Source organism: Mesorhizobium sp. WSM3862, assembly GCF_002294985.1.
Lineage (GTDB): Bacteria > Pseudomonadota > Alphaproteobacteria > Rhizobiales > Rhizobiaceae > Mesorhizobium.
This window is the reverse complement of the sequence record NZ_NSGE01000003.1, coordinates 510,070-625,044: the sequence shown is the minus strand read 5'-3', so window position 1 is coordinate 625,044 and position 114,975 is coordinate 510,070. Positions and strand designations below refer to the sequence as shown.

Sequence of the window (114,975 nt, the reverse complement as noted above, 5' to 3'; positions counted from 1 at the left end):
TCGGCGCCCAACCCCTTCCTGAAGGGCGACGCCAAGCTGAGCTATGTCGGCGCGACCTCCTTCGGCCAGAAGCGTCAGCTAGCCGTGCCGATGGTGGTCAACGAATACAAGGACGGCGCTTTCCAGACCCTGTTCGTCGGCTCCGTCGACTAGGTTTGGGTTCCTAAGGTTACTTCCTCCCGAATGCCGGGGGTCCGGGCGATGCTCGGACCCCGCGGAAGATCGAAGGATCCATGGAACAGGTCATCGCCAACGGATTGTATCTCGGCGCCCAGTACGCGCTGATCGCGCTCGGGCTAACCCTGATCTTCGCCCTGATGAACGTGCTGAATTTCGCCCACGGGCAGATGTACGTTCTGGGCGGGTTCATCACCTATACCGTCTACGGCCAACTCGGCCTGCCTTTCGTGGTGGCGCTGCTGGCCTCCGGCGTGACGCTCGCCGTCATCGGCGCGCTGATGGAGAGATTCCTCTTTCGAACGGTTATCCGCCGCAGTCACCGCGAGGAGAGCACCATGCTGCTCGCCGCGGCCACGGCCTTCTTCTTCGACGCCGTCATCCTGCTCATGTTCGGTGAGAAGCAGCGCGGTGTTCCCAAGATCGTCAAGGGCGTCTTCAACGAAGCCGGCATCATCATGCCTTATGACCGCCTGGTTGTCGGCGCTCTGGCCATCGTCTTCATCGCCGCCTTTGTCCTTTACATGCAGTACAGCCGGGTCGGCCGCGCCATGCGCGCGCTCGCCCAGGACCGTGTCGCGGCCCAGCTGATGGGTGTCAGGGTCGACCGCTATTCGATGATCGGCTTCGCGCTCGGCGCCATGCTGGCGGGCGTTGTCGGCGGCCTGCTGGTCACCATCACCGGCGTCAATTCCGGCATTGGCGGCCCGATCTCGATCAAGGCCTTCCTGATGGTGATGATCGGCGGCGCCGGGGTCGTCGGCGGGGCGATCGCCGGCGGCTTCATCCTCGGCATGATGGAATCGGTCGGCCTCACCGCGCTGCGCGAATATGGCGACGTCACCTACCTCGTCATCTTCGCCGCCCTGATGGTGTTTCTGTCGATCCGCCCCAACGGGCTGATGGGCAAGCCGTGGGGTTGAGCGCGCCATGACCCGCAATCGCAACATGAAGATCGCTTCGGTCGCAACCTTCCTGGCGATCGTCTTCATCGCCGTGCCGGCCGCGATCTCGGCAAGCGGCCGCATCGACCTCTACTACACGCTGACTTCGGTGGCGCTGCTCAGCATCGCTAGCGCCGGCGTGTGGCTCACCTTCTACATCGGCCGCATCAATATCGGCCAGGGCGCCTATGCGCTGATGGGCGGCTATGTCTCGGCCATACTGGTGATGAACCACGGCTGGTCGTTCTGGCTGACGCTGCCTGTCGCCGGTCTCTTCTGCGCCGCCGCGAGCGTGCTGATCGGTCTGCCGATCCTGCGGTTGCGCGGCGTCTATTTCGCCATGGTGACGCTGGTTCTGACCGAGGTCGTGCGGCTCTTGGCGCTGGCGCTGCCGATCACCAACGGCGCCAAGGGCATAGTCAGCATCCCGCTGCCCGGCGCGCTCTCGGTCTTCGGGCTGACCATCATCCCGGACTTCGCCACGCTGCAGAATTCGCGGCTCGCGTTCTACCTGCTGGCGGTCACGCTGATGGTGGGCTGCTTCGCGGTGATGTATCGGCTGGTCAACTCGCGCATCGGCAAGCTCTGCCAGTCGCTGCAGCAGAACGAGGAACTCGCCTCCTCGATCGGCGTCAACATCGCCTATCTGCGCGTCATCGCCTATGCGGTGTCCTCCTTCTTCGGTGGGCTTGCCGGCGCCATCTTCGCCGCCATCTCGCAGTCGATCTATCCGTCGAGCTTCACGGTCACCGATTCCGTCAACTTCATGCTGAACTGCTTCCTCGGCGGCCTCGGCTACGTGTTCGGTCCGATGCTCGGCACGCTGGTGCTCTATTTCGGCTGGGACCTCTTGTTCCAGACCGGCCAGTTCCAGCTCCTGATATATTCCGGCCTGATGATCGTATTGATGCTGGTGCTGCCAAACGGCCTGCTCAGCCTCACGGTTCCGACCCGGAAGAAGGCTTGAGCCATGGCCGAAATGCTCGAAGTTTCCGGCATCACCAAGCGCTTCGGCGGTCTCGTCGCGGTCAACAACGTCTCCTTCTCGGTGCGCGAGAAGGAGATTCTCTCGGTCATCGGTCCGAACGGCGCCGGCAAATCGACGCTGTTCAAGCTGATCTCGTCGTTCCTCAGGCCAACGTCCGGCGAGGTCCGCCTGAAGGGTGAACGCATCTCCGGCATGGCGCCGCATATTGCCGCGCGCAAGGGCGTCGTGCGCACCTTCCAGGAAACGACGATCTTCAAGAACATGAGCGTGCGCGACAACGTCATCATCGCGCATCATCTGCGCTCGAAGGCGAGCCTCGTCGGTTTCTTTCTCGGCACCGGCACGGCCAAGGCAGACGAAGCGGCTTTCGGCCAGTCCGCCGACGAGATCCTGGCGCTGCTCGGCCTGGCTTCGCTTGCCAGCGAGATCGCCCGCAACCTGCCACATGGCCATTTGCGGGCGCTGGGCATCGCTATCGGCCTTGCCACCGATCCCTCGATCCTGCTGCTCGACGAGCCCTTCGCCGGCATGAATCACGAAGAGACGATGCGCATGGTGGCGATGGTGCGGCGCCTGCGCGATCTCGGCCTTACCATCCTGCTCGTCGAGCACGACATGCCGGCCGTGATGAAGATCTCGGACCGTATCGTGGTGCTCAATTTCGGGCAGAAGATCGCCGAGGGAACACCGTCGGAAATCCAGGCCAACGAGAAGGTCATCGAAGCCTATCTCGGCAGCGAAGACGAGGCGATCGGGCTATGAACCAGATCCTGAACTTCGCCGGCGTCGAACTCTATTACGATCACGTCTATGCGCTGAAGGGCGTCTCGCTCGAGGTCAATGAGGGTGAGACCGTCGCGCTGATCGGCGCCAACGGCGCCGGCAAGTCGTCGATCCTGCGCGCCATCACCGGACTCAGCCGGATCAGGTCCGGCGAGATCCACTACAGCGGCAAGCGCATCGACGGTGCCGCTCCAGACGAGATCGTCAAGATGGGCATCGCCATGGTGCCGGAAGGGCGCCGCGTCTTTCCCTATATGACGGTCAGGGACAACCTTTTGATGGGTGCCTTCACGCGCTCGAGCAAGGCCGAGATCGCGGCGACCTTGGAGATGGTGCTGGGGCGCTTTCCCCGGCTGAAGGAGCGCTTCTCCCAAGCTGCCGGCACGATGAGCGGCGGCGAACAGCAGATGCTGGTCATCGGCCGCGCGCTGATGGCCAAGCCGAAGCTTTTGCTGCTCGACGAGCCGTCGCTCGGAGTCGCGCCAAAACTTGTCCAGGACATCGCCCGCTCGATTGTCGCCATCAACCGCGACGAGAAGGTCAGCGTTCTGTTGGTCGAGCAGAATTCCCGCATGGCGCTTCGCATTTCGCAGCGCGCCTATGCGCTGACCACCGGCAGCGTCGCCCTGAGCGGCAACTCCGCCGAACTGCTGAGCGACGACCGGGTCAAGCGTCTTTATCTCGGCGGCGAGATCTGAGGCTGATTTTAATGCGCATACTCGTCATCAACCCCAACACGACCGCGTCGATGACCGGCAAGATCGGCAAGGCGGCGACAAGCGTCGCCTCATCAGGAACCGAAATCGTCGCTGTCAATCCGGCCGATGGGCCGCCGAGCATCGAGGGCTATTTCGACGAGGTGTTCGCCGTACCGGGCATCATTGCCGAGATGAGCAAGGCGCCGGCGGCGGATGCCTATGTGATCGCCTGCTTCGACGATACCGGGCTCGACGCCGCGCGCTGCGCGACCGAAGCGCCGGTCATCGGCATCGGCGAGGCGGCCTTCCATCTCGCCAGCCTTGTCGCCGGCAAGTTCAGCGTGGTCACCACGCTCGCCCGCTCAGTCCCCGCCATCGAGCACAACCTTGCGAAATACGGTCTTGCCTCGCGCTGCGCCAAAGTGCGCTCGTCGGAAGTTGCCGTGCTCGAACTTGAACGGCCAGGCTCGAACGCCAGGCATCGGATCTCGGACGAGATCGCGCGCGCCATTCGCGAGGATCACGCCGAGGCGATCGTGCTGGGCTGCGCCGGCATGGCCGACCTTGCGCACAGCCTGTCGCAAGAGCATGGCGTTCCGGTGCTTGACGGCGTCGTCTGCGCCGTCACCCTGGCCGAGAGCCTGTTCAAGGTCGGCTTGAAGACATCGAAGATCGGCGGCTATGCCGCCCCGCGAGGCAAGCGTTTCGCGGGCATCTTCGCTTCGGCGTCTCCCCCGGGCGCAGGTTCGCCTGGGTAAACGTGGCCCCGGGAGATCGGTGCCGCGGGATTGACCGGGGCGCGAGCGCCATTAGATTGGACCGGCTGCTGGCGATTTGGGGGCAGAGCGGGCCGCGTCGGGCCTGCGCATTGAAAGCATGTTGACGGTACTCAGAGAAGACGATCGCGACGACAAGCCGGCAGCGCGCTGGTCGCCGATCTACTATGGGCTGAGAGACGCCATCGTCAGCCATCGTCTCGCCCCGGGGACCAAGCTGCCGGAGGACGAACTGGCGTCGATCTATTCGGTGAGTCGCACCGTCGTCCGCGCCGCCTTGCAGGCCCTTGCGCATGACCGGCTGGCGCGGCTGGAGCCCAATCGCGGAGCCTTCGTCGCGCAGCCCTCGAAGATCGAGGCGCGCGAAGTGTTCGAGGCAAGGGCGCTGATCGAGCCCAAGGTGGCGGCGCTCGCCGCCAAGGCGGCGGTGCCCTCCGACATCGCGCAATTGCGAATGCACCTGGAGAAGGAGCATGAGGCGCTGCATGCCGGTCGCGACAGCGACGCCATCATGCTGTCGGCGCGCTTCCATGTCGGCATCGCCGAGATCGCGGCGCATTCGGTATTCACCAACTTCGTGCGCGACCTCGTCTCGCATTCCTCGCTGATCATCGCGCTCTACTGGAAACGCCGCGACGCGACCTGCGAGAAACATGCCCATCACGCACTGGTCGACGCCATTGAAGCCGGCGACAGCGCCGACGCCGCGGCGCTGATGAACAGCCATCTGGTCGATCTGCTCTCCGGGCTCGATCTCACCGACAAGGTCGAGAAGTCCGACAGCCTCGCTGATCTGCTCCGCGCCTGAAGGAGGCGTGTGCCCCGAGGCCGAGATAGGCTGACATGCCCTTGGCGCGGGTCAGCGCCACCAGCGGCGAGATCAGGCCTTGCTTCACCGTGTCATGCACCTGCGGAAGCGGCACTACCGATACTTTGACGCCGGCCTGCGCTATCGCCACCCCATCCAGTCGTGGATCGCTGCCCGATCGGCCTGATGCGCTAGACCTGGGCCTGCCGTTCCCTCGGCCGTTTTCGGGAGGTCTCGGCGCCGCCTCGATACCTGATGTGATCGATGAACGCGCGCAGCTTGGGCAGGACCTGATGTTTTTCCGGATAGTAGAGGAAGACACCCGGCGATGTCGCAGCGAAGGCCGAAAGCAGCGTTTCGAGGCGCCCGTCCGCGAGCGCCGCGGCGGCAATCGGGCTTGGCACCTGGGCAAGCCCGGCGCCCCGGATCGCAGCGCCAAGCAGCGTGGGATAGTCGTGTGCAATGAACGGCCCGGAAACGATTGCCTCGACCGCCTTGTTGCCTTTGGCGAAGCGCCACGGCGCGACCGAACCGTTCGATCGGCGCAGGCGCAGGCAGGCATGGTGGCGCAGATCCTCGATGCGCTCCGGCGTTGTTCGCTGGCGTAGATAGTCGGGACTGCCGACGACCACCATCGGGAAGGACGGCGTCAGTCGAACCGCGACCATGTCGGCCGCGATGAGGTCGCCGAGCCGGATACCGGCGTCGAATCCCTCGGCTGCGAGGTCCGCCAGCTCGCCGCTAGCGACGATCTCCAGCTCGATCTCGGGATAGGCCTGGCAGAAGGACGCGATCATCGGCTCCAGCAGCGTCGGCACCACCGCAGGCGGTACCGACAGGCGCAAAAGCCCAGCCGGCCGCTGGCCGACTTCGCGCGCGACCTCGCTTGCTGCTACCAATTCCTCGAAGGCTGGCCGGGCACGCGAGAAAAAACGCTCGCCGGCTTCGGTCAGGCCGACGCTGCGTGTCGTGCGGACGAACAGCGCGGCGCCGATGCGCGCTTCCAATGTCCGCACCGCCTGGCTGATCGCCGATGGCGTGACGCCGAGCTCCGCCGCCGCCTTGCGGAAATTGCGATGCCTGGCGACGCTCAGGAACGCCTCGACGCCGTCGAGGGCGCCATGCCGGACTGTGAAGTTTTGCTTCATGACCCATTGAGATTATCGCGGATAGTTCCCGGCACAAAGCGGTCGTATCTGTGTTGTCGATTGGAAGGCTGGAGGGAAGTGGCAATGACGGACGATTTGGATCGCGTGCGGTTGCGGGCGTCGGGGCCGCCGCCTTCGCTAAATCTCTGTTGGAAGGCCGTCTCGGTATCCTGAAGGCGGTATTCGAAGCCGTTCCAGCCAATCTCTAACGGGAGGCAAGTATGACGCCGGCGACGATCTTCAACATCCATCTCGTCCTGGGCTACGTCCCGTGGCTGCTCTGCTTCGGCGCCTATATCTGGCCGAGGCTCAGGCTCATGGACCGCGTCGAGGCGCAGCGCGCTATCGCGACGCTGCACAGCTTCCGCTTCTTCGGGCTGGTCTTCCTGGTTCCGGGCGTGGTTGGCCCGAACCTCCCGGCGGACTTCGCGGTCTTTGCCGCCTATGGCGATTTCGCGACCGGGCTGCTGGCCATGCTGGCGCTGCTTGGCGTGAAGCGGTCCTCGATCTTCTGGCCGTCCGTCGCGGCCTTCAATCTGGTGGGAATAGTCGACCTCGTCGGCGACTACTATCACGGCACCGTGCTTCATCTGCCCGAGCAGGCCGGGCAGCTGGGCGCCGCATACGCGATCCCGATCATCTATGTGCCCCTGCTGATGATTACGCACGTGGCCGCCCTTTATCTTCTGGCGCGACCTCAGCCCAAGACCGAGCCGGGCGCGGACAATAGGAAGGCGGGCGGTCTCAGTTCCCTTCGCTCTCCTTCATCCGTTCGATGATCGATCGGGCCGTCTTTTCGCCGAGCTTCGTTTGCTCGTTCTGCACCATCGCCAGCGCCGTTCCCGGCTCGCCCTCCCACAGGATCAGGCTTGCCGCGCCGACCAGCCCGGCGCGGTCGCCGAGTTCGGCCGGCACGATCGGCACGTCGCGATAGGCTTGCATGGCGCGTTCCTCGACCGTCGCCCTGATGCCCGGCGCCAGCAGATCGAACCCGTTTGCGAGGCCGCCCCCCATGACGATCAGGTCCGGCGAATAGAGATGCAGGAGATTGGTGAAGCCGATGCCCAGCCATTTCGCCTCGGTCTCGACCAGTTCGCGGGCGGCCGCGTCGCCGGCGCGCGCGGCATCCACGACATGCCGGGCCGAGACGTCGCCGTCGTCGGAAAGACGTCTGAGCACCGAGCCGTCGCCTGGCTTGGTGAGGCGGGTCGCCCGGCGCCCGAGCGCGGTGCCGGAAGCAACGGCCTCGAAGCAGCCGACGTTGCCGCAGAAACAGCGGTCGCCTTCGCCGGTGATGGTCATGTGGCCGATCTCGGCCGCGAGCCCGCGTCTTCCATGGTAGATGTGGCCATCAGCGACCACGCCGCCGCCGATGCCGGTCGAGACGGTGACGAAGACCAGCGAGCCCGCGCCGCGGCCAGCGCCGAAACGCCACTCGCCGAGCGCCGCGGCATTGGCGTCGTTCTCCAGCCGTACCGGCAAGCCGAACTGGCGGCTGAGGATGTCGATCAGCGGCACGTTGTGCCAGCCGGCGAGCGTCGGCGGCCCGATGACGATGCCTGCCTTGGGGTCGAGCGGCCCCGGCGCGCACATGCCGATGCCGCTGACCTTTGCCTGCGGGTGTTCTTTAAGCAGCCTGTCCGCCAGCGCGATGATCTGGCCGATGACCGCTTCCGATCCGGCGCCGGCGAGCGTCGGCGCCGAGACGCGCTTGACGACCTCGCCGCTGCGCTCGACCAGCGCGCCGCGCAGTTCCGTGCCGCCGAGATCGAAGGCAAGGGCGATCGTGCTCATCAGGCGGCGGCCTTCAGTCCATGCAGCCAGGCCATGCGCTGGGCGAGATCGGGATCGCCGAAAGCGAGCGAGCCCAGCACCACCGTGTCGGCGCCGGCGGCGCGCAGCAGCGGCACCGTCTCATGGCGGATGCCGCCATCGGCGGCGAGCCGGATGTCGGCCTCGCGGCCGGCCTTCCTCATCAGGGCGCGCGCCCCGACCAGCCTTGGGCAGGCTTCCTCGGACAGGCTCTGTCCCTTCACCCCGATCGAGGTGCCGAGCAGCGTCACGAAGGCCACGCGTGGCAGGAACGGCTCGATCGCTTCAACCGGCGTCTCCAGCCGCAGCACCACGCCGGCCTCTGCGCCGAGCTCGCGCGCCAGCTTCACGGCGCGCAAGCCTGCCGCGCCGTTCTCGGCATGGATGGTGACGAGATCGGCACCAGCCTCGATGAACTGGCGCGTCTGAGCCTCGACGATCTCGGCCTCGACCATCAGATGAACGTGGATCGGCTTCGCCGTCAGCCTGGCGATGCGCGCCACCATGTCGGGGAAGAACAAGAAGCCGGGGGTGAAGCGGGCGTCCGCCACGTCGATGTGGTGCAGATCGGCATGGGGTTCGATGCGATTCAGGTCGCGCTCCATATTGGCGAGATCCGCCGACCACAGCGAGAATTCGCCGATAAGCCGGTTGCGCGGCAGTGCGGCTATTGCCGCGGGTCCGGAGACGGGTTTGGCGGTCATGACGGAATGAGGCTCCGGGCATTCGAGTTGGACTGGAGGAAGGAACTGATCTGCTCGTGCAGTTCGATGAAATGTCTGGCGCTGTTGCTCGCCTTCGGCGTGATTTCGGCGAAGACCGCGTGCGGCATCGCGGCGGCAAGCGTGTAGGCGCTCGATAGCGGATGCACCGCGTCCATCGCGTTGCCGACGACCAGCCCAGGAATTTCGAGCGCCGCGACGTCGCGGTCGCAAACGCCTGGACCGTCGCCGGCGATGTCGGCGAGCACTTGCGCGAACTCCTTGGCGTCGGGCCGGTCGAAATAGCCGAGCAGCGAGGACAGATTGTCGGGCGCCTCGCGGTAGAGCCGCGTGGCCGTGTCCGATCGTGCGAAGATCGTCCGCCCTTTGTCGGCCCCGTGTTCCAGGATGAGCTCGGCGGCCTCGGTGATCGGCTGCATGTTCTGCGGTGCCGGCGAAAACGTCCATGCCGGCCGCACCAGGACCAGGGCGGCGACGCGCCGCGGATGACGGCAGGCGAGGCGAAGCGCGATCGCGGCGCCCATCGAGACGCCGCCGGCAACGAAGCGGTCGAGGCCGGCACGATCGGCAGCGGCAAGCACATCGTCAGCGAAGATTTCGAACGAGAACGGCCGCCGCTTGCCAAGCCCAGAGCCGCCATGCCCGCGGCATTCCAGCGTGATGCGCCGGAAGCCTGCGGGGAAAGTCTGCGTGACCTGCGCCTCGCCGCCGCCGAGCCCATGCTGAAAGACGACCGCCAGGCCTTCGCCGGTGTCGGTCATATGCAGCGTGGCACCGTCGCGCAGCAGCGTGCCCATCACATGAGCCCCTTGAGGAAGCGGGCGACGCCCGGCGCTTCCTCGGCCGAAAGCCCGTGCGTCACCAGCGGCCCGTCGAAGCCTGTGGCCCTCAGGCGAGCGACGAAGTCGTCGAAGTCGACCACGCCTCGTCCGGCCGTGGCGAAGCGCCCATCGGCGAAACGGTCCTTGGCGTGCGCAAGCGCGACATGACCAGCCGTGCGCTCGACCGCTTCAGCAACGATGCCGCGTGCCTCGTCGGCATTCGCTCGCTCGAACAGATTGGCGGGGTCGAGCACGATGCGCAGCCGGTTCGAACCCATCTCGGAAATCAGCCGCGCGGCGTCATCGGCGGAGGTGACGATGTTGGCTTGCTCCGGCTCGATGCCGAGATCGACGCCGTGGCGCTCGGCGAGCTGAAGCGCCTTCTCCATTTCCCGCGCCATGTCGGCCCAAGCCGAGGGATCGGCATTGTCGGGGTGGTGCGCCCATTGTTCCTCGGCGTTGCGCGTTCCGGTGCACAGTGTCACCAGCGGGATCGAAAGCCTGGCGGCTGCCTCAATGACCACCCCGAGCCGCCGCAGCCCGTCATCACGCACCCGGCTGTCCGGATGCGCCATGTTGTAGGTTCCCGACAGCGCGACGAGACCGACGCCGCTAGCCTTGGCCGCTGCATCGATGGCGCGGATCGCTTCGTCGGGAACATCGTCCGGCATCGACGGCAGGCCGGCGCAGCCAAGGTTGAACTGGGTGACTGCGAAGCCCGCTTCGCGAACGGCGGCGAGCACGCCGGCCGGCTCGCCGCCTGGAAAAGTCTTGGCGAACACCCCGACCTGCATCAGACCGCTCCGGTGACGCCGGCGAGCTCAACGCGCTGGCCGCTTTCGACCGAGCGGGCGATCGCCACCATGGCACGGATCGAAGCGAGCCCGTCCTCCACGGTAGCGCCGCGCTGCGGCGCGCCGTTGAGCACCGTGTCGGCGAGGCCTTCCAGTTGGCGGCGGAAGAAGTGGCCGTCGGCGCCGAGCGGCTTGCGCGACGTCGCGTCCTTCTCGTGGAAAATGTCGACCTCGCTGGCGCGGAAATACCAAGGATTGAAGGTCTTCGCGATCACCGAGCCGTTCTCGCCATAGAGCTGGAAGCCCTCGTGCCAGTCCATGCGTACCGCAACGGTCAGATCGAGATGGCCGAGCGCGCCATTGGCGAACTCCGTCTCGACGAACCAGCAATAAGCGCCGAAGCGTTGGTTGAGCCGCGCGCGCACGGCGGTGATGTCGCCGCACAGGAAGCGCGCCGTGTCGACCAGATGCGAGCCATGCGCCAGCATGAAATACTGTCTCAGGTCCGCCTTCGGATTGCCGGCCGGCTTCCTCGCCAGCTTGCTGGTGACGGGCAGCGGCTGCACGGCGTCGGTATTGGTGTAGCGATGGGTGGAATCGCAATACCAGGCCTTCAGCGCCAGGATCTCGCCCATCTCGTCGCGCACGAAATCGCGCGCCGCCTCCAGCGCCGGGTCGAAGCGCTTCATATGCCCGACCTGAAGCACCTTGCCGGAGCGCTTGACCGCTTCCGCCAGCCTCTCGCCTTCTTCGACGGAAATGCCGATCGGCTTTTCGCAAAGCGCGTGCTTGCCGGCTTCGAGCGCCCGGATCGACATCGGCACGTGGTACGCGTCGGACGTCGCGACGATCACCGCCTCCAACTTGGGGTCGGCGAGCATCTCGTCATAGTCGCCATACATTTTTTCGGGCTCGTAGGTGGCGCTCATGCGCGCAAGCAGGTCGGGCGCCGCGTCGCAGATCGCGTAGAGGTCGGCATTGGCTGCCTTCACGCAGGATTCCAGATGCGCGAACTGCGCGATCGGCCCGCAGCCGAGCACACCGACACGAAGACGACGGTCTTGTTTGCGGATCATCGCCTCAAGCCCCGTAGCCGCGCATGGTCTGGCGATTGGTCTTCACCGCGCCAGCCGGATCGGCGGCGGCGGTTTCGGATTCCTCCTCCAGCACCAGCCAGCCGCTGAAGTTGGGCGCGGCGCTGGCGATCTCGATCACCTTAGCCGTGTCGCAGACACCCTGGCCGAGCATCGCCCAACTGCCGTTGGCATCGACGTCTTTCAGATGCACATAGCGAATGCGGTCGCGATAGGTGGTGAGCGTATCGGCCATGTCCTGACGGCCGCGCAGGATGTGGCCGGTGTCCGGCACCCAGCCGACCAGCGACGCATCGATCAGCCCGAAGATGCGGTCATAGTCGGCGCGGTCGAAAAGCAAAGTGTTGTGGTGCGAGCTCGGATGGACCGCGACCTGGACGCCGGCCTTGCGGCCGAGCTCGCCGGCCTTGTTGTAGACCTCGGCGGCGATGGCGAATTTGTGGTCGCGCGGGCCGTCGGAGACGACGGTTGCCGAGCCCATCGACACCAGCGCTCCCGGAAAGGCGGCGGCGAAGTCGATCCAACGCCCGGCGGTTTCGAGGTCCTCGCCGATTTTCTCCTTGAGCGTGAAGCCGCTCTTCGAGCCGAAGGCGAACGAGACCAGCATGAGGCCGGATGTCTTCAACGCGGCGGCGAACTCCGCAGGCTTGCCGGCATAGCGACCGATCATCGTGTCGGTGATCTCGATGCCGGCATAGCCGCCGTCGGAAATCGCCTTGATGAGATCGTCCGGGCCGCCGCCAAAACGGTCGCCGAGCATCTCCCAGGTAAAAGTCTGGCAGCCGACTTTGAGGTCTTTCACGTTCATTCTTTCATTCCTTGATACCGCCCATTCCTTGGTGTCGCTCTGCGTCTTCATGGGAGGGACGTCCTACTTGACCGAGCCCGCGGTCATGCCTGCGAGGAAGAATCTCTGGGCAACGAGGTAGATGAGCAAAAGCGGTAACGAGCCGAGCACGCTCATCGCCATCATCTGGTTCCATTCGAAGGCGTGCTGCCCCATCAACAGCTGGATGCCGATCGGCACGGTGCGCATGGACGTCGACTTGGTCAGCGTCAGCGCAAAGAGAAATTCGTTCCAGCATAACAGGAAGGTGTAGACAGACGTCGCCGCGATACCAGGCAGCGAGATCGGGACGATCACCCGCCAAAGCGCTGTCCAACTGGTGCCGCCGTCGACAGCCACCGCTTCATCGAGATCGCGGGGCAAGGTGTTGAGATATCCCGTCATCAGCAGGATCGCGTAGGGCAGCGTAAACACCAAGTAAGTCAGGATGAGCGCGATATAGGTGTCGAAGATGCGATACGAGACGACAAGCCCGAAGAAGGGGATGAGAAGCGTGATCGGCGGAATCGTCTGCGTGCTGATGATGAGTGTGTTCAGGCTGCCCTTGCCGCGAAAGTTGAAGCGGCTGAACCCGTAGGCCGCCAGCAAGGCGATCAGCACCGTCAGCACGGTCACCGCTGCCGCCACGAAGTAGCTGTTGAAGAAGAAGCGCAGCTTTACCGGGTCGCCAACGATGGCTGCGTACGCTTCCAGCGTGAAGGCCTTCGGCAGGATGGTTGGTGGCAGGGCAAAGATTTCGGTATTCGACTTGAACGAGCTGCTGAGCATCCAGTAGATCGGGAAGGCCGCGAAAAAGAGCCCCGCGACAAGCGCTACATGGAGCGCGACGGTGATCAGCCTGTCTTTCGGCGTGTGCCTTTTCCTCATGGTGACTACCGAGCCTTTTGATAACGGATGTAGAACAGCGTCAGGCCAAGCGAGATCAGCAGGATGACCACAGCGCTCGCCGACGCCTGAGACAGGTTGTAGCTCGAAAACGCCAGCTTATAGGTGTAGGTGCTGAGGACCTCGGTCGAGTAGATCGGACCACCGCCCGTCGTTATCCAGATCAATGGGAAGACCTGCATGGTCCAGATGAAGTCGAGCAGCGAGATGCTGATGATGATCGGCATCAACTGCGGGATGGTGATGAAGATCAGCTTCTGGTAGGCCTTGGCGCCGTCGATATCGGCGGCCTCGTAGAAATCCTTGGGAATGCCCTGCAGCCCTGCGAGCAGGCTGACCATGAAAAGCGGGTACCCCGCCCAGATATTGGCGAAGGTGACGGCGTGCAGCGCGGTCTCGGGCGAGGAAAACCACTCGACCTTGGAACCGATGATGCCCATCTGCATGAGAATGCTGTTCACGACCCCGTTCGGCTCGAGCAGGAGGCGCCAGATCACGGCGATAATGACCGCAGTGAACAGCCAAGGCAGTATGTAGAGCACGCGCAGAATATTGCGCAGCGTCGGATTAATGCGGTCGCTGTTCAGCATGAGTGCGAAGACCATGCCGATGGTCATGTGGAAAACGACACTCATGCAAGTGAAGTAGAGCGTGTGCCACAGCGAAGCCCAAAACACGGGATCGGCAAAGATCGCCTGGTAGTGTTTCAGTCCGGCAAAGGATGGGTCACGGCGCAGCACCGCGCTGTTCTGGAACGAATAGGCAATCACCGTCACCATCGGCAGCAGCATCAGAAGACCGATTATGAGGAGCGAGGGCGACAGATAGAGATAGGGTGCGACCGCTCGTTTCAGTCTGTGATGGGAGCGCTTCTGCGGGGTCATGTGCCAACCTTGAAATACGCCTTCAAGAGAAGGTGAGCTTCGGAATACGGGTCCACCGATTCGTTGTGGCCGGGCGGCCTGCCCGAAGTCAGGCCACCCGGTCGAGAAAGTGAACGGGGAACAGGCCGATCAGAATTTCGCCATCCAGCCCTTTTGAGCGTTGGCTGCGGCTTGTTCCGGAGACTGCTCGCCGGCAAGCATCTTCTGGGCTTCCACGTCGAACTGGGTCATCAGGTCTTCCGCCACCGGCAGACCCGTGAACTCGTTGGCGAGATAACCGGTCTTGAAGATTTCGAAAGCCTTTGCGAATGCCTTGTCGGACGTCACGAAATCGGGCTTGGCGTTGACGTTGCCCGGGAAGGCGTTTGCAAGCGACACGAGCTTGGCGTTCACCTTTTCACTCATCAGAAATTGGACGAGCTTCCAGGCCTCCTCCTGGTGCTTCGAGCCGGCAGAGATACCGATGCCCCAGGAGGCGTAGGGAAGGCCGCGCTTGCCGTTGTAGTTCTCCACGACCGGGACCGGGATGAGATCGAAGTTCAGCTTGGGATTGCGTTTGCGGATGAGGTTCACATGCGCGAGCGAGTCGATCATCATCCCGACCCGGTCGTTGACGAATTCCTCGACCTTCTCCTGTTCCGTCTTGGTGGCGATGCCGGGCGAGATGGTGCCGGCGTCGTTGAGCGATTTCACGAAGCTGAGCATATCCACCACCGGTTTGCCCTCGAGGTCGGGCTTGCCATTCGCCATCATCGACTGGCCCGAAGCCCAAACCCACGACATCATGTCGTTCTGAACGCCGGACGGTGTTTGCAGCGACAGGGGCAGCACCCAGCCATACTGGTTCTTGTCGGCATGGGTCATCTTCTTGGCGGCTTCGAGAAACTCCGCGCGGGTCGACGGCAGCTTGCTCACACCTGCCTTGGCGGCGAGGTCCATATTGACGAAGACCGGATAGACGAACGAAGCCACGGGAAACATCACCGCTTTGCCGTCCACCTTGATGATGTCCGCGACCTGGCTCTTGTCGAAGCCGCTCGCATCCATCATCCGGTTCATGTCGGCCAGCGCATTTTGTGCGTTCAGATTGTTCACCCAAGCGCCATCGAGACCGACAACGTCGCTAAGCGTTCCGGTCGCAGCACCGACCGAGATCTGGTCTCGCGTGGTCGCATAGGGGCCGCTGACCAGCGTCACCTTGATCCCGGGGTTTGCAGCCTCGAACTCGTCCATGATTTTGCGCAAGGAGCCTGCGGGCAGCTCTGGCTCCCACCACTGCGTGAATTCCAGCGTCGTGTCCGCCATGGCGCCGGTTGCGCCGAGCAGCCATGCGGCCGCGGCCATTTTCAGCATCGCGGGTCGTATCCGAAACGTCATTTTTCTCCTCCTTCTTAAGATCGACCGCACAATGCGGACGATCGTCTGCTTCATTCAGAAGTCTTCTTACGAGTACTTTCGCAGGCGCATCGCTCCTGCCTGCGGGCTCTGCGACAAATCTTCAGATCGCCAGATGCGTTTCGGGATCGAAGAAATGGAGCTTGGCGTCGTCTACGGCCAAGCGGATCTCCGAGCCGGGCAGGACTGTGCTGACCGGTTCGAATTTCGCCACCGCGTTCGAGGTCATGCCGAAATCCTGCACCGCGTCCGGATCGCCGGAGTCCACCCGCACCGCGTCGATGCTGAGATGAACGATGTGTTCGGACCCGAGTTCTTCGATCGAGGTCACCTTTGCCGGGATCGTCTGATACTTGCGGCCGGATTCGAGACTGCTGTCATAGAGATCCTCCGGTCGGATCCCGAACACGACCTTGCGCCCCGCATACGTCCTCAAGGACGGCCTGCGCACGAAGGCTGCGTCCTGCAGCCGGATGGCGAAGGTGCCGGACATCAGTTCGTCGCCCGTCAGCGTCGCCTCGAACAGGTTCATCGAAGGAGAACCGATGAAGCCGGCAACGAAGGCGTTCACCGGCGATTCATAGAGTCTCTTGGGAGTGTCGACCTGCTGCAGCACGCCGCCCTTCAACACCGCGACCCTGTCCCCCATCGTCATCGCCTCGGTTTGGTCGTGGGTCACGTATATGGTCGTGACGCCGAGCTGCTTTTGCAGGCTGGTGATTTCGGCGCGCATTTGAACACGCAGCTTCGCGTCCAGATTGGAAAGGGGTTCGTCCATGAGGAAGGCGGCCGGCTCGCGCACCATGGCGCGGCCCATGGCAACCCGTTGACGCTGTCCGCCTGAAAGGTTCGCGGGTTTGCTGTCGAGCAGAGATGTCAGCTGAAGGGTTTTGGCAATCTCGTCCACCCGCTTCTTGCGCTCGGCCTTCGGCTTGCCTGCCAGCCGCATCGAAAAGGCGATGTTTTCGAACACCGTCATATGCGGGTAGAGCGCGTAGCTCTGGAAGACCATCGCGATGTCGCGGTCCTTGGGCGGCATGTCGACGACGTCGACTCCGCCGATCCGAAGGCTGCCGCTTGTCACGTCCTCCAATCCCGCGATCATTCGCAGCGCGGTGGATTTGCCGCAGCCGGACGGCTTGACGAGAATCAAGAACTCGCCATCCTCGACCGACAGGTTCAATTGGTCGATTGCGTGAAAGTTGTTCCCATAGGTCTTGCAGATATTCTCAAGAATGACTTCTGCCATCTTCCTCCCTCCACAAGGCTAAGCCGCTCGTTATTATGATTATTATCGGCCTATGTTCGCCTGCGAATGTTCCTCGGATAGTTTCAACTATGTTCCGGTATCGAGCTGCGATTTCAGTTCGACTGCCGACGGGGCGTTCGTCGATGCCAAGAGTTCCGTGACCTGGCCCTCGGTCGGCAGCGCCTCGCGCCCGCCACGCCCCGTTATCGACAGGGCCGCGGCCGCGGCCGCGAATGCGACCCGGCCTGCGGTCTCGGCTCCGCGCGTCAATGCATGGGCATAGGCACCGTGAAAGCAGTCACCGGCGCCAGTCGAGTCAACGGCGGCAACCCGGTGCGGAGGCAGGTGCCAGAGCCCTGCCTCGTCGCGTCCGCGATAATAGACGCCCCTGCCGCCGTCAGTCAGAACCACGGTGGACCGCGACGGCATCCACAATGCGTCGAGCATCTCGGCGGGCGATCGGCCGCCCGTGGCAGTCCGCGCGAAGCCGAGGGGAAGAATAAGATGGTCGCAGAGCCCGATCAGCCTCTCGGTGGCTGGGCCGCTGCTCCATTCGATATCGCCGAGGATTGCAAGGCCGAGATCGCGAGCCCGAGCCACGACATCCATCGACCGGATCGCGTAACTATCGACGATCAGGACGGCCGCGCGGCTGAGGACCTCGTCCGGAAAGTCTGGCGCGGTGCCCAGCATCGCTTCGTCGTCATACGCGATGAACCTCTCCCCATCCGAGCCGACGGTGATCCGCGAGCGCACCGGGCGTGCGTGCGGGTGGCGCGGCGCGAATGCGGTTTCAACTCCGCTCGCAACGAGATCGCACAGCACGGCGTCGTCAGCGGCACTGGCCAGCCATCCGACGAACCCGGCGGTTCCGCCGAGCCGCGCGACGGCGGCAAGGGCCGTCGCGACATTTCCGCCGAAAGTTCGGGCAGTTTGCAGAACCTTCCCCTTGCCCGCCGACAACGGCTGATCGACATAGACGATGTCGTCGATCGCAATAGCGCCGAAGCCGAGGATTGAAGGGACGGTGGGCATCGTTCAGGCACCCGCCTTCGCCAGGGCGTCTTCTGCCGAAAGGCCGTCATGGATGACGCTCCGAAAGGCAAGTGCCGCCTTCTGCGGATCGCCGTGCCCCCAGAGATTGCGACCGACCACGGCACCGCGCGCGCCGGCACGTATGGCGTCCGCCGTCTGCTGAAGGGCGCCGAGCAGCGTCTCGGTTTTCGGACCACCCGCGATCACAACCGGCACCGGGCAGGTCCGGACGGTCTCTCGGAACGACTCGAAATCGCCCGTGTAGCCTATCTTGATCACGTCGACGCCGGACTCGTAGCCGATGCGCGCCGCATAGGCGATCTCGTCGGGGGTGAAGACGATTTTTGCTCCGTCGGTGAAATCGCGCGGGTAGATATGCGCCACCACCGGCATGCCGTAGCGTGCCGCCGCATTCACCGAGTCGGTCAGCCAGCGTATGTACTTACCCTCGGTCGCGCCGCGCACCGGAATGGCCACGGCCAACGCATCGGCCCCGGCGCGCACCGCATCCTCCGGCGTTGCAATCAGCTCGCTGATGCGATCGTCTGGGGTGAAGCAGCCCGCCTGGATCACCAGAGACGCTTTGCCCGCATATTGCGGCCACAGATGGCGCGCGGTGCCGGGCTGGATGCTGACGTAGTCGGGTTTGCCCATCATGACGCGCGCGAGCGCACCGGGCAGATCGGCAAGCCCGCCTTTGCGCACGTCGCCATAGCCGACAAAGTGGTCGACCGCGCCGCCAAAAAGCTTCCCGGACGGATGCGAGAAGAGGCGCGCAAGGCGCACCTTGGTTCCTAGGCTCATGAGTGCAAAATTCCTCAATCGTTTTGAGCTGGCGGCCTCCGATGTCGAGCCAGCATTTTCACATGCTCTATAAAAATTTTACGCGCGTCAAGATTTAAAATGCGCTATAGCGAGTCACGAACACGGTCCGCCGCCGTTGCAGCGGGTTGTCTGCGGCGGTGCCGCACCGGGAGGTCGGAAGGAAAATGCAAGCAAAGTCAGGAGCGAAGCTCGGTATCGGCGTTATCGGTTGCGGCAACATATCGATGACCTATTTGCGCAACGCAGCACTTTTCGCCGGCGTGGAACTGCGCGCCTGCGCCGATATTTCCGCCGACATGGCCGCGCTACGGGCCAGGGAATACGGTATCCGCGCGCTGCCGGTCGATGCGCTGCTGGCCGATCCCGAGGTCGATCTCGTCCTCAACCTCACCGTTCCGTCGGCGCATTTCGACATCACCCATTCGGCGCTTTCCGCGGGCAAGCACGTCTTCACGGAAAAGCCTCTGGCGACCTCGGCCGGCGAGGGCCGCCGGCTGGTCGCGGAGGCGGCGAAGCGCGATCTGCTGCTGGGTTCGGCTCCAGACACCTTCCTCGGCGCAGCCGGGCGGCGTGCCCGCCGCCTAATGGACGAGGGCGCGATCGGCCGCGCCGTGACCGGCACCGCCTTCATGATGGGGCGCGGCATGGAGCATTGGCATCCCAATCCGCAATTCTACTATCAGCCGGGCGGCGGTCCGGTGTTCGACATGGGGCCATACTACCTGACGATGCTGGTCAACCTGCTCGGCCCGGTCGCCCGCGTCATGGCGATGACGACGCGCGGTCAGGACGAGCGCCTGATCACCGCCGAAGGCCCTTACAAAAACACCAGCTTCAGGGTCGGCACGCCGACCAACATCCTGTCGCTGCTCGAATTCCACTACGGCGCCACCGTCACCTTCGGCGCCTCTTGGGACGTCTTCAAGCATTCCAACCATCCGATCGAGCTACACGGGACGGAAGGCTCGCTCAGGCTACCCGATCCCGACACGTTTGGCGGCACGGTCTCATTGTCGGCGCACGGCGCCGACTGGAGGGATTTCGAGAGCGAAGGCGAGTTCTACGGCGCGCGCAACTGGCCCTATGCCGGACCGGACCGCGCCAACTATCGCATGCTCGGCGTCGCCGACCTGGCGAGGTCGCTGTCGGAAGGGCGCAGACCCCGCGCGTCCGGCGAACTGGCGCTGCACGTGCTCGAGGTCATGGAAGCGATCCTCGCCTCCGGCGAAAGCCGGAACTCCGTCGCCGTCGTCGGCTCGGTCGACCAGCCGCCGCTGCTCGGCGAAGACGAGGCGGCGAGCCTGCTTGCCTGAGGCGCCGTGATCGCCCAGCGGGAGTTCGGTATCCCTAGGCCGACTGGCGCATCACCAGCGTCGCGTCGAGACTGACCTTCGGCGCGACGGGCGCGCCGTCCTCGTCGAGCAGGGTAAGCAGCGTCTCGACGCTGCTTCCGGCCATCGCCGCGAAATCCTGCGCCATGGTGGTGAGCGCCGGGCAGGTGTAGCGGCTGAGCGGATGATCGTCATGCGCAGCCACCCGCAGGTCGCAATCCGCCTTGCGACCCACCTTCAGCCCTTTCGAGAAGGCGGCCGCCATCACGCCGAAGGCGAGACGATCGTTGGCGCACAATATGGTCTTGCCCGGCAGGCCGCCATTGCCGAGCAGCTTTTCCGTCTGTTCGTAGCCGATCCGTTCGAATTCCCATGTGTAGTCGTCGGTATTGCCGAAGACGAGCGGCTCCTCCCCGAGCCGCTTCATGGCATCGACATAACTCTCCACCCGCTCGCGCGAATTATGATTGACATGCGGAATATCGAAATAGATCGGGGCGTCGCCCGAGCGGCAGAGATAGTCGACGATGGTCGACATGCTCTGCACATTGTTGTTGCCGACGAAAGGCGTGCCGCCTTCGAGATAGGTGTCGAAATAGACAATCGGGATCGCCTGCGTCAGCTTCTCGATCGCCCGCTGGTCCGAGCGCCGGCCGAGTGGTGCTATCAGCGCGCCGGAGACCTTCAACGACAGGATCGTCCGCGTCGCCTCGGCTTCCAGTTCGCTCGATCCATGCGAGGAAATGACGATCGGCCAGTAGCCTTCGTCGCGCAGCCTGAGTTCGATGCGGCTGACCATCTCGGAATAGAACGGGTCGGTCACCGTCGGCACGACGATGCCGATGCTGCGGGTGCGCTTGCGGTTGAGGTTTCGCGCGAACAGATTGGGCTGATAGTCGGACGAGCGCAGCGCATCCTCGATGCGTTTTCGCGTCGCCGGCTTGACGCTGGTCGGATCGTCGAAGAATTTCGACAAGGTCGGCCTGGAGACGCCGCAGGAACGGGCGAACTCCTCCATCGTCTTGTGAGTCATCGGCATCCAAACCCTCGCGGCATGGAACCTCGCTCCCATGGGCTGCTCCGGCGCTCATACGGCGCATCGGCGTGCGCCTGCAAGTTGAAACTTTACAGGAAGCTCCGCAAGTTTCAACGCGTCCGGAGAAATTATTCCATGCGTAAATTTATTAATTGACGTGAAAAAGAGGGGGCCGTATTCCAAGCCCTAAAGCCATGCATGGCGAATGCTGGGAGGACGTGATGAAGAAGCTGGTCTCAGCCGGCGAGATCCTCGTTGAGATCATGGCGGAATCAATCGGCCAGAGCTTCCTCGAGCCCGGTCCGCTCGCCGGCCCCTTTCCGTCCGGCGCCCCGGCGATCTTCATCGGCCAAGCGGCGGCGCTCGGCCAGCCTGCGGGTCTCATCGGCGCCGTCGGCGGGGACGATTTCGGCCAGTTGAACATCGACCGGCTCAGCGCGCTCGGCGCCGACGTTTCGGCAATCGCCGTCCGTGAAGGCCATGCAACCGGCACCGCCTTCGTCGCCTACCGGACCGATGCATCCAGGCATTTTGTTTTCAATATCCGGAACAGCGCCGCCGGCCTTTTGGAAATGGACGATGCCGCGAAGCGGCTCTTGGCCGGAGCCGATCATGTCCATGTCATGGGCTCTTCGCTTTTTTCCGATCGCGCCACCGACGTCGCACTCGCCGCGATCGCGGCCGTGAAGGCCAAGAGCGGCACGGTGTCCTTCGATCCGAACATCCGTCGCGAGATCATGCAGGCGTCCGGCACGCGTCAGGCGCTCGATCATGTGCTCGCGCAGACAGATGTCTTCCTGCCGAGCGGCAACGAACTGTTCCTTTTCTCGTCCGCCAGCGACGAACAGGCCGCGGTCCGCGAATTGCTGGGGCGAGGCATCTCCTGCATCGTGCTGAAGAAAGGCGCCGATGGCGCCACTTATCACGACCGCAAGGGCACGCTCGCCATGCCCGGCTTTGTGGTCGAGGAAGTCGATCCGACCGGCGCCGGCGATTGCTTCGGCGCCGCCTTCGTTTCCTTCTGGCTGCGCGGTGCCTCGCCCGCCGATGCACTGCGCATCGCCAATGCCTGCGGCGCGCTCGCCGTTACCCGCAAGGGGCCGATGGAAGGCATTCACCGGCTCGCCGACGTCGAGGCCTTCATCGCAAAAGCGACCGCACGCGCATGACCGGCGCCACGACAAGATTCGCTGGCATCGCCGCTCGCCGCGCGGCAGGCGCGAAGGGCGGCATCGCCTCGATCTGTTCGGCGCACCCGCTGGTGATCGAAGCGACGCTCCGCCACGGCGCGAGGAATGGCGCCGATGTGCTGATCGAGGCGACCTGCAACCAGGTCAATCACGAGGGCGGCTATACCGGCATGACCCCGGCCGCCTTTCGAGCCTTCGTCGAGACGCAAGCAGGCAGGACCGGCTTTCCGTTCGACCGGCTGATCCTCGGCGGCGATCACCTCGGCCCGAATCCGTGGAAGCATCTGCCCGCGGCGGAAGCGATGAACAAGGCGGCGGCGATGATCGACGCCTATGCCTCCGCCGGCTTCACCAAGCTGCATCTCGACACCAGCATGGCTTGTGCCGACGATTCCGTGGCACTCGCCGACGAGACGATTGCCGCGCGCGCGGCGGAGCTTGCGGCGGTTGCCGAGGCGGCGGTCGCCCGCTCGGGCGGTGAAAAACCCGTCTACATCATCGGCACCGAAGTGCCGGTTCCGGGCGGCGCGCTGGAAGCGCTCGACCATATGCATGTGACCGAGCCGGCCGATGCGCTCCGCACGGTCGAGCTCCATCGCCAGGCCTTCTCCCGTCTCGGCCTCGATGCCGCTTTTGCCCGGGCCGTCGGTGTCGTCGTTCAGCCCGGCGTCGAATTCGGCAATGCCGACATCATCGCCTATGCGCCCGAGAGGCCGACGAAGCTGGTCGCTGCCCTGGAAAGCCAGCCGCAATTCGTCTTCGAGGCGCATTCGACCGACTATCAGCCCGCGGAAGCTTTGGCCGCGCTCGTGCGCGACGGCTTCGCCATCCTCAAGGTCGGCCCCTGGCTCACCTTCGCGTTGCGCGAGGCGCTCTATGGCCTGAGCCACATCGCCGACGCGCTCGCGCCCGATCCCTCGCGCGAAAGCCTGACGGCCGCGATGGAACGCATCATGCTGGCCTCGCCCGGCATTTGGCAGAAATATTATCCGGGAACGCCTGATGAGCAGCGCCTGCAGCGGCATTTCTCCTTCAGCGACCGCATCCGCTACTACTGGCCATTGCCCGACGCACAGCATGCGACCGAAGCGCTGCTGGCGGCACTCGGCAAGCGTGAAATTCCACGCCCCCTGATTAGCCAGTATCTCGGCCATCTCGATGCCGAGGTCGGCGCCGGTCGGATCACGCCGACCGCGCATGAGCTTCAGATTGCCAGCGTCACGCGCGTCCTCGATATCTATCGCAGCGCCACGACCCCGTAAGCCGGTGGATTAGTAGACAGGCGTCGCCATATGTTTGGGTGCCGGCCATTCGGCCGTGATCTCTGGCTGGACCGGCCGTTCGAGATAGGTTGAAAGCACCACATAGCTGCGCGTCGAGACCACGCCCGGCGTCTCGTAGATACGCGACAGCAGGCCTTCCAGCGCCCTTGTATCCTCGGTGCGTACCTTGAGCAGCATGCAGGTGTCGCCGGCGACCGAATGGATCTCTTCCACTTCCGGGCATTCCGAGATCGCCATCAATTCCGGCGTCTTGCCCCAGCCCCTGGTATCGATGTGCACGAAGGCGAGCAGCGGCTTCTTCACCGCCTTCGGATCGATGATCGCCGAGGTGGCGCGGATGGCGCCGCTGCGCCTGAGCCGCTTCACCCGCTCATGCGCCGCCGGTGGCGACAGGCCGACGCGATCGCCGAGCTCGGCATAACTGATGGTCGCATCATCGACCAGAACGCCTAATATTTTTCGGTCGATCGGGTCGACCTCACGGGTTGGCTGCTTGTTCCGCTGAACGTCATCTGTTTCTGAGTCCATTTGGAAATTCTCCATTGATGCTGAATTCAATTCGGCCATTATGGAGATATGTCGAACAGTGATCAATCAGCGATTCTGGCTGCGGCGTCCCGTGCACCGATCCCGGCCGCAGCCTACCTGCTCACCGGCTGCATCGCCGTCATCGGCTCCAACTCACTGGTTCTCGGGCCGATAGCGCCCGCCGTCGCGGCATCCTTCGCGGCAAGCGTGCCGGCGGTGATGACGGCCGCCGCTGCCTTCGGCCTCGGCACCTCGGCCAGCGCGCTTTTTCTTGCCCGCTATATCGACCGGATCGGCGCCCGCCGCATGCTGCAGGGCGCATTGCTGTTGCTTGCGCTGGCGCTGGTGGGCAGCGCGCTCGCGCCGACGGTGGCGGCGCTGGTCGCGGCCCAGCTCGTTGCCGGCATCGCTGCTGGCGTCGCCATGCCGGCGATCTACGCCAGCTCCGCAGCGATCGCGCCGCCCGGCCGCGAGAGCGGAACGATCGGCGTCGTGCTGACCGGCTGGACGCTGTCCATGGTCGCCGGAGTGTCGCTGTCGGCGGTGCTTGCCGATCTGATCCATTGGCGGGCCGTCTTCGCCGCTGTCGCGCTTCTCGCCGGAGCCGCCGTCGCCGGCCTGTCGGTCAGCTCGCTGCGCGACACCAGGAAAAGCGGTCCGGCACCGTCGCCGCTCGGCGCGCTGGCTGTGCCCGGAATCCTGCCGCTGCTGATCGCCTGCGGCGCCTTCATGACCGCCTTCTATGGCGTCTACGGCTATCTCGGCGATCATCTCCATGAAGGTCTCGGCGAGCCGGTCAGCGCCAACGGGCTGGCGGCGATCGCTTACGGGCTCGGCTTCGGCGCGGCGGCGCTGCTTGACGGCGTCATCGACCGTCTCGGCGCCCGCCGTGTCATGCCCTTCGCCTATCTGCTGGTCGCCGCCGTCTATGTGGCGATCGCCTCGGCCAGCGGCACCTTCGGCCTGCTGATGGCGACGATCGCCGTCTGGGGCCTTGCCAACCATTTCGGGCTGAACGTTCTGGTGATGCGGCTCACCGCGCTCGACGCCGCGCGGCGCGGCACGATCATGGGCCTGAACAGCGCAGTCACCTATTTCGCCGTAACCGTCGGCACCGCCGGTTTCGGCCCGCTCTACACCGCCCTCGGCTTCGCCAACTGCGCCCTGGTCGCCGCCTTGCTGATGCTGGTGGCGGCATCGGCCGCAGCGTGGCGCTCTGCCCGGCAATAGGCTTGCGTGTCGCTTCGCTCCTTGGCTAAGGCTGGCTTCCGAACCGCACCGGAGCCACCGTGAAGATGACGCTCGAGATCACCGCCGAGCCCTTGCCGCAGGATCTCGCCCGTGTCGGCGAGGGCTTGACCGCCTTCAACGATAGCGATGTCGGCGCCTCGGGCCGGAAGACGCTCGCCGTCTTCGTTCGCGACGACGCCGGCGCGATCGTCGCCGGCGTTTCCGGTTACACCGCCTGGGGCTGGCTCTATGTGCAATGGCTCTGGGTCGACGAAACCTGGCGTGGCCGGCACATCGCCGCGAGCATGCTGGACGCAGCCGAACGGGAAGCGCTGGCGCGCGGCTGCCAGGCCGCGTGGATCGACACTTTCAATCCGACCGCGGCCAAGGTCTATCAGCGCCAGGGCTACCAGCCGTTCGGCACGCTCGCCGATTTTCCGGTCGGCCGCAGCCGCATCTTCCTGCAAAAGAAGTTGTCTTAACCCGCGAGCTTTCCGCCGCGCATCGGCCGCGGTACCCCGGTGGTGCTCGGAAAGCTGATCGGCAGGCCGCGCAGCACGCGCACCGCGAGGAACGCGAAGCATTCCGCTTCGACCGCGTCGCCCTTCCAGCCGAGCGTCTCGGCTTGCACCACTTCGACGCCGGCGCGCTGGCCGAGCATCGCCATCATGGTCGGGTTGCGGCGGCCGCCGCCGCTGACCGCCAGTCGTCTTGGCCGGCGCGGCAACAGATCGAGCGCCTTGCCGACCGCCGAGACGGTGAAAGCCGTCAGCGTCGCCGCGCCGTCCTCCGCGCCGAGCCCGTCGGCCATGGCCGCGGTGAAGTCGAAGCGATCAAGCGATTTTGGGTAAGGCTTCGTCAGATACGGATGCTGCAGCAGCCGCTCTAGCCTTGCCTCGTCGACCTTACCGGCGGCAGCCAGTCTGCCGTCGCGATCCATCTCGCCGAGGCCCTTCGCCTTGATGAAATCGTTGACCGGCGCATTGGCCGGCCCGGTGTCGAAGGCGACGATGTTGTCTTTGCCGTCCCACCAGGTGATGTTGCCGACGCCGCCCAGATTGAGCACCGCGGTGTCGCCGCTGGCGTCGGCCTCTTTGAGCAGCGCCGCATGGTACGCGGCAGCGAGCGGCGCGCCTTGTCCGCCGGCCGCCACATCGGCCGTGCGGAAGTCATAGGCGATTTTGGTGCCAAGCAGGGCGGCCATCAGCTCGCCGTCGCCGAGCTGGCGCGTGCGGCCGATTCGTCGCGGCTGCGGGGCGCGATGCAGCACCGTCTGGCCGTGGAAGCCGACGACGCCGATATCGGCCATCGTCATGCCCTGGCTTTCGACCAAATCCCTGACCGCCGCCGACTGCGCGCGCGTCAGCGCCTCCTCCGCCTCGCGAAAAATCGCCGGCTCCGGCCCCTCGAAATTCCAGACGCGTGCTTGGCGCAGCGTTTCTTCGAGCAGGGCGCGGATCGATTGCGGGTAGGGGGCCAGTGTGTATGTACCGGCGTCGGCGATGCGCTCGCCGTCGGTCTTAATCAGCGCCACGTCGATATTGCCGTCAAGCACCGTACCGGTCATCAGGCCGACGGCCCAGATTGGTTCCATGGTCGTTCCTCGAATCGCCGCTGGACCACGTGTCGGACGGATCGGCGCGACAGGCAAGTCTTTCGGATGCGCCGGGACCTCTCACCGGGCACCGCCTTTGTGTCGCACTGCCAAAACGGAGCAACCTAGTCCTTGCCTCTTGCCGCCGAAGGAGCGAGCTTGTGCGACTATCGACCTCAACTGAACAACGCGTACTCGCAGGAGGAACGACATGGCCGCCAATGTCGCAGTGATCGCCGGCGCTGGAGCTGGCCTCAGCGCTTCGCTGGCGCGGCTCCTCGGCAAGCAAGGTTTTCGCGTCGTGCTGGCCGCCCGCAATGTCGACAAACTCTCCGCGCTGGTTCAGGAGACGGGTGCGCAGGCGGTGGAGACGGACGTGTCGGATGCCGCCTCCGTCGCGCGGTTGTTCGAGGCGGCCGACAAGGCCGGCTCCCTCGAAATTGCCGTCTTCAACGCCAGCGGCCGCACGCGCGGCCCGATCGCCGAGCTCGATCCGGAGGCGGTCAAGCAGGCCCTGCTCGTCGGCGCCTATGGCGGCTTCCTCGTCGGCCAGCAGGCGGCGCGCCGGCTTGTTGCGCGCGGCTCCGGCTCGATCCTGTTCACCGGCGCCACTGCGAGTCTCAAGGGCTTCTCCGGCTCGGCCGGCTTCGCCATGCCGAAATTCGGGCTGCGCGGGCTGGCGCAGTCGATGGCGCGCGAGCTAGGTCCGAAGAACATCCATGTCGCGCATTTCATCATCGACGGCCAGATCGAGCCGCCCGGGCAGGCGGCCGAGCCAGACCGGCCGGATCGCCGCCTCTCGCCGGACGCGATCGCCGAGACCTATCTCGCAGTCCACCGCCAGCATCGCAGCGCCTGGAGCTTCGAGGTCGAGATGAGGCCCTGGGTCGAGACGTTCTGACGATCCATTCCACGAACCGTGCAATAACGCGCCGCGATGCGAGACCGGCGTCATGGTTGCGGCGGTGGTGGTGCTGATCGTGCTGGTCTGCGGCATCCAGTGATGTGACCGGCTGGTCGCGTGGCTGGATCATCGCGGATAGGCGAAACGCGAGAAGCGGAAGTCGAATGAACGCAATTTGCCGCGAAAACCCGGGAATTGAGCGGCGGCTTGCTCCATTTGCAACGAGATTGGTTGGCGCGTTTCTTCACCTGCAATGACGCGCATGTCATCGTGCGGCGGGGTTGCTCGAGCAATTCCAGGAAAAGTGCGCATCGGTTTTCCGTCCGGACTTGCGAAAAACAGAGAGTTGCCGCCAAGAGGAAGCTGTCCATGGCCAGAATAATCCCGGTGCTCGATCTCGACCGACTGGAGCAGGGCGAGTCGGAACTGCGGACCTTCTTGTTTGATCTGCGCACCGCCGCTCGCGATGTCGGCTTCTTCTATCTCAGCGGCCACCGCATAACGCAGCCGGACATCGACGCGGTGCTCGATGCCGCGCGGCGCTTCTTTGCCTTGTCGGAGGCCGACAAGCTCGCCATCGAGATGGTGAAGTCGCCGCAATTTCGCGGCTACACGCGTACCGGCGGCGAGCTGACCAGGGGCAAGGCCGACTGGCGCGAGCAGCTCGACATCGGCGTCGAGCGCGCGACCATTTCGCAAGGGCCGAGCGTGCCGGCCTGGACCCGGCTGCAAGGTCCGAACCAGTGGCCGGCTGCGTTGCCCGAACTGAAGCCGGCGCTGCTTGCCTGGCAGACCAAGGCGACGGAGGTAGCCATCCGGCTGCTCAAGGCCTTCGCGCTATCACTCGATCAGCCGGAGGACGCCTTCGACCCGATCTATGGCAGCGAGCCCAACCACCGCATGAAGATCGTGCGCTACCCAGGCCGCGACGCCACCGGTGACGACCAGGGCGTCGGCGCGCATAAGGATGGCGGTTTCCTCACCCTTCTGCTGCAGGACGAGAACAAGGGGCTGCAGGTCGAATATGATGGCAGCTGGGTGAATGTGGATCCGATTCCGCAAACGCTCGTGGTCAACATCGGCGAACTGCTCGAACTCGCTTCGAACGGGTATCTGAGAGCAACCGTGCACCGCGTCGTCACACCGCCGCCAGGCGTCGAGCGGATTTCGGTGCCGTTCTTCTTCAGCGCCCGGCTCGACGCGACCATTCCGCTGCTCGACCTTCCGCAGGAACTGGCGGCTGAGGCGCGCGGGCCGGCCAGCGATCCCGACAATCCGCTCTTCCGCGACGTCGGAACCAATGTGCTGAAGAGCCGTCTGAGGTCGCATCCCGACGTGGCCCGTCAGCACTATGCCGATCTTCTGGAAAAGGCAGCGGCGGCTGGCTGAGCTTTGCCGCTGCCCGCGCGATATTTTTTCGCGTTTCGGTCAGTTTTTGGAATTCAGTTCGTGGAAAATATACCGCAACCGCCCCAAATAGAGGTCATCGCTCGGTGTTTTCCTCCCATTGCGCCGGGCGATGTTCCCCTCTGAAGGTTATGACCTTCATTTCTTGGCCGGGCCGCTTTCGCGCCCGGCCTTTTTCTTTGGGGCAGCGCGCAGCTTGCAAATTCGCGGAGCGAGGATTGCCGGTCAGGCGAAAGCGATGCGGATCGCACCAAGGGGCCCGAAATCCGAGACGGTCCGATCGCCATGCCGGCATTCGACCGGCCGGATGAAGGAGCCCGACAGCACCACCTGTCCGGCCTCGATTTGCATGCCGTATTGGTGAAGCCGGTTGGCGAGCCACACAATGCCCTTGGCCGGATGATCGAGCACGCCGGCGCCGAGCCCCGTCTCCTCCACCTCGCCGTTGCGCGACACGATGGCGCCGATCCAGCGCAGGTCTGCCTCGCGCGGGCTGGGGTGGCCGCGCTCCTCCAGCGCGCGCAGATAGATCGCGTCGCTGGTCTCGTCGCTCACCTGCAGGCCGAGCGTGTGACATAGAACGCGCGCGATGACCCCTTGAAGATCGCCTCGCCGGTCCGCTTCTTCTCCTCCGCGCTGCGGCCCCTGCCGATGCGGAAATTCATGTCGATGAAGCCGTTCTCGGGGAGCCGGTCCGCGATCGCATAGGCATCTGCACGGAAGGCGCGCACCCGCACGGCGCCGGGCTCGAACAGGCCGGTCTCGAGGATGATGCGTGAAACGGGCGCGCAAAGCTCGCTCATCTCGACCTCGCGTCGAGATTCGCCGAATATTCGATCGCCATGTGGGGCAAGGGCTTGGCGACCGAATGTCAAGCGCTCGTTCCCATGTCGACGGGGTCGTCGGGGACGGGATTGCCGCTCTCGGAGAAATCGCGGATATAGCTGCGATCCGAGCGTTAATTTCTGTTGCGAGTCGTACTGGACTGGAACTTTTCGGAGAGTTGACTCTGCTGCCGCCCAGCACCCGCCGTTCCCTGCCCATGGCTCTGCTTCGCGCTCGTGAAGTGATCATGGCGCATTTTCGTCCGATGCTTGCTCGCCACGACATCACCGAGCAGCAATGGCGCGTGCTGCGCGTGCTTGCCGAGACCGGTCCGCTGGAAGCGACCGAGCTCGCCAACCGCGCCTCGATCCTGCCGCCCAGCCTCACCCGCATCATCAAAGCACTGGACGAGCGCGAATTCATCACCCGCAACAAGGTCAAGGATGACGGCCGCCGCGCACTGCTCGCCATCAGCCCGGCCGGCGTGGCGCTGATCGAGGAGCTGGCGCCCGAGCGCACCGCCATCCACGACGCCATCGAGAAGCGTTACGGCGCCGAGCAGCACGAACGCCTGCTGGACATGCTGGAAAGCCTGATCGAGTCGGAGTCAGCGCCAGACTGACCCGACTAGCCACCGAAACTCCCCAGCGCGCTGGGCTGCATGTAGTTGCGCCCGACATAGGGTCTTGCTTCTGCCGTGTGGACCTCGAAGCTCTCGACCGCGCATCGCATGGTGCACGCCATCAATGCCGGCGTCGTCCAGGTCAACACCTATGGCGGCGCCGACATCACGGTACCGCTCGGCGGCTTCAAGCAGTCCCGCTTCGGCAAAGACAAGTCGCTGCACGCGATCGAGAAGTACACCGACCTCAAGACGGCGTGAATAGCGCTCGGATAAGCTCCCCTCGAGGGGAGGGTGGCCGGACTTTTGGAGATGCTCGCCCAAGCCGGCACGGCCGGTGTCGGCGCCTGGTTGCGCCAAGGTATACCCGATGCGACTGTGCTGGGTCGCCGTTATCGACGCTTACGCGAGGCCAATCTGATGCTCCTGGCTGTCCATCATGTCGCAATCATCTCCAGTGACTATGAGACCTCCAAGCAGTTCTACACGAACAAGCTCGGTTTCGTCGTTCTGGCCGAAAACTGGCGCCCCGAAAGGCAGTCTTGGAAGTGCGATTTGCGTCACGGTCCCATCCAGATCGAACTGTTCAGTTTCCCTGATCCGCCAAGCCGGCCCAGCAGGCCCGAGGCCTGTGGATTAAGGCATATTGCATTCTCGGTCGCCTCGGTCGAGGCAACAGCCGAGCTGCTTCGGTCGCGAGACGTCGAGGTGGAGCCCATCCGAACAGATCCATACACGGGACGATTGTTTACCTTCATCGCCGATCCCGATGGACTGCCGATCGAATTTTACCAGGACGCTGTTTGACGGTGAGGAATTCGGCCGCGAAATCCGCCGGTTGCGGAACGCGAAGCGACTGGTGGAGGAGGCAGATGATGACATCAGGCTTGGAGAAGCTGGGGCACGACGCCAGCTGCCATCGGGACGGCGTCGGCAGCACCTAACCATCTTCGCCGCAACGGAGGAGATGAGTTATGCCTCGCCGGTCAGCCGCGCCGAGATGAGCCGCGCCGCCCTGATCGCCGCCTCGCCCGGGGGCCGCCACCGCATCGTCTACGCGCGAGACAGGGGGAGGCGATCGACAGCGTGCCGATCGGCTGGCCGTCAGCGCCGAGGATCGCCGCGCCTATGCTGTGCACGCCGTCCTGGTGGGTTCCCGCGCCTGACGATGAACAGGGCAACGCAACGTTAGACAAGGCACCAACTTTTCAGCGGCTGGAGCTACACCAGCGCGCCGCAAACAGGTATCCATCGTCGCGACATCATGCTTCGGGGGTCATGAGGGAGCGGCTTGCAGCTGGATTTGAAAACAATCGAGGCGCTCGCGCCCGACCAGGCTTCGCTGGGCGCCGCCGCCAAGCTGACCAAGCGGTCCAACTGGCCCCGTCTCGAGACAAACGAACAGCTGGGCCTCATCTGGGGCGAATGCCAGGGCTCGGGAGCGAATCCCTACCGCGTCGCATTCGATGCCCGCGACCACGGCTACAAATGCACCTGTCCATCGCGAAAATTTCCGTGCAAGCACATACTGGGGCTGATGTGGATCGGCGCCACCGCGCCCGCCAGCTTCGATCGGGTCGACCAGACGCCGGAATGGGTCAATGATTGGCTCGGCCGGCGCCGCAAGCCGGGCCAGCCGCCGACGCCGGCGCCGGCAAGCGCGGAAAGCAAAAGCATCGACGAGGCGTTGCGGCCCGAGCAAAGCGCTGCCGTAGAAGACGCCGCGGCCGCCGAACGCCGCGAGGCGGCGCAGCGCAAGCGCGCCGAGGACACGCGAAGTGCTGTGTCCGCAGCGCTCGACGAATTGGATCAGTGGGTTGCCGACCAGCTTCGGCTCGGCCTTGCCGGTTTTGTCGACGCCAGCAGCGAGCGCTGCCGCCGCATCGCGGCGCGGCTTGTAGACCTCAAGGCGACCGCTTTGGCCGGGCGCATCGACGAGCTGCCCGCGAAACTGATGGCGCTGCGCAGCGAAGAGCGGCCGGACGCCGCTATCCGCGAGCTGGGTAAGCTGGTGCTGCTCGCCAAGGCCTGGCGTGCCGCGCCCGACGATGCCGAGCTGAAGCGCCTGGTCTCGACATCCGAAACACGTGACCAGATGCTTGCCAATCCGGATGCCCTCCAGGTCGAGAGCGACTGGGAGGTGCTGGGTGAGAAGATCGAGACCCGTCGCGACGGCCTGGTCAGCCACGCGACCTGGCTGCTCGATCTGAAAAGCCCAATCCCACGATTTGCCGTCCTCCTGGACTTCTTCCCGGCCTCGGCCGGGCGCCGCTCCGGCGCCTTCGCGCCGGGGGATCGCTTCAAGGCGAGGCTGGTGTTCTATCCATCCCGAATTCCGCTTCGCGCACTGGTCGCAGAACGCCTGGGCGATGCGTCGCCCGGCAATTGGCCCGATTTTGCTCCGAACGCTGCCGGCGATCCGCTGGCCGCGTATGCAGCTTTCCAGGACGGCGCGCCGTGGCTGTCCGACTGTCCGATCCTCCTGCCGGCGGGCGCGATCGCGCTGGACGAGAAGGATGGCGCCTGGTGGCAGGCGGCGAACGATTCGCATGGCATCGCCCTGCCTGTCGCCGGCTCCGTCAACCATACCTTGCTTGGCCTCGATCTGACAGTCACGGCAGCGCTGTGGAACGGCGCCAGGCTCGAGCTTCTGGCCTCACAAAGCAGCATCGGGAGGCTCAATCTCTCATGAACGAGCTCGAGCAGGCAGGGCTGGCGAGGCTTCGCGACAACTGGATTTCGGGCGGCGCCGCTTTCGAATTGGCGCCCGCCGAATGGAAGGAGTTCGCGGCTGCCTCCAGCTCAGACGAGCAGGAACGTCGGCTCTTGGCGATCGCCGCGCAGGCGCTGGATGTCGCGCTTCGGCCGGCGGCGCCCAAAACCTTGAAACGCCGTCCGCCGCTGCCGATGCTGGCCCTGCCGATGCTTCCTGATTGGCTGCGACCGTTGCTGCGTGCCGTATTGAAATACGCCGCTGATGCGAGGCTCAAGACCCGCGTGGCCACACTCGTCGCCAGCCGAGGCTTCGTGCTCCATCCGATGGATTGGATGCCTGCTGCGTCGGATCAGGAAAGCCCAGATATCTATGCTCCCTGGGTCGACTGGCAAGCAGGCGCGGATGGCGACAGGCAGTCTCGACGAGGACAACTCACCGCTGAAACCTGGGATGATTTTTATCCTGCCGCGCGCCGTACAGCTTTGGTCGAATTACGGCGCACCATGCCTGTCTTGGCGCGGACGTTGATTGAGACCAAGGGAGCGAGCGAGCCGGCGGAGGTCAGGCTTGCGCTCGTGGAGCTGATGCGCTTCGGCTTGAGTGCCGATGACATTCCATTTCTAAAGAGCCTGTCCGCCGATCGCTCAGGCAAGGTGCGCGAAACGGCCGGCCGGCTCCTGGCAAGGTTGGGTGAACGTAGCGATCCAGCGGATGGCGCGTCGAAAGATCCGATAGCCGAGCTCGCCGCTTTCATTGAGGAAGGCAAATCCGGCTTCATCCGCCGCCGCACCACCTACACGCCGATAAAACCCAAGTCGCCTGCGCAACAGTCGCGTCGCGCCGACCTGTTCGCGTCCTGTTACTTCGGCGATCTCATCGCCCAATTCGGCAAGACTGAGCCCGATTTCATTGGCGCATGGCAGTTCGGCGTCGATGAGGGTGCCGATCTCTTTCTCGTTCGAATGATCGCGGTGTCCGGCAGCGATGCGGCGGTCGCCTGTTTGGCGGATTTGCTTGTCGCCGCCGGCGGCAGGCTGGCGCTTCTCGTCCTCCAGCTCATGTCGCGCTTGGACAACGGCAGGAAGCGTGTCCTGATCAGGCAGATCCTGGATGATGGGCAAAATCTGGCCGCGCTCAACCTGGTCGAAGGCGCGGAAGCAGGCTGGCTGGAATGGAGCGACCTCGCAAGGAGCAAGACGCTTCCAGCGCTGCGTTCCGCCGTCTCGGGTGACAACGACGTCATGAAACGAAGCGCCGAGCAGTATCTCGAGACCCTAGGCTTTCTGGCCAATCCGGAGGCGGCGGAAAAATTGATCGACGAGGTGATCGCCGCCGGCCTGTCGCCCGCTTCCCCATCCCTCGGCCTGCTGCGGCTCAATGCAGCGCTGGCCGGAAACCCTTCGCAATCCGACAGATGATCAACCCGGAGAAGATCGCATGAACGCAGCCATCCGCCTTCCGGCCGAGCAGGTCTATGCCTCCGAACTGCAGGCGCTCGCGCGCGACGACGACCGCCAGAAGCCTGCCGGCTGGAGCCTGTCGCCCAAGGCTGTCCTCACTTACCTGATGGGCGGCAAGGCGGGCGACGGCACGCTTATCACCCCGAAATATGTCGGACGTCGGCAATTGATGGAAACCGCGGTGGCGACGCTCGCGACCGACCGGGCGCTGCTCCTGCTCGGCGTGCCGGGAACGGCAAAATCCTGGGTCTCGGAACATCTCGCCGGCGCCATCATGGGAAACTCGACGCTGATCGTGCAATGCACGGCCGGCACCGACGAGAATCAGATCCGCTACGGCTGGAACTATGCGCAGCTCTTGGCGAAGGGGCCGAGCCAGGAGGCGCTGGTGCCGACGCCGCTCTACCGCGCCATGCAGGAAGGCAAGCTCTGCCGCTTGGAAGAGCTGACGCGCATGGGCTCCGACGTGCAGGACACGCTGATCACCGTGCTGTCCGAAAAGATGATGCCGGTGCCGGAGCTGAACACCTCGATCTACGCGCAGCGCGGCTTCAACATCATCGCCACCGCGAACAATCGCGACAAGGGCGTCAACGAACTCTCCTCGGCGCTGAAGCGCCGTTTCAATGTCGTGGTGCTGCCGCTGCCGGAGGACATGGCGGAAGAGGTCTCGATCGTGTCTCGGCGCGTCGGCGAGATGGCCGGCGGACTGGACCTGCCGGTGCCGAAAAATGTCGGCGAGGAGATCGCGCGCGTGCTGACCATCTTCCGCGAGCTGCGCTCCGGCGCGACCTCGGACGGCAAGGTGACGCTGAAGACGCCGTCGGGCTCGCTCTCCACCGCCGAGGCGATCGCCACGATGATCAGCGGCCTCAGCCAGGCGGCCTGGTTCGACGGCGGCAAGCTCCACGCCGAAGGCCTGGCGCCAAGCCTGGTCGGCGCCATCGTCAAGGACCCGATCCAGGACAAGGTCGTGCTTGAGGAATATTTGGAGACGGTGCTGAAGAAGCGGCCGGACTACGCCGGTTATTACGCGGCGCTCAACGCGGCCATCTGAGCCATGACGCAAGGCGGCATCAGCTATTTCGGCATTCGCCATCATGGGCCGGGCTCCGCCGCGAGCCTGCTTAGAGCGTTGCACGAATTGCAGCCGGCCGCCGTGCTGATCGAGGGACCGGTGGATGCCTCGCCCTTGCTGCCCCTGCTTGCCAGCCCGGACATGAAGCCGCCGGTGGCGCTGCTTTGCTACCCCGAGGACGATCCCGCCGCGACGCGCTTCTGGCCCTTCGCCGAATTCTCTCCCGAATATCAGGCGGCGCTGTGGGCCGTCGCCAACAAGGCGGCGCTGCGTTTCATCGACCTGCCGTCCGCCGCGCGGCTTGCCGAGCACGGGCCCGAGGGTTCGACCGACGCCGATGCGGACGAACCGGAGGCCACCGAAGAGCAGAGCGAAGCAATCTCACGGATCCTTGATCCGATCGGCACTTTGGCGCGCGCCGCCGGCTATGAGGACGGCGAAAGCTGGTGGTCCGATATCATTGAGCAGAATCCCGCACCCGGGCCGATCTTTGCTGCCATTGCCGACGCGATGACGACGCTGCGCGACGGCGAGACGTCCATTGGCAAGTTCGAGGCCATGCGCGAGGCGCATATGCGGCTGGAGATCGCCGCTGCGCGCAAAGAAATCGACGGGCCGCTGGCCGTGGTTTGCGGCGCGTGGCATGTGCCCGCCCTGCAAGCTGCGCATCCGCAAAAGAGCGACCAGGCACTGCTCAAAGGCATCGGCCGGCGCAAGACCACCATGACCTTCGCGCCATGGACCGGACCGCGGCTGGCGCTGGGTTATGGCTATGGCGCCGGTGTCGTCGCGCCGGGCTGGAGCAAGCACCTGTGGCAGACGCGCGGGCAGGACGACGCTTCGGTGCTGTGGCTCGCGCGGATCGCTTCGGTTCTCAGGGCCAAGGGCCATATGATTTCGACCGCCTCGCTGATCGAGGCGGAGCGTCTGGCGCGGGCGCTTGCCGCCATACGCGAGCGCCCGAAACCGGGTTTCGAGGAACTGCGCGAGGCCTCGATCGCGGCGCTCTTCAACGGCGAGGCCCTGCTGTGGAAGATGGTCGAGGCCGAGCTGCTGCTCGGCGCCGATGTCGGCGAGATTCCATCCGACACGCCGCTCGCGCCGCTGATCGATGATTTGCAGCGCAACCAGAAGGCCGCGCGGCTCAAGCCTGAAGCACTGGAGCGCGAGCTCTCCATCGACCTGCGCAGCGAGAGCGGTCTCTTTCGGTCGACGCTTCTGCACCGGCTGAACGTGCTCGGCGTGAACTGGGGCAGGCTGACGGATGTCGGCCGCAGCCGCGGCACGTTCCGCGAGCGCTGGCTGCTGGCCTGGCAGCCGGAATACGCCGTGCGCCTGGTCGAAAACCTGATTTACGGACCGACCATCGAGAAGGCCGCCAACGGCCGGCTTGTCCAGATGATCGGCGCCGCTTCGACGCTCGATGCTCTGGCCACGCTGGTGCAAAGCGCGATCACCGCCGCCTTGAGCGAGGCGTCCGCGGCCGGCCTCGCCGCGCTCGAGGAGAAGGCGGCGCATAGCAGCGAATGCCTGGAGCTCCTTGCGTCGGTGCCCCCGCTTGCCGACATCATCCGCTATGGCGAAGCGCGCAAAACCGAGACGCAGCGCCTTGCCGGCCTCTTGGAGCGGTTGGTCATCGAAGGCGCGATCGCGCTGCCTTACGCCGCGCGCGATCTCGACGCGCAGGCCGCCGCAGCGCTGATGGCGGCGCTGCGGAAGGCCGACGAGGCGATCAGGCTGGTCGAGCCGGACGGGCATGTCCTGGATGCCTGGCGGAACGGCCTTGCGACCGTGCTCGATTCATCGCGCTCGACGGCGCTCGTTGCTGGCTGCGCCGCACATCTGCTCTACGAGGCCGGGCACCTCTCGGCCGAGGCCACGGCCGGCCTTTTGGCAAAGCGGCTGTCGCCCGGAACGCCGGTCATCGATGCCGCCGCCTTTTTCGAAGGCTTCTTCAGCGGCGCCGGCCAGAGGCTGATCTATGACGAGGGGCTGCGCGGCGCTGTCGATTCCTGGCTGGCATCGCTCGACGAGGACGCCTTCGTTGCGCATCTGCCTTTGCTGCGCCGCGTATTTTCCAATCTCGACAGCATGGAGCGCCGCCGCCTGATCGAGGCCGTGCTCGGCCGCAGGGCGAGCCTGCCCGCCGGACTGACGCCGGCACCCGATGGCGGCGACGCCTGGCGCCGGCATTTTGGTCTCCTCGGCAAGCTGCTTACGGGGGAGCCCAACCATGGATGATGAAACGGTCGGACCCGATCTTCATCCGATCGAAGGGACGCGGGAGCGCCGTTGGCGCCTGGCGATCGGCGCCGACGATGAGTCTTCCTCGGCGCTGTCGGAGGAGGACCGGCGGCTTTCGGCAGCCCTCGATGCGCTCTACGGCGACGGCAGCGGCGACGCCGGCGATCCGCGCAAGCGGCGCGGCGGCCTCGGCCGCTCGGCGCCGCGCGTCGCGCAATGGATGGGCGATATCCGCTCTTTCTTCCCGGAGCAGGTGGTCCAGGTCGTGCAGAAGGACGCCTTCGAGCGGCTGAAGCTGAAGCAAATGCTGATGGAGCCGGAATTCCTCAAGGCGATCGAGGCCGACGTCAATCTCGTTGCCGATCTGGTCTCGTTGCGCTCGGCGATGCCGGAAAAGACCAGGGACATTGCCCGCTCGATCATTTCCGACATCGTCGCCAAGCTGATGCAGCGTCTCGAGCAGAAGACCGCCGAGGCGATCCGCGGCGCGCTCGACCGTTCCAGGCGCACCAACCGGCCGCGGCAGCGCGACATCGACTGGCCGCGCACGATCGCGGCGAACCTTCGCCACTACCAGCCAGACCACAAGACCGTAGTGCCGGAAAAGCTCGTCGGCTTCATGCGCCGCCAGCGTCGGCTGGTCGACCTCGACGAAGTGACGCTCTGCGTCGATCAGTCCGGCTCGATGGCAAGTTCGGTCATCTACGCCTCGATCTTCGCGGCCGTGATGGCCTCCTTGCCGGTCGTGCGCACCAAGCTGGTCTGCTTTGACACCGCGATCGTCGATCTGACCGAAGAGCTCAGCGATCCGGTCGAGGTGCTGTTCGGCGTCCAGCTTGGCGGCGGAACCGACATCAACCAGGCGGTCGCTTATTGCGCCGAGCGCATCGAGCGGCCGACCAAGGCCCATTTCGTCCTCATCACCGACCTCTACGAAGGCGGCAACGGTCAGGAACTGCTTCGTCGGCTGGCTGCGCTGGTGCGGTCGGGCGTCAATGTCGTTGTGCTCCTGGCGCTCACCGACCAGGGCCGTCCCGGCTACGACTCTTCCATGGCCGGCTCGGTCGCGGCATTGGGCGTCCCGGTCTTCGCCTGCACGCCGGACCATTTTCCCGACATGATGGCGGCGGCGCTGCGCCGGGAGGACATCGGCGCTTGGGCGGCGGGAGCGGACATCAAGCTTATTCGCCCGGATTCGGAAACGCCAAGCGCAGCCGAATAGCTTCGCCACCCTTCCGACGCTGATCAGGGCGCTTTCTCGCTGATCAATTCAAACCGCTCGATCTCACAGTGTTGGCCGACCAGCGCCAGCACCTCAGTTGACGGCTCGACTGCATCTGGCTGCCGCCATTTGACTTGGAAGGAAAACACGAAGCGGTCGCGGTCGGCATCGTGCTCCATGCCAACGAAGCGGGCATCGTATCCGAGCGGCCGTACGATCTCCTGGAGGTCGGGCGGGGCTGTCTTCGGCCATGCGACCGCAAGGATCGCCTTATGGTCGCGCGGGATCTTGAGATCGACCCACTTCAGGGCCTGCAGCGTCACCAGCGTCAATGCTGTAGCAATCGCGCCGAGGCCGAACTGGCCGCCGCCGAAGGCCAGCCCGATCATCGTCATGATCCACATGGTGGCGGCGGTGGTCACTCCGGTGACGAGATCGCCGCGCCTGAGGATGGCGCCGCCGCCGATGAAGCCGACGCCGGTGAGCACGCCGAGCGCAAAGCGCAGCACATCCATGCGCACGAATGAGTCCGGTCCCTTGCCGGCAACGTCGAGCAGCATGTTGGCCTGGACCATGGCGACGCACGCCGCGAGGCCGACCAGGATGGTCGTCCGCAGGCCGGCGGAATGGCCGCGCGCTTCGCGATTCAAGCCGATGAGGAAGCCCGCGACCAGCGTCAGCAACAGCCGCGCAACGAGATCCGGCCATGTCGGATGAAGCGGCATGTCGCAGCAGAGCGGCTCGAGCATTTCCCGTCGGCGACGCCGGTCGGCGCACCCTCCATTGCGTCAGGACAGTTCAACTAAGCTCGGCCATGGATGGTTCCTTGGCCAATGCCGATGACGTGAGGTTCCGCGGGACTGGTGCCGTGGGAGGGCGGGCGTGCTCCCGCGACCGGCTGGAACCCGGTCGCGGGAGGAGGTGGCTCAGCCGAACTTCGGGTCGAGGCTGCCGGCCTTGTAACGCTTGGCCATTTCCGACAACGGGATCGGCTTGATCTTCGGCGCGTTGCCGGCTGTGCCGAACTGCTCGAAGCGTTCCTTGCAGAGCTTCTTCATCGCCGCCATGGCCGGCGTCAGATATTTGCGCGGATCGAACTCGGAAGGGTTCTCGGTCAGCACCTTGCGGATCGCGCCGGTCAGCGCCATGCGGTTATCGGTGTCGATGTTGATCTTGCGCACGCCGTGCTTGATGCCGCGCTGGATCTCTTCCACCGGCACGCCCCAGGTCGGCTTCATCTGGCCGCCATATTTGTTGATGATCTCCTGCAGCTCCTCCGGCACCGATGACGAGCCATGCATGACCAGATGCATATTGGGCAGGCGGCGATGGATCTCCTCGATCACGTTCATCGCCAGCACCGCGCCATCCGGCTTGCGCGAGAATTTGTAGGCGCCGTGGCTGGTGCCCATAGCCACCGCGAGCGCATCGACATGGGTGTCGCGCACGAACTGCTCGGCCTGCACAGGGTCTGTAAGCAACTGATCGTGGCTGATGGCGCCTTCGACGCCGTGGCCATCCTCCTGCTCGCCGCCGCCGCTCTCCAGCGAGCCGAGCACGCCGATCTCGCCTTCCACCGAGACACCGCCCCAATGCGCCATATCGACGACGCGGCGCGTGATGCCTGAATTATAGGCGTAGTCGGCCGGCGACTTGCCGTCTTCCTTCAGCGAACCGTCCATCATGACCGAGGTGAAGCCGTACTGGATCGCGGTGACGCAGGTCGCTTCGTTGTTGCCGTGGTCGAGATGCATGCAGACCGGAATGTCGGGGTGGATCTCGACCAGCGCGTCGATCAGCTTGGCCAGCACCACATCATTGGCGTAGGCGCGCGCCCCGCGGCTCGCCTGGAGGATGACCGGCGACTTGGTCTCCTCGGCCGCCTCCATGATGGCGAGGCCTTGTTCCATGTTGTTCATGTTGAAGGCAGGCACGCCATAGCCTTGTTCGGCGGCATGGTCGAGCAATTGTCTCAGTGTGATGCGAGCCAACGAATAGTCTCCCGTATCTGGTTCGAGCCCGTGTTTGAAAAGGCCGCCCGGGCGGCCGGCCCCGTTGCTTCTGGCCCGATTTCTGACCTACCGCAATCTTTTGAAGCCCTTTCGGCCGCAATTCTTGTTGCAGGGCTGAAATCCGGCCCGAGTCGAGCCTAAGCGGCGATCCGCTCGCGCGCGGCAAGGATTTCGACGCAGGCCTTCGCCGCTTCCTTGCCCTTCACCAAAAAATGCTCGTGGAAGAAGCGGCGGTGCTCGGCTCTCTCATGGTAGTTGTGCGGCGTGAGCACGGCCGATAGCACCGGGCGAAGATTAGCTGCGCTCGGGAAACATTGCCTTCAGCGCCTCGCGCGAAGCCTTCGCCACGCCGCGCTCGGTGATCAGCCCTGTCACCAGCCGAGCCGGCGTCACGTCGAAGGCGGGGTTTGCCGCCGGCGTTGCGTCGGGCGAGACGCGCACCTGCGCGACCTTGCCGTCGGCCGTCCTACCCCACACCAGTGAAACCTCGTCACTCGCGCGCTCCTCGATCGGGATTTCCGCAAGCCCGTCGGCGACCGTCCAGTCGATGGTGGGCGAGGGGAGCGCGACATAGAAAGGGACGTCGTTGTCGGCGGCGGCTAAAGCCTTGAGATAGGTGCCGATCTTGTTGCAGACGTCGCCATTGGCCGTCGTGCGGTCGGTGCCGACGATCACCATGTCGATGTCGCCATGCTGCATCAGATGCCCGCCGGCGTTATCGACGATCAGCGTGTGCGGCACGCCGTGGCCGGCCATTTCCCAGGCGGTCAGCTGGGCGCCCTGGTTGCGCGGCCTGGTCTCGTCGACATAGACGTGGACCGGAATGCCGGCTTCCGTCGCCAGATAGATCGGCGCCGTGGCGGTGCCGTAGTCGACCGTCGCCAGCCAACCGGCGTTGCAATGGGTGAGAATGTTGACCGCCTCGCCAGGCTTTTTCTTCGCCGCGATCTCCTTGATGATGGCAAGCCCGTTCTCGCCGATGGCGCGATTGAGCCCGACATCCTCGTCTGCAATCTCGGCGGCGCGCCGGTAGGCGACCTCGGCGCGCTCTCCCGGCGCCAGCGGCTTCAGAAAACGCCGCATCTCGTCCAGCGCCCAGCGCAGGTTGATCGCCGTCGGTCGCGTTTTGTGCAGCGTCTCCCAGGCCGCATCGAGCGCTTCGTCGGAGGGATCGTCGGTCATCTGGATGGCGACGCCGTAGGCGGCGGTGACGCCGATCAGCGGCGCGCCGCGCACCCACATGTCGCGGATCGCGGTGGCGATGCCGGGAACGGTTCCGATCGTCTCGACGCGAAACTCATGCGGCAGCCAGCGCTGGTCGATGATCTCGACCGAGCGTTTGTCGTTGCTGAGCCAAATTGTACGATAGTGGCGTTCGCCGACTTTCAAAGGCTCTTCTCCTGTTCGACCAGCGCGGCCAATGCGTTGACCTCGTCGATGCTGTGGATCTCACGCCGGTTCACGGCGATGTGGCGGCCGAAGCGCAGCGCCTTTGCTTCACATTTGGCGCGAAGGTCTGCGTCGGCAATGGTCTCGAAATCGGCATTGTGGGCGAGACCGAGGATACGCCGGTGCACCTCGATGCCGGCGAAGCCGAGCAGGTCGGTCCAGATGCCGGAAAGCATGTGGTCGAGCGCCTGTTCGGAACCGAGCAGGTCGCCCTGATCCTCGAACAGGCTCTTCTGGTAGAGGATGCCGGTGCGCTCGGTTCGCCACAAATGCGAAAACTCGGCGCGGAACACCGCCCAGCTCTCGGCCGTGACCTTAAGCAGGTAGGCGCGCATCGAATCCCGGCTACCTTTCTGCTCATGGCCGCGCTGCGAGAAGAAGGCCATCCAGAAATTGGCGAGCAGCATGCCGACGTCGAAGGCGATCGGGCCGTAGAAGGCGAATTCCGGATCGATCATCCGGGTCTCGGTGTCGGTCACCATGATCGAACCGGAATGCAGGTCGCCATGCAGCAGTGTTTCGGCATTGGCGGCGAAGAGGTGCTTCAGCCGCTGCGCCTCGACCTTGAGGTCGCGGTCGGCGCGCAATTCGGCCACCAGGCGGTCGAGCTGCGGGCTGGTGTGCCGGTTCATCTCGGCGTCGAAATAGGGATCGGAGAACACCAGGTTCTCGGTGATGTCGCAGAGCTCGACATTGTCGGCGAACAGCGCGAGATCGGCCTTGCGCTCTTTTGTCGGCATTGAGAGGTCCGAGCCGCGGAACAGCGTGCGGGCCATAAATAGGCCGATGTCGCGCGCAATGTTCGGCAGCTCGCGGCCGTCGATCAGCGCGCGACGCAGGATGATGTAGGGCGGCGCCAGATACTCCATGACAATAAGCGCCTGGTCCTCGTCGAAACAATAGATCGCCGGCACCGAGCCTGGCGCTCGGCGCTGTTGCCTCGTCAGCGCGTGATACTCGAAGAAAGCGCGCTTCAAAGGCAGCGGCCAGCTGTCGCCGACCAGGCGCACATAGGGCAGCGCCTGCTTGACCACCGCCGCGCCCTGGTCGCCCTCGACGATGAAAACGAGGTTCAGATTGCCGTCGCCGACCTCGCGTACTTTCCAGTGGCCGGCGTCCTTGCCAATGCGCTCGGTCAGCGCCGTGGTCTCGCCGAGGCGCTTCGGCAGCGTCTCCACCGACAATGCTTCGAACTTCCCGGTCATCCTCTCCCTCCTGCGCGTGGTGTCCCACGATAACGGAGCCACGGCGGCCGGGCCAAGCTAGGGAGCGCTCTGGCAATTGTCAATCGTGTTGACAATTGCCGAGTGAGCCCATAGCGTCATGGATCAGGGAGGAACGAATGGGCGCAGATGCCGTGTTCCGTGTGGACGGCCTGAGGAAATCCTTCGGCCAGAACGAGGTGCTTGGCGGCATCGCGCTGGATCTCTATGCGGGCGAGGTCACCGTGCTGATGGGCGCCAACGGCGCCGGCAAATCCACCTTGGTCAAGATCGTCAGCGGCGTGTACGCGCGCGGCGGCGGCACGATGCGGCTCGCCGGCCAGGCCTTCGATCCCGGCTCGCCGGCAGAAGCGATCCGCGCCGGCGTCGTCACCGTTCATCAGAACATCAATGACGGCGTTGTCGCCGATCTCGACGTCGCCACCAACCTGACGCTCGACCGGCTGAGCGGCAAGGGCGCATCGCTGCTGTTCAAGCCCGCCAATGTCCGCGTCGAAGCCAGGGCCGTCGCCGACCGCATGGGGCTTACGCTCGATCTTAAGGCACGCGTCGCGGACCTCCCGCTCGCCGATCGTCAGATGGTCGCGATTGCCCGCGCCATGGCGCACCAGCCGAAAGTGCTGATCCTCGACGAGCCGACCTCCTCGCTGTCGAGCGCCGAGGCCGACCGGCTGTTTGCGCTGATCGACAGGCTGCGCGGGCAGGGTGTCGCGATCCTCTATATCTCGCATCGCATGTCCGACATCAGGCGCTTGGCAGACCGCATCGTCTCGATGCGTGACGGCGTCGTCTCCGGCGTTTTCGACCGGAAGCCGCTCGACTATGAGGGCGCGGTCAACGCCATGCTCGGCCGCAAGATACTGCTCGACCGCGTCATTGCCAGAAGCTCGGCGCGCGCGGTCTTCACCGCCCAAGGCCTGCAGCTGGCGCCCGGCGCCAGACCGATCTCGATGACGCTCGGCGCCGGGGAGGTGGTGGCGATCACCGGCCTGGTCGGCGTCGGCAAGACGGCGCTCGCCGAAACTTTGTTCGGCGTGCGCAGGCCGCTCGCCGGCACCATGCATATGGACGGCAAGCCCTACGCACCGGGATCCGCGCGCGACGCGATCGCTGCCGGCGTCTTCCTTGTGGCCAAGGACCGCGCGATGAGCGGCATCGTCGGCGGCTTCAACATCGAACGCAACATCAGCCTGCCGTTTCTCAAGCGCATGTCCGGCTTCGGCGTCATGAAGAAGCGGGCAGAGCGGGCTGCCGCACGCCGCCAGATCGGCGAGCTCGGCATCGTCTGCCGCTCCGAGAAGGACGAGCTTTCCGCGCTTTCGGGCGGCAACCAGCAGAAGGTGATGGTGGCGCGCTGGATGTCGCAGGCCTCGCGCCTGTTCATCCTCGACGAGCCGTTCCAGGGCGTCGATATCTCGGCTCGGCGCGACATCGCAACCAAGCTCAGGGCGAGCCCCGACGGCCGCGCCACACTGCTCTTCGTCACCGAGATCGACGAGGCCCTGGAGACCGCCGACCGCATCCTGGTGATGTCGGAGCACGCGATCGTCGGCGAGCACAGGAACGATGACATCGATCTCGATCGGCTGCTGGCTGAGGTGGCCGGCGGGCCGCTCACCAGCGCGGCGTGAGATCGTATGGATGACGAGACTTGGAGTGCAGGCATGAGTTCCAGTTTGGCGGAGAGGGCAGCAGCGCGGGGGCGTTCGATAACATTGCGCGACTATGCCATCGGCTATGGTTTCATCATCCTGCTGATCGGGCTGATCGCCTATTTCGCGATCGCCGCCGACGGCTTCGCCTCGCCGCAAAGCGCCGTCTTCATCTTCCAGTCGGTCGCGATCACCGGCGTGCTGGCACTCGGCGTCACCGCGACACTTGTCGTCGGCGGCTTCGATCTGTCGATCGGCTCGGTCGCCACCAGCGCCATGATGGCGGCTTCCTATGCCATGGTTGTGCTGGAGCAGAACGCCGTCGTCGCCGTCATCGCCTGCCTCGTGATCGGCGCGGTCGTCGGCCTCATCAATGGCTGGCTCATCGTCTACATGCGCGTGCCGGATCTGCTCGCGACGCTCGGCATGATGTTCCTGCTGCTCGGCCTGCAACGCATTCCGACCGAAGGCCGCTCGATCGCCACCGGCATGACGATGCCCGACGGCTCGGTCGCCAACGGCAAGTTCTCGGAAGCCTTCCTGGCGCTCGGCCGCCACCGCATCGACTTCTTCATTCCGAACCTGATCCCGGTCTCGGTGGTGGTGCTCATCGTGCTCGCCGCGCTCATCTGGTTCTTCCTCGAATACACCCGCTTCGGCCGCATGATGTATGCCGTCGGCAGCAACGAACGCGCCGCCGAACTGGCCGGCGCGCCTGTCAAGGCATACAAGATCTGGGCCTATGTCATTTCGGGAGTTTTTGCCTCGATCGGCGGGATTTTGCTCGCTGCCCGGCTTGGACGCGGCGATATCGCCTCGGGTAATAATTTGCTGCTCGACGCAGTAGCGGCGGCGCTTATCGGCTACGCGGTGCTCGGCGCCGCCAAGCCGAACGCTTTCGGCACGGCCGTCGGCGCGGTGTTCGTCGGCGTCCTGCTGCAGGGCCTGACGATGATGAACGCCCCTTACTACACGCAGGATTTCGTCAAGGGCGCAGTTCTCGTCGTCGCCCTTGTCTTCACCTTCGCCCTTTCCGGCAGGGGCAAGAGATAGTTTCGACCGGGCATCGAGAACAAAACGGAGGAAGACGAAGTGAGCATCACAAGGAGACTTTTAGGGAAGGCCGCACTCGGCCTCGCGGGCGCGGCGCTGCTCATGCAGGGCACAGCATTGGCGGCGGACCGTCCGGCGCCATTCGACAAGCCGGGCGTCAAGATCGCGCTGGTGCGCTATCTCTCCACCGGTGACTTCTTCCAGGCCTATCTCTCCGGCGTCGAGGCGCAGGCCAAGGCGCTCGGCGTCGATCTGCGCGTGCTGGACAGCCGCCAGGACGCAGCGCTCCAGGCCGACATGGTCGACCAGGCGATCGCGCTCGGCGTGCAGGGCATCATCATCCAGCACGGCCTGACGGAATCGATGAAGGACGCCGCCCAGCGCGCCGTCGACGCGGGCATCAAGGTCGTCGCCTTCGACGTCAATGTCGAGAACCCGAAGATCCCGCAGATCGAGCAGTCCGACCGCGATCTCGCGCGCCTCGCGCTCGAACAGGCGGTCAAGGACAATGGCGACGCCTGGAAAGCCGGCTATGTCTATGTCGCCGGCATCGCCCCGCTCGACCGCCGCAACGAAACCTGGGTCGACGTGAAGAAGAAACATTCCGGCATCAGCGAGGTCGCCATGTTCGGCACGCTCGACAATCCGATCGCCAATTCCGTCGCCAACCAGGCGCGCTCGGTGCTGCAGGCGCATCCCGACATCAAGGTGATGTTCGCGCCTTACGACGAGTTCGCCAAGGGGGTGAAGATCGCCGTCGACGAGGCCGGCCTCAACAAGGGCATCAAGATCTACTCGGCCGACATCTCGACGTCCGACATCGCCGCGATGCGCGAGCCGGACAGCGCCTGGGCCGCCACCGCCGCGACCAACCCGGCAGTCGTCGGCCAGGTCTCGGTGCGCGCGCTGGCGCAGCTGCTCGCCGGCGAGGATCCCGGCCACAACGTCATCGTGCCGCCGACGCTGATCACCCAGAAGGAACTTATCGACAAGGACATCAAGAACATGGAAGACCTGTCGGCCAAGCTGCCGCAGTTCGCCCATGCCGATGTGGCCATGCCGGCCTGGATGCCGAACCCCAACGCGAAGTAGGCCACGCGCCTGAAGGCAGAAGAGCGGCTCCCGGGCCGCTCTTTTTATTGCCGGAGTCGCTCAGGTAGATCGGGCGGCACGCGCCAGCCCATGCGCCACCAGCCGGTCGATGACTTCCGGGTAGCTGATGCCGCTTGCCGCCATCGCCTTGGCGTACATGCTGATGTCGGTGAAGCCCGGGATGGTATTGAGCTCGTTGATCAGGAACGTCATGTCCGGTCTCACGAAGAAGTCGACGCGCGCCATCGCGTCGCAGCCCAGCGCGCGGAACGCCTTCGCCGCCGTCTCGCGGATCTCGCCTTCGATCGTCTCGGGCAATTCGGCGGGCACCTTAAGTGCTGCTCCATCCTTATCGATATATTTGGCGTCATAGCTGTAGAAGCCGTGGCTTTCGGCCGGCACGATCTCGCCGGGACGGGAGACGAAGAGGCCACCTTCCGTGTCCTCAAGCACGCTGCATTCGATCTCGCGGCCGCGGATGAATTCCTCCGCCAGCAGCTTGCCGTCGTGCCTGAAGCCTTCGGCGAGCGCTGCCTGATAGCCCGTTTCGTCGGAGACCTTGCTGACGCCGACGGAAGAGCCCTGGCGGGCCGGCTTGATGAAGACCGGGAGTCCGAGAGCCGTCTCGATCTCCGTGAAGCCAGGCGCGGCCGCGGGCAGGATGGTGATGGACCGTGCCGTGGGCAGGCCGGCCGCCCTCAGCAACCGCTTGGCGATATCCTTGTCAAGCGCCGTGGCCGAACCGAGAATGCCGCAGCCGGCAAGCGGCACGCGCGCCACCTCCGCCAGTCCTTGCGCGGCGCCGTCCTCGCCATGCAGACCGTGCAGGACGGGAAACAGAATGTCGAACGCGGGCAGCTCGTAAGTCGGCCCTTCGGCCGGAACGGCCAGCATTCGTCCATGGCCGCCGGGCACCAGACAGACCTCCGGTCCGTTCGACGGTGTCGCCAGCGCGCCGTCCTCGAAGCGGCTGAGCAGCCATTGCCCTTCGCGGGTGACGAAGATCGGAACGGCATCGTATTTCGCCGGCTCCAGCGCGCCCATGACATTGGTCGCCGAAAGCACCGACACGTCGTGCTCGGCGGACCGCCCGCCAAAGAGCACACCAATACGCAGTTTTTTTTCGGCCATCGACATCTCCACAATGCTCGAGGATCAGAAACCGACGGCGATGCCGCGCCGGGCGAAAAAGCGGTCGAAACTGGCGAGCGGCAGCGTGACGTCCGCCTGGCTCTGCCTGTCGTGTCCGGAAGGGTTGTGGAAGCGGATTTCGCCTGGCGAGGCGGCCGTCACCAGCACCAGATGCCCGCCTTTCGACGGCGGCTCGCGCTCGGGCCAGCGGATGCCTGGGTGAACCGAGGCGATGAAATAGCGCCACTTGCAAAGAAGACCGGGCACCGTGGCCGGATCGACATTCGTCACCGTCTCGGCGAACAGGCCGAAACGTTCGCGCACGAACCGGACGAAGGGCTCGTAGATCAGCCCCCTGATCGTACCGTCGCCTTCATTGACGACATAGCCGCCATAGGCCGTGCAGGCGCGGGCGAGCTCAAGCGTCGGATGAATTTCGCCGCGCGCGGCAAGGATCATCTTCAGGCAGGCCATGCCGCAGACATTCACGGCCCAGCGTGCATAATCCTCAATCGTTTCGGCGCCGGAATTGCGCCACAGCGGGTCGCGGTGCAGAGCCGATGGTCCCTCCGCCAACAGCGGCAAAGTCATGCCGGGCGATTCCCACTGGCTGAAATAAGGCACTTCCCTGGATTGCATACCGGCTCCAGCCTTGTGTCCCGCAATCGAGGCGCAAGGCACCCCTTAAAGCTGTTCGAGCAATAAGCAAAAGATTTGCGCGGATTTTGACCGGTTGGAGCAGTTTTCCAGCAGACGTGAAATGGGCTTCAGTCCTGACCTGGGTCGCGACACGGAGAGAGCGGCCCGTCGTTCTGGGAAAGCGACGGGCCGCTCAGAGAGATCTCCTGTTTCTTCAGCGCAGCGCCGCGGCGATATTGCCGCCGTCCACCGTCGTTACGTCGGCGGTGGTGCGTTCGGCCAGCGCCTGATGCAGGAAGGCCTGCGCCACGTCGTCGGCGGTCACTTCCTGGCCGAGCAGATTGCCGGACATGTATTCCTTTTCCGAGACACCGCGCGCGCCCGAGCGGCTGGCAATCATGGCGTCGGTCAAAAGCCCGGACCGGATGCGGTCGGCGTTGACCGCGTTCGAGCGGATGCCGTAGGCGCCGTAGTCCAGGGCATACTGGCGCGACAGGAACAGCGTCGCCGCCTTGGGCAGGCCGTAGGCGCCGAATTTCGGCCCGGGATTGACCGCCTGCTTGGAGGTGTTGAACAGAAGCACGCCGCCCGTGCCCTGTTCGAGCATGATGCGCACCGCGTTCTGCGCCGCCGACTGGTGGGCGAAGAAGTTGAGCTCGAAGCTCTTGCGCAGCAGCGCGTCGTCGATTTCGCCGATCCGGCCTTCCCAGGCCGCGCCTGCATTCGAGACCAGGATGTCGACGCCGCCATAGACCGCGACCGCCTTGTCGAAGGCGGCGCGCACCTCGGCCGGGCTGGTGATGTCGGCGCCGACCCCGATCGAATTGTTACCCGCCGCCTTTGCCGCTTCCGCGGCCTTGGCCGGATCCAGATCGACGATGACCGCATGCGCACCGTTTGCGGCGAACAGCTTCGCCGTCGCGGCGCCGATCGCCCCGGCGCCGCCGGTGATCAACGCCACCTGGCCGGTCAGCGGCTTCGGCTTGTTCGAGGCGAGCTTCGCCTGCTCCAGCGACCAGTATTCGAGCGGGAAGAGGTCGGCCTTGGAGAGCGGCTGGAAATTGCCGATGGCTTCCGCGCCGCGCACCGCCTCGATCCACATCTCCCCGATATCGGAGGCGATTTTCGCGTCCTTCAGCGTGCGGCCGTGGCCGAACATGCCGAGGCCCGGCACCAATGTCAGCCGCGGCATCGGGTCGAGCATGGTGCGCTTGACGTCATCCAGCGCGTCGTTGGTCTCGAAATAGGCGCGGTAGTCCTTGGCGAAAGCCTCGACATGGCTGCGGACGGCGGCCTTGTAGTCGCCGAGCTTGTCGGCGTCGGGAGCCGGGACCGCCATCGGTCCGGTCTTGATGCGGATCGAAAGATCGGGCGTCGACACGCCGCGTCCGGCCAGCTCGGCGATCCTGGCCGAATTGATGAAATCGACGATCGCATCCGAGGTGCGGAAATCGCTGATCATGCGGTCGAAGCGGCCTTCGCCGCGCGCCACTGCGACAGCGCCGCGCAGAGTCGGCGCGATGTCGCTCGCCTTGGCGAGCTTAGCCGGCAGCGCCGCCTTGGTCGCCTGCGGCTTGCCGTTCTTGGCGATATAGTCCTCGGCGATGGTCACATAGTGGATCATGCGGTCATAGGCCTGCTTGGCATCGTCGCCGAAGGTGAAGATGCCGTGCTTGTCGAGGATCAGGCCTTCGACGCTGGGGTCGGTGTCAAAAACGTCCGCCGCGACCTTGGCGAGCTCGAAGCCCGGCTTGATGTAGGGCACGTAGCCGATTTTGTCGCCGAACACCGTCTTCACCAGCGCCTTGCTGTTCTCCTGGTCGACGATGGCAAGGATCGCGGTCGAATGCGTATGGTCGACGAATTTAAGCGGCAGAAAGGCGTGCAGGAGTGTCTCGACCGATGGATTCGGCGAGGCGGGGTCGATGAGATTGGAACGCTGCAGCGCCACCATGTCCTCGTCGGAGAGCGTGTCCAGGGCGCGCGCCTTGAGCAGCGCGCCCATCTTCACCGCCGGCAAGCCTTGCGGCTCGATGACGGCCATGTCCCAGCCGCTGCCCTTGACGCAAAGGACGTCCCATTCGTCACCGACCAGATCGGTGGCCTTGGTCTTGCAGGAGGTATTGCCGCCGCCATGCAGCACCAGCCGCGGCTCGCCGCCGAGCAGGCGGGTCGTATAGACGCGCAGCGCAAGGTCGCGGCGGACGCCCATCTTCGCGTAGTCGGCAACCATCTTTTCCGCGTCGGCGTCGTTCCAAAGGTTCTTCATGTCGTTCCGTCCGATTCCGTATTTTGTCTGCTCATGAACAGGAAGCCGCGACGTCTTGATGACAGAAGCGGCGAGGGTGGTTCCTACGAGGCCTTTTTGCTGACCGCGCCGGCGTGATCGAGAAGGCGCCCCGCCATATGCGCGCCGACCACCAGATGGGTGCAGAGTCCGCCGCCGATTGCGGCCAGCAGCGGCTCGAACTTGCTGTCCTCCTGCACCACCATCAGCCGCTTCCCGATGGCGCGCAGCGAGGCGAGCTCGGCGGAAATGACCCGCCGGTTGTAGCTGCAGTCGAGCGCCTCGCCGCTTGCATCGATGATCTGTCCGGCGATGACGCCGGCCGCGCCTTCCTTGCGGAGCGCGGCCATTTCGGCCGGCGTCAGCGCGCCGCATTTGACCAGATGGCTGTCGGCGTCCACGGCGCCGACGGAATAGAGCGCGAGATCGCAGTCGCTGATGCCGGCAAGCTGGTCGCGGATCACCGGCTCGGCGCGCAGGCCCTCTGCCAATTCTTCCGTGGACAGCACCAGCGGCGCGTAAAAATTCAGACCCTTGGCGTTCAGCCGCCGCGCGATCTCCATCGTGCACTGATCGGGTCGGTAGGAATAGGGCGCCCCGAGATTGCCGCAGAGCTGCACCACGGTGACGTCCTGCAGATCGGCATAGGACATGATGTCGGCGATGGTGTAGACCGTGCGGCCCCAGGCTACGCCGATGCGGTCGCCCTTCTTCACCAGTTCCAGGAAGACGCTCGCCGCCAGGACGGCGATGTCGGTCGACGGGTCGGTGACATAGGCGTTTTCCGGCGCGATCCAGACGGCGTCGAGCTTGAAGGCGTCCTCCAGCCTGCGCGCCACGACATCGTCGGTGAAAAGCTGCGTCGAGGTCGAGATGTTGACGATGCCGGTCTCCCGCGCCTTGCGAAGATACATGGCGACCGATGCGCGCGAAATCTTGAGCTGGTTCGCCACCTCGTCCTGGCGAAGGCCATGCGCATAGTAAAGCCAGGCGGCCTTGTGGATGAGCTGTTCTGCCGGTCGGATCGCCATGCCGCCTCCTCGGCTGACATTAGTCACGCTTCTCGACAAAAGTCAAATCCAGCCGGCTGGGTTGTTCGTCCTCCGGCGACGGCATGATCGGGACAGCCATTCTACCGAGCGCTCATGTCATAGCATTTCCCGGTCGTTCAGGGGGATGGCATGATCGCGGGCCTGCGGTTAGAAAGCTCGAAAAGACCTTTGGGGAGGATGGGATGGCCAATCCCTACGAACAGGATCTCGACCGGAACGCCGCCAACCACCAGCCGCTGACGCCGCTCACCTACCTTGAGCGGGCGGCCAAGACCTATCCCGACCATGTCGCCATCATCCACGGCAGCCAGCGCATCTCTTATCGCGATTTCTGGCGGCGGTCGCTGAAGCTCGCCTCGGCGCTGTCGAAGCACGGCATCGGCAAGGGGGATACGGTCACGGTGATGCTGTCGAACACGCCGCCGATGCTGGAGGCGCATTTCGGCGTGCCGATGGTGAAGGCGGTGCTGCATTCGCTGAACACCCGCCTCGATGCCGCCGTCATCGCCTTTCAGCTCGACCATGCCGACACCAAGGTGCTGATCGTCGACCGCGAGTTCTCGGGCGTGGTCAGGGAGGCGCTGGCATCGGCCAAGGCCAAGCCATTGGTCATCGACTATGACGACCCCGACTACGCCGCCGATGCGCCCTATCCGAAGGGCGAGCGGATCGGCTCGCTCGACTATGAGGACTTCGTCGCCGGCGGCGACGAGGCTTTTGCATGGTCGATGCCCGACGACGAATGGGACGCCATCTCGCTCAACTATACTTCCGGCACGACCGGCAATCCAAAGGGCGTCGTCTACCACCATCGCGGCGCCGCCCTGATGGCCTACACCAACACCATCCATGCGGGCATGGCCAAGCACGCCGTTTATCTTTGGACGCTGCCGATGTTCCACTGCAACGGCTGGTGCTTTCCCTGGACGCTCGCCGTGCAAGCCGGCACCCATGTCTGCCTCCGCTGGGTACGGGCAAAGCCGATCTATGACGCCATCGCCGACCATCGCGTTACCCATCTTTGCGGCGCGCCGATCGTCATGTCGGTGCTGATCAACGCGAAAGACGAGGACAAGCGCCAGTTCGCCCAGACCGTCACCTTCAACACGGCCGCCGCGCCGCCGCCCGAGGCGGTGCTTTCCGGCATGGCCGATGCCGGCTTCGCCGTCACCCATCTCTACGGCCTGACCGAGACCTATGGGCCGGCCGTCGTCAACGAATGGCACAATGAGTGGGACGAGCTGGAGAAGGGCCCGAGGACGGCGATGAAGGCGCGCCAGGGTGTGCGCTATGCCGCGCTGGAAGGGTTGACCGTGATCAACCCCGAGACGATGGCCGAGACGCCGGCCGACGGCGAGACCATCGGCGAGGTCATGTTCCGCGGCAACATCGTCATGAAGGGCTATCTGAAGAACCGCAAGGCCACCGACGAGGCTTTTGCCGGCGGCTGGTTCCACTCCGGCGATCTCGGTGTCATGCACCCGGACGGCTACATCCAGCTCAAGGACCGCTCCAAGGACATCATCATCTCGGGCGGCGAGAACATCTCGTCCATCGAGGTCGAGGACGCGCTCTACAAGCATCAGTCCGTCGCATCCTGCGGAGTGGTTGCCCGCGCAGATGAGAAATGGGGCGAGGTGCCTGTCGCCTATGTCGAGCTGAAGGCCGGCAAGGTTGCGACCGAGGCCGAGATCATCGAGCATTGCCGTGGGTTGCTCGCCCGCTTCAAGGTCCCGAAGGCGGTGGTGTTCGCCGACATTCCGAAGACGTCTACGGGGAAGATCCAGAAGTTCAGGTTGAGGGAAATGGCGAAGGGCCTCTGAGTTCGTCATCCTAGGGTGGAGCAGTCGCGAAGCGACGTCGCGGAAACCCTAGGATCCATTCCGTGACCATGCGGCCATGTCCCAGCGGTTGAGAATAGCTGGCAGGTGGACGTCAGAAGTATATCGGCGTAACATATTGATACCGTTGGATTCTTTGACATAGGTCACGGAATGGATCCTCGGGTCTGCGCGCGTCGCTTCGCTCCTTGCTCCGCCCGTGGATGACGACGTCACAGGCGTCAATGGCTAGTCGTCAGTGTGACCCACGCCCACCCTCGCAACTGTCACCATCTGTCACCATTTTGTACGCGTATATCGATTCCGCGTTGACTCCGGGCCACTTTGGATTTACGAGTGACGAAAATTGAAATCCGTCACTCGTCAAACGAAAGCACCATGTCAGAAGCCGCCAACATCGTGGCCGACCCCGCCAGACAGGAGAATGTGACGCGCATTCTCGACTGTGCCGAGCGCCTGTTCCGGCATTACGGCTACGGCAAGACCAACGTTGCCGACATTGCCCGCGATCTCGGCATGTCGCCGGCCAACATCTACCGCTTCTTCGCCTCCAAGGTCGAAATCCACCAAGCCGTCTGCGGCCGCATGCTCGGCGCCAGCTACGCGATGGCCTACGAGATTTCGCGCCTGCCGATCAGCGCGGAGGAGCGGCTGCGCCGTTACGTTCACGCCCAGTACAAGATGACGCTGGAAGTCATGCTCGACGACCAGAAGGTGCATGAGATGGTGATCGTCGCGCTCGAGCGCGACTGGGGCGTCATCGACAAGCATGTCGACCGCATTCACGACCTGCTCGCCGACGTCATCCGCGACGGCATAGAGGCCGGCGAGTTCAGGAAGCAGGACCCGGTGATCGCCTCGCGCTGTTTCGGCGCCTCCACCGTCATCCTATGCCATCCGCAGATGGTCGCTCAGTGCCTTGCCAAGACCAACCGGGCAATGCCGGACGACCTCATCGACTACGCAATCAGAGCCTTGAAATAGCCGCTGCCCCGCCGGGTGCCGGTCGACGTTTATCTCCAGTTCGGGAGTGCTAAGGTGTCTTTGTCCAGTTCCATCCTCCGCAGGCTGCCGGCCGCCGGCCTCCCAGTCGTCGGCGTCGTTGTCGCGGCGCTCGGGCTTGCCGGCTGCAGCCAAGAGAAGAAAGCGGAAGCCCAGGAAGTCATCCGGCCGGTGAAGGTCGTCGAGATCGGCGAGGCCGAGACCACGCGCCAGCTCGACTATTCCGGTTCGGTGCGCGCCCGCACCGAGATGAATCTCGGCTTCCGCATCGCCGGCAAGGTCACCGAGCGTCTCGTCGACATCGGCCAGCATGTGAACGAGGGCGACGTGCTTGCCCGCGTCGACCCCTCCGACTACGAGCTGTCGGTGAAGAGCGCCGAGGCGAGCCTCGACGCCGCCGAGCGGCAGGTCGAGACCGTCGATCTCGCCAGGAAGCGCGCCGAGCAGCTCTATGCCAAGAACTTCGCGCCTAAGTCGCAGCTCGATCAGGCCGTTCTGAGCTATGATCAGGCCGTGGCGACGCGCGATGCCGCCCGTTCGACCCTGGCCCAGGCGCAGAACCAGGTCCATTACACCGATCTCAAGGCCAGCAAGGCCGGCATCGTCACCGCCATCTCGGCCGATATCGGTCAGGTGGTCGGCGCCGGCACGCCGGTCATGACAGTTGCCGTCGACGGTGAGAAGGAAGTGCTTATCGCGGTGCCGGAAATGGACATCGCCGGCTTCCGCCCGGGCAAGGAGGTCAAGGCGAGCTTCTGGTCCGACGAGGCGCTGACCCTTGACGGCAAGGTCCGCGAGGTGGCCGGCAGCGCCGACCCGCAGTCGCGCACCTTCGCGGTCCGGGTGTCGCTGCCCAACGATCCGCGGGTGCTGCTCGGCATGACCGCCAATGTCGCGGCGATCGTTGGCAGCAAGGCGCAGCTGGTGTCTATCCCGCTGACCGCGATGGCTGAGAAGGACGGCAAGCACATCGTCTGGACGGTCGACCGCGCGTCCGACACGGTGCATCCGCGCCCGATCAAGGTGGCGAACTTCACCGCCGATGGCGTTGCCGTTGCCGAAGGCCTGAAGCAGGGCGACGTGGTGGTGGCCGCCGGCACACAGTTCATGACCGACAATCTGAAAGTGAAGCCTTCCGGCGATGCCGCCCAGCAGTCCGCCTCGGCGGAGGATGACGTCGCCGCCACCAGCAGCCTGCGCTAACCAGGCGAAAGAACGCCTTTCCCGACCTCGCTGCCGTGAGCCGCGAGCCGGGCAGGGCATGGGTTCCGGGCGGCGAAATCGCCCGATCGACGAGACGCGGCATTGGTATCCCCCGCACCACGGCCGCGTCGAGCGCGATTGCGAGTCTCTCTCCGCTTGAGGTGCTCGCCGCCCGGAAGCCCACCGAGAACTCATGAGCCGCAAGGCATGCTGCCTTGCCGCCAATTGGACTGGACCTGCGCCATGACCACGGACAGCAGCACTGAAAAGCGTCCCTTCAATCTCTCGCGCTGGGCGATCGGGCATCCGAGCATCGCGCGCTTCCTGTTCGGCCTCATCATCCTGGCCGGCGCGCTCGGCCTGATGCGCATGGGCCAGAAGGAAGACCCGGACTTCACCTTCCGCGTCATGGTCGTGCAGGCAGTCTGGCCGGGCGCCTCGATCCAGGACATGGAAGACCAGGTCGTCAACAAGATCGAGCGCAAGCTGCAGGAGACGCCGCATCTCGACTTTGTCCGCTCCTACACCCGCGCCGGCAGCGCCATCATCACGCTCCAGGTAAAGGGCGACACCAACGCCGAGGAGGTGAAGGATGCCTTCTACCAGGTGCGCAAGAAGGTCGGCGATATCGCCAACGAACTGCCGCAGGGCCTGCTCGGCCCCTATTTCAACGACGAGTTCGGCGACACCTTCATCACGCTGCATTCGATCAGCGGCGACGGCTTCACCTATCCCGAGCTGAAGAAATTCGCCGTTCAGGCGCGCGACATGCTGCTGGCGACGCCGGGCGTCGAAAAGGCCGTCATCATCGGCGACCAGCCCGAGAAGATCTATATCGATGTGTCCTCCAAGGCGCTCGCCGAGCGCGGCCTGACGGTGCTTGACCTGCAGAATGCCGTGAAAGGGCAGAACGCCGTCGATCCGGCGGGCTCTGTCGATACCGGCCTGCGCTCGGTTCGCATCTCGGTCGAAGGCGACGTCACCAAGGCCGCCGATATCCGCGAGCTGAGGCTGCGCGCCGGCAATCAGGTGACACGTCTTGGCGACATCGCCACGGTCTCTTCCGGCCTCGAGGACCCTTATGAGCGCAAGTACCGCTTCAACGGCCACGAAAGCGTCCAGGTCGGCGTCGTCATGGCCAAGGGCTTCAATGTCAGGGACGTCGGTAAGGATGTCGAGGCGACCTACAAGCGCTTCGAGGAGGGGCTGCCTTATGGCGTTGCTGTCGATCAGATCTCCGACCAGCCGGAGGTGGTCAAGGATGCCGTCAACGAATTCATGGAGGCGCTCGGCGAAGCGTTGCTGATCGTTCTCGTCGTCTCGTTCCTGTCGATCGGCTGGCGCTCCGGCCTGGTGATCGCCATCGCCATCCCGCTGGTTTTAGCCGCCACCTTCGCCATCATGTACGAGATCGGCATCGACCTGCAGCGCATCTCGCTCGGCGCGCTGATCATCGCGCTCGGTCTGCTGGTCGACGACGCCATGATCGTCGTCGAGATGATGGAGCGCAAGCTGGAGGAGGGGCTGGTCAAGATCGAGGCGGCGAGCTTCGCCTATTCCTCGACCGCCTTCCCGATGCTGACCGGCACGCTGATCACCACCGCGGGCTTCATCCCGGTCGGCTTCGCGGCCTCCACCGCGGGCGAATATGTGCGCACGCTGTTCTATGTCGTCGGCATCGCACTGGTCGTGTCGTGGTTCGTCGCGGTCTATTTCACGCCCTGGCTGGGCTACATGATCCTGAAGCAGCGCAAGCACGCCGGCACCCACCACGACGTCTTCGATACCGGCTTCTACCGGCGGCTGCGTGCGACGGTCACCTGGGCCGTGCGCCACCGCATCATCGTGCTGGCGATGACGCTGGTCACTTTCGGCACCAGCCTCTGGGCCTTCCAGTTCATCCCGCAGAACTTCTTCCCGCAGTCGTCACGTCCGGAAATCCTGGTCGATCTCTGGCTGCCGGAAGGTACCTCGATCAAGGAGGTCGAGAACCAAGCCAAGGCGCTCGAAGCGAAGATGATGGACGACCAGGACAAGCGCTTCATCGCCACCTATATCGGCGAGGGCGCCCCGCGCTTCTTCCTGCCGCTCGACCAGCAGCTTCGCAATCCGAACTTCGCCCAGCTTCTGGTGATGGCCAAGGATGAGCCGGCGCGCGAGCGGCTGATCGTCAAGATGCGAGGCATTCTCGCCAAGGACTTCCCGTCGATCCGCGCCAAGGTCGATCGTTTGTTCCTCGGACCGCCGACCGGCTGGCCGGTGCAAATGCGCATCATCGGGCCGGATCGCCAGGAGGTGCGCCGCATCGCCGACGAGGTGAAGGCAAGGTTCGAAGCAAACCCGCTGCTCGGCGCCGTCCATGACGACTGGCTGGAGCCGGTGCCGGCGATGAAGCTGGTGATCGACCAGGACCGAGCCCGGGCACTAGGCGTCACATCGCAGCGCATTCGCCAGATGCTGCAGGCAACGATGTCCGGTGCGCCGCTCGACGATTTCCGCGACGGCGAAGAGACGGTCTCGATCGTCGCCCGCGAGCCGGAGGCGACCCGTCATCTGCTCTCCTCGGTCGACTCCGTCTATATCCCGACCGACTTCGGTGGCTCCGTGCCGCTGTCCCAGGTGGCGAAGGTGGTGCCGGTGATGGAGCAGGGCATAGAGTGGCGGCGCGACCGTCTGCCGACCATCAGCGTGCGCGCCACGTTGCCGGATGGCGTGCAGTCGAACGACGTCGTCACCAAGATGTACAACGACATGAAGGACCTCCGCGCCGGCCTTGCGCCCGGCTACAAGATCGAGGTCCAGGGCGGCGCGGAGGACTCGGCCGAAAGCCAGGCCTCGATCGCCGCCAAGGCACCGATCATGCTGGCCGTCATCGTCATCTTGCTGATGGTCCAGCTGCAGCATTTCGGCAAGTCGATGCTGGTGCTGGCCACCGGCCCGCTGGGCATCATCGGCGCCGCGGCAGCCCTTCTGATCAGCGGCGCGCCGTTCGGCTTTGTCGCCATCCTCGGCGTCATCGCGCTGCTTGGCATCATCATGCGAAACTCGATCATTCTGGTCGACCAGATCGACCAAGACATCACCGCCGGCATGGATCGATCGGAAGCGATCGTCGGCGCTGCGGTGCGCCGCTTCCGCCCGATCATGCTGACGGCGCTGACCGCGGTGCTTGCGCTGATCCCGATCTCGCGCGCCGTCTTCTGGGGGCCTCTGGCCTACGCCATGATGGGCGGCATCCTCGTCGCCACCGTGCTCACCATCCTGGTGCTGCCGGCGGGCTATGCCCTGTTCTTCGGCCGCGAGCCCAAGACGGCCAAGACAGGCGAGCAGGCGCAGGAGCCGGAACAGGTCGAAGGCATCGAAAGACCGCAGCTGGCGCTGGCTGCGGAATAAGAAGGTGGCAACCTCGAATCATCCGCCATCGGCGAAAGCCCGTGGCGGATGATGCGCATCGAAAGAACGCCTCTCGCCGCCGCGGCGCGCTCGGCGAGGCGCCTACGCCAATTCCTCGGAATGCGCGATCGTCACGCCATACTCCGCGGCCGAGTCGAGCATCGTGTGCCACAGGCTTTCGGCGAAGGTTGCGAATACCAAGAGGTTGAACACGGCCTGGCCGTCTTGTCGGTTCTTCCCGCGCCAGAGCGTCACGCTGGTATGGTCGATCGAGGTGGCGGCTGCCGTGCCGACCGGGAACATTTCGGGGTGCAGGTCGATCGACGACACCTTGGCCAGCATCGTGCGCGCCTTGTCGCCGGAAACGCTGATCAACGCGCGCGCATGTGATTGATCGGAAAGCGAGGCCAAACCGGCAAACACGCGGGCAAGGGTCTCCATCCTTTGCCCGCCGCCTCTCGACAGCACCAGAAACTGGTCCGGTCCTGACCAGATCAGCGTCGCGTCGGTCGTGTCGACCGCCTCGGGTGTTTCCGGCGCGCCGACGCCGAAGCGAGCCTTCGCGGCATTGACCGTCTCGGCCGCCTTGCCGCGCCGCGCCATCACCTGAACGAGGTCGAAATTGCGGATCTCGGTCAGCGACACGCCGGCTTCGCCCGGCGCGCCATAACGGCCGGCGACCAGGGCGCGCTCGAGCGGGCTGCGGATGTACCAGGAAAAATCAGCCACGCTGGCGCCCTCCATCCGGATCGTAGAAGACGGAATTGCAGAGCTCGACATCGTACTCCTCGCCACGCAGCGGATCATGCGCGCGCACGATCTCGCCGATGCGCGCACGGCCACGCTCGACGAGGCCGAGCCCGATCCACTGGTCGAGCACCGGCGAGAAGCAGACCGAGGTTACATAGCCCTGGTCGTTGTCTGGTCCGGGGGTCTCGCCCTTGGGAACGATGTGCGCGCCGGAGCGTAGGCGGCGCGCCTTGTCGGTCGGCTTGATGCCGACGACCACCTGCCGGTTCGGCGCGACGAGTGCTTCGCGGCCGGCCATGACGCGGCCGATGAAATCCTTCTTGGTCGACATCATCTTGCCGAGACCGAGATCGGCAGCGGTTGTGGTGCCGTTGAGCTCCGGTCCGGCGACATGGCCCTTTTCGATGCGCATCACGCCGAGCGCCTCGGTGCCGTAAGGCGTCACGCCGAACGGCTTTCCCGCGATCAGCAGGTTGCGCACCAGAGCCTCGCCGTAGCGCGCCGGCACCGAAATCTCGAACGCCATCTCGCCGGAGAAGGAGATCCGGAACAGCCTCGCCTTGAGGTCGCCGCGCAGCTTGACTTCGCGCGCGCCCATGAACGGAAAGCCTTCGTTCGACAGGTCCTCGGCCGGATCGACGATCTCCTTCAGCAGATCGCGGGTCTTCGGACCGGCGATGGAGAATTGCGCCCACTGGTCGGAGACCGAGGTCAGCTGCACGTCGAGTTCGGGGAACAGGACCTGGCGGCAGAATTCGAGATGCTGCATCACCAGCCCAGCCTTGGCGGTGGTGGTTGTGAGGAAATAATGGTCCTCGGCCAGGCGCGAGGTGGTGCCGTCGTCATAGACGACACCGTCCTCGCGCAGCATCAGTCCGTAACGCGCTTTGCCAACTGCGAGGCTGGAGAACGCGTTGATATAGACGCGGTCCAGGAAGGCGCCGGCATCCGGGCCGTGCACGTCGATCTTGCCCAGCGTCGAGACATCGCAGAAGCCGACGCCGCTTCGCACCGCCTTGACCTCGCGGGTCACCGATTCCAGCCAGTCTTTTTCGCCGGGCAACGGATACCATTGCGCGCGCTTCCACAGGCCGGTGTCGACGAACACCGCGCCCTGTTCGGCCGCCCAGTGATGCGACGGCGTCAGCCGCGTCGCATGGAAATTCTCGTCGCGATGGGGACCGGCGAAGGCGCCGATGGCGACCGGCACATAAGGCGGCCGGTAGATCGTCGTTCCGGTTTCGGGAATGGATTTACCCGATACCGCCGCCATGATGGCGAGGCCGGCGACATTCGAGGTCTTGCCCTGGTCGGTCGCCATGCCGAGCGTCGTGTAGCGCTTCAGATGCTCGACCGACTCGAAACCCTCGCGCTGCGCCAGCTCGACATCGGAAGCCGTCACGTCATGCTGCTGGTCTACGAAGGCCTTGCCCTTGCCCGCGACATGCCAGAGCGGCGTCAGCGAAAAGGCCTCGTCGTCGGCGATCGCCGCCGATCCGGGACTGCCGCTCCGTCCCGCATCGCGCGCCGCTGCAACACCTGCCTCGAAACCTTCCCGCAGGCAGGCGCCAAGGCCGAAGGCGCCGTTCGCCGCGCCTGCCGCCACCATGCCGGGCGGCGCGCCGTCCGGCACGAAGGCGGCGATATCGTCGCGCCATTTCGGCCGGCCGCGATGATGGGAGGTGAGGCCGACCGCCGGGTTCCAGCCGCCGGAGACGGCAAGCCCGTCGGCCTCGACTTCGGCGCGCGCGCCGCCGGTCAGCGACACGGAAATCTTGCGCACACCGTTCTTGCCGCCGTCGACGCCGCTGACGGAGCCGTTGAGCACCGGGAAGCCGCCCTTGCCGGCCAGCGAGCGATGGGCCGGCGAAACGTCTGGCCGCCCATCGATCACCGCAGCGACCTGCAGTCCGGCTGCGATCGCCGCCTCCACGGTGCGCCAGCCATCCTCATTGTTGGTGAACAGCGCAATACGTCGCGCCGGTGCAGCGGCGTAGCGGTTGATGTAGCTGCGCATGGCCGACGCCATCATCACGCCAGGCGTATCGTTGCCGGCAAAGACGATGGGACGTTCGATCGCGCCCGCCGCGACGATGCAGTGCTTGGCGACGATACGCCAAAGCCGCTGGCGCACCTGATGTTCCGGCGGTACCGGCAGATGATCGTTGACGCGCTCGATCGCGCCATAGGTACCGCCGTCATAGACGCCGAACAGCGTCGTGCGCGTCATGATGCGAACATCCGGCATCGCCGCGAGTTCGTCCAGGGTACGGGCAATCCATTCGGCCGCCGGCAGCCCGTCGATCGTACCGCCATCGCCCAGCAAGCGCCCGCCGAGGACAAAATCCTCCTCGCACAGGATGACGCGCGCGCCGCAGCGCGCGGCGGCAAGCGCCGCCGCCAGGCCGGCCGGACCGGAGCCGGCGACCGCCACGTCGCAATGCGCCCACGCTTTGTCATAGCGATCGGGATCGGGAATGCCCGCCGCGCGGCCGAGGCCGGCGGCGCGGCGGATCGCCGGTTCGTAGATCGCTTCCCAGAACTTCGCCGGCCACATGAAGGTCTTGTAGTAGAAGCCGGCGACGAAAATCGGCGCGAAGAGCCGGTTGACCGCCATGACGTCGAAATCGAGCGACGGCCAGCGGTTCTGGCTGGCGGCCTCGAGCCCTTCATAGAGCTCGGCGGTCGTTGCCTTGGTGTTCGGCTCGCGCCTTGCGCCACTGCGCAGCTCGACCAGCGCGTTGGGCTCTTCCGAACCCGCCGTCAGGATGCCGCGCGGGCGGTGATATTTGAACGAGCGGCCGACCAGCTTGACGCCGTTGGCGACGAGCGCCGAGGCAAGCGTATCGCCCTGGAAGCCGGAGAGTGTCTTGCCGTCGAAGCGGAAGCTCAGCGGCGTCGAGCGGTCGATAAGGCCGCCGGCGGCCAGACGGTTTGCCTGGTTGCCGCGCATCAAGCACCAACCTTGGCGGAGCCGGCGCCCGCCGCCGGCTCGACAGCCGAAATCTCATGCGTCAGCGTGTTGCGCGTGACCTTCAGCCAGGCCCGGCAGCCGCCGCCGTGATACCAATGCTCGCTCATCACACCGGCGATGTTGTCGCGCAGGTAGACGTAGTCGTAGACGGCGTCTTCACCGGCATCGGCAGGCGGGCGCTGCGGCTTGGCGTCGCCGAGATAGGTGAACTCGCCGAGTTCGCGTTCGCCGCAGAAGGGACAGACTATGCGCATGGTCGGGTCTTCAATGGAGGTTCGGTTGGGCGCCCTGGCCCTTCTCGTCAATCATGGCGCCGCGCTGGAACCGGTCGAGGCGGAAGCGGGCGGCTTCCTTGTGCGATTGATCGCGGGCGATGAGATGAGCAAAGACGAAGCCGGAGCCAGGCGTCGCCTTGAAGCCGCCATAGCACCAGCCGGCATTGAGATAGAGGCCGTCGACCGGGCTCTTGTCGATGATCGGCGAGCCGTCCATCGACATGTCCATGATGCCGCCCCATTGGCGCAGGAGCCGCACGCGGCCGATCATCGGGATCAGCGCCATGCCGCCTTCGCAGACATCCTCCACGACAGGCAGATTGCCGCGCTGGGCATAGGAGTTGTAGCCGTCGATGTCGCCGCCGAAGACCAGCCCGCCCTTGTCCGACTGGCTGACATAGAAATGCCCGGCGCCGAAGGTCATGACGTTGGGCAGGAGCGGCTTGATCGCTTCGGAGACGAAGGCCTGCAGTACATGGCTCTCGATCGGCAGGCGCAGTCCGGCCATCGCCGCGACGCGTGAGGAACTGCCCGCGACCGCCATGCCGACCTTGCCGGCGCCGATCCGGCCGCGCGAGGTCTCGACGCCGGAGACCTTGCCGTTGGTGTCGCGCAGGAAGCTGGTGACTTCGCAGTTCTGGATGATGTCGACGCCGAGCTCGCTCGCCGCGTGCGCATAGCCCCACACCACGGCATCGTGACGCGCCGTGCCGCCGCGCCGCTGCAACAGCCCGCCCTGCACCGGGAAGCGCGCATTGTCGAAGTTCAGGAACGGCATCATCTTCCTGAGCGCCGCCTGGTCGAGCAGCTCGGCATCAATGCCGTTGATGCGCATGGTGTTGCCGCGTCGGGCAAAGGCGTCGCGCTGCGCGTCGGAATGGTAGAGGTTGATGACGCCGCGCTGGCTGACCATCGCGTTGTAGTTCAAATCCTGCTCCATCCGCTCCCACAGCTTCATCGACAGTTCATAGAAGCCGGTGTTGCCGGGCAGGCCGTAGTTGGAGCGGATGATGGTGGTGTTGCGGCCGGCATTGCCGGAGCCGATCCAGCCCTTCTCCAGCACGGCGACGTTGCGGATGCCAAACTCGCTGGCGAGGAACCAGGCGGTCGCCAGCCCGTGGCCGCCGCCGCCGATGATCACCACGTCGTAGCGATCCTTCGGAGCCGCATCCCGCCAGGTCGGCTTCCAGGTCTTGTGGCCGGAGAGGGCGGCACGGGCGAGCGAGAAGATCGAGTATTTCATGAAATCATTCCGAGGCCGCTCGCCCACGCCGACTCTTCTCTATCGCATCGGATTGCACGGCCGACGGGCTTTAGATGTCCAGCGTGTGGTCGCGCTCCCACTGCGTGAAGTGCGAAGCATAGGAATTCCATTCCTGCTGCTTCAGCTTTAGATATGCCGACGAAAATTCCTCACCCAGCGCCGCCTTCAGCGATTTGTCCTTGTCGAACTCACGCAGCGCATCGAGCAGGTTGAGCGGCAGTTTCGGCGCATCCGTTACCGTATGACCGAACTGGTACATGTCGATGTCGTAGCGCTTGCCGGGGTCGGCCTTCGAGCGGATGCCGTCGAGGCCGGCGGCGATGATCACTGCCTGCAGCAAATAGGGATTGGCGGCGCCGTCCGGCAGACGCAGCTCGAAGCGGCCCGGTCCCGGCACGCGCACCATGTGGGTACGGTTGTTACCGGTCCAGGTCACCGTGTTTGGCGCCCACGTCGCGCCCGAAATGGTGCGCGGCGCGTTGATGCGCTTGTAGGAATTGACCGTCGGGTTGGTGATCGCGGCAAGCGCCGAAGCATGCTTCATGATGCCGCCGAGGAAGTTCCTGCCCTTGGCGGACAGGCCGAGTTCCTCCGAATTGTCGGCGAAGACATTGGTCTTGCCGGTCTCGTCCCACACCGAGATGTGCGCATGGCAGCCATTGCCGGTCAGGCCCTGAAAGGGCTTGGGCATGAAAGTCGCGCGGAGCCCATGCTTTTCCGCAACTGACTTGACCATGAACTTGAAGAAAGAATGCTTGTCGGCGGTCGCCAGCGCGTGATCGAAGGTCCAGTTCATCTCGAACTGACCGTTGGCGTCCTCATGGTCGTTCTGGTACGGACCCCAGCCCAGCGCCAGCATATGGTCGCAGATCTCGGCGATCACGTCGTAGCGGCGCATCACCGCTTGCTGGTCGTAGCAGGGTTTCGACGCCGTGTCGTACTGGTCGGAGATAGCGCTGCCGTCCGGCGAGATCAGGAAGAACTCGGCCTCGATGCCGGTCTTGACATGCATGCCGTCGCGGGCGGCCTCTTCGATCAGGCGCTTCAGCGTGTTGCGCGGCGCCTGGTCGACGAGCTTGTCGTCCATCACGCAGGTGGCGGCCACCCAGGCTACCTCCGGCTTCCACGGCAGCTGGATCACCGAATCCGGATCCGGCACCGCCAGCATGTCGGGGTGCGCCGGCGTGAGATCGAGCCACGTGGCGAAGCCGGCAAATCCCGCGCCGTCCTTCTGCATGTCGGCGATCGCCTGCGCCGGCACCAGCTTGGCACGCTGCCCGCCGAACAGGTCGGTGTAGGAGATCATGAAGTATTTGACGCCGTTCTCCTTGGCGAATGCGGCGAGATCGTTCCCCATTATAGTTCCTCGCTTATGTGATCCTGGATGGTGTGTCCTAGAAGCCGTTCTTCCCCGGTATCCAGTTGGTGCCGGCAAGCGGCACGCCGGCCATGGCGGCTGCTTCGATGCTGAGCGCGACCAGGTCCTCGGGCTCGAGATTGTGCAGGCTGTTCTTGCCGCAGGCGCGGGCAATGGTTTGAGCCTCGAGCGTCATCACCTTCAAGTAGTTGGCGAGCCGCCGACCGGCGGCGATCGGATCGACGCGCTTCATCAACTCGGGATCCTGCGTGGTGATGCCGGCCGGGTCCTTGCCTTCGTGCCAGTCGTCATAGGCGCCGGCCGTGGTGCCGAGCGCGTTGTAATCCGCCTCCCAGCGCGGGTCGTTGTCGCCAAGCGCCACGAGTGCGGCGGTGCCGATCGACACCGCGTCGACGCCGAGCGCCAGCGCCTTGGCGACATCGGCGCCGTTGCGGATGCCGCCGGAGACGATCAACTGCACCTTGCGGTGCATGCCGAGGTCCTGCAGCGCCTGCACCGCCGGCCTGATGCAGGCGAGCGTCGGCTGACCGACATTCTCGATGAATACTTCCTGGGTCGCGGCGGTGCCCCCCTGCATGCCGTCGACCACGACGACGTCGGCGCCGGCCTTCACCGCAAGCGCGGTGTCGTAATAAGGACGGGCGCCCCCGACCTTGACGTAGATCGGCTTCTCCCAGTCGGTGATCTCGCGCAGCTCCAGGATCTTGATCTCGAGATCGTCGGGGCCGGTCCAGTCGGGATGGCGCGAGGCCGATCGCTGGTCGATGCCCTTGGGCAGCGTGCGCATCTCGGCGACGCGGTCGGAGATCTTCTGTCCCAGCAGCATCCCGCCGCCGCCGGGCTTGGCGCCCTGTCCGACGACAACTTCGATCGCATCGGCACGGCGCAGGTCGCGCGGGTTCATGCCGTAGCGCGAAGGCAGGTATTGGTAGACCAGCGTCTTCGAATGGCCGCGCTCTTCCTCGGTCATGCCGCCATCGCCGGTAGTGGTCGAGGTGCCGGAAAGCGTCGCGCCTCGGCCGAGCGCTTCCTTGGCCGGACCGGAGAGCGAGCCGAAGCTCATGCCGGCAATGGTGATTGGGATCTTCAGCTCGATCGGCTTTTTGGCATGACGAGAACCGAGCACCACGCTGGTATCGCAGCGCTCCCGATAGCCTTCTAGCGGATAGCGCGAGATCGAGGCGCCGAGGAACAGGAGGTCGTCGAAATGCGGCAGCTTGCGCTTGGCGCCGGCGCCGCGGATATCGTAGATGCCGGTCGCTGCTGCGCGGCGAATCTCGGAAAGCGTGTAGTCGTCGAAGGTCGCGGACTTGCGTGGCGTCGTTGGCGGGTTGCGGTAGGTCATCTTGCCTCAATACGCGTCGGCGTTGTCGATATTGAAATTGTAGAGCTTCCGGGCCGAGCCGTAGCGCTTGAACTCCGAAGCCTTGACGTCGGTGACGCCCGCCTTGTCGAGCAGGCCCTGCAGCAGTTCGATGTGCTCGGGCCGCATCTCCTTGGCGATGCAGTCCGCACCCAGGCTCTCGACCTTGCCGCGCACGAAGAGCCGCGCCTCATAGATGGAATCGCCCAGCGCATCGCCGGCATCGCCCAGCACCACCAGATTGCCGGACTGCGCCATGAAGGCCGACATGTGGCCGATATTGCCGTGCACGACGATATCGATGCCCTTCATCGAGATGCCGCAGCGCGAGGAAGCATTGCCCTCGATGACCAAGAGGCCGCCGCGGCCGGTGGCGCCGGCATACTGGCTGGCATCGCCTTTGACCACGATCGAGCCGGACATCATGTTTTCGCCGACACCGGGGCCGGCCGAGCCATGCACGGTGATCGTGGCGCCGTCATTCATGCCGGCGCAGTAATAGCCGACGCTGCCCCGCACATCGATGCTGATCGGATGGTCGACGCCGACGGCGACCGAATGGCTGCCTTTCGGGTTGAGCACTTCCCAAGCAGTTTCGTTCGACCCGGGGGTCACCTGATGAAGCGCCTGGTTCAGCTCGCGCAGCGACTGTTCCGCAAGGTCGAAGACCCTCGCATGGCCTTGCTCGCGATGTGCCTTCGGCATGGGTGTTGCAGGCATGAACTCAATGCTCCCAGAAATAGACCGTTGCGGGCTCCGGCTCCCAGACCCTCGCATTGTCTATGCCGGGCAATTTGGTGAGCGCGCGATATTCCGAGCCAAACGCGACATACTGGTCGGTCTCGGCCATCACGGCCGGCTTGCAGGCGATCGGATCGCGCACAACGCCGAAGCCGTTCTTGGTCCCGACGACGAAGGTGAAAAAGCCGTCAAGGTCGGAGAGCGTGCCTTCGAGCGCCTCGCCGAGATTCTTGCCATGCGCCATCCTGTTGGAGAGATAGGCGGCCGCCACTTCCGTATCATTCTCCGTCTCGAAGGTCATGCCTTCGCGCACCAGCTCGCGGCGGACATTGTTGTGGTTGGAGAGCGAACCGTTGTGCACCAGGCACTGGTCGGCGCCGGTCGAGAAGGGATGCGCGCCCATCGTAGTGACCGCCGATTCCGTCGCCATGCGGGTATGGCCGATACCATGCGTGCCGGTCATCGAGCGCACGTCGAAGCGATCGACGACGGCCGCCGGCAGGCCGACTTCCTTGTAGATCTCGACCGCTTCGCCGGCGCCCATGATGCGTATATCGGGCCGAAGCGACTGCAGCGCCTCACGCGCGGCGTCGACCTTGTCGGGCGTGGTGCGGATAACCGCATGCGTCGACTTCACCGCGACGCTCACCGGCGCGCCGACCGCCTTGGCGAGCTCGACGTCGAGGCCGCGGAAATCGCGCTCGGGTTTCGGCGACTGCACGGTGATCTTGGCCTCGTTGCCGGTCGCCGCGCCATAGATGGCGATGCCGGCGCTGTCCGGACCGCGGTCGCTGAGCGAGATCAGCATCTCCGACAACATGGCGCCGAGCTTCGGCTCCAGCGTCTTGTCCTTGAGGAAAAGTCCGACGATTCCGCACATGTCAGCCTCCGACGTTTGTGGCTTCCAGATGGTGTACCGAATGAAATCCGCGAATTCAATGGTATGAAAGAAATTTTCCTCTGATTATATATCCGCCTTCGAGCCGCTTGTAGCGTTGTCGCCGTCCGGATGGCCGTGGGTCCATATCGCGTGGCGAATGCGCGCTATCCTGTAGGCATCGAGGATCGACAGCGCATAGATCAGGAACCCGCCGGCGTGGCGACCGATGAAGCTGGCATCCGCCAGCGCCACCTTGGTCGTGACCCAGCCGAGGATCACCATGAAGAACAGGAACTGCAGGCCGCGCGCCGGCAAGCCGAGCATGACATGTCCGCTGCCCGGCAGGACGATCGCGGAGGCCAGGACAAAATAAGGGTTCGAAGGCCGGGCGGCGGGTTCGGTGGCGTTGCTCATGCGGCCTGCCTTTCGCACTGGTTGATCGCGTCGCGAATCGAGGATGCGGCTCCGAGCAGTTTTTCGATCAATGCCGGATCGAGCCTCGCGTCGCCGAAAGCGGCTTGCCGGAACACACCGTAGCGCGCCCGATCGGCCTGGGCCAGCAGCCACACGATGCGCACGCCCTTCGGCGTGATCAGCAATTCCTTGGCGTGGCCTTCGGCAAAGATCCCGGCATGCGCGGCGATCACCTCCTGCGAGAAGACGACGCCTTTGCGGTTTGTCCGCAGCACCGCCTCGTCGGGGAACGCCGCCGTTTTCGGAAGGGTGTGTTCGAGATGGTCGAAATTGGAGAAGGTCGTCGGCGATCCCGGCCGCATCATCATGTCGAAAACGCCCGGCACCGCCACCGGCTCGGTGATCGACACGCTGAGCCAGCGCGCGGGAAGCTTTCTGGTCGCGAGCGTGTCAACGATGGTACGCACCTGCGCTCGCTCGCCGTTATGCGAACCCGCCCAGGTAGCGACGCCGGCCGTGCCGTCGGAGACGTCGATCGCGTCGCGAATAACGGCGCGGATGGCGGCCTCGTCGTCGGCGAGCGCCGCCCTGGCCCTGTTGCGGCTGGAGCGCGCAAGCCAGGCAAGGTGAAGGACGACCGCAAATACGATCGCCCCGGCAAACAAGACTGACGTCAACTCAGACATCTCGACACGCCAAGACCCGCCGCCAGGCGGCGGGTCTTTTTCCGTTCAATAGCCCTGCGGCTTCGGCCAGGGCATGGTGAACTGGTCGCCGCGGCGCACGAACTTGTAGCGGTAGAAGTGGAACCACAGCGAGATCAGGAAGTAGAAGGCGATCATAGCGATCAGCTGCGAGCCGAAGCCGAGGAAGATGGCGAAGAAGGTCACCACGCACAGGCAGAACAGCACGATCGCCGGCAGCGGATGGAAGGGATGCGTGTAGCCACGGCGGATCGAGCCGAGCGGCCACTTCTTGCGGAACATCATGATGTTGATGCTCATGAAGGTGTATTGCAGCACGCCCGACAGGATCGAGAAGGTGATCGCCTGGTTGAGATCGGCGATGAAGGCGAAGGCCAGCGCGATCGGCAGCAGGAACAGGATCGACCGATAGGGCGTGCGAAACTTCGGATGCACCGCCGAGAACCAGCTCGGCAGGTAGCGGTCGCGGCCGAGCGAGAACCAGGCGCGGGCGGCGTCATTGATGCAGCCATTGGCCGAGGCAAGGGCTGCAAGCAGCGTCGCGATGAAGAGCAGGTTCTCGAGCAGCGGGCTGCCGGTCAGCTTGCCGGCGTCCCAGAGCGGATAATAGGTGATGCCGAGATATGCCCACGGCATCAGCGAGGCGCAGACATACCAGGTCATGGCGGCGGCGATCAGAAGCGTGATCATGCCGGCCATCGTGCCATAGGGCAGGGAACGCGCCGGCGAGCGCACTTCCTCGGCCGCTTGCGTGGTGCCCTCGATGCCGAGATAGTACCAGATGCCGAACTGGAAGGCGGCGATCACGCCGATCCAGCCATAGGGCAGCGCGTTGCCGGGAGTGACCAGTTCGTTGAGCTTCAGCACCGCCCCTTGCGTCCATGGACTGACCGAAAAGAACAGGATGACGATCGAGATATAGGCGATCGCCGTGATGACGAAGTTGACGTTGAGCGTCATCAGCACGCCGCGATAGTTGAGCCATGCCAGCACGACGATGGTGGCGGCGATGAAGGAATTGTGGGTCAATCCCTCGACACCTGCTTTGGCAACGATGGTGTCGCCGAGCAGGATCGCATCCGAGACTTCGAGCATCGTGTAGGCAAAGACCAGGAACAGCGCGACGTTGAAAGCCATCAGTGGCCCGACGATGTGCTTGGCCTGCGCGTACTGGCCGCCGGCGGCGGCGACCGTCGACGTCACTTCCGAATCGATCATCGCGACCGAGGTGTAGAGCAGTCCGACGACCCAGCAGACGATCAGCGCGGCGAGCGCGCCGCCCTTGTCGGCGGCAAAATTCCAGCCGGTGAACTCGCCGACCAGCACGATGCCGACGCCGAGCGCCCAGACATGGGCGGGGCCGAGCACGCGTAGCAGCGAGACCCGGTCGCCGTGGACCACCGTTTCTCTCGTTTCAACCGCGACTGTCATTGGTGAGGCTCCACTCAGATCCGGTGCTTTTCGGAGACGGCTTCAAGCTCGCCTTCGCGCGAGGAGGTCAGCGTCTCCTCGGAATAGGTCGTGTCGACCTTGAACCAGTCGTAGAGCATCCACAGCGCGAGCAGGATCGAGATGCCCCAACATGCGTAAGAGACTGTCATCCACATGATCGTGTTCCCGGGTTACTTGCCGTCGAACTTCTCGTTGATCACATCGCGATATTCGCGATCGGAGGCGCGGAACATGAAGACGAAATAGGCGATCAGCACCACCGCCATGATGATCAGCGTCGGCCAGTCGATGATGTAGTGGAAGCGGTTCTGGATGATGTCGTGGGCGGTCTCCGGCGTGTAGCCGAGCTTTTCCCAGATCGAGGCCATGGTCGCGTTCTGGCCGAGCGCTTCCCAGGTCTTGGCGTCGAGCGCGTCGATCGATTTCGCAGCACCCGCGAGGCCGAGTTTCAGCGGCAGCCAAAGCGCCACGAAGATGGCGACCACAACGACGGCGATGTCGAAGACCTGACCGGCCTTGCTCTGCTCCGGCGGAATGTAGCGGGACATGCTTTCTCCCTTCAGGACTGGCGGTTGCGGAACGCGTCGGCGTTCTTGATGTCGAGGCCGTAGATGAAATCCTTGTCTTCCTTGTAGTGGTTGAGCATCGCCAGGATGGCGGCGGTGTTGAAGATCAGCACCGCCGCCGCGGCGATCACCACCACGACCTTGATCCCGCTGTCGGGGATGTAGGCCCAGGTCATCAGGAGGACGAAGAGGATCGTCGCCCAAAGGCAGACGATCAGGAGCACCGATCCGCGCACATCGGAACGGTACAGCGCTTCGATGCGCTGCTTGAGGTCGGACATCGGTTTTTCCCCTTTTCTCGACGTCCGGCCCCGTAATCGACCGGGCGTCACTCTTTCAACAGAGTGAAATTTTTTTCATAAGTTCTGCCCGAACCGCGAAGTTGTCAAGCCGGTTTTACGTTCGGTAAACGGTTTGGGGATCCGCCGCAGGATTGCCTGTGGATAAAACTATTTGCCTGCAGGAAAATTACCGCGGGCGGCACAGCGCCGGCACGAGCTGGTGGAAATGCCATGGAAATGCTTCGCGAGGTCGGATCCTCGACGAATGCGTCACTGAACGATGTCCGGGTTCGGGTTGGTCAGGTCGTGCTGTTCTGCGGATAGCAGATGATGGAGAGATAGCGCATCGGCAGCTGTGTCAGTTCTTCCGGCCCATGCGGCGCATCGGCGTCGAAGAACAGGCTGTCGCCTGGCTTCATCGGATAGAGATTGCTGCCGTGCCGGTATACGACCTCGCCCTCGAGCATATAGAGGAACTCCATCCCTGCATGCTGGAAAGTCGGGAACACGTCGGAGTCCTCGGTCAGCGTGATCAGATAGGGCTCGACGACCACGCCGCTGGTGTTGGCGCCGATATGGCCAAGCAGATTGTACTGGTGGCCGGCGCGTGTGCCGCGCCGCTCGACGTCGACGCCTTCGCCGGCCCTGACGAAGACGGCGGCGCGCTCTTCCTCGAAGCGGCGGAAGAAGGCGGTGACCGGCACGCCGAGCGCCCGCGACAGCGCCTGCAGCGTGGTCAGCGACGGCGAGGTGATGCCGTTCTCGATCTTCGACAGCATGCCCAGCGAAATGTCGGTGGCGGCCGCGAGATCGGCGACGGTGATGCCGAGCTTCTTGCGGAAGGCGCGCACCTCATGGCCGATCGCTACCTCCAGCACTTTCTCGCGCGTGTCGCGGACCGCGTGCGGATTCTGCGTCAGCGGCGCGCGGATGGTTCGCACGGTTCGCCCGTCCGCCGAGACGCTCTTCGGCAACGGCTTGGCTTGGTCGCTCGCGCCGGAAGGCTTGGTGTCGGTCGTCTTCTTCGCCATGGCGCCCCTCAACTTTCCGCCGACTTATTTCACTCGAGGTGAACATATTCGGTGGCGATACAGGAGCGCAATCACGGCGGCAAGCCATCTTATATTGCAGAACCTGCGATGAAATCGGCTGTCGCGACCCGGCTGCCTGGGTCGCAGGCGAGGCTGGCGCCTCAGGCACTCAACCCATCGCAGGCCTTCTCACGACATGATCAGGCCGCCGTCGACATTGATGGTCTGTCCGGTGATGTAGGCCGCGTCATCGCTGGCGAGAAAGCTGACGAGCCCCGAGACGTCTTCGCCGCTGCCGGCGCGGCCCATCGGGATGTTCTTCACCCATTCCGCCATCAGCTCGCCCGGCTTGTAGTCGCCGAGCAGCTTGCCCCATGCGGTGTCGTTATAGGCCCACATGTCGGTGTCGATGATGCCGGGGCAGATGGCATTGACGGTGATCTTTTCCTTGGCCACTTCCTTGGCCAGGCTCTGCGTGATGCCGACAACCCCGAATTTCGACGCCGCGTAATGCGGCGTGTAGATGAAACCCTGCCGCGCCTGGCCGGACGCGGTGTTGATCAGCCGGCCGCCTTGGCCGTGCTTGCGCATGCGCGCGATCGCTTCCTGGCAGCACAGGAACACGCCTTTCGTGTTCACCGCCATCACCTTGTCCCACTCGGATTCCGTCATCGCCTCGATTTTGGCGATGGTGATGACGCCGGCGTTCTGCACCGAAATGTCGACCCGACCGAATTCATTCTCCGCGAGATCGTAAAGCGCTTCGACCTCGTCCTTCTTCGTCACGTCCATGCGCATCGAGGCGACCTTCGTGCCCGCAGCCTTCAGGCCGGCGGCGACCTCGTCGACGCGCGGATCAATGGCGCTGATCACGACCGCAGCACCTTCCGCCGCGAAACGCTTCGCCATGGCCGCACCGATGCCGCCGCTGGCGCCTGTGACGATTGCCGTCTTTCCTTCGAAACGCTTCTGCACTTTTTCTTTCTCCTACCAGCAGACGAAGCCGCCATCGACGATGAGGTCGATGCCGGTGACGAAACTCGCGGCCCGGCTCGCCAGGAACACGGTCGGCCCGACCATTTCCTCAGGCGTCGCCATGCGGCCCATCGGCGTGTCGCGCTCGAAGATTTTGACCTGCTCGGCGACCTCCGGCCGCTTGTTCATCGGCGTCAGCGTGTAGCCGGGGCTCACCACATTGACGCGCAGGCCGCGATCGGCCCACTCCATGGCGAGGCTCTTCGACATGTGGATCACCGCCGCCTTGGACGAATTATAGTGCGCCTGCGTCAGGCCGCGGTTGACGATCGAGCCGGACATCGAGGCGATGTTGATGATCGAGCCTTTGCGGCGGGGCAGCATGACGCGCGCCTCGGCCTGGCAGGACAGGAACACGCCGCTGACATTGACGTCGTAGAGCTTCTGCCACTTCTCCATCGGCAGCGTCTCGGCGGGTTCGGCACCGGCGACGCCGGCATTGTTGACCGCGATCGTCAGCGCGCCGAGTTCCTTTTCGATGCGTTCGACCGCTGCCGCGAGATCGCTCTGCGATGTGACAGTTCCGGTCAGCACCAGCGCCTTGCGGCCGAGCGCCCTGATCTTGTCTGCCGTGTCTTCCAGACCGCCCTTCGAGCTGTGGCCGAAGCAGGCGACATCGGCGCCGGCTTCCGCCAGACCGATGGCGATCGCTTGACCGATGCCGCTGCCGGCGCCCGTCACCAGCGCCACGTCGCCATCAATATCGAACAGTTTCATCTTTCTCCCTCTCCCTGAAAGAAGGGGCGCCAGCCCTGCTGGCGCCCCGCGCGGTCCGGTGCTTGGGAGGCTATCACCTGCTGCGCTTTATTCCCATCTGCCGTGCCCTCAGCTCGTGGCGAGTTCCATCACGGCGACATTGCTTGCTTCGTCGCGATCGAGGATGCCGCGCTGGCGGCCGCGGCTCAGCACCAGAACCCGGTGCGAAAGCCCCAGCACCTCCTCGAGGTCCGAGCTCACCACCACCACGGCCATGCCCGAGCGGGCGAGGTCGGCGATGACATCGTAGATCGCCGCGCGGGCGCCAACGTCGATGCCGCGCGTCGGCTCATCGAGGATGAACACCTTGGGCGGCCGCGACACCCATTTGGCGATGATCACCTTCTGCTGGTTGCCGCCGGAAAGTTTTGAGACTGCCTGGTTCGGCCGACCCTTGACGCCGAGCCTCGAAATGCCGGCCTCGGCGAACCTCTGAACCGCTTTGGGAAACACCCAGCCCTTCGGTGCGACATGATCGAAATTGCCGATGGCGAGGTTCTCGCCGATCGTCTGCTCCAATACGACGCCCTGTTCCTTGCGGTCCTCCGGCACCAGCACGACGCCGGCCCTGATCGCCGCCGCGGGGCCGCTGAGATGAACAGGCCGGCCCGCGACCCGCACCGCGCCGGACGAGATCGGATCGGCGCCGGCGATCGCCCTGACCAGCTCGGTGCGGCCGGCGCCGATCAGCCCGGCGATGCCCAGGATTTCGCCCGATTTCACCGCGAACGAAACATTGTTGAAGCTGCGCTCCGGCGAGGACAGGTTCTCGACTTCGAGCACTGTCTCGGTACCCGGCGCCGACAGCTTCGGGAACATGCGTTCGACGCTGCGTCCGACCATCTGCTCGACGACCGTGCGCACCGGGATGTCGGCGCGCTCGTGCCGGGCGACGATGCGGCCGTCGCGCATTACCACCACACGGTCGGCGATCTGAGCGATCTCGTCCAGCCGGTGGCTGATATAGATGAAGGACATGCCTTCGGCCTTGAGCTTGCGGATTTGCTTGAACAGCAGCTCCGTCTCCTCGCCGCCGAGCGCGGCGGTCGGTTCGTCGAGGATCAGAAGCTCGGCATTCAGCGTCAGCGCCTTGGCGATCTCCACCTGCTGCTGTGCCGCGACGCGCAGCGTGCGCACCTTGCGCTCCGGCGAGACGTCGAGGCCGAGGCGCTTCAATTGCGCCGAGGCCTTCGCGTTCATGGTTGCCCGGTCGATGCGGCCGCGCCGCATCGGCAGCCGCCCGACATAGACATTCTCCGCCACCGACAGGGCCGGCAGCAGCTTCAATTCCTGATGGATCATGCCGACGCCGGCCTCGATGGCCGCGGCGGGATTGGCGGGGGAATAGGGCTTCCCCCGCCAGATGATGGTGCCGGCATCAGGCTTGGTCGAACCGGCGATGATGTTGGACACCGTCGACTTCCCGGCACCGTTCTCGCCGAGCAGCGCCACGACCTCGCCCGGCCGCACCTCGAAGCTCGCATCGGCCAGGACCTGCACCGGTCCGTAGCTCTTGCAGAGGCCGTTGACGAAGAGCCCGTTATGCGGGCCTTCACTATGGCGAGGTTCAGTGGACATCGTGGCGCTCTCTCAACGGTTGCCGCCTTACGGATGCTTCTCGATGAATTGCGCGACATTGTCCTTGGTGGTCAGGGTCGCGTCCTGCAGTTGCTCGGCCGGCAGCTTCTCGCCCGCCACGATCTTGATGGCCGAATCGACGGCTAGCCGGCCCATGCCCTGCGTCTGCTGCGTCGCGGTGACGTCGAACACGCCCTCCTTCAGCGCCTTGAGCGCCGCAACGTCGCCGTCGAAGCCGGCGATCCACACCTTGTGGTCGGGGTTGGCGACCTTGACCGCCTGCGCGGCGCCCAGAGCCAGCGCGTCGGCCTGGCCGAAGATGATCGAGACATTCGGATGGGCCTGCAGCAGGTCCTGCGCCAGCTTGAAGCCTTCGTCCTGGTGCCACTGATCGCTCCAGAGCTCGCCGACCACCTTGATATCCGGATAGGCCTTGAGCGCCTCGCCGCAGCCCTTGGAGCGGTCGACTTCCGGCGTCGTGCCCTTCTGGCCATGGATGATCACCATCTCGCCCTTGCCGCCGGCCTGCTTGGCGATGTAGTCGCACACGCTCTTGGCCGAGTTGACGCTGTCGGTGGCGATGAAGGTGTCGCCGGGCGCGCCGTCGGCGTTGCGGTCGACATTGACCACCGGGATGCCGGCGGCCTTCGCGGTCTTGGTCGGCACCGTCGCGGCGGTGGCGCCGGCCGGGATATAGATCAGCGCGTCGATGTTCTGGGTGACGAGGTCCTGCACCTGGCTGACCTGCGTGGCCGAATCGCCCTTGGCGTCGACGGTGATGACCTCGATGCCCTTCTCCTTGGCATAGGCTTCGACCGACTGCTTGATCTGGTTGAAGAAGTCCGCCTGCAGATTGGCGACGGCGAGGCCGAGCTTCTTGGCGTCCTTGGCCGAGGCGGCATCGGACAGGCCGAGCAGCGGGACAATGGCCGCGGCTGCAAGCAGCAGTGAACGTTTGGTCAGCATGTTTTTCCTCCGTTGGTGTTCAATCTGTCCGCCTGCGCATCGCGGCGCCCTCGGCCGGACAGTCCCAGTCTCGGATCGACCGATCCGTTCCGCCCGGACATCCGGGCGAATTCCTATTGGCGGCGCCGCCGCCAGGTATCGGTGGCAACCGCCAGCGCGATCACCACGCCGATCACCACCTGCTGGATGAAGGGTGACACGCCGAGCAGGTTGAGGCCGTTGCGCAGCACGCCGATGATGAGAACGCCGATCGCCGTGCCGCCGATCGAGCCGATGCCGCCGGAAAGGCTGGCGCCGCCGATCACCACCGCGGCGATCGTGTCAAGCTCGTAGCCGACGCCCGAACTCGGCTGCACGGAATCGAGCCGGGCCGCGAGCACGATGCCGGCCAGTCCCGCCAGCAGTGCGCAGATTGCGTAGACCCAGTTGGTCAGCGACTTCACCGGAATGCCGGAGAGGCGGGCAACCTCGGCGCTGCCGCCGATCGCGTAGAGGCTGCGGCCGGTGGCGCGGTAATTGAGGAAGATCGCGAAGACGATCGCCAGCACGATCATCAGCCCGACGGTGACCGACAGGAAGCCGAAGTGGCGCACGATCGAGAGGTTGGTGAACCAGTCGGGAAAGCCGACGATCTGCGAGCCGTCGGTGATCATGTTGGCGAGGCCGCGCGCCACCGACATCATGGCAAGCGTCGCGATGAAGGGCGGCAGTTTCGTCACCGTCACCAGCAGGCCCGACACCAGGCCGCAGAGGGCAGCGACGACGAGCGCCGCGGCGATGCCCGCCGGGACGCCGAGATTGAGATAGTCGGGATAGGCGACATAGCCCATCACCATCGAGGCCAGCGCCAGCACCGAGCCGACGGAAAGGTCGATGCCGCCGATCAGGATGACCAGCGTCATGCCGATCGCCATGATGCCGAGGACGGTCACCTGGTCGAGCACGTTGAGGATATTGCGTACCGTCAGGAAGGTGTCGGTGGTCAGCGCCAGCGCCAGGCACAGCAGCACCAGCCCGATCAGCGGTCCCATCGTTCCGGCAAACAGCGCCGAAAGCTTCGCACCGGAAGCGGCCTGCGCGGCGCCGGTGCCAGCCTTCAACTCGCTCGTCTCGTTGCTCACGGCCACTTCGTCTCCTCCGTCAGCGGGCAGGCGTGCCTTGCCTTCCGCTCTTGTTCACCAGGCATCCTCCCTTGTGAACAATTTATCTTTGACCTGCAATTTTGTTCAGCTAAAACGTTCATCAGAAAATTGTCAAGTGCCGCGCAGCCATTCGGCGGCAGTTTGCGTGAACCGACAGTTTGCCATAGGGAAGTCGAGCGCATACGGAGGCATAAAGCATGGCGGTGATCGAGAACGACAAGGTCTCGCGTTTTCCGGATGCCGAGCTCAAGGCCCGAGCCGCCTGGCACTATTATGTCGAAGGGCTGACGCAGGAGCGGATCTCGGAGATCCTCGGCGTCGGCCGTATCAAGGTGCACCGGATTCTGTCGGCCGCGCGCGAGGAGGGCGTCGTCCAGTTCCGCATTCGCGACAGCGTCGTCGAATGCGTGCAGCTGGAGGAACGCCTGAAGCAGCGCTTCGGCCTCAGCCAGGCGGTAGTCGTGCCGTCGGCTGCCGACAGGAGCAACGCGCCGCTGATGATCGGCCATGCCGCCGCCGCCTATCTCGCCGACAACGTCAATGCGGGCGACGTTATCGCACTGGGTTGGGGCAGGACGCTGAAATTCGCCATCAACGAATTGCCCAGGCGGCCGATCGCCAGGACCACGGTGGTCTCGATGCTTGGCGGCCTCACCCATGCGCAGCCGCTCAATCCGACCGAGAGCGCCTGGGAATTCGCCGAGAAGATCGGCGCCGAATGCTATCTGCTGCCCGTGCCCGTCTATGCCGACAGGCCGGAGCAGCGCGATGCCTTCATGAGCCAGCGCAGCGTCCAGGATGTGGTCTTTAGGGCGCGGCGCGCGAACATCGCGGTGCTCAGCGTCGGCTCCTTTTCCAACGACAGCCCGATCGCCAATTACGGTTTCATCAAGCCCAGCGAATTGGAGGAATTGCAGGCGGCGGGCGCGGTCGGCGATATCCTCTGCCACTTCATCGATGCCGACGGTCGCATCGTTGACCATGAGGTCAACCGCCGCGTCTGCGCCTACCCGCTGCAGGATCTCTCCGACATTCCGACCACCATCCTGGTGTCGGGCGGGCGGGAGAAGATCGCCGTCATGCGCGCCGCACTTGCGAATACGAAGGTCTCGGTGCTGATCACCGACGAAGACGCGGCCAAGGGGCTGCTGAGCCGGTAGTTCAGGTAATCGCGCCGAGCCGCGTGTGGATATCGCGTGTCGCGTGATAGAGATCACGATAGACTTCTTTGCGTGCGCGGTAGGTCGGAACAAGCGCCTCGACAGGATCGACCTGGCGTGCCGGCCGTGCCGCCATCGCCTTTGCCGCTTCTTCCGGTGACGCGAACCAGCCGATTGCCGAGGCCGCGAGCATGGCGGCTCCCAGCGCCGCTGCTTCGTTGACCGGCGAGACGAAGAGCGGGCGCTCGAGCACGCTCGCCATGATTTCCATCAGCAGTGCGCAATTGGTGCCGCCGCCGGCCGCGATCATCGCGTCGGCCTTGCCGGTCTGTTCCTCCATCGCCTCGGTGGCGATCGCCTGCTCCAGCGCTATGCCCTCCAGCACCGCGCGGAAGAGATGCTTTGGCTCGTGATCGAGCGACAGGCCGACGATGGCGCCGCGCGCCGAGCCGTCCCAGTAAGGGCTCATGACGCCGGCCCAATAGGGCATGACGAGCAATCCGTCGCTGCCTGGCGCGACTTCCTTCGCAGCTCTCTCCAGCACCACGGCCGAAGGCGCGCCGGTGGTGCGCACGATCCAGTCGACCAACTGCATGCCGGAACGCAGCACCGTCTCCAGCATGAAGCCGGAGCCGGTCGGCGAGACCAGCGTGCGGAATGCATCCGACGTTATCACCGTACCCGAATAATTTCCGCTGACGACGCCTGAGCCCAACGACAGATAGCTTTTGCCGGGCCCGTAGACTCCCATGCCGAGGCCCATCGCCTGGCCGTCTCCGGCGCCCGCAATAACCGGCGTGCCGGCCTTCAGGCCGATCGCCGCCGCGACGCTTTCCGACAACGTGCCGCAGACCTCCCCAGGGGCTACCAACATCGGCAGTTGCTCCGGCCGCAGGCCCGCCGCCTCGACGAGTCGGGGGTGCCAGACGCCATGCGCGATGTCCAGCAGGCCGAGCGGATCGGCGCTCGCCGTGCTGGTGACCAGTCGCCCCGTGAGCCGGTGGACGGAGAAGGCGTGCACGTCGACCAGCGCGGCCGCTTCCGCCAGCGCCTGCGGCCGGTGCTCCATCAGCCAGGCCAAAGCGTAGAGCGCCGGCGTCGGGTCCGGCGGCTTGCCGCTCCAGTCGCGGATCGCCTCGCGGCCGAGTTCTTCCGAAAGCCGCGCCACCTGGCGGCGGGCGCGTTCGTCGAGCCACAATATGGCGGGGATGAGCGGCTTGCCGGCGTTGTCGATCAGCGTGAAGCTCTCGCGCTGGTGCGCGATTGAGATGGCTTTCACGCGTGAGGCATCGATCGCCTTGGCGACTTGTTGCAGCGCCGACAGCAGCGCCGCCCACCAATGCTCGGCGTCCTGCTCGAAATGGCCGGGCGCCGGATTGGAAAGCGGATAGGTCTCGCGTGCCTGGAAAAGCTCCGAGCCGTCGCGCGCGAAAGCGATCGCCTTCACGGCGGTCGTCGAGGCGTCGATCCCGATTACCACATCGTCCATCAGGCTGGGATCCGGAGGGTTAGAGCATGTCGCGCAAAAGTGTGCAGCGGTTTTGCGAAAACGACATGCATAAAAAGGACCTAAAGCGCGTCGCCTGGATCCGTTTCCGCGCGACGCGCTTTAGGCCGCGTTGGTTACGAACCGTCCGTCCGACTGGTCGAGACGACGGCGGATCTGGGTTATCACCATCGAATCGTCGGGTACACAGTTTTCATAGGTCAGGAAGTCGCCGGCCTTGACCGGCTTCACCACCTTGGCGCGTTCGGCAAGCCCGAGCGGCAGCGCGCCCTTGGCTCGCGCGTCCTCCCAAGTCATGGCGAAGCCGCGGTAGTCGTTCTCGCCGATCATGCCGAGCGACTGGCCGGTGCCGAGACTGGTCTTGGCCACCGCCACCGCCTCGGCCACCGGATGATCGAGCGGTTCCATGTCGGCGCGCTTGTAGACCACGGCGCGCGCCGCCGACAGCGGCACTTCCAGGCTGGTGAGGTGATAAGGGCGGAAGATCGTGAAATAGGGGCCCTTGCCGACCTTGAGGTCGATCATGCGCTCCAGCACGCGCGGATGCTTGGTTTCGATGATGCAGAACACGCCGGGCGCGACGCCCTTGCCGATCGAATAGTCGACAACGCCCTTGCGATGAAGCACGCCGCCATCCTCGCACGGGCAGAGCACGCTGGCGAGTTCTTCTAGCGTCGCGGTAGGGCCGTGCATGCCCGGCACGTCGGGCACCAGTCCCGTCGCGTTGGCGATCGCCACCATCTCGATTGCCGTCTTCGAGCCGTCGACGAACTCGACCAGCATGCGCGCATTCATGTTGCGCTCGGCCGCCTCCTTCTCGTAGTCGGCCGGCACGGCGTCGAACTTCAGCGGATTGTTCTTGCCCTTGCCGGCGGCAACGATATTGAAGCCGAGGCTTTTGGCGAAGCCGATGATCTCCAGCGTGCAGGCAGGCTCGTCGCCGGCCGCACCTGTGTAGACGACGCCGGCCTTGCGCGCCTCTTCCTTCAGGAACCGGCCGATGGTGATGTCGGCCTCGACATTGAGCATGACGATATGCTTGCCGTTCTTCATCACCTCGAGCGCGAACAGCGTGCCGATGTTGGGATTTCCGGTTGCGTCGATGATCACGTCGATGCGGCCGGCGGCGGCGAGCGCATGCAGGTCCTCGGTGACCGCGATCTTTCCGGCCTCGATGGCGCGATCGATGGCCGGGGCATTGGGCGCCTCTACGATATCGGAGCGGTCATGGCCGGCAAGCAGCGCCGCATCGATCGCCGCCTGCGGCCTGACCTCCGAAATGGCGCCGATGCGCATGCCCGGCATAAGTGCGACCTGAACGACGATATCCGTTCCCATCTGTCCGGCGCCGGCGAGACCGATGGTGATCGGTCCTTGTTTCTCAGCGCGCTGCAGGAGTTCCGCTGCGAATTGCGGATGGGACATGTCGCTTCCTCCGGTCCTTGGCGCGCCGCCCGCGCCGCAATCACTCTTTGAACATTCCTATGACCGTTTGAAAAATATTTCAACTGACATTTCGGCGGTGTCTTAGGATTGAGCTCAAACGAGACTGACGATGCGGGGAGAGGGAATGTCCGGCAGGATAGAGGGAAGGCGCGAGGGAGCCCTATGCGGCGTTCGAAACGAGGTTCCGCCCGGCCGGACGTTGTGGACGTCCCTAACGGGGCAGCGCGATGGTGTCAGCGCGCTTGCCGCCCTGCGCCAGCCATCGGCGCAGCGAATCCAGCAGGCGCGGCCGCTTTCTGGCGGCGACTATGCCGGCTCCACGGCCCTCGGCTTCTGCAGCCTTGCCAACTCCGCGAAAGGAATATGGCAGCGGATTGTGTGCCCGGGCTCGGCCTCGCTTAGTTCCGGCTCCTGCGTCTCGCAGATCGCGCCGATCTTGCGCGGACATCTCGTGTGGAAGACGCAACCCGTGGGCGGGTTGGCCGCGCTCGGGATTTCGCCGTCGAGGCGGATGCGCGAGCTTTCCGTCCGGTCGAGTTTCGGAACGGCCGACAACAGAGCTTCCGTGTAAGGGTGATGCGGGCCGGAAAACACCGCTTCCGACGGTCCGAACTCCATGATGCGGCCGAGATAGAGCACCGCGATCTTGTCGGACAGATAGCGCACCACGCCGAGGTCGTGCGAGATGAAAATGTAGCTGACGTCCTGCTTCGATTGCAGGTCGGCCAAGAGGTTGAGGATCGCCGCCTGCACCGACACGTCGAGCGCCGAGGTAGGCTCATCGCAGACGACGATGCGCGGATCGCCGGCGAAGGCGCGGGCGATCGCCACGCGCTGCTTCAGACCGCCCGAAAGCTGCCGCGGCTTGACGGCCAGATGCCGGTCGGTGAGCCGCACCGAGCGGACGAGCTCTTCGAGGCGCGTTTCCAGCGACTTGCCGGTGAGCCCGCCCAGCCGCTTCAAAGCGCGGCTGAGGATATGCCGGATCGAATGCGAACGGTTGAGCGCCGAATCCGGATTCTGGAAGACGATCTGCACCGCCTTGACCTGCTCCTCCGAGCGGCTGGCAAGCCGCGGCGCCAACTGCTTGCCCTCCAGTTCGATGCTGCCGCCCTCGTCCGGCGGCACGAGGCCGAGCAGCAGCCTGGCGAAGGTGGTCTTGCCGCTGCCGGACTCCCCGACCAACCCGAGCGTTTCGCCGGGCCGGAGGCTGACTGAAACGTCCTTCACCGCCCTCAATGCACGGCCATGGCTGGCATAGGTCTTGTTCAGTCCCTCGACCTGCAGCACGGGCGGCGCCTGCTTCGGCGCGACGGCGGCAATTTCGGCGGGTGTCGCGCGCGGCAGCGACTGCGCCTTGTCGTGATAGTGGCAGCGCGACAGCCGGCCGCCTCCAAGCTCATAGAGCGGCGGCGGCTCGCTGCGGCAGCGCTCCGTCGCCAGCGCGCAGCGGTCGGCGAAGGCGCAGCCGACGATCGTAGCGCCGATGCCGGGCAGGAAGCCGGGGATCGTGTCGAGCCGGCCCTGGTCCTTGCGCTGGCCGCCGCGCGGCAGGCAGCGCAGCAAGGCGACCGTGTAGGGATGGCGCGGATCGTTGAAGACGTCCTTGGTCGAGCCTTCCTCGACCAGCATGCCGGCATAGAGCACGCCGACCCGGTCGCACATGTTGGAGACCACGGCGAGGTTGTGGCTGATGAACAGGATTGAGGCCGAAAGCTCGCGGCGCAGTTGCGCGATGAGGTCGAGCACTTCGGCTTCGACCGTGGCATCGAGACCCGTCGTCGGCTCGTCGAGGATCAGCATCGAGGGGTCGTTGGCCAAGGCCATCGCGATCGCCACGCGCTGCTGCATGCCGCCGGAAAGCTGGTGCGGGTAGCGCTGCATGACACTGGCCGGATCCGAGATGCGCACAAGATTGAGCATCGCGATCGCCTTGTCGCTCGCCGCCTGTCCCGACATGCCGGCAAGCTCGAAGATCTCGGTGAGCTGGCGGCCGATGCGCAATGATGGATTCAGCGCCTTGCCGGGATCCTGATAGACCATGGAGACACTTTCCGCGCGGGCGCGTCTGAGCGCCTCGGCATCGAGCTTCATCACATCCTGGCCGTCGAGCGCGATCGAGCCGCCGGTGATCGAGCCGTTGCGCGGCAGGTATCGCACCACGGCCAGCGCCGCGGTGGACTTTCCGCAGCCGGATTCGCCGACCAGCCCATAGGCCTCGCCGCGGCCGATTTTGAAGCTGACATTGCGCAGCACCGCCCGGTTGCGGCGCCCGACGCGATAGGCGACCGAGAGATCGTTGAGCTCGAGCGCGTTCCTGTCAGTCATTGAACGCTCCATGGACGCCGTCGGCCACCAGGTTGACCCCGATCACCAGCGAGGAGATCGCCAGCGCGTCGAACAGCACCGTCCACCAGAAGCCGCCGCCGATCATGCCGTAATTGCTGGAGATCGAGAGTCCCCAGTCGGGCGAGGGCGGCTGGATGCCGAAACCCATGAAGGAGAGCGTGGCGACGGCGAAGATCGCATAGCCCAGACGCACTGTCGTCTCGACCAGGATCGGCGGGATCACGTTGGGCAGGATCTCGACGAACATCGTGTGCAGCGCGCCTTCGTGGCGAAGCTTTGCCGCCGCGACATAATCGAGCTCGCGTTCGGCCAGCACCGCCGAGCGCACCGTGCGGGCGATGATCGGTGCGAAGCTCAAGCCGATGACGACGATGACGGTGATCTTGGAGGTGCCGAGCGCAACGATGGCGAGCAGTGCGATGATCACCACCGGGATTGCCATGAACGCTTCGAGGATACGGCTGACGATATCGTCGACGATGCCGCGGAAATAGCCGATGACGAGCCCGAGTGCGGTGCCGGCAATGGTCGCCAGAATCGTGGCCAAAGGTGCCACCGTCAGGATATCGCGCGAGCCGACGATGACCCGCGAGAAGACATCGCGGCCGATCTGGTCGGTCCCGAACCAGTGCTCGGCCGACGGTGGCGCCAGCGCGTTGATGATGTCGTCGGCAAGCGGATCGTAGGGGACGAAATGTTCGCCGAACAGCGCGCAGACGATCCAGAACAGGACGATGCCGAGCCCGGTCAGGAAGGTCCCCGATCGCAACAACGAATGCAGCACCTCGCCCCAGGGGCTGCGCTGTGTCGCGGCGTCCGGCGTTGGCAGGTTCGCGGGTGTGTCTGTCGCGCTCATTGCTCCGCTCCCAGCCGGATGCGCGGATTGAGCACCGAATAGAGGAAATCGGCGATCAATGTGGCCACAGCATAGACGATGCCGATGGTAAGAATGCCGGCCTCGAGCATCGGAAAATCCTTGCCGCGCGCGGCGGTGAAGATCAGCGAGCCGATGCCCTGGTAGCGAAACAGCGTCTCGATCACGACAAGGCCGCCGATGAGGTAGCCGGTCTGGGTTGCGATGACTGTGATGGTCGGCAATAGCGCGTTGCGCAGCACATGCCGCCAGATCACCGTGCGCCACGGCAGACCTTTAAGCACCGCGGTGCGCGTATAGTCGGAATCGAGCGCCTCGATCATCCCCGACCGCGCCATGCGAGCGATATAGCCGAACAGCACCAGAAACAGCGGCAGCGACGGCAGGATGAGATAATAGAGCTGGGTGAAGACGCCGGCACCCTTCGGCCAGGCCGCCGCGATCGGCAGCCAGCGCAGCCAGACGCCGAAGATCAGGATCAGGATGATGCCGGTGACGAACTCGGGCAGCACCGTCACCGACAATCCGCCGAGGCTGATGATGCGGTCGAGCGGCCGGTTGAGGTTGAGCGCGGCGATCACGCCGCCGAGGATGCCGATCGGCACCACCAGCACGAAGGCGACAAGCGCCAGCTTCATCGAATTTCCCAACGCGTCGATGACGAAGGGCGCCACCGGCGCGCGAAAAATGTAGGACGTGCCCATGTCGCCATGGAGGAAGTTCCAGATCCAGCTTCCGTACTGGACGAGCAGCGGCCGGTCGACGCCGAGCGAGTGATTGAGCGCGTCGACGGCGCGCTGGTCGGCAAACGGCCCCAATATCGCGCGCCCGACATTGCCGGGCAGCACCTGGCCGCCCAGGAACACCATGACGCTGAGCAGGAACAGCGTCACGAGCGACAGAGCCAGGCGCCGGATGAGGAAGCCGAGGATGGCGAATACTCCTATTGGAGCCGGCTCTCCGTCGAGAGCCGGCCGTCAGGGATAAGCTTGCTCCCTCGCGTCAGGCTTTCGAAGCCTTTTCGAGGAACAGCTGCGACATGGCGGTGGGCTGCACGCCCGCCACGCCTTTCGCCGTCGCAGTCAGGTAGTCGTAGAAATAGCCGAAGATCACCGGCGTTTCCTCGAGCAGCAGCTTCTGGATCTTGCCGGCAGCAGCCTTCTGCGCCTCGAGGTCGAGGGCCGCGATATAGCTGGTCGCCAGCTGGTCATAGTCCTTGTTCTTGAAATGCGCGGCATTCCAGGTGCCTTCGCTCTTCAATGGCGCCGCGAGATAGACGTTCGGCACGCCGCGGTGGCCGTAGTCGGTGATGCCCATCACCGAATCCAGCCAGTTCGATTTGCCGAACACCGCATCGCCGTAATACGCGCTCTGGTCGAGGATGTTGAGCTCGAGCTCGATACCGATCTCCTTGACCCAGTTCTGGATCAGCTGCGCGTATTCGGGGATTTCCAGATAGCGCTCGGTGGTCAGCGTTATTTTGAACCCCTTGCCGGCGCCGGCCGCTTCCATCAGCTGCTTGGCCTGCGCGATGTCCTGCTCGCGCTGCGGCACGCTGGTGTCCGTCGACGGATAGACCCCGGCGAACGGGCCGTCATTGCCTTCCTGGGCGCGGCCTTTCATCAGGCCGGCGACCAACTTCTTGCGATCGATGCTGAGCGCGATGGCGCGGCGTACCCGCGGGTCCTTCATCGGACCGTCGTCGCAGCGTAGATGCAGTTGCTGATGCGCCGACGATTTCAGGCTGATGACGTTCACGTTCGGGTCGTTGAGGACGGCGACGCCCGCCAGCACCGGCATCTGATTGATGATGTCGATCTGGCCGCCCTGTAGCGCTAGGATCTGCGGCTGGATGTCGGTGAAGAAGGTGAATTCGGTGCGCTCCGGCAGGGCCTTTTCGCCCCAGTAGTTCTCATTGCGAACGAAGGAGGCGCCGACTTTGGGCGTGTACTTCTCCAGCTTGAACGGCCCGGTGCCGTCGAAGCTCTTTTCGTAATCGCCCTTGTAGCTTGCCGGGATGATGACGGCGTTGTAGTTGTCGGACGACAGCATATAGGGGAAGTTGCCGTTCGGCGCGTCGAGGTGGAATTCCACCGTGTAGTCGTCGACCTTCTTGCTGGCGCCCTTTGAGAGGATGCCGCTGAACACCGACAGCGCGTTGGAGGAGTTGGCGGGATCGGCAAGCCGGTCGATGCTGGCCACAACGTCCTCGGCCTTCATCTCGCCGCCTGAGTGGAACTTGACGCCCTTGCGCAGCGTGAAGGTCCACACCGAGCCATCGGCATTCGGCTTCCAGCTTTCGGCGAGTGCCGGCTTGAGCACCAGGTCGGGGCCGTCGACGCAGAGGAATTCGGCGACCTGCTGCATGACGAGCAGGCCGCCGGCGTCGGCGATGGTGACCGGGTCGATCGCGGCGGCCGGCACGCTGCTGCCGACGCGGATGGTGGCGCCCGGCGCGCCCTGGGCGCGGGCAAGCGAGGGCGCCGCGCCGAAGCCGGCGGCCATGCCGATGCGGCCGAGAAGCGGCAGCGACAGGCCGAGTAGGCTGCCGTGGCGCACGAAATCGCGGCGGCTGACGCGGCCGTCGATGAGCCCGTCAATGAGGTGATTTTCAAGCGGCGTGCGGTTGCGCCGGATGAGATCGAGAACGCGGTAGTTCTTGCTCATGGGTCTAAACCCTTTCCCCAGTTCTTGTGGTTGGCGAGTGCATTTCGGTTGACGACATTCCGTGGAGTTCTCCGGTCCCGGCCATCGTCAAGAATTCGGTCGAACGAACTGTAACATGCAGTTTGGTCCGGTCCATCCGCTCCTTGAAGCGGAAAAGTCAGATTTTCTTGATGCATGCCTAGCTCGGGCTCGCAGCCCCGATCGAAATCGTGGCCGCCTCTATTCGGTATTTGCCGGTCTCCTTTCCTTTTGGCGATCTCCCAGTTCAGGTCAGCGAAAAGCCTGCTAGCCGGATAGGCGTTGCCGCGCTGCTTCCGATCTTCATCTCAGCCGATCTCGAAGAACGGCTTGCCGAGCAGGTCCGGCACCACGTCGATGCCGAGCCCGGGGCCGTCGGGAATGCCCATGCGGCTGCCCGCGACCGGCGGCTTGTTGGAGGCGGTGCGCACCGTCACCCATTCGTGGAAGGCGATCGCATGCAGACGGCGCTCTTCCGGCGTCGACAGCGACAGATGCGCCATCGCGGCGGTGTCGATCTCCGCGCCGCCGGTGTCTTCGACGGTGATCATGAAACCGAGATCGACGGCGACGTCGCGGATCAGCCGCGTCTGCGTCACGCCGCCGAGGCGCGAGATCTTCAGCGTCAGCCCATCGGCTGCGCCTAGGCGTTGGATTTCCAGCATCTCACCCAGCGAGGTGACGGACTCGTCGAGCACCATCGGCTTGTCGAGCATGCGGCGCACCGACATATTCTCCGCGATCGTCGTGCAGGGCTGCTCGAATGTGTAGTCGATGCCGCGCGTGGCGTCGGCGAACTGGCGCGCCTGGTAGGGCGTCCAGCCGGCATTGGCGTCGCAGAAGATCACCGTGCCCTTCGGCACGGCTGATGCGACGGCGCTCACGCGCTCGATATCGTCACGGACATTGCCGCCGACCTTGACCTGCAGCCGATGGTAGCCTTCGGCAACGATGCGCTTGGCAAGTGCCGCCATGTGGTCGACCGTGCCGTGGGTCACGACCCGGTAAAGTTCCGCCGTCTCGCTCTCGCGGCCGCCGAGCATCGCTACCAACGGCACGTCGGCCGCACGGGCAGCGAGATCCCAGCAAGCCATGTCAAGCGCGGCTTTGACGTAGGGATGGCCCTTAAACACCGTGTCCATCAACCTGCCGATGCCGGCCAGCCCGCGCGGGTCATGGCCGATGAGATGCGGCGCGATCTCCGGCACGCCCGCGCGCGTTCCCGCGGGAAACGCGGCCGAGTAGAAATTGCCGAGCGGCGCCATCTCGCCCCAGCCGGTCACGCCTGTGTCGGAAGTGATGGCGACGATCACCGCATCGAAACAGTCGGCGACCCGGCCCTTGGACATGCGGTAGGGCCCGTCCACGAAGGGCTGCACGACATGGTAGGCTTTTATGCTCTTGATCTTCACGTTTGTATCCGTTTGTCCGCGGGTTTGTCAGGCGCCCTTCTATGCGCGCTTTTCGAGGCTGCGCGCATAGGCAAGAAGCGCTTCGAAATCGTTGTCGATATGCTCGCGGGCATGGCGCTGGGCGGCGCGCATGTCCGTGCCCTTGAGCAGCGCCACATAGGTTTCGTGCAGGTCCTCGGCCGGTACCGGCTCGTTCCGCGCACGCTGGTGCAGGGCGAAATACATTTGCAGCCGGCTGGTCAGCCGCTGCCAGGTTTCGAGCAGCACCGAATTGTCGGCCCACTCATAGACCAGCCCGTGCAGCTGCAGCGCCGTCTCGATCTGGCGCGTGGTGTCGAGCGCCCGGGTCGCCTGCTTCACCGCTTCGTGGCGGCGGTCGAGCTCGTCGAAGAAGCGCTGGTCGCGCTGCGGCCAGGCGAGCTCGATGGCGAAGTCGTCGAGCACCTTGTTGAGGGAATAGGCGTCGACGATGTCCTTGGCGGCGACGTCGACCACGAAGGTTCCGGCATAGGGAATGCTGGTCAGGATACCTTCCTGCACCAGTTCGCGCATCGCCTCGCGCAGCGGCGCGCGGCTTACCCGCATCTGCTCGGAAATTCTGAGTTCGTTGAGCTTCTGCCCAGGCTCCAGCTGGCCGGTCAGAATGGCGCGCCTGAGCAGCGCGACGATTTCGGCCCTGCGCGTCGTATCCGCGATCGGACTGAAATCCAGCTTTGACATGTGGGCCACTCCGGATGAACCGACTGCAAGACAAGCAGGTTGTCGACAATCCAACAAGAGGATGGCTATCGTTTTTTCGCGGATGGCAGGCGCGCAAACAAAACGGCGCCCTCGATGTGGGGTGTCGAGGGCGCCGTCGGACCGGGACTGATGGGGGACTATCAGCTGGCCGGTTTCGTTTCCGGCAAGGGAGAAACCGGCATTCCGGGTCCGATCTTCTGCAAATTGCCGGTGATCACCTGGTCGCTCTCGGAGATGCCTGAGGTGACGGAAATCAGATCGCCGTCGGTCGGGCCGAGCGACACCAGCTTCTGGTCTACAGTGTTGTCTTTGCCGAGGACGTACAGGTATTTGCCGAGCTGGCTGGAACCCAGCGCCACCTGCGGCACCATCAGCGTATTGGGCTGCTCCTTCACATGCAGCCGCACGCGCACATACTGCCCGGGCAGCAGCGCGAACTTGGCGTTGCCGATCGTCGCCCGCGCGGTGATCGTGCCGGTCGAATGATCGATCGTGTTGTCGATGAAGGTGAGCTGGCCCTTCTGGCTGGGCTCGGTCTCACCGGGCAACAGCACGTCGACCGCAATCGGACCGTTGGCCTTCGCCTGCTCGATCTGGACGAGGTCGGTCTCGCTCGGATTGAAGGTGACGTAGATCGGGTCGAGCTGCACCAGCGTGTTGAGAACCGTGCCGGCGACGCTCACCAGGGTGCCGACCGAGGCTTGGTTGCGGCCGATCCGTCCGGAGAACGGTGCCTTGATCTCGGCATAGCCGAGATTGAGCTCGGCCGTCCGCACCGCCGCCTGGTCGACCGCGAGGGCGGCTTCGGCCGTGCGCAAGTTGCTGGTGCGCTGGTCGAAGCTGTCCTTCGCGAGGTACCCGGCCTTGGCAAGGTCGGTCCCACGGCCCAGATTGGACCGCGCGTATTCGAGCGCTGCCGCGTCGCGCTGCACCTGCGCCTTCGCCTGGTCGAGCGCTGCCTGGTAGTCCTCGGGCGCGATCCGGTAAAGCAGGTCGCCCTGCCTGACGTCGCTGCCGTCCTGCGCCGTCTGCTCCTGCAGATAGCCCGGCACGCGCGCCTGCAGGGTGATGTTGCGGATCGGCTCGACGCGCGCGGCGTAGTCGAGATAGATCGGCAGCGTCTTCTTGACGACGTTCACCACCGGGACCGGCATGACGAACGCCTTGGGCGCAGGTGCCGCGCCCGCCGTGCTGGCGCTGAGGCTGAGATTGCCCATGTCGAGCAGGTGCACGCTTGCCACCGAGATTGCGCCCAGCGCGACCGCCGTTCCCAAAGCGATTTTCCATTTACGCATGTTGGTCTCCAATCCTACTCGGCCGCCTGGGCGAGCCGGACGGGCTCGGCGGTCGGTTCAATCTCTTGTTGGTGCGGGGCATGGTGAGGCCCCGCGGCAGGTTCGCTCTCACCGCCGCGCTCGCGCAGCTTCTCGATCACCGCATAGAAGACCGGCACGAAGACCAGCGACAAGATCGTCGCCGCCATCATGCCGCCGAAGACGGTGGTGCCGATCGACTGCCGGCTGGCGGCGCCCGCGCCGGTCGCGAACATCAGCGGCAGCACGCCGAGGATGAAGGCGAAGGCGGTCATCAGGATCGGCCGCAGCCTCAGCCGCGCGGCTTCCATCGCCGCCTCGACGATGGTCAGGCCTTCCTGGCGGCGCCGTCGGGCGAACTCGACGATCAGGATCGCGTTCTTCGCCGCCAGGCCGATCAGCATGACGAAGCCAATCTGCGAGTAGACGTCGATCTGCATGCCGCGCAGCAAGAGCACGACGAAGGCGCCGAACAAAGCGAGCGGCACGGCAAGCAGCACCATGAAAGGCATCGCCCAGCTTTCATACTGCGCCGCCAGGATCAGGAAGACGAACACGATAGCCAGGCCGAACACGATCGAGGCGATCGATCCGGCCTGGAGCTCCTGATAGGTGATGCCGGTCCATTCATAGCCGAAATCCCGCGGCAGCACGTTTGCCGCCGCCCGCTCCATGGCTGCGACTGCTTGTCCGGACGAGAAGCCCGGCGCCGCGCCGCCGTTGATGAGGGCGGATGCATTGTTGTTGTAATGCGGCACCGTCTCGGGACCGACGATCGGCACCAGCTTGCCCAGTGTGCTCAGCGGCACCATCCCGCCGGACGCATTGCGCACGTAGAGGCGCGAGATGTCGTTCGCGTTCCCACGCGCGTCCTTGTCGGCCTGGATCGTCACCCGGAAGGTGCGGCCGAAAAGGTTGAAGTCATTGACGTAGAGCGAGCCGAGATAGATCTGCAGCGTGTTGAACACGTCGGGCAGGTTGAGGCCGAGCAGCTTCGCCTTGCTGCGGTCGAGGTCGTAGTTGAACTGCGGCGTCGAGGTCGAGAAGGACGAGAACAGCTGCTGCGGATTGAGCTCCGGCTGCTTGCGTGCTTCCGCGATCAACGCCTGCGTGACCTCGTTGAGCGCGGCGCTGCCGCGGCCCGAAAGGTCTTCCACCTGGAATTCGAAGCCGCCGGTCGTGCCGAGGCCCGGGATCGAGGGTGGATCGAAGGAGAGCGCAAACGCCTCCGGTATCTGCAGCAACTTGTTGCGCACCTCGGCGACCAGCTTCGATGCGTTCTGGTCTGGCCCGCGTTCGTCCCACGGCTTCAGGATGGCGAACTCCACCGCCGAGTTCGACTGCGCGGCGCTGGTAAGGAAGTTCAGGCCGCTGATCGAGCCGACGATGTCGACGCCGGGCGTGTTCTGCAGGATGTCGCGCGCCTTCTGCGCCACCGCGTCGGTGCGCTCCAGCGAAGCGCCGTCCGGCAGCTGGATGACGACGAAGAAATAACCCTGATCCTCCACCGGAAGGAAGGTCGAGGGCAGCTTCTGCCAGACGAAATAGGTGGCGACCAGGCCCGCCGCGAACAGGCCGAGCATGGCCCAGCGCAGCCGGATCAGAATGTGCACGCCATGCGCGTAGGCATGCGACAGCCAGTCGAAGCCGGCATTGAACCAGCGGAACAGCACGAACTGCGTTTCGCCGCGATGGCGCAGGAACGCGGCGCTCAGCGCCGGGCTCAGCGTCAGCGAGTTGAAGGCGGAGATGCCGACCGAGATCGCAACGGTAAGCGCGAACTGGTTGTAGAGCCGTCCCGAAACGCCGGGGATGAAGGCGACCGGGATGAACACCGCCATCAGCACCGCGGTGGTGGCGATGATTGGGCCAGTCACTTCGGCCATCGCCGCGCGCGTCGCGGCGAGCGGCTTGAGGCCGGCCTCCAGCTGTCGCTCGACGTTCTCGACCACGACGATGGCGTCGTCGACGACAAGGCCGATCGCCAGCACCATGCCGAGCAGCGAGAGCATATTGAGCGAGAAGCCCAGCATGTACATCACCGCCAGCGTCGCGATCAACGACACCGGGATGGCGATGGTCGGGATGATGGTGGTGCGCCAGCTCTGCAGGAAGATAAAGACGACAGCCACCACCAGCACCAGCGCTTCGCCGAGCGTGATCAGCACGTCATGCATCGAGGCCGAGACGAAGCGCGTCGTATCGTAGTGCATGGCGTAGTGGACGCCCTTCGGGAAGCGCGCCGACAATTCCTGCATCTTGTCCTTGACCCGCTGCTGCAGGTCGAGCGCGTTGGAGCCGGGCATCTGGTAGACGGCGAGCACCACGGTCGGGTCCTTGCCGAAGAAGGCCGATGACGAATATTGCAGCGCGCCGAGCTCGATGCGGGCGACGTCGCGCAGACGCACGAGCGAGCCGTTCTGCGAGTTGGCGCGCACGACGATGTCGCCGAATTCCTTCGGGTCGCTCAAACGGCCGACCGCATTGACCTGCATCTCGAAGGCGGTGCCGGCCGGCGCCGGCGATTGGCCGATCTTGCCCGCCGCCACCTGCACGTTCTGCTCGGAAATGGCGTTCTGCACATCGACGGCGGTGATGCCGAGATTGGCCAGTTTGTCCGGATCGAGCCAGACGCGCATCGAATAGCGCCGTTCGCCGAAAATCTGCACGTCGCCGACGCCGGGCAGCCGCTTCAGCGGATCGACGACCTGGAGATAGGCGAGGTTGCTCAGCGCCACCGGATCGACCGAGCCGTCGGGCGAGGTGAGGTCGACGATCAGAACGAAGTTCGGGTTCTGCTTCTTGATCGTGACGCCGCCCTGGTTGACGATGGCCGGCAGGGAGGATGCGGCCTGCGAGACGCGGTTCTGGACGTCGACGGCCGCCGTGCTCAGCGGATAGCCGACGTCGAATGTGATGGTGATGGTCGAGGAGCCGTCATTCGAGCTCGTCGACGACATATAGGTCATGCCTTGCACGCCGTTGATCTGCTGCTCCAGCGGCGTGGTGACCGTATCGGCCACCACCTGCGCGCTGGCGCCTGGATAATGGGCGCTGACCACGACCTGCGGGGGCGTGATGTCAGGGAACTGCGAGACCGGCAGCAGGAAATAGGCGATCGCACCGGCGAGCACCATGATGATGGCGATCGCCGATGCGAAGATCGGGCGGTGGATGAAGAAGTTCACCATGACGCGGATGCCTCGCCGAACGGTTTTGCAAAATGGCGCATGCGCCGGGCCCGGACGGAACCGGAATCCTCCAGGAAGGATGGCAGGACATCGTCCGGCGCCTGTGCCGCGGCGTGCGAGCGCAGCATCCGTTCGAAGGCGGCGGGATCGAGCCCATCAGCCTTCATCACCAGCCGGATCATCGGATCCCGGATGGCTTCGTCGATCGTCAGGTCTTTGCGCTTTTGCATAGGAGCGGCTCCTTGCTGCGGCCCGCATCGCATGATCACGGACCGCTTTTTCTCGTTTTCACCGGCCGAAGCCGCATGACAGGCAGGTTTTCTGTCCTATCTCACTCTGGCAGGGCTATCGGTGGGCCTTGTCGTTTGACGGGGAGTGATATAGGTGTTACCAGTAAGTAACATCTGAAAGTTACAGACCGGTAACACCCTAGTCAAGAGGTGACCTCGGTTTTTTTGGAAACGACGAAAGGAGAGCATGATGACTGACGGCGTTGCGGAGCGTTCCCGCCCCCGGGATCGGATCCTGGAAACGGCGCAGGACATGTTCCACAAGCACGGAATCAAGGGCGTCGGCGTCGACGCCATCACGGAGGCTGCTGGCACCAACAAGATGACGCTCTATCGTCATTTCGAATCCAAGGACGATCTGATCATCGAATGCCTGCGCGCCACGGCGGCGAAGGCTTCAAGGATATGGGACGAGTTCGAGGCCGAGCATCCCGGCGACAAGCTCGCGCAGTTGCATGCCTGGGTCCGCAAGGCTTCGGAGCTGCTCAGCGCCGACAGTCGCGGCTGCGACATGGCCAATGCCGCCGTCGAGCTCACCGAGACCGATCACCCGGCACGGCGCGTCATCAAGGAACTGAAGGAAGCCCAGCGCGAGAAGCTGGTTGCGCTCTGCCGCGATGCCGGCATCGGCCAGGCCGAGTTGCTCGCCGATACGCTGTCGCTGTTGCTCGAAGGCGCGCGCGTCTCGATGCAGAGCGTTGGCGCCGAGGGCCCGAGCGCGCAGTTCGTGCGCATGGCCGAAAGCCTGATCGCCTCGTTCCGGGCACGCTGAAGGCGGCTTCCCCTGATGCGGCCGCTTTGCGGCCAGGCCAGCGCCGGCGCTGACCCGTCTCCTCTCTCCCCAGGAGAGTTCGGATTGCTCGAATTGCAAGGCAATTCGACTCGGCAATATCCGGGTGAGGGGCGCTTCCGCCTAAGTGCAGGCAAAGAAAAAGCCCGCTGCCGGGAGGAGGAGGCAGCGGGCTTCGATTTCGAATACGGCGCGGGAGGAGGAGCACCGCATTCAGCGCCGGTGTCTGGGAGGAGGAAGACATCCGACGCCGCAATAATTACGATTTGCCCAACCATTCGGCAACTGCGAAACGTGCATAGCTGGTGTGCAGATTTGCCGGATCAATCGTCTGACAAATCGGTGAGGCGACGGCATGATGCCATTCGCGACTACTGCACCGGCACGTTTTCCTTCATGATCAGCCGGGGCTCGATGAATTTTTTGGTCAGGTACGGCGCCGACGAGGCGATCGAGCCGAGCAGGCGGATCACTGCTTGCTCGGCAATCAGCCGCGCGTTCTGGTCGATGACCACGTCGGCGAGATCGTCGACCAGATAGCGGCGTGTTTCCCTGGTCAGGTCATGGCAGATGAAGACGGGCTTTCTGCGCGGCCTGGCTTCGAGCAACGCCTTGGCCACCCCGGAGCGTCCGGCGCCGACGCAGTAGATGCCGAGCAGTTCCGGTTCGTTGTGCAAGGCCTTCATGGTCGCACTGTAGCTGGCGTCGGGCTCGTCGTTGATCTCGACGGCGCTGGAGACGGTGAGATTGGGGAACTCTTCTGCGAGCACCGAGCGGAAACCCATCTCGCGCTCCTCGTGGCCGCGATAGGAGCGCGAGCCAACGACCATCGCGAGGTGCCCGATCCGGCCGCCAAGGAAGCGGCCCATCAGCAGCGCCGCCGTGCGTCCGGCAACCCGGTTGTCGATGCCGACATACGCCGAGCGAGGGGCCGCGGGCACATCGGAAACCAGCGTGACCAGCCGGATGCCGGCCTCGACCAACTCGCGCAAAATGTTGCGCGTGCGTGGATGGTCGACGGCGATGACGCCGACGCCGTTGGCCTTGAGCGAGAGGTTCTCGATCGCGCCTTGCAGCGCGCCCGGCGATATGCCGGCGAGGTTGTGGATGCGGCAGGAGGCGACCAGCGGCAGGCGCGCGGCATAGTCCTCGATATGATGGGCAAGGTCGGCCATGAAGGCGTTGCTGCCGATCGGCAGGAAGAATTCGAGATGCGCCGGCTTCGACGGCAGCACGACTTGATCGAGCGTCGGCAGATAGCCGAGCTGCTTTGCCGCCTCCAAGACGCGCTGCCGGTTGGCCGCGCTTGCGCCCGGCCTGTTGTTGAGCACTCGGTCTACGGTCGCGGTCGACAAGCCGCAGCTTCTGGCGATGTCGGCTACGGTCGCTTTCATGGGTCCGGTCATAGGGTGGGATGCGAGCCCCTGTCAGCCAAATCGAAGTCAGGCCAAATCAGCCATGCGGCTGCGGGCCGTCGGAAATCGCATCGCGGATCTCCTTGTCCGACATGCCGGTGATGACGCGTTCGACGTCCGCTACTGTGGTCTTCTTCGGATCGATATCATCGGCCACCACCTTGCCGCGGCGCATCACCACGATGCGGTCGACGACCTGGAACACGTGGTGGATGTTGTGGGCGATGAAGATGCAGGAGTGGCCGGAATCGCGGGCGCCGCGCACGAAGCTCAACACCCCTTGCGTCTCGGCAACGCCGAGATTGTTGGTCGGCTCGTCGAGGATGATGAGGTCGCTGTCGAAATGCATGGCGCGCGCGATCGCCACTGCTTGCCGCTCGCCGCCTGATAGCGAGCCGATCGGCGTCGTCGGCGGGATGTTTTTGGAGATGCCGACCTGCCTGAGCAGGTCGCGCGCCACCGTGTTCATCGCCTCCTGGTTCATGCGGTTGAGGAAACGCGGCGGTTTGATCGGCTCGCGCCCCAGGAACAGGTTGCGGGCGATCGACAGCTGCGTGACAAGCGCGGAGTCCTGATAGATCGTCTCGATACCTTCAGCGATCGCGTCGCTGGTGCTGCGGAAATTCACCTTCTTGCCGCGCACGAAAATGTCGCCGCTGGTGAGCGGCACCGCGCCCGACAGCACCTTGATCAGTGTCGACTTGCCGGCGCCGTTGTCGCCGAGCAGGCCGACGATCTCCTTTTCGTTGACGTGGAAGTTGGCGTCCACCAGCGCCTGTACGCGCCCGTAGGACTTGCGGATGTTCGTCATGCGGATCAGAGGCTCGGCCATCGTCTTCAAGTCCCTGCCTGGTGCCGGCGTTCGAGCCATGAGTGCAGCGCCATCATCCCGAGGATGATCGCGCCAATGAAGATGTTGTAGGCAAGTCCCGGAACGCCGATCAGAACGATGCCGTTGCGCATGACGCGCAGGATCAGGATGCCGAGCACCGTGCCGATAATGGTGCCGCGGCCGCCGGTCAGCGCCGTGCCGCCGATGACCACCATGGCGATGACCTCGAGCTCGTAGCCGGTGCCGCTGTTCGGATTGGCGGCCGAGGTGCGCAGCGACGAGATCACGCCGGCGAGCGAGGCCATCACCGCCGACAGGATGAACAGGCCGATCTTGACCCGGCTGACATTGACGCCGCGGGCGCGCGCCGCGTTGGGATTGCCGCCGGCCGCCTGGATCCAGTTGCCGGTGCGGCTTTGCGTCAGCACATAACCGAGCGCGATCGCGGCGCCGATGAACCAGAACAGCGAGGCATAGATGCGGAACGGGCCGACGTAGAAGTCGCCGACCAGGATGTCCGCAAGCCAGCTGCCTTCGGCGCTCCAGGTGCGCTGCGGAAGGCCGTCGGTGACGAAAAGCGCGGTGCCGCGCACGACGAGCAGCATGCCGAGCGTGACCAGGAAGGACGGGATCTTGAGCTGCGTGACGAACCAGCCATTGACAAGCCCGATCAAGGCCGCGACCACCAGCGCGATGGCTAAGCCCATCTCCAGCGAGGTGATCCCGCCATTGAACAGCGTCCACATCAGCACCGGCGAGAAGCCGAACAGCGAGCCGACCGAGAGGTCGAATTCGCCCGACGTCATCAGCAAGGTCATCGCCAACGCGATCAGCCCAAGCTCGACGGTGAAGGCGAGGATGTTCGAGATGTTCTGCGGCGACAGGAAATCCGGATTGATGCCCCAGAAGATGACGAGTTCGACGATCAGCAGCACCAGCGGCCCGAATTCCGGCCGCGCGATGAAACTTTGGATGAAGGAACGGTTTTCCATTGGGCCCGCGATGTGAATGATTGGCGAGCCCGCTGCGATCAGTCAGGACTCGATGGTCCAAGAAGCGATCGCGGCCCGAAAGCCGCGACCGTTAATGTCAGGTCTTACTTGCCGGACAGGATCTTGTCATAAACGCCGGCGGTATCCTTTTCATAGAGCGCGCCGGTGATGACGTTGAAGCCCGGAGGAATGCCGGCAGACGCCATCGCCGCCATCGAAAGCGCGATGTAGCTGGTCGCCTGCGGGTCCTGCCACTGCGCGGCGTTCACATAGCCGTTCAGCACTTCCTGGGTGGTGTCGAGCGAGTTGCCCCAGCCGACGACCGGGATTTCGCCCGGCTTGACGCCGACCTGGTCGAAGACGCGCTTGACCGAGCCTGTGACCAGGTCGCCGAGGCCGATGATCGCCTTCACCTTGCCCTTGTGGGCGGTGAGATAGTCGACCATGCGGTTGATCACTTCGGCCTGGTCGAGCGTCGCCTCGGTCACCTCATAGGTGATGCCGAGCGGCTCGAACACGCTCTTGATGCCTTCCTCTTCCTGCACGCCATAGGTGGCGCCGGGCACCTCGACCGGCATCCAAACGAAGTCGCCCTTCTTCACCAGGCCCTTGTCGACCAGATACTGCGCCCAGTGCTTGCCGAAGGTGACGTTGTCGCCGCCGACATAGGCGTTGAAGTTGGCCTTCGGGTCGGGCGTGTTGAAGTTGATGATCGGAATGTTGGCCGCACGGGCCTCCTTGACGATCTCGACGAGGCTGCCCGGATCGGGGCTGGTGGTGACGATGCCGTCGGCCTTGGCCGAGATGGCGGCGCGAACAGCCTCCTGCTGCGAGGCAACGTCGCCATTGTGGAACGAGGTGTTCACCTTGTTGCCGGTGTCGGTCGCCCATTGCTTGGCACCGGCCAGGAAGTAGGTCCAGACCGGATCGGCCGGGCCGCCATGCGAAATCCAGTAGAAGGTCTTGGCCTCGGCCATCGCCGGAATGGCGATTGCCGCGATCAAGCCAAGCACGAACAGTCTCAGCCTCGAAAGCATCGATTTCCTCCCATGTTGAAAACCACCTCCACATCAGGCGCGATGCGGTCCTCAAGGGTCGCATCTTCCTGCCCGCGCCGACCGGACGCCTCTAGAGCATTCCCTTTTTCGGCCGCTGGCAAGCCTCGATCGTCAATGGATGTTGGCACAGCTCCGCACGCCATCAGCAATCCCATCAGATTGCATCAGTTACCGTGATATTTTCCCGGCAAACGCCGCTGCGCTCATCAGCCTCCAGTGATGAGCAAGCGTATGCCGTTGTGATCCGCTGCTAGATCAGACCGGCTCTGGCGAGGTCGCGCATCAGGTGGCTGGCGCCGTAGGTCCAGGGCGGGCAGTCGGGCGACAGGCGCACCCGGTTGGTCAGCGCGCCCAACTTTTCCGACGAGATGGTGACGGTGTCGCCGACCTTGTGGGTGAAGCCCTTGCCCTTTTCGCCGCGATCCTTCGACGGCACGAACATGGTGCCGAGATAGAGCGCCAGCCCGTCCGGGTACTGGTGATGAGGTCCCATCGCGGCTCTGACCAGCTCTTCCGGCGAGCGGCTGATCTCGGCCATCGAGCTTGCGCCCTCCAGCGAAAAACCGTCCTCGCCCTCGACGCTTAGCCGCACCGTGGCGCGCTTCACGTCGGCGATGGAAAAGGTCTCGTCGAAGAGCCGGATGAAAGGTCCAAGCGAGGCGGAAGCATTGTTGTCCTTGGCCTTGCCGAGCAGCAGCGCCGAGCGTCCTTCGACATCGCGCAGATTGACATCGTTGCCGAGCGTGGCGCCGACGATGCGGCCCGAGCTGTCGGCGATCATCGCGATCTCCGGCTCCGGATTGTTCCAGGTGGAGACCGGATGCAGCCCGACATCGGCGCCGAAGCCGACGGAGGCCATCGGCTGGCATTTGGTGAAGATCTCGGCATCGGGGCCGATGCCAACTTCCAGATATTGCGACCAGGCGCCGCGCGAAATCAGCTTGGCCTTGATCTCCATCGCTTCCGGCGACCCTGGCTTGAGCTTGGAGAGATCATGGCCGATCAGCCCGGCGATGTCGGCGCGGATGGCGTCGGCCTTTTCCGCCGAGCCGCGCGCCTGCTCCTCGATGACGCGCTCGAGCAGGCTGACGACGAAGGTGACGCCGGAAGCCTTCACCGCCTGCAGGTCGACGGGGGAGAGCAGGATCGGCTTCTTGGCATCGCGCGGAGATTCGAGGCTGTTGGCGGCGATCTCTTCCAGCGCGCCGATCGCCTTGCCCCGGGCCGAGCGCACGTAGGCGGCCGGGTCCTTCAGCTCGCAGAGGTCGCGCACGGTAGGCGCCGCGCTCGACGTGATGTCGATGACCTCGCCTGCGCGCACCGTCACCACCAGCGGATGGGAGGCTTCGCTGGTCCAGGCGCGGCCGACGAAAAGGCCGTCGCCAGGGAGGCGGGTTAAATCGGTCATGGTCTTCTGTCCTCTCGATTGTCGCGCGGCACTTTCCCCGCATTTCATGCAAACGTCTATCCCATCGATGGCGAGGTTATGAGCCAATGGCATGCTGTCACATAGCCAAGCGCGGACTGGCCCATCGGGTCCTCTTTCAAATTCATGAAATCAGCAATAGGACTTTCACGAGCCTCCAGCGCCTCAGGTGACCAATTGCCCACCTTTTCCGATCCGGTCTGGCAAAAGCCCCAAACAGCTCCGGCGTTCCAGTCCGAGCTGTCGAGCGATGGCACGCTCGACGCGGTGATCGTCGGCGGCGGCATCATGGGTCTGTCGACCGCCTTGTACGCGGCCCGCGCCGGTCTTTCCGTCCAGGTGCTGGATGCCGGCGCGATCGGGCAGGGCGCGTCGGGCTTGAACGGCGGCCAGGTCATTCCCGGCCTCAAATATGATCCCGAAAGGCTGATCGAGCACTTTGGCAAGGAGCGCGGCGAGGCCTTGGTCGACTTCGCCGCCTCGACGGCGGACGCGGTGTTCGATGTGATCCGTGACGAGAAGCTTGCGGTGCCGTTCACGCGGAACGGCTGGATCCAGGCTGCGCACACCGAGACCGCGCTGAAGGCGGCGGCGAACCGGGATCGGCAATGGCGGGCGCGCGGCGCCGACGTCAAGCTGCTCGACCGGGCCGAGATCGCCGCGATGACCGGCGCCAAGGGCTATCTTGGCGGCTGGCTCGACCGCCGCGCCGGCGTCATCGATCCGCTGTCCTACACGCTCGAGCTTGCCCGCGTCGCCTCTGCCGTCGGCGCCGGGATCGCCGAGCAGCAGCGGGTGGTGAGGCTCACCAAGGAAGCCGGCGTCTGGCGGGTCTCCACGCAAGGCGGCGCCGAACTGCGCGCGACGAGGGTCGTACTCGCCACCAACGCCTATACGGATGGCCTGCTGCCCGGCCTCGCGCAAACAATCGTGCCGCTGCATTCCTTCCAGATCGCCACGGCACCGCTGCCGGCGGAGCTTGCCGCAAGCATCCTGCCCGGCGGGCAAGCCGTTTCCGATTCCCGCCGCATCTTGGTCTATTACCGCAAGGGCCCTGACGGCCGGATGGTGTTGGGTGGACGCGGCCGCATGGCCCCGCCTTCAAGCGCGGCCGACTGGGCCCATTGCGAACGCGCGCTGCTTCGGCTCTATCCGGCGCTTGCCGGCATCGCCGTCGAAAAGCGCTGGTTCGGCCGCGTGGCGATGACCCCGGATCATCTCCCGCACCTGCATGAGCCGGAAAAGGGCCTGCTCGCCGTGGTCGGTTGCCAGGGCAGGGGCGTCGGACTGATGAGCGCGCTGGGCAAGCGCATGGCGGGTTACCTCGCGACCGGCGATGTCAGTCGATTGCCTTTCCCGCTGTCGCCGATCCGGCCGATCCCGTTCCACGCCTTCCGCCAGGTCGGCGTCGCCGCCACCATCGCCTGGTATCGGATGCTGGATGCCCTCGAGCGCTGAGGGACGCGTGCAGCGCATCACCGATTTAGCTTGACAGTTTCAGGAATATGAAAAATCATTAGCTGATTTCAAAAATCCGATGGGCAGCTAGCAGATGTCCACCATCGTTGCAGCGCGACCATCGCCGGAAACCCGCATCTCGCCGGTTTTCCGCTTTGCCATGCTGTTGCCCGGCGGGGTGGTCACCTTCTTCCTCATCCTCTTTGCCCTCGGCCTGGTGCTCTTCCTTGCCTTCAGGAGCAATGACGGCTCGCTGCTCGGCGCCGGCTTGACGGCGGCAAACTTCGTAACTGTGGCCACCGATCCGCTCTACTGGACGGTGACGCTGCGCTCGCTGGTCATCGCCGGCCTGGTGACGCTCGCCACCGTCGCTACTGCATATCCGGTCGCCTACTACCTCGCCTTCCATGCCGGCCGCCGGCGCAACCTGCTGCTCTTCCTGGTCACGCTGCCGTTCTGGACCAGCTACCTTTTTCGCGTCTTTGCCTGGAAGATCGTGCTTGCCTATAACGGCGTGCTGAACTCGGCTTTCATCGAAAGCGGCCTCTGGTCGGAGCCGACGCTCGCCTTCCTCAACACGCCGGCCGCGGTGGTGGTGACGCTTGCGCACGCCTACGCGCCTTTCGCCATCCTGCCCATCTACGTGGCGCTGGATACCATCCCGAAATCGCTGCTCGAAGCCGCCTCCGATCTCGGCGCGCGCCCGTTCACGTCGTTCCGCCGCGTCGTGCTGCCCAATTCGATGCCGGGCGTGCTGGCGGCGGCTCTCGTCGTCTTCGTGCCGACCGTCGGCGACTATGTCACGCCGGCTATGGTCGGCGGCCCGGCCAGCACCATGATCGGCACGCTGATCCAGTCGCAATTCGGCAAGGCCAATGACTGGCCGTTCGGCGCGGCCCTCTCGGTCTGCGTCATGCTGGTCATCCTGTGCGTGGTCCTGGTCGCGCGCGGCGCCGACCGCCGGTTTGGCAGCCGCACATGAGCGCGGCGCGCAAAGAGGCAAATGCGGGCGGCCGCTGGCTCGGCCTCTATGTGCTTGCCTATCTCGTCTTCCTCTATCTGCCTATCCTTTTGATCCCGCTGTTTTCCTTCAACGATTCCATCCAGGCGGCGTTTCCGCTGCAGGGCTTCACGCTCGGTTGGTACGAGACCCTCTACGGCAATCCGGCTCTGTCCGGCGCTTTGGCCAACAGTCTCGTCATCGGTTTCGTTGCTGCCTCGGGGGCAACGCTATGCGGCATCACCGTTTCCTATATGGACCTCTACGGCCGCTCGCCGCTCGCGGCTACGATCAGTGCCATAGCCCGGCTGCCGATCCTGATCCCCGGCGTCATCGTCGGCATCTCGCTCTTGATCCTGGTCAATCTCATTGGCCTCGGCCCGTCGCGCGTCGCAATCGTGCTCGGCCATATCCTGGTGGCGCTGCCGACGACGGTGGTGGTGATGCGCAGCCGATTCGCGGCGATCCCAAAGACCATTCGCGAGGCGGCGCTCGACCTAGGGGCGTCGGACTGGACAACGTTCCGGCGCGTCATGCTTCCGCTCAGCCTGCCGGCGGTGCTGTCGGCCTTCATGCTCGCCTTCCTGACCTCCTTCGACGAGTTCATCGTCGTCTTCTTCCTCGCCGGCACCGAGCCGACGCTGCCGCTCTACATCTGGAGCCAACTGCGCTTCCCGCGTTCGCTGCCCACGGTGATGGCGCTCGGAACGGTGATCCTGGCCGTGTCCTTCGTCATCGCCACCCTCGCCGAGATCCTGCGCCATCGCGGCCTCGGCGCCGCGCGCCGCAATCCAGCCTGAACCACAACAAAGAAGAGGAGAACGAAAATGACAGTCCACCTGAAATCGATCACGGGATACAAAGCCCGCGCGGGCCTAGCCGCACTCGCCCTGGCGCTGTCGTCGACCGTCGCTTTGGCTGCCGACAAGCTGCAATATTTCACCTGGTCGGGCTACGAGCTGCCCGACTTCAACAAGAGCTTCCTCACCGCGCATCCGGACGGCGTCGAGGCCACGATCTTCGGCGATGACGACGATGCCTTCACCAAGGTCAAGGCCGGCTTCCGGCCCGACATCGCCCATCCCTGCTACGACAAGGTGGCGCGCTGGAACAAGGAAGGCCTGCTGCAGCCGATCGACACCAAGCGCATCAAGAACTGGGATTCGATCTTTCCGGTGTTCAAGAACCTGCCCGACCTGCAGGCCGGCGACGGCAAGGTCTGGATGGTGCCGTGGGACTGGGGCAACACCTCGATCCTCTACCGCACCGATCTGGTCAAGAACCCCGAGGCGAGCTGGAACCTTCTGTGGGACAAGCAATATGCCGGCCGCATGGCGACCATCGACGCCGTGCATGACACGCCGATCGTCGCGGCACTTCTGGCTGGCGTGAACCCCTTCGACATGACGCCGGAGCAGATGGAAAAAGTCGCGGCGAAACTGCGCGAGCAGCGGCCACTGCTGTCGAGCTACACCACCGACATGACCTCGGTCGAGCAGGCGCTGGCCAGCGGCCAGTTGGTCGCCGCCATGACCTGGAACGCGTCGGCCACATCGCTGAAGAAGCAGGGCGTGCCGGTCGAGTTCATGAAGCCGAAGGAAGGCATGCTCACCTGGGCCTGCGGCTTCGTCATGCTGAAGGACGCCAAGAACGTCGATCTCGCCTATGACTTCATCAACAGCCGGCCCGACGCCGATTCGGGCAAGTACCTCATCCAGTCCTACGGCTATGGCAGCTCGCTTTCGACCGCCTTCGCCGGCGTGTCGAAAGACGAGCTGGACAAGCTGCAGCTGCCGGCGGATCCCGACGTGATGCTGAAGAGCACGATCTTCACCGGACCAATGAAGCAGAACGACGACGTCGCCAAGATGTTCGAGAAGGTGAAAGCCGGCGGCTGAGCGCACTTGCCTTCTCCCCTTGTGGGAGAAGGTGGATCGGCGCGCAGCGCCGAGACGGATCAGGGGTGATCCAGGGAACGCCGACGTCTCACTTCGCTGGAGCACCCCTCATCCGTCGCCTTCGGCGACACCTTCCCCCACAAGGGGGGAAGGGAGGCCTGGCGGCGCTGCGCCGCACCGGTGGAAAGACAACAAGGACTATTTGATGGACATTGTTGACGAAGCAAAACCGAAGGACGATGCCGACGTGCGTGTCGGCCGGCGCGTGCGGGCGCTGAGGCTCGAGCGCAAGCTGTCGCTGGCCGAGCTCGCCGCCAAGGCCGGCATATCGATCGGCGCGCTCAGCCAGATCGAGCGCGGCATGTCCTCGCTGCGCGTCAAGGTGATCTGGCCGCTGGCCGCCGCCCTCGACATCGAGCCCTCGGCCCTGATCGCCGACGGCGATGAAGCGGTCAACGACCTCTATTGCGTGCGCGCCGACAAGCGGCGCGCAATCCCGGTCAAGTCCGAGGGCATCGCCAAGGCGCTGCTGTCGCCGCCCGCCGCCACACTCACCGGAATGCTGGTGACGGTCGAGGCCGGCGGCGGCACCGCCGAGGCTTATGCCCATGCCGGCCACGAATTCGGCTTCGTGATGACGGGCGAGGTCGAGCTGGTGGTTGACGCCACGGCCTATGTGCTGAAGGCCGGAGACAGCTTTGGCTTCAAGAGCACGCTGCTGCATGCCTTCCGCAATCCGGGCGCCGAGCGCTGCCAGATCCTGTGGGTCAACACGACAAAACCCTCCGAGGTGCGCGATGGCGCCTGACGCGCTCGTTCGTCTAGAGAACGTCTCGAAGGTCTTCCCGGGCGGCGTGGTCGGGCTCGATGCGGTCGATCTCGACATTGCGGCGGGCGAGTTCCTGACCCTGCTCGGCCCCTCAGGCTGCGGCAAGACGACGAGCCTGCGCGTCATCGCCGGCTTCGAGAGCCCGACCAGCGGCAAAGTGCTGCTCGAAGGCGGTGACATCACCGGTCTGAGGCCCTTCGACCGTCCGGTCAACACCGTCTTTCAGGACTATGCGCTGTTCCCGCATATGGACGTCGCGGCGAATGTCGGCTTCGGCCTCTCGCTGCGCAAACTGTCCGGTACCGAGCAGGCCAAGCGCGTCGGTCAGGCGCTTGACATGGTCGGCCTAGCCGACAAGCTGCGCGCCCGCATCTCCGAACTGTCGGGCGGTCAGCGCCAGCGCGTCGCGCTTGCCCGCGCCATCGTCTGCGAGCCGCGTGTGCTCTTGCTCGACGAGCCGCTGTCGGCCCTCGACGCGCATCTGCGCGAGCAGATGCAGGTCGAGCTCAAGCGGCTTCAGTCCCGGCTCGGCACCACCTTCGTCATGGTCACGCACGACCAGACCGAGGCGCTGTCGATTTCCGACCGCATCGTCGTCATGAACAAAGGCCGTATCGAGCAGATCGCGCCGCCCGCGACGCTTTACGACCGTCCGGCGACCCGCTTCGTCGCCTCGTTCATCGGCACGATGAATCTCCTGCAGTCACGCTTTGTCGGGCGCGACGGCGAGCGGCTGCGCTTTACCGCCGGCGAGCTGCCGCTGGTGGCCATACCGGAAACCGGCGAGATACCGGCTGTCGGCGACGCACGAACCATCGGCGTTCGTCCGGAGGATCTTGTGGCGGCCACCGAGGCCGCCGAAGGCACCGCGCCGGCCCGGGTGAGTGGCATCGTCTTCCACGGTCGCACGCTGCGCCTTCACGCCGAACTGGGGCAGGGGACTGCAATCGTCATCGATGCCCCACGCCGCGCCGACGGTTTTCGATTCAGCATCGGCGACGTAGCGCACATCAGCCTGCGGCGTGGCGCCAACTGCCCTGTGCTCTCGAACTGATCGCCGGCCTCACGAAGCCTTGGCGAAAAAGCCCTGATAATCGGACTTGGCCTGCAGCAGGCGCAGGATGTTCTCGCGCGAGCCGCGCACATGCGCGCGAGCGTGCTCGCCGGCCAAAGCGACATCACCGGCGCAGATCGCGTCGACGATGCCCGTATGCTCCTCGCGGGTGAGCTTCCACTCGTCCAGCCACAGAAGCTCGGTCCACACATATTGCTGGCATTTGTCGAGGATGCCGCAAAGCATGCCGTGCAGCATCTCGTTGCCGCTGATCTCGGCGATCACCCGGTGCAGATCGATGCCGACCTGCAGCTCCTCGAATTTCTCTCGTGTGCTGCGGTCGGGGATTGCCGCCAGCCGTTCGCATTCGGCGAGCATGTCGCGCAGCCGCGCCTTGTCGGCGGCGGTCGCGTTCGCCGCTGCCAGCTCGGTCGCGCGCCCGTCGAGCAGCTCGCGAATGTCGAAGGCCTCGCGGAACATGGTCAGGTTGAACTCGGCAACAATATAGCCCTGGCGCGGACGTCCGATCACCAGGCCGTCGCGCTCGAGACGGTTGAAGGCTTCGCGCACCGGCGTGCGGCTCACCTTCAGGCGCTCGGCGATCTCGTTCTCGGTCACGCGGCCGCCTGGCGGGATCTGGCCGGTGATGATCAACGCCTTCAGCTTCTCGAACACCGAATCGCGCAGCGTGTTCTTTCTCTCCTTGCTCAAGCGTCCCGCCTCCAACGGTCAGTCACGGATTCGCAGTCTAGTGCCTTTTGGCTCCTGCTTGAAACAGGGCCGTATCAAACGCTCCCGCCCCGAAGCCTCAACTCATCGCCGCCCAAAAAACGCTCGGCACATGTTGACATCGGCTTCCGGAGAATTACACTCAAAATTGTATACAAATTCGCATACCAAATCAACGATAATGGGAACACCGGTTGGAGAAGCGAAAATGACGAAGAGACTTTGCATTCACGGTCTGGCCGTAGCCGGCCTGCTGGCCTCGGCCGCCGTTCCGGCCTCGGCCGCCGACACCATCACCATCGCCTCATGGGGCGGCACCTATCAGGAGGCACAGACCAAGGCCTTCTTCGATCCGACGGCCAAGGAACTCGGCATCACCATCAAGCAGGACACCACCAACGGCCTCGACGACGTGCGCCTGCAGGTCACCGGCAATGCGGTGAAATGGGACATCACCGAGCTTGGCGCCGACGAATGCGCGCGCGGTTCCAAGGAGGGCCTGTTCGAAAAGCTCGACTACAACGTCATCGACAAGAGCGGCATCAACCCGAAGCTCGTCCATGACGACTGGGTTGGCATCTCCTACACGTCCGTCGTGCTGATCTACCGGACCGATGTTTTCGGCGACAAGGGACCGAAGACCTGGGCCGATTTCTGGGACGTGGAAAAGTTCCCGGGCCGGCGGGCGCTCTCCGGCAGCCAGGCGACGGAGACACTGAGCGTCGCGGCGCTCGCCAAAGGCACTCCGATCGACAAGGTCTATCCGGTCGACATCGACGGCGCGCTGCAATCCGTCGACAAGGTCAAGGGTCACATCGACGCTTGGTGGACCTCGGGCGCGCAGGCCATGCAGCTCGTCAAGGACGGTGAGGTCGATATGGCGAGCATCTGGAACGGCCGCGCCGGCACCCTGAGGAAGGAAGGCGCACCTGTCAGCTTCTCCTTCGACCAGGGTGTGCTTACCGCCGACTGCATGGTCATCCCGAAGGGCTCGAAGAACAAGGACCTCGCGATGAAAGCGCTGGCCAAGTTCGTCAGCCCCGACCTCCAGGCCAATCTGCCGCTCTATGTCGACAACGGCCCGGCCAACGAGAAGGCCTTCGAGACCGGCAAGATCCCGCAGGAGCGCATCAAGGACATCAACTCCGCGCCCGATAACGTCAAGAAGCAGGTGCTTCAGGATCCCGAGTTCTGGCGCGACAACCTCGTCGAGGCGACCGAGAAGTTCAACAACCTGATCCAGCAATAACGACTGCGGGGCGGAGCGGCGCGCCGAGGCGCTGCTCCCCCGCTATCAATGATCCGGAGTTGAAGGAGATGCTCTTGTCTCTTGCGCCGTCAGCGCTCCCCATCGGCATCCATGGTATCGAGAAGCGCTTCGGGGCGCTCTCCATCCTGAGCGATCTCAGCCTCGATGTCGCGGCCGGTGAATTCCTGACGCTGCTCGGTCCGTCGGGGTCGGGAAAGACCACGCTGCTGATGATCCTGGCCGGATTTGTGCGAGCCAATGCCGGCTCGATCAAGGTCGGCGGCGAGGAGATCATCACCATGCCGCCACACAAGCGCAACATCGGCATGGTGTTCCAGAACTATGCGCTATTTCCCCACATGAACGTCTTCCACAACATCGCCTTTCCGCTGAAGCAGCGGCGCGTATCGGCGGCGGAAACGGCCGAGCGTGTCGAGCGGGCGCTGGACCTGGTGCAGCTGAAAGGTCTCGGCGAGCGCCGCGTCGACCAGCTTTCCGGCGGCCAGCGCCAGCGCGTGGCTTTGGCCCGTGCCATCGTCTTCGAGCCGCGCATCGTGCTGATGGACGAGCCGCTGTCGGCGCTCGACAAAGGCTTACGCGAGCACATGCAGATCGAACTGCGCAACCTGCATCGGCGGCTCGGCATGACGACGGTCTACGTCACGCATGACCAGCGCGAGGCGATCACCATGTCCGATCGCATTGCGGTCATGAATGCCGGGCGCATCGAGCAGATCGACCAGCCCGAGGTGCTCTACGCCCGGCCTAAGACGAAGTTCGTCGCCGGCTTCATCGGCGAATCCAATTTCATCCCGGTCGAATGCCGCAACGGCAGCGTCTGGTATGAGGATCGGAAGCTGCGCATGAATGACCCGGCGCCGTCCGCCGGTCGGCACTTGATGGTGGTGCGGCCGGAGAAATTGCGGCTGCTCGCCGACGCGGATCAGGCACGTCCCGTCAACGCGCTGCCGGCAACGGTCGGCGATGTCATCTATCAGGGCGACAGCTTCATCTGCTACGCGACGCTTCGCGACGGCCGCCAGGTGACGCTGCGCGACTATTGTCGCAGCGACGTGCTGGCGAAGCTGCCGGCGCCGGGCGAGCCGATCACGCTCGGCATCGATGCCCAGGACGTCGTGCTGGTGACGGATCAATGAGCATCGGGTCCGCCAGTCTTGGTCACGCCGTCCGGCAGGACGGGGAACTCAACGCCAGGGCGTTGCGCTCGGATGCCAGGCGCCAGGCGCTGGGACTGCTGGCACTGCTGTCGCCCGGGCTGTTCTTAGTCTTTGCCGTCATTATTGTGCCGATCGGCTGGCTGTTCTGGCTGTCGCTGTTCGACGAGAGCGGCCAGCTCAGCCTCGCCAATTACGCGCGCTTCTTCGAGCAGGCGTCCTACATCAAGACCTTCGCGACCACCTTCAAGGTTGCCTTTGTTGTCACCGGCGCCTGCGTGCTGTTCGGCTACCCGCTGGCCTATATGCTGTCACAGCTGCCGCGTCGCGCCGCCTCGATCTGCCTGATCTTCGTCATCCTGCCGTTCTGGACCTCGGTGCTGGTGCGCACCTATGCCTGGCTGGTCATTTTGCAGCGCAAGGGGCTGATCAACAATTGGCTGATCGATCTCGGCGTGATCGGCCAGCCGCTGCCGCTCGCCAACAATTTCGCCGGCGTCGTCATCGGCATGACCCACATCATGCTGCCCTTCCTGGTGCTGCCGCTCTATGCTTCGATGAAGACCATCGATGTCGACTGCCTGCGCGCCGGCATGAATCTCGGCGCCAGCCCCGCCGCCACCTTCCGGCAGATCTTTTTCCCGCTATCGCTGCCGGGCCTCGCCTCTGGCGTGGTCATCGTCTTCGTGCTTTGCCTCGGCTTTTTCGTCACGCCGGCGCTGATGGGCGGCGGCAAGGTCATCATGTGGGCGATGCGCATGGAGCAGGCGACCAGCCTCTACTCGAACTGGGGCGCGGGTGCTGCGCTCGGCGTCGTGCTGCTTGCCGTCACGCTGGCGCTGCTCGGCTTGTTCCAGTGGCTGCTCGGCGCGCGCGCCACCGGCGTTTGGAGCCAGCGATGAGCGCGGAAAGCAGCCTGCCTATAACACATTGGCAACGCCTCTGGCTCTATCTGCTCGGCGGCCTCGTCATGCTGTTTTTGATCGCGCCCTCGGTGATTATTGTCATCATGTCCTTCTCCGGCTCGACGCTGCTGCAGTTCCCGCCCGAGCAATGGTCGCTGCGCTGGTATGAGAGCTATTTCGGTTCCGTCGAATGGCGCGACGCCACCATCGTCTCGGTGAAGGTGGCGGTGATGACCGCGATCGTGGCGACGCCGCTCGGCACCGCAGCTGCCTATGCCATCAACGCCGGCACGCTCAGGCTGACCGGCGCCATCAATGCGCTGCTCACGGCGTCGCTGATCATTCCGGTCATCCTGATCGGCATCGGCACTTTCTTCCTCTATGCCCGCATCGGCCTCAACAACACGCTGACCGGCCTCGTCATCGCCCACACCGTCCAGGCGCTGCCGCTGGTCGTGCTCACGGTCCTGTCGGGGCTGCGCTCTTACGACATGAACCAGGAGATGGTGGCGCGCAGCCTTGGCGCCGGCCGCTTCGCGGCCTTTCTCCAGGTGACCATGCCGCAGTTGCGCTTCTCGATCGTCTCGGGCGCGCTCTTTGCCTTCATCACCTCCTTCGACGAGGTGGTGGTGTCGCTCTTCATCTCGGGCGGTGAGACCACGACGCTGACGCGCCGCATGTTCAATGCATTGCGCGACCAGATCGATCCGACGATTGCCGCCATTTCGACTTGCCTGATCGTGCTATCGATCGTCTTGTTGTCCGCCGCCCAGCTTTTCGGCCGCGGACGTTGAGAATACAGGGATACCTCGAACAGAATGCGTGATTTCCAGTTTCCAGGCCGCTCGCCGGTCCGCGCCACCGAAGCCATGGCCGCGACCTCGCATCCGCTCGCCACACTTGCCGCCATCGACATGTTGCGGTCCGGCGGCAACGCCATGGATGCGGCTGTCTGCGCCGCGGCCGTGCAGGCGGTTGTCGAGCCGCAATCGACCGGTATCGGCGGCGACTGCTTCGTGCTCTACTGCCCGAAGGGAGAAGGCAATGTGATCGCCTTCAACGGCTCCGGCCGCGCGCCCCAGGCCGCCACGGTCGACTGGTATCTGGAGAGAGGCTTCAGCGAGCTGCCGAAGCAGGGTGCGCACGCGGTTACCATTCCCGGCGCCGTCGACGCCTGGTGTCGACTGTTGGAAGACCATGGCCGAAAGGGCATAGCCGAAGCGCTCGCTCCCGCCATACGCTATGCCGAAGAGGGCTATGTCG

At 64.6% G+C, this 114,975-nt stretch carries 104 protein-coding genes and 6 pseudogenes (2 of these 110 cut by a window edge); 44 read left to right on the top strand and 66 right to left on the bottom strand.

The features are described 5' to 3' along the window. The 7 genes from CK224_RS11450 to CK224_RS11420 form a co-directional block, all read left to right on the top strand. Positions 1-153, top strand: the final stretch of a protein-coding gene (locus CK224_RS11450; RefSeq protein WP_066989051.1) for an ABC transporter substrate-binding protein. 1,050 nt of this gene lie to the left of the window's left edge; only the last 153 of its 1,203 coding nucleotides appear in the window; its start codon lies off the left edge, out of view; it ends in the stop codon at positions 151-153. 80 nt (positions 154-233) lie between these two features. Beyond that, a complete protein-coding gene (locus CK224_RS11445) occupies positions 234-1,100 on the top strand; it encodes a branched-chain amino acid ABC transporter permease (protein WP_066989049.1) in 867 nt (288 codons plus the stop codon). Between the two features lie 7 nt (positions 1,101-1,107). Further along, positions 1,108-2,088 (top strand): branched-chain amino acid ABC transporter permease, encoded by a 981-nt coding sequence (locus CK224_RS11440; RefSeq protein ID WP_095781824.1) that lies wholly within the window; start codon positions 1,108-1,110, stop codon positions 2,086-2,088. A 3-nt stretch (positions 2,089-2,091) separates the two neighbouring features. After that, complete coding sequence (locus tag CK224_RS11435) at positions 2,092-2,871, top strand: ABC transporter ATP-binding protein (protein WP_095776295.1); 780 nt, start codon at positions 2,092-2,094, stop codon at positions 2,869-2,871. Beyond that, the gene (locus CK224_RS11430; RefSeq protein WP_095781823.1) at positions 2,868-3,590 is read left to right on the top strand and encodes an ABC transporter ATP-binding protein; all 723 of its coding nucleotides are present in this window, start codon (positions 2,868-2,870) and stop codon (positions 3,588-3,590) included. The genes CK224_RS11435 and CK224_RS11430 overlap by 4 nt, the downstream gene beginning before the upstream one ends. A gap of 11 nt (positions 3,591-3,601) precedes the next feature. Continuing rightward, on the top strand, positions 3,602-4,348 hold the full coding sequence (locus tag CK224_RS11425; protein WP_095781822.1) for an aspartate/glutamate racemase family protein: 747 nt from the start codon (positions 3,602-3,604) through the stop codon (positions 4,346-4,348). A 118-nt stretch (positions 4,349-4,466) separates the two neighbouring features. Next, complete coding sequence (locus CK224_RS11420) at positions 4,467-5,174, top strand: GntR family transcriptional regulator (RefSeq protein WP_066989406.1); 708 nt, start codon at positions 4,467-4,469, stop codon at positions 5,172-5,174. A 7-nt stretch (positions 5,175-5,181) separates the two neighbouring features. Here the strand turns inward: CK224_RS11420 and CK224_RS31925 are convergent. After that, positions 5,182-5,316, bottom strand: a pseudogene (locus tag CK224_RS31925) (NAD-dependent dehydratase); the annotation flags it as partial. Between the two features lie 49 nt (positions 5,317-5,365). Beyond that, entirely contained in the window at positions 5,366-6,322 is a 957-nt protein-coding gene (locus CK224_RS11410; RefSeq protein ID WP_066989039.1) for a LysR family transcriptional regulator, read from the bottom strand. 221 nt (positions 6,323-6,543) lie between these two features. Here CK224_RS11410 and CK224_RS11405 point away from each other — a divergent pair, with 221 nt between their 5' ends. Then, positions 6,544-7,101 (top strand): hypothetical protein, encoded by a 558-nt coding sequence (locus CK224_RS11405; RefSeq protein WP_245307625.1) that lies wholly within the window; start codon positions 6,544-6,546, stop codon positions 7,099-7,101. Here the strand turns inward: CK224_RS11405 and CK224_RS11400 are convergent. The 12 genes from CK224_RS11400 to CK224_RS11345 form a co-directional block, all read right to left on the bottom strand. Then, positions 7,067-8,116 (bottom strand): ROK family protein, encoded by a 1,050-nt coding sequence (locus tag CK224_RS11400; RefSeq protein WP_066989037.1) that lies wholly within the window; start codon positions 8,114-8,116, stop codon positions 7,067-7,069. The genes CK224_RS11405 and CK224_RS11400 overlap by 35 nt on opposite strands. Further along, a complete protein-coding gene (locus CK224_RS11395; protein WP_095781821.1) occupies positions 8,116-8,838 on the bottom strand; it encodes a ribulose-phosphate 3-epimerase in 723 nt (240 codons plus the stop codon). Before CK224_RS11395 ends, CK224_RS11400 begins: the two co-directional genes overlap by 1 nt. Beyond that, a complete protein-coding gene (locus CK224_RS11390; RefSeq protein WP_095781820.1) occupies positions 8,835-9,653 on the bottom strand; it encodes an alpha/beta hydrolase in 819 nt (272 codons plus the stop codon). The genes CK224_RS11395 and CK224_RS11390 overlap by 4 nt, the downstream gene beginning before the upstream one ends. Then, complete coding sequence (locus tag CK224_RS11385) at positions 9,653-10,471, bottom strand: sugar phosphate isomerase/epimerase family protein (RefSeq protein WP_095781819.1); 819 nt, start codon at positions 10,469-10,471, stop codon at positions 9,653-9,655. Before CK224_RS11385 ends, CK224_RS11390 begins: the two co-directional genes overlap by 1 nt. Beyond that, entirely contained in the window at positions 10,471-11,547 is a 1,077-nt protein-coding gene (locus tag CK224_RS11380; protein ID WP_095781818.1) for a Gfo/Idh/MocA family oxidoreductase, read from the bottom strand. The genes CK224_RS11385 and CK224_RS11380 overlap by 1 nt, the downstream gene beginning before the upstream one ends. Positions 11,548-11,551: 4 nt before the next feature. Further along, the gene (locus CK224_RS11375) at positions 11,552-12,373 is read right to left on the bottom strand and encodes a sugar phosphate isomerase/epimerase (RefSeq protein ID WP_095781817.1); all 822 of its coding nucleotides are present in this window, start codon (positions 12,371-12,373) and stop codon (positions 11,552-11,554) included. A gap of 63 nt (positions 12,374-12,436) precedes the next feature. Next, positions 12,437-13,279: a carbohydrate ABC transporter permease gene (locus CK224_RS11370; protein WP_095781816.1), complete on the bottom strand. Its 843-nt coding sequence runs from the start codon at positions 13,277-13,279 to the stop codon at positions 12,437-12,439. Between the two features lie 5 nt (positions 13,280-13,284). Continuing rightward, a complete protein-coding gene (locus tag CK224_RS11365; RefSeq protein ID WP_095776286.1) occupies positions 13,285-14,181 on the bottom strand; it encodes a sugar ABC transporter permease in 897 nt (298 codons plus the stop codon). A 129-nt stretch (positions 14,182-14,310) separates the two neighbouring features. Continuing rightward, on the bottom strand, positions 14,311-15,558 hold the full coding sequence (locus CK224_RS11360; RefSeq protein ID WP_095781815.1) for a sugar ABC transporter substrate-binding protein: 1,248 nt from the start codon (positions 15,556-15,558) through the stop codon (positions 14,311-14,313). Between the two features lie 121 nt (positions 15,559-15,679). Then, the gene (locus CK224_RS11355) at positions 15,680-16,825 is read right to left on the bottom strand and encodes an ABC transporter ATP-binding protein (protein WP_095781814.1); all 1,146 of its coding nucleotides are present in this window, start codon (positions 16,823-16,825) and stop codon (positions 15,680-15,682) included. Between the two features lie 87 nt (positions 16,826-16,912). After that, positions 16,913-17,860 carry a PfkB family carbohydrate kinase gene (locus CK224_RS11350; protein ID WP_095781813.1) on the bottom strand — a complete coding sequence of 316 codons (948 nt, stop codon included), beginning with the start codon at positions 17,858-17,860 and terminating at the stop codon, positions 16,913-16,915. 3 nt (positions 17,861-17,863) lie between these two features. Then, positions 17,864-18,664 carry a class I fructose-bisphosphate aldolase gene (locus CK224_RS11345; protein ID WP_066989013.1) on the bottom strand — a complete coding sequence of 267 codons (801 nt, stop codon included), beginning with the start codon at positions 18,662-18,664 and terminating at the stop codon, positions 17,864-17,866. A 185-nt stretch (positions 18,665-18,849) separates the two neighbouring features. Here CK224_RS11345 and CK224_RS11340 point away from each other — a divergent pair, with 185 nt between their 5' ends. Continuing rightward, on the top strand, positions 18,850-19,998 hold the full coding sequence (locus tag CK224_RS11340; protein WP_095781812.1) for a Gfo/Idh/MocA family oxidoreductase: 1,149 nt from the start codon (positions 18,850-18,852) through the stop codon (positions 19,996-19,998). Between the two features lie 34 nt (positions 19,999-20,032). Here the strand turns inward: CK224_RS11340 and CK224_RS11335 are convergent, their stop codons facing one another. Then, positions 20,033-21,055: a LacI family DNA-binding transcriptional regulator gene (locus CK224_RS11335; RefSeq protein ID WP_095781978.1), complete on the bottom strand. Its 1,023-nt coding sequence runs from the start codon at positions 21,053-21,055 to the stop codon at positions 20,033-20,035. A 218-nt stretch (positions 21,056-21,273) separates the two neighbouring features. Here CK224_RS11335 and CK224_RS11330 point away from each other — a divergent pair, with 218 nt between their 5' ends. Both CK224_RS11330 and CK224_RS11325 read left to right on the top strand, forming a co-directional pair. Continuing rightward, entirely contained in the window at positions 21,274-22,221 is a 948-nt protein-coding gene (locus CK224_RS11330) for a sugar kinase (RefSeq protein ID WP_095776665.1), read from the top strand. Next, on the top strand, positions 22,218-23,504 hold the full coding sequence (locus CK224_RS11325; protein WP_095781811.1) for a D-tagatose-bisphosphate aldolase, class II, non-catalytic subunit: 1,287 nt from the start codon (positions 22,218-22,220) through the stop codon (positions 23,502-23,504). The genes CK224_RS11330 and CK224_RS11325 overlap by 4 nt, the downstream gene beginning before the upstream one ends. 9 nt (positions 23,505-23,513) lie before the next feature. On the opposite strand, the gene CK224_RS11320 is transcribed toward CK224_RS11325, so the two are convergent. Beyond that, positions 23,514-24,053 (bottom strand): Lrp/AsnC family transcriptional regulator, encoded by a 540-nt coding sequence (locus CK224_RS11320; protein ID WP_095776664.1) that lies wholly within the window; start codon positions 24,051-24,053, stop codon positions 23,514-23,516. A 48-nt stretch (positions 24,054-24,101) separates the two neighbouring features. Here CK224_RS11320 and CK224_RS11315 point away from each other — a divergent pair, with 48 nt between their 5' ends. Both CK224_RS11315 and CK224_RS11310 read left to right on the top strand, forming a co-directional pair. Further along, complete coding sequence (locus CK224_RS11315) at positions 24,102-25,283, top strand: MFS transporter (protein WP_095776280.1); 1,182 nt, start codon at positions 24,102-24,104, stop codon at positions 25,281-25,283. Between the two features lie 59 nt (positions 25,284-25,342). Next, positions 25,343-25,765 (top strand): GNAT family N-acetyltransferase, encoded by a 423-nt coding sequence (locus CK224_RS11310; RefSeq protein WP_095781810.1) that lies wholly within the window; start codon positions 25,343-25,345, stop codon positions 25,763-25,765. On the opposite strand, the gene CK224_RS11305 is transcribed toward CK224_RS11310, so the two are convergent. Further along, positions 25,762-26,877 carry an anhydro-N-acetylmuramic acid kinase gene (locus CK224_RS11305; protein ID WP_095781809.1) on the bottom strand — a complete coding sequence of 372 codons (1,116 nt, stop codon included), beginning with the start codon at positions 26,875-26,877 and terminating at the stop codon, positions 25,762-25,764. The genes CK224_RS11310 and CK224_RS11305 overlap by 4 nt on opposite strands. A gap of 211 nt (positions 26,878-27,088) precedes the next feature. Here CK224_RS11305 and CK224_RS11300 point away from each other — a divergent pair, with 211 nt between their 5' ends. Both CK224_RS11300 and CK224_RS32490 read left to right on the top strand, forming a co-directional pair. After that, positions 27,089-27,778, top strand: a complete 690-nt coding sequence (locus CK224_RS11300) for an SDR family NAD(P)-dependent oxidoreductase (protein WP_095781808.1) — start codon at positions 27,089-27,091, stop codon at positions 27,776-27,778. 34 nt (positions 27,779-27,812) lie between these two features. Further along, positions 27,813-27,881 (top strand): annotated as a pseudogene (locus tag CK224_RS32490) (ABC transporter permease); the annotation flags it as partial. A 26-nt stretch (positions 27,882-27,907) separates the two neighbouring features. Here CK224_RS32490 and CK224_RS30750 read toward each other — a convergent pair. Continuing rightward, positions 27,908-28,093: a hypothetical protein gene (locus tag CK224_RS30750; protein ID WP_141245810.1), complete on the bottom strand. Its 186-nt coding sequence runs from the start codon at positions 28,091-28,093 to the stop codon at positions 27,908-27,910. Between the two features lie 57 nt (positions 28,094-28,150). Between CK224_RS30750 and CK224_RS11295 the strand changes: the two genes are divergently transcribed. Next, a complete protein-coding gene (locus CK224_RS11295) occupies positions 28,151-29,170 on the top strand; it encodes an isopenicillin N synthase family oxygenase (protein ID WP_095781807.1) in 1,020 nt (339 codons plus the stop codon). Between the two features lie 243 nt (positions 29,171-29,413). On the opposite strand, the pseudogene CK224_RS11290 reads toward CK224_RS11295, so the two are convergent. Beyond that, positions 29,414-29,680, bottom strand: a pseudogene (locus CK224_RS11290) (2-oxo-hepta-3-ene-1,7-dioic acid hydratase); the annotation flags it as partial. 107 nt (positions 29,681-29,787) lie between these two features. Beyond that, positions 29,788-30,041, bottom strand: a pseudogene (locus CK224_RS11285) (5-carboxymethyl-2-hydroxymuconate isomerase); the annotation flags it as partial. Positions 30,042-30,230: 189 nt separating this feature from the next. Between CK224_RS11285 and hpaR the strand changes: the two are divergent. From hpaR to CK224_RS11245, 8 genes and pseudogenes are all read left to right on the top strand, one after another. Further along, on the top strand, positions 30,231-30,635 hold the full coding sequence (gene hpaR, locus CK224_RS11280) for a homoprotocatechuate degradation operon regulator HpaR (RefSeq protein ID WP_245322302.1): 405 nt from the start codon (positions 30,231-30,233) through the stop codon (positions 30,633-30,635). A gap of 60 nt (positions 30,636-30,695) precedes the next feature. After that, a pseudogene (locus CK224_RS11275) lies at positions 30,696-30,896 on the top strand (aldehyde dehydrogenase family protein); the annotation flags it as partial. 33 nt (positions 30,897-30,929) lie between these two features. Next, positions 30,930-31,442 (top strand): VOC family protein, encoded by a 513-nt coding sequence (locus tag CK224_RS11270; RefSeq protein ID WP_245322301.1) that lies wholly within the window; start codon positions 30,930-30,932, stop codon positions 31,440-31,442. A gap of 496 nt (positions 31,443-31,938) precedes the next feature. Further along, positions 31,939-33,327, top strand: a complete 1,389-nt coding sequence (locus CK224_RS11265; RefSeq protein ID WP_245425891.1) for an SWIM zinc finger family protein — start codon at positions 31,939-31,941, stop codon at positions 33,325-33,327. Next, complete coding sequence (locus tag CK224_RS11260) at positions 33,324-34,769, top strand: DUF5691 domain-containing protein (RefSeq protein WP_095781804.1); 1,446 nt, start codon at positions 33,324-33,326, stop codon at positions 34,767-34,769. The genes CK224_RS11265 and CK224_RS11260 overlap by 4 nt, the downstream gene beginning before the upstream one ends. Positions 34,770-34,788: 19 nt before the next feature. Then, positions 34,789-35,868: an AAA family ATPase gene (locus CK224_RS11255; protein WP_095781803.1), complete on the top strand. Its 1,080-nt coding sequence runs from the start codon at positions 34,789-34,791 to the stop codon at positions 35,866-35,868. Positions 35,869-35,871: 3 nt separating this feature from the next. Next, positions 35,872-38,130 (top strand): DUF5682 family protein, encoded by a 2,259-nt coding sequence (locus tag CK224_RS11250; protein WP_095781802.1) that lies wholly within the window; start codon positions 35,872-35,874, stop codon positions 38,128-38,130. Then, complete coding sequence (locus CK224_RS11245) at positions 38,123-39,355, top strand: VWA domain-containing protein (RefSeq protein ID WP_095776271.1); 1,233 nt, start codon at positions 38,123-38,125, stop codon at positions 39,353-39,355. The genes CK224_RS11250 and CK224_RS11245 overlap by 8 nt, the downstream gene beginning before the upstream one ends. Positions 39,356-39,378: 23 nt before the next feature. Here CK224_RS11245 and CK224_RS11240 read toward each other — a convergent pair whose 3' ends face one another. The 5 genes and pseudogenes from CK224_RS11240 to mtnK all read right to left on the bottom strand — a co-directional run bounded on the left by CK224_RS11240 (position 39,379) and on the right by mtnK (position 44,021). After that, a complete protein-coding gene (locus tag CK224_RS11240) occupies positions 39,379-40,104 on the bottom strand; it encodes an MgtC/SapB family protein (RefSeq protein ID WP_095781801.1) in 726 nt (241 codons plus the stop codon). 177 nt (positions 40,105-40,281) lie between these two features. Further along, positions 40,282-41,346, bottom strand: coding sequence for a class II fructose-bisphosphate aldolase (gene fba / locus CK224_RS11235; protein ID WP_067327727.1), 1,065 nt, complete (start codon positions 41,344-41,346; stop codon positions 40,282-40,284). 158 nt (positions 41,347-41,504) lie between these two features. Next, positions 41,505-41,654: pseudogene (locus CK224_RS11230) on the bottom strand (6,7-dimethyl-8-ribityllumazine synthase); the annotation flags it as partial. Between the two features lie 7 nt (positions 41,655-41,661). Continuing rightward, positions 41,662-42,756 (bottom strand): S-methyl-5-thioribose-1-phosphate isomerase, encoded by a 1,095-nt coding sequence (mtnA, locus tag CK224_RS11225; protein WP_095781800.1) that lies wholly within the window; start codon positions 42,754-42,756, stop codon positions 41,662-41,664. Beyond that, entirely contained in the window at positions 42,753-44,021 is a 1,269-nt protein-coding gene (gene mtnK / locus CK224_RS11220; RefSeq protein WP_095781799.1) for an S-methyl-5-thioribose kinase, read from the bottom strand. Before mtnK ends, mtnA begins: the two co-directional genes overlap by 4 nt. A 137-nt stretch (positions 44,022-44,158) precedes the next feature. On the opposite strand from mtnK, the gene CK224_RS11215 reads away from it, so the two are divergent. From CK224_RS11215 to CK224_RS11205, 3 genes are all read left to right on the top strand, one after another. Beyond that, positions 44,159-45,670: a sugar ABC transporter ATP-binding protein gene (locus tag CK224_RS11215; RefSeq protein ID WP_095781798.1), complete on the top strand. Its 1,512-nt coding sequence runs from the start codon at positions 44,159-44,161 to the stop codon at positions 45,668-45,670. A gap of 78 nt (positions 45,671-45,748) precedes the next feature. Further along, positions 45,749-46,744 (top strand): ABC transporter permease, encoded by a 996-nt coding sequence (locus tag CK224_RS11210; RefSeq protein WP_095781977.1) that lies wholly within the window; start codon positions 45,749-45,751, stop codon positions 46,742-46,744. Between the two features lie 39 nt (positions 46,745-46,783). Further along, complete coding sequence (locus CK224_RS11205; RefSeq protein ID WP_066988974.1) at positions 46,784-47,836, top strand: substrate-binding domain-containing protein; 1,053 nt, start codon at positions 46,784-46,786, stop codon at positions 47,834-47,836. A gap of 60 nt (positions 47,837-47,896) precedes the next feature. Here the strand turns inward: CK224_RS11205 and CK224_RS11200 are convergent, their stop codons facing one another. The 4 genes from CK224_RS11200 to CK224_RS11185 form a co-directional block, all read right to left on the bottom strand. Further along, positions 47,897-48,973: a D-alanine--D-alanine ligase family protein gene (locus tag CK224_RS11200; protein WP_095781797.1), complete on the bottom strand. Its 1,077-nt coding sequence runs from the start codon at positions 48,971-48,973 to the stop codon at positions 47,897-47,899. Between the two features lie 18 nt (positions 48,974-48,991). Further along, positions 48,992-49,606, bottom strand: coding sequence for a hypothetical protein (locus tag CK224_RS11195; protein WP_095781796.1), 615 nt, complete (start codon positions 49,604-49,606; stop codon positions 48,992-48,994). Positions 49,607-49,820: 214 nt separating this feature from the next. Further along, positions 49,821-51,875, bottom strand: coding sequence for a bifunctional aldolase/short-chain dehydrogenase (locus tag CK224_RS11190; protein ID WP_095781795.1), 2,055 nt, complete (start codon positions 51,873-51,875; stop codon positions 49,821-49,823). Between the two features lie 83 nt (positions 51,876-51,958). Then, positions 51,959-52,924: a sugar-binding transcriptional regulator gene (locus CK224_RS11185; RefSeq protein WP_095781794.1), complete on the bottom strand. Its 966-nt coding sequence runs from the start codon at positions 52,922-52,924 to the stop codon at positions 51,959-51,961. Positions 52,925-53,127: 203 nt separating this feature from the next. Between CK224_RS11185 and CK224_RS11180 the strand changes: the two genes are divergently transcribed. From CK224_RS11180 to CK224_RS11165, 4 genes are all read left to right on the top strand, one after another. Further along, on the top strand, positions 53,128-54,768 hold the full coding sequence (locus CK224_RS11180) for an acyl-CoA synthetase (protein WP_095781793.1): 1,641 nt from the start codon (positions 53,128-53,130) through the stop codon (positions 54,766-54,768). Positions 54,769-55,164: 396 nt separating this feature from the next. Beyond that, positions 55,165-55,770, top strand: a complete 606-nt coding sequence (locus tag CK224_RS11175; RefSeq protein WP_095781792.1) for a TetR family transcriptional regulator — start codon at positions 55,165-55,167, stop codon at positions 55,768-55,770. 54 nt (positions 55,771-55,824) lie between these two features. Next, entirely contained in the window at positions 55,825-56,991 is a 1,167-nt protein-coding gene (locus CK224_RS11170; RefSeq protein ID WP_095781976.1) for an efflux RND transporter periplasmic adaptor subunit, read from the top strand. A gap of 243 nt (positions 56,992-57,234) precedes the next feature. Further along, the gene (locus CK224_RS11165) at positions 57,235-60,384 is read left to right on the top strand and encodes an efflux RND transporter permease subunit (RefSeq protein ID WP_095781975.1); all 3,150 of its coding nucleotides are present in this window, start codon (positions 57,235-57,237) and stop codon (positions 60,382-60,384) included. Between the two features lie 102 nt (positions 60,385-60,486). Here CK224_RS11165 and CK224_RS11160 read toward each other — a convergent pair whose 3' ends face one another. The 20 genes from CK224_RS11160 to CK224_RS11065 form a co-directional block, all read right to left on the bottom strand. Further along, positions 60,487-61,113 (bottom strand): sarcosine oxidase subunit gamma family protein, encoded by a 627-nt coding sequence (locus tag CK224_RS11160; protein WP_095781974.1) that lies wholly within the window; start codon positions 61,111-61,113, stop codon positions 60,487-60,489. Next, on the bottom strand, positions 61,106-64,087 hold the full coding sequence (locus CK224_RS11155) for a sarcosine oxidase subunit alpha (protein ID WP_095781791.1): 2,982 nt from the start codon (positions 64,085-64,087) through the stop codon (positions 61,106-61,108). Before CK224_RS11155 ends, CK224_RS11160 begins: the two co-directional genes overlap by 8 nt. Continuing rightward, positions 64,087-64,362, bottom strand: a complete 276-nt coding sequence (locus tag CK224_RS11150) for a sarcosine oxidase subunit delta (protein WP_095781790.1) — start codon at positions 64,360-64,362, stop codon at positions 64,087-64,089. The genes CK224_RS11155 and CK224_RS11150 overlap by 1 nt, the downstream gene beginning before the upstream one ends. 10 nt (positions 64,363-64,372) lie before the next feature. Next, positions 64,373-65,626 carry a sarcosine oxidase subunit beta family protein gene (locus CK224_RS11145; protein ID WP_095781789.1) on the bottom strand — a complete coding sequence of 418 codons (1,254 nt, stop codon included), beginning with the start codon at positions 65,624-65,626 and terminating at the stop codon, positions 64,373-64,375. Between the two features lie 70 nt (positions 65,627-65,696). Continuing rightward, positions 65,697-67,004, bottom strand: a complete 1,308-nt coding sequence (gene glnT / locus CK224_RS11140; protein WP_066988949.1) for a type III glutamate--ammonia ligase — start codon at positions 67,002-67,004, stop codon at positions 65,697-65,699. A 37-nt stretch (positions 67,005-67,041) separates the two neighbouring features. Then, a complete protein-coding gene (locus CK224_RS11135) occupies positions 67,042-68,370 on the bottom strand; it encodes an FMN-binding glutamate synthase family protein (RefSeq protein ID WP_095781788.1) in 1,329 nt (442 codons plus the stop codon). A gap of 6 nt (positions 68,371-68,376) precedes the next feature. Beyond that, positions 68,377-69,108: a GXGXG domain-containing protein gene (locus CK224_RS11130; RefSeq protein ID WP_095781787.1), complete on the bottom strand. Its 732-nt coding sequence runs from the start codon at positions 69,106-69,108 to the stop codon at positions 68,377-68,379. Positions 69,109-69,112: 4 nt separating this feature from the next. Then, positions 69,113-70,009 carry a glutamine amidotransferase family protein gene (locus CK224_RS11125; protein ID WP_095776254.1) on the bottom strand — a complete coding sequence of 299 codons (897 nt, stop codon included), beginning with the start codon at positions 70,007-70,009 and terminating at the stop codon, positions 69,113-69,115. 84 nt (positions 70,010-70,093) lie between these two features. Further along, positions 70,094-70,423 (bottom strand): hypothetical protein, encoded by a 330-nt coding sequence (locus CK224_RS11120; RefSeq protein ID WP_095781786.1) that lies wholly within the window; start codon positions 70,421-70,423, stop codon positions 70,094-70,096. Beyond that, complete coding sequence (locus CK224_RS11115; RefSeq protein WP_095781785.1) at positions 70,420-71,109, bottom strand: hypothetical protein; 690 nt, start codon at positions 71,107-71,109, stop codon at positions 70,420-70,422. Before CK224_RS11115 ends, CK224_RS11120 begins: the two co-directional genes overlap by 4 nt. A gap of 45 nt (positions 71,110-71,154) precedes the next feature. Then, entirely contained in the window at positions 71,155-72,558 is a 1,404-nt protein-coding gene (locus CK224_RS11110) for an amino acid permease (protein WP_095781784.1), read from the bottom strand. A gap of 14 nt (positions 72,559-72,572) precedes the next feature. Next, positions 72,573-72,734: a hypothetical protein gene (locus tag CK224_RS11105; protein WP_082953998.1), complete on the bottom strand. Its 162-nt coding sequence runs from the start codon at positions 72,732-72,734 to the stop codon at positions 72,573-72,575. Positions 72,735-72,749: 15 nt separating this feature from the next. Further along, positions 72,750-73,127 carry a hypothetical protein gene (locus CK224_RS11100; protein ID WP_095781783.1) on the bottom strand — a complete coding sequence of 126 codons (378 nt, stop codon included), beginning with the start codon at positions 73,125-73,127 and terminating at the stop codon, positions 72,750-72,752. An 11-nt stretch (positions 73,128-73,138) separates the two neighbouring features. After that, positions 73,139-73,426 (bottom strand): hypothetical protein, encoded by a 288-nt coding sequence (locus tag CK224_RS11095; RefSeq protein ID WP_095781782.1) that lies wholly within the window; start codon positions 73,424-73,426, stop codon positions 73,139-73,141. A 299-nt stretch (positions 73,427-73,725) separates the two neighbouring features. Further along, positions 73,726-74,457 (bottom strand): helix-turn-helix domain-containing protein, encoded by a 732-nt coding sequence (locus CK224_RS11090; protein ID WP_095781781.1) that lies wholly within the window; start codon positions 74,455-74,457, stop codon positions 73,726-73,728. Positions 74,458-74,646: 189 nt separating this feature from the next. Next, on the bottom strand, positions 74,647-75,432 hold the full coding sequence (locus tag CK224_RS11085; RefSeq protein WP_095781780.1) for a glucose 1-dehydrogenase: 786 nt from the start codon (positions 75,430-75,432) through the stop codon (positions 74,647-74,649). Between the two features lie 12 nt (positions 75,433-75,444). Further along, a complete protein-coding gene (locus tag CK224_RS11080; protein WP_066988928.1) occupies positions 75,445-76,209 on the bottom strand; it encodes an SDR family oxidoreductase in 765 nt (254 codons plus the stop codon). 108 nt (positions 76,210-76,317) lie between these two features. Beyond that, on the bottom strand, positions 76,318-77,826 hold the full coding sequence (locus CK224_RS11075; RefSeq protein WP_095781779.1) for a sugar ABC transporter ATP-binding protein: 1,509 nt from the start codon (positions 77,824-77,826) through the stop codon (positions 76,318-76,320). Positions 77,827-77,853: 27 nt separating this feature from the next. Further along, positions 77,854-78,792, bottom strand: a complete 939-nt coding sequence (locus CK224_RS11070; RefSeq protein ID WP_095781778.1) for a sugar ABC transporter substrate-binding protein — start codon at positions 78,790-78,792, stop codon at positions 77,854-77,856. 113 nt (positions 78,793-78,905) lie between these two features. Then, the gene (locus tag CK224_RS11065) at positions 78,906-79,892 is read right to left on the bottom strand and encodes an ABC transporter permease (protein WP_066989390.1); all 987 of its coding nucleotides are present in this window, start codon (positions 79,890-79,892) and stop codon (positions 78,906-78,908) included. A 239-nt stretch (positions 79,893-80,131) separates the two neighbouring features. Here CK224_RS11065 and CK224_RS11060 point away from each other — a divergent pair, with 239 nt between their 5' ends. Beyond that, positions 80,132-81,094 carry a sugar-binding transcriptional regulator gene (locus CK224_RS11060; RefSeq protein ID WP_095781777.1) on the top strand — a complete coding sequence of 321 codons (963 nt, stop codon included), beginning with the start codon at positions 80,132-80,134 and terminating at the stop codon, positions 81,092-81,094. A 1-nt stretch (position 81,095) separates the two neighbouring features. Here the strand turns inward: CK224_RS11060 and CK224_RS11055 are convergent, their stop codons facing one another. From CK224_RS11055 to CK224_RS11005, 11 genes are all read right to left on the bottom strand, one after another. Next, entirely contained in the window at positions 81,096-82,583 is a 1,488-nt protein-coding gene (locus tag CK224_RS11055) for an FGGY family carbohydrate kinase (protein WP_095781776.1), read from the bottom strand. A 120-nt stretch (positions 82,584-82,703) separates the two neighbouring features. Beyond that, on the bottom strand, positions 82,704-84,026 hold the full coding sequence (locus tag CK224_RS11050) for a homoserine dehydrogenase (protein ID WP_095781775.1): 1,323 nt from the start codon (positions 84,024-84,026) through the stop codon (positions 82,704-82,706). Positions 84,027-84,353: 327 nt separating this feature from the next. Next, a complete protein-coding gene (locus CK224_RS11045) occupies positions 84,354-86,375 on the bottom strand; it encodes an ABC transporter ATP-binding protein (RefSeq protein WP_245425888.1) in 2,022 nt (673 codons plus the stop codon). Further along, positions 86,368-87,252: an ABC transporter permease gene (locus tag CK224_RS11040; RefSeq protein WP_095781973.1), complete on the bottom strand. Its 885-nt coding sequence runs from the start codon at positions 87,250-87,252 to the stop codon at positions 86,368-86,370. Before CK224_RS11040 ends, CK224_RS11045 begins: the two co-directional genes overlap by 8 nt. Next, positions 87,249-88,187, bottom strand: coding sequence for an ABC transporter permease (locus CK224_RS11035; protein ID WP_278057229.1), 939 nt, complete (start codon positions 88,185-88,187; stop codon positions 87,249-87,251). The genes CK224_RS11040 and CK224_RS11035 overlap by 4 nt, the downstream gene beginning before the upstream one ends. Positions 88,188-88,272: 85 nt before the next feature. Further along, on the bottom strand, positions 88,273-89,937 hold the full coding sequence (locus tag CK224_RS11030; RefSeq protein WP_095781773.1) for an ABC transporter substrate-binding protein: 1,665 nt from the start codon (positions 89,935-89,937) through the stop codon (positions 88,273-88,275). Positions 89,938-90,263: 326 nt separating this feature from the next. Further along, complete coding sequence (locus tag CK224_RS11025; protein WP_095781772.1) at positions 90,264-91,367, bottom strand: mandelate racemase/muconate lactonizing enzyme family protein; 1,104 nt, start codon at positions 91,365-91,367, stop codon at positions 90,264-90,266. A 39-nt stretch (positions 91,368-91,406) separates the two neighbouring features. Next, positions 91,407-92,087, bottom strand: coding sequence for a GntR family transcriptional regulator (locus CK224_RS11020; RefSeq protein WP_095781771.1), 681 nt, complete (start codon positions 92,085-92,087; stop codon positions 91,407-91,409). Positions 92,088-92,248: 161 nt separating this feature from the next. After that, complete coding sequence (locus CK224_RS11015) at positions 92,249-93,403, bottom strand: efflux RND transporter periplasmic adaptor subunit (RefSeq protein WP_095781770.1); 1,155 nt, start codon at positions 93,401-93,403, stop codon at positions 92,249-92,251. 14 nt (positions 93,404-93,417) lie between these two features. Continuing rightward, entirely contained in the window at positions 93,418-96,612 is a 3,195-nt protein-coding gene (locus CK224_RS11010; protein WP_095781769.1) for a multidrug efflux RND transporter permease subunit, read from the bottom strand. Continuing rightward, positions 96,606-96,842, bottom strand: a complete 237-nt coding sequence (locus tag CK224_RS11005; protein WP_095781768.1) for a hypothetical protein — start codon at positions 96,840-96,842, stop codon at positions 96,606-96,608. Before CK224_RS11005 ends, CK224_RS11010 begins: the two co-directional genes overlap by 7 nt. A 250-nt stretch (positions 96,843-97,092) precedes the next feature. On the opposite strand from CK224_RS11005, the gene CK224_RS11000 reads away from it, so the two are divergent. After that, a complete protein-coding gene (locus tag CK224_RS11000) occupies positions 97,093-97,674 on the top strand; it encodes a TetR/AcrR family transcriptional regulator (protein ID WP_066989382.1) in 582 nt (193 codons plus the stop codon). 389 nt (positions 97,675-98,063) lie between these two features. Here the strand turns inward: CK224_RS11000 and CK224_RS10990 are convergent, their stop codons facing one another. From CK224_RS10990 to CK224_RS10970, 5 genes are all read right to left on the bottom strand, one after another. After that, entirely contained in the window at positions 98,064-99,086 is a 1,023-nt protein-coding gene (locus CK224_RS10990; RefSeq protein ID WP_095781767.1) for a LacI family DNA-binding transcriptional regulator, read from the bottom strand. A gap of 58 nt (positions 99,087-99,144) precedes the next feature. Continuing rightward, on the bottom strand, positions 99,145-99,939 hold the full coding sequence (locus CK224_RS10985) for an ATP-binding cassette domain-containing protein (RefSeq protein ID WP_095781766.1): 795 nt from the start codon (positions 99,937-99,939) through the stop codon (positions 99,145-99,147). A 5-nt stretch (positions 99,940-99,944) separates the two neighbouring features. Next, a complete protein-coding gene (locus tag CK224_RS10980; protein ID WP_095781765.1) occupies positions 99,945-100,931 on the bottom strand; it encodes an ABC transporter permease in 987 nt (328 codons plus the stop codon). Between the two features lie 104 nt (positions 100,932-101,035). Beyond that, on the bottom strand, positions 101,036-101,968 hold the full coding sequence (locus tag CK224_RS10975; protein WP_066988900.1) for a substrate-binding domain-containing protein: 933 nt from the start codon (positions 101,966-101,968) through the stop codon (positions 101,036-101,038). Between the two features lie 271 nt (positions 101,969-102,239). Beyond that, positions 102,240-103,397 (bottom strand): fumarylacetoacetate hydrolase family protein, encoded by a 1,158-nt coding sequence (locus CK224_RS10970; protein ID WP_095781764.1) that lies wholly within the window; start codon positions 103,395-103,397, stop codon positions 102,240-102,242. A gap of 195 nt (positions 103,398-103,592) precedes the next feature. On the opposite strand from CK224_RS10970, the gene CK224_RS10965 reads away from it, so the two are divergent. From CK224_RS10965 to CK224_RS10940, 6 genes are all read left to right on the top strand, one after another. Continuing rightward, positions 103,593-104,873 carry an FAD-dependent oxidoreductase gene (locus CK224_RS10965; protein ID WP_245425886.1) on the top strand — a complete coding sequence of 427 codons (1,281 nt, stop codon included), beginning with the start codon at positions 103,593-103,595 and terminating at the stop codon, positions 104,871-104,873. A gap of 94 nt (positions 104,874-104,967) precedes the next feature. After that, on the top strand, positions 104,968-105,855 hold the full coding sequence (locus tag CK224_RS10960) for an ABC transporter permease (protein ID WP_095781762.1): 888 nt from the start codon (positions 104,968-104,970) through the stop codon (positions 105,853-105,855). Further along, entirely contained in the window at positions 105,852-106,673 is an 822-nt protein-coding gene (locus CK224_RS10955; RefSeq protein ID WP_095781761.1) for an ABC transporter permease, read from the top strand. The genes CK224_RS10960 and CK224_RS10955 overlap by 4 nt, the downstream gene beginning before the upstream one ends. A 27-nt stretch (positions 106,674-106,700) precedes the next feature. Continuing rightward, positions 106,701-107,771: an ABC transporter substrate-binding protein gene (locus CK224_RS10950; RefSeq protein WP_095781760.1), complete on the top strand. Its 1,071-nt coding sequence runs from the start codon at positions 106,701-106,703 to the stop codon at positions 107,769-107,771. Between the two features lie 205 nt (positions 107,772-107,976). Beyond that, on the top strand, positions 107,977-108,579 hold the full coding sequence (locus CK224_RS10945; protein ID WP_066988889.1) for a cupin domain-containing protein: 603 nt from the start codon (positions 107,977-107,979) through the stop codon (positions 108,577-108,579). Beyond that, entirely contained in the window at positions 108,569-109,654 is a 1,086-nt protein-coding gene (locus tag CK224_RS10940) for an ABC transporter ATP-binding protein (RefSeq protein ID WP_095781759.1), read from the top strand. The genes CK224_RS10945 and CK224_RS10940 overlap by 11 nt, the downstream gene beginning before the upstream one ends. A gap of 9 nt (positions 109,655-109,663) precedes the next feature. Here CK224_RS10940 and CK224_RS10935 read toward each other — a convergent pair whose 3' ends face one another. Then, positions 109,664-110,365, bottom strand: coding sequence for a GntR family transcriptional regulator (locus tag CK224_RS10935; protein WP_176477907.1), 702 nt, complete (start codon positions 110,363-110,365; stop codon positions 109,664-109,666). A 226-nt stretch (positions 110,366-110,591) separates the two neighbouring features. On the opposite strand from CK224_RS10935, the gene CK224_RS10930 reads away from it, so the two are divergent. The 5 genes from CK224_RS10930 to ggt form a co-directional block, all read left to right on the top strand. Beyond that, positions 110,592-111,632: an ABC transporter substrate-binding protein gene (locus CK224_RS10930; protein WP_095781757.1), complete on the top strand. Its 1,041-nt coding sequence runs from the start codon at positions 110,592-110,594 to the stop codon at positions 111,630-111,632. A 74-nt stretch (positions 111,633-111,706) separates the two neighbouring features. Continuing rightward, positions 111,707-112,789 (top strand): ABC transporter ATP-binding protein, encoded by a 1,083-nt coding sequence (locus tag CK224_RS10925; RefSeq protein WP_095781972.1) that lies wholly within the window; start codon positions 111,707-111,709, stop codon positions 112,787-112,789. After that, positions 112,786-113,709, top strand: coding sequence for an ABC transporter permease (locus CK224_RS10920; RefSeq protein WP_095776231.1), 924 nt, complete (start codon positions 112,786-112,788; stop codon positions 113,707-113,709). The genes CK224_RS10925 and CK224_RS10920 overlap by 4 nt, the downstream gene beginning before the upstream one ends. Next, positions 113,706-114,506 carry an ABC transporter permease gene (locus tag CK224_RS10915; protein ID WP_095781756.1) on the top strand — a complete coding sequence of 267 codons (801 nt, stop codon included), beginning with the start codon at positions 113,706-113,708 and terminating at the stop codon, positions 114,504-114,506. The genes CK224_RS10920 and CK224_RS10915 overlap by 4 nt, the downstream gene beginning before the upstream one ends. Before the next feature lie 24 nt (positions 114,507-114,530). After that, a protein-coding gene (gene ggt / locus CK224_RS10910) for a gamma-glutamyltransferase (RefSeq protein WP_095781755.1) crosses the window boundary here: on the top strand, positions 114,531-114,975 show its 5' end (the start). The gene runs 1,142 nt beyond the window's last position; only the first 445 of its 1,587 coding nucleotides appear in the window; its start codon is at positions 114,531-114,533; its stop codon lies beyond the right edge, outside the window.

Coding starts and splice junctions, on each gene's coding strand:
- CK224_RS11445 (WP_066989049.1), top strand. CDS start 234: ATGGAACAGGTCATCGCCAACGGATTGTATCTCGGCGCCCAGTACGCG.
- CK224_RS11440 (WP_095781824.1), top strand. CDS start 1,108: ATGACCCGCAATCGCAACATGAAGATCGCTTCGGTCGCAACCTTCCTG.
- CK224_RS11435 (WP_095776295.1), top strand. CDS start 2,092: ATGGCCGAAATGCTCGAAGTTTCCGGCATCACCAAGCGCTTCGGCGGT.
- CK224_RS11430 (WP_095781823.1), top strand. CDS start 2,868: ATGAACCAGATCCTGAACTTCGCCGGCGTCGAACTCTATTACGATCAC.
- CK224_RS11425 (WP_095781822.1), top strand. CDS start 3,602: ATGCGCATACTCGTCATCAACCCCAACACGACCGCGTCGATGACCGGC.
- CK224_RS11420 (WP_066989406.1), top strand. CDS start 4,467: ATGTTGACGGTACTCAGAGAAGACGATCGCGACGACAAGCCGGCAGCG.
- CK224_RS11410 (WP_066989039.1), bottom strand. CDS start 6,322: ATGAAGCAAAACTTCACAGTCCGGCATGGCGCCCTCGACGGCGTCGAG.
- CK224_RS11405 (WP_245307625.1), top strand. CDS start 6,544: ATGACGCCGGCGACGATCTTCAACATCCATCTCGTCCTGGGCTACGTC.
- CK224_RS11400 (WP_066989037.1), bottom strand. CDS start 8,116: ATGAGCACGATCGCCCTTGCCTTCGATCTCGGCGGCACGGAACTGCGC.
- CK224_RS11395 (WP_095781821.1), bottom strand. CDS start 8,838: ATGACCGCCAAACCCGTCTCCGGACCCGCGGCAATAGCCGCACTGCCG.
- CK224_RS11390 (WP_095781820.1), bottom strand. CDS start 9,653: ATGGGCACGCTGCTGCGCGACGGTGCCACGCTGCATATGACCGACACC.
- CK224_RS11385 (WP_095781819.1), bottom strand. CDS start 10,471: ATGCAGGTCGGGGTGTTCGCCAAGACTTTTCCAGGCGGCGAGCCGGCC.
- CK224_RS11380 (WP_095781818.1), bottom strand. CDS start 11,547: ATGATCCGCAAACAAGACCGTCGTCTTCGTGTCGGTGTGCTCGGCTGC.
- CK224_RS11375 (WP_095781817.1), bottom strand. CDS start 12,373: ATGAACGTGAAAGACCTCAAAGTCGGCTGCCAGACTTTTACCTGGGAG.
- CK224_RS11370 (WP_095781816.1), bottom strand. CDS start 13,279: ATGAGGAAAAGGCACACGCCGAAAGACAGGCTGATCACCGTCGCGCTC.
- CK224_RS11365 (WP_095776286.1), bottom strand. CDS start 14,181: ATGACCCCGCAGAAGCGCTCCCATCACAGACTGAAACGAGCGGTCGCA.
- CK224_RS11360 (WP_095781815.1), bottom strand. CDS start 15,558: ATGACGTTTCGGATACGACCCGCGATGCTGAAAATGGCCGCGGCCGCA.
- CK224_RS11355 (WP_095781814.1), bottom strand. CDS start 16,825: ATGGCAGAAGTCATTCTTGAGAATATCTGCAAGACCTATGGGAACAAC.
- CK224_RS11350 (WP_095781813.1), bottom strand. CDS start 17,860: ATGCCCACCGTCCCTTCAATCCTCGGCTTCGGCGCTATTGCGATCGAC.
- CK224_RS11345 (WP_066989013.1), bottom strand. CDS start 18,664: ATGAGCCTAGGAACCAAGGTGCGCCTTGCGCGCCTCTTCTCGCATCCG.
- CK224_RS11340 (WP_095781812.1), top strand. CDS start 18,850: ATGCAAGCAAAGTCAGGAGCGAAGCTCGGTATCGGCGTTATCGGTTGC.
- CK224_RS11335 (WP_095781978.1), bottom strand. CDS start 21,055: ATGCCGATGACTCACAAGACGATGGAGGAGTTCGCCCGTTCCTGCGGC.
- CK224_RS11330 (WP_095776665.1), top strand. CDS start 21,274: ATGAAGAAGCTGGTCTCAGCCGGCGAGATCCTCGTTGAGATCATGGCG.
- CK224_RS11325 (WP_095781811.1), top strand. CDS start 22,218: ATGACCGGCGCCACGACAAGATTCGCTGGCATCGCCGCTCGCCGCGCG.
- CK224_RS11320 (WP_095776664.1), bottom strand. CDS start 24,053: ATGGACTCAGAAACAGATGACGTTCAGCGGAACAAGCAGCCAACCCGT.
- CK224_RS11315 (WP_095776280.1), top strand. CDS start 24,102: ATGTCGAACAGTGATCAATCAGCGATTCTGGCTGCGGCGTCCCGTGCA.
- CK224_RS11305 (WP_095781809.1), bottom strand. CDS start 26,877: ATGGAACCAATCTGGGCCGTCGGCCTGATGACCGGTACGGTGCTTGAC.
- CK224_RS11300 (WP_095781808.1), top strand. CDS start 27,089: ATGGCCGCCAATGTCGCAGTGATCGCCGGCGCTGGAGCTGGCCTCAGC.
- CK224_RS30750 (WP_141245810.1), bottom strand. CDS start 28,093: ATGCGCACTTTTCCTGGAATTGCTCGAGCAACCCCGCCGCACGATGAC.
- CK224_RS11295 (WP_095781807.1), top strand. CDS start 28,151: ATGGCCAGAATAATCCCGGTGCTCGATCTCGACCGACTGGAGCAGGGC.
- hpaR (WP_245322302.1), top strand. CDS start 30,231: ATGGCTCTGCTTCGCGCTCGTGAAGTGATCATGGCGCATTTTCGTCCG.
- CK224_RS11260 (WP_095781804.1), top strand. CDS start 33,324: ATGAACGAGCTCGAGCAGGCAGGGCTGGCGAGGCTTCGCGACAACTGG.
- CK224_RS11255 (WP_095781803.1), top strand. CDS start 34,789: ATGAACGCAGCCATCCGCCTTCCGGCCGAGCAGGTCTATGCCTCCGAA.
- CK224_RS11250 (WP_095781802.1), top strand. CDS start 35,872: ATGACGCAAGGCGGCATCAGCTATTTCGGCATTCGCCATCATGGGCCG.
- CK224_RS11245 (WP_095776271.1), top strand. CDS start 38,123: ATGGATGATGAAACGGTCGGACCCGATCTTCATCCGATCGAAGGGACG.
- CK224_RS11240 (WP_095781801.1), bottom strand. CDS start 40,104: ATGCTCGAGCCGCTCTGCTGCGACATGCCGCTTCATCCGACATGGCCG.
- mtnK (WP_095781799.1), bottom strand. CDS start 44,021: ATGACCGGGAAGTTCGAAGCATTGTCGGTGGAGACGCTGCCGAAGCGC.
- CK224_RS11215 (WP_095781798.1), top strand. CDS start 44,159: ATGGGCGCAGATGCCGTGTTCCGTGTGGACGGCCTGAGGAAATCCTTC.
- CK224_RS11200 (WP_095781797.1), bottom strand. CDS start 48,973: ATGTCGATGGCCGAAAAAAAACTGCGTATTGGTGTGCTCTTTGGCGGG.
- CK224_RS11195 (WP_095781796.1), bottom strand. CDS start 49,606: ATGCAATCCAGGGAAGTGCCTTATTTCAGCCAGTGGGAATCGCCCGGC.
- CK224_RS11190 (WP_095781795.1), bottom strand. CDS start 51,875: ATGAAGAACCTTTGGAACGACGCCGACGCGGAAAAGATGGTTGCCGAC.
- CK224_RS11185 (WP_095781794.1), bottom strand. CDS start 52,924: ATGGCGATCCGACCGGCAGAACAGCTCATCCACAAGGCCGCCTGGCTT.
- CK224_RS11180 (WP_095781793.1), top strand. CDS start 53,128: ATGGCCAATCCCTACGAACAGGATCTCGACCGGAACGCCGCCAACCAC.
- CK224_RS11175 (WP_095781792.1), top strand. CDS start 55,165: ATGTCAGAAGCCGCCAACATCGTGGCCGACCCCGCCAGACAGGAGAAT.
- CK224_RS11165 (WP_095781975.1), top strand. CDS start 57,235: ATGACCACGGACAGCAGCACTGAAAAGCGTCCCTTCAATCTCTCGCGC.
- CK224_RS11155 (WP_095781791.1), bottom strand. CDS start 64,087: ATGCGCGGCAACCAGGCAAACCGTCTGGCCGCCGGCGGCCTTATCGAC.
- CK224_RS11150 (WP_095781790.1), bottom strand. CDS start 64,362: ATGCGCATAGTCTGTCCCTTCTGCGGCGAACGCGAACTCGGCGAGTTC.
- CK224_RS11145 (WP_095781789.1), bottom strand. CDS start 65,626: ATGAAATACTCGATCTTCTCGCTCGCCCGTGCCGCCCTCTCCGGCCAC.
- glnT (WP_066988949.1), bottom strand. CDS start 67,004: ATGGGGAACGATCTCGCCGCATTCGCCAAGGAGAACGGCGTCAAATAC.
- CK224_RS11135 (WP_095781788.1), bottom strand. CDS start 68,370: ATGACCTACCGCAACCCGCCAACGACGCCACGCAAGTCCGCGACCTTC.
- CK224_RS11130 (WP_095781787.1), bottom strand. CDS start 69,108: ATGCCTGCAACACCCATGCCGAAGGCACATCGCGAGCAAGGCCATGCG.
- CK224_RS11125 (WP_095776254.1), bottom strand. CDS start 70,009: ATGTGCGGAATCGTCGGACTTTTCCTCAAGGACAAGACGCTGGAGCCG.
- CK224_RS11120 (WP_095781786.1), bottom strand. CDS start 70,423: ATGAGCAACGCCACCGAACCCGCCGCCCGGCCTTCGAACCCTTATTTT.
- CK224_RS11115 (WP_095781785.1), bottom strand. CDS start 71,109: ATGTCTGAGTTGACGTCAGTCTTGTTTGCCGGGGCGATCGTATTTGCG.
- CK224_RS11110 (WP_095781784.1), bottom strand. CDS start 72,558: ATGACAGTCGCGGTTGAAACGAGAGAAACGGTGGTCCACGGCGACCGG.
- CK224_RS11105 (WP_082953998.1), bottom strand. CDS start 72,734: ATGTGGATGACAGTCTCTTACGCATGTTGGGGCATCTCGATCCTGCTC.
- CK224_RS11100 (WP_095781783.1), bottom strand. CDS start 73,127: ATGTCCCGCTACATTCCGCCGGAGCAGAGCAAGGCCGGTCAGGTCTTC.
- CK224_RS11095 (WP_095781782.1), bottom strand. CDS start 73,426: ATGTCCGACCTCAAGCAGCGCATCGAAGCGCTGTACCGTTCCGATGTG.
- CK224_RS11090 (WP_095781781.1), bottom strand. CDS start 74,457: ATGGCGAAGAAGACGACCGACACCAAGCCTTCCGGCGCGAGCGACCAA.
- CK224_RS11080 (WP_066988928.1), bottom strand. CDS start 76,209: ATGAAACTGTTCGATATTGATGGCGACGTGGCGCTGGTGACGGGCGCC.
- CK224_RS11075 (WP_095781779.1), bottom strand. CDS start 77,826: ATGTCCACTGAACCTCGCCATAGTGAAGGCCCGCATAACGGGCTCTTC.
- CK224_RS11070 (WP_095781778.1), bottom strand. CDS start 78,792: ATGCTGACCAAACGTTCACTGCTGCTTGCAGCCGCGGCCATTGTCCCG.
- CK224_RS11060 (WP_095781777.1), top strand. CDS start 80,132: ATGGCGGTGATCGAGAACGACAAGGTCTCGCGTTTTCCGGATGCCGAG.
- CK224_RS11055 (WP_095781776.1), bottom strand. CDS start 82,583: ATGGACGATGTGGTAATCGGGATCGACGCCTCGACGACCGCCGTGAAG.
- CK224_RS11050 (WP_095781775.1), bottom strand. CDS start 84,026: ATGTCCCATCCGCAATTCGCAGCGGAACTCCTGCAGCGCGCTGAGAAA.
- CK224_RS11045 (WP_245425888.1), bottom strand. CDS start 86,375: ATGACTGACAGGAACGCGCTCGAGCTCAACGATCTCTCGGTCGCCTAT.
- CK224_RS11040 (WP_095781973.1), bottom strand. CDS start 87,252: ATGAGCGCGACAGACACACCCGCGAACCTGCCAACGCCGGACGCCGCG.
- CK224_RS11030 (WP_095781773.1), bottom strand. CDS start 89,937: ATGAGCAAGAACTACCGCGTTCTCGATCTCATCCGGCGCAACCGCACG.
- CK224_RS11020 (WP_095781771.1), bottom strand. CDS start 92,087: ATGTCAAAGCTGGATTTCAGTCCGATCGCGGATACGACGCGCAGGGCC.
- CK224_RS11015 (WP_095781770.1), bottom strand. CDS start 93,403: ATGCGTAAATGGAAAATCGCTTTGGGAACGGCGGTCGCGCTGGGCGCA.
- CK224_RS11010 (WP_095781769.1), bottom strand. CDS start 96,612: ATGGTGAACTTCTTCATCCACCGCCCGATCTTCGCATCGGCGATCGCC.
- CK224_RS11005 (WP_095781768.1), bottom strand. CDS start 96,842: ATGCAAAAGCGCAAAGACCTGACGATCGACGAAGCCATCCGGGATCCG.
- CK224_RS11000 (WP_066989382.1), top strand. CDS start 97,093: ATGACTGACGGCGTTGCGGAGCGTTCCCGCCCCCGGGATCGGATCCTG.
- CK224_RS10990 (WP_095781767.1), bottom strand. CDS start 99,086: ATGAAAGCGACCGTAGCCGACATCGCCAGAAGCTGCGGCTTGTCGACC.
- CK224_RS10985 (WP_095781766.1), bottom strand. CDS start 99,939: ATGGCCGAGCCTCTGATCCGCATGACGAACATCCGCAAGTCCTACGGG.
- CK224_RS10980 (WP_095781765.1), bottom strand. CDS start 100,931: ATGGAAAACCGTTCCTTCATCCAAAGTTTCATCGCGCGGCCGGAATTC.
- CK224_RS10975 (WP_066988900.1), bottom strand. CDS start 101,968: ATGCTTTCGAGGCTGAGACTGTTCGTGCTTGGCTTGATCGCGGCAATC.
- CK224_RS10970 (WP_095781764.1), bottom strand. CDS start 103,397: ATGACCGATTTAACCCGCCTCCCTGGCGACGGCCTTTTCGTCGGCCGC.
- CK224_RS10960 (WP_095781762.1), top strand. CDS start 104,968: ATGTCCACCATCGTTGCAGCGCGACCATCGCCGGAAACCCGCATCTCG.
- CK224_RS10955 (WP_095781761.1), top strand. CDS start 105,852: ATGAGCGCGGCGCGCAAAGAGGCAAATGCGGGCGGCCGCTGGCTCGGC.
- CK224_RS10950 (WP_095781760.1), top strand. CDS start 106,701: ATGACAGTCCACCTGAAATCGATCACGGGATACAAAGCCCGCGCGGGC.
- CK224_RS10945 (WP_066988889.1), top strand. CDS start 107,977: ATGGACATTGTTGACGAAGCAAAACCGAAGGACGATGCCGACGTGCGT.
- CK224_RS10940 (WP_095781759.1), top strand. CDS start 108,569: ATGGCGCCTGACGCGCTCGTTCGTCTAGAGAACGTCTCGAAGGTCTTC.
- CK224_RS10930 (WP_095781757.1), top strand. CDS start 110,592: ATGACGAAGAGACTTTGCATTCACGGTCTGGCCGTAGCCGGCCTGCTG.
- CK224_RS10920 (WP_095776231.1), top strand. CDS start 112,786: ATGAGCATCGGGTCCGCCAGTCTTGGTCACGCCGTCCGGCAGGACGGG.
- CK224_RS10915 (WP_095781756.1), top strand. CDS start 113,706: ATGAGCGCGGAAAGCAGCCTGCCTATAACACATTGGCAACGCCTCTGG.